The organism is Flavobacterium amniphilum (assembly GCF_023634845.1).
In the GTDB taxonomy this organism is placed as follows: domain Bacteria; phylum Bacteroidota; class Bacteroidia; order Flavobacteriales; family Flavobacteriaceae; genus Flavobacterium; species Flavobacterium amniphilum.
Genome location: NZ_JAMLJL010000006.1, coordinates 115,344 through 230,686 on the forward strand (window position 1 = coordinate 115,344; position 115,343 = coordinate 230,686).

The 115,343-nt window shown below is 36.2% G+C and carries 112 protein-coding genes and 1 pseudogene (1 of these 113 only partly in view); 42 read left to right on the forward strand and 71 right to left on the reverse strand.

Annotated elements, in window-relative coordinates:
- From NAT51_RS08665 to NAT51_RS08715, 11 genes are all read right to left on the reverse strand, one after another.
- A protein-coding gene (locus NAT51_RS08665) for a T9SS type A sorting domain-containing protein (protein WP_250597939.1) crosses the window boundary here: on the reverse strand, positions 1-471 show its start. 2,373 nt of this gene lie to the left of the window's left edge; the window shows 471 of its 2,844 coding nt (coding positions 1-471); its start codon is at positions 469-471; the stop codon falls past the left edge of the window.
- Between the two features lie 135 nt (positions 472-606).
- On the reverse strand, positions 607-1,713 hold the full coding sequence (locus NAT51_RS08670) for a T9SS type A sorting domain-containing protein (RefSeq protein WP_250597941.1): 1,107 nt from the start codon (positions 1,711-1,713) through the stop codon (positions 607-609).
- A 75-nt stretch (positions 1,714-1,788) separates the two neighbouring features.
- Positions 1,789-2,976 (reverse strand): enoyl-ACP reductase FabV, encoded by a 1,188-nt coding sequence (gene fabV, locus NAT51_RS08675; protein ID WP_250597943.1) that lies wholly within the window; start codon positions 2,974-2,976, stop codon positions 1,789-1,791.
- A 10-nt stretch (positions 2,977-2,986) separates the two neighbouring features.
- The gene (locus tag NAT51_RS08680; protein WP_250597945.1) at positions 2,987-3,508 is read right to left on the reverse strand and encodes a hypothetical protein; all 522 of its coding nucleotides are present in this window, start codon (positions 3,506-3,508) and stop codon (positions 2,987-2,989) included.
- A gap of 5 nt (positions 3,509-3,513) precedes the next feature.
- Entirely contained in the window at positions 3,514-5,169 is a 1,656-nt protein-coding gene (gene recN, locus NAT51_RS08685) for a DNA repair protein RecN (RefSeq protein WP_250597947.1), read from the reverse strand.
- Positions 5,170-5,178: 9 nt separating this feature from the next.
- A complete protein-coding gene (porD, locus tag NAT51_RS08690; protein WP_250597949.1) occupies positions 5,179-6,066 on the reverse strand; it encodes a type IX secretion system protein PorD in 888 nt (295 codons plus the stop codon).
- Entirely contained in the window at positions 6,059-7,267 is a 1,209-nt protein-coding gene (gene coaBC / locus NAT51_RS08695) for a bifunctional phosphopantothenoylcysteine decarboxylase/phosphopantothenate--cysteine ligase CoaBC (RefSeq protein WP_250597959.1), read from the reverse strand. The genes porD and coaBC overlap by 8 nt, the downstream gene beginning before the upstream one ends.
- A gap of 8 nt (positions 7,268-7,275) precedes the next feature.
- The gene (locus NAT51_RS08700) at positions 7,276-7,590 is read right to left on the reverse strand and encodes a DNA-directed RNA polymerase subunit omega (RefSeq protein ID WP_250597961.1); all 315 of its coding nucleotides are present in this window, start codon (positions 7,588-7,590) and stop codon (positions 7,276-7,278) included.
- An 8-nt stretch (positions 7,591-7,598) separates the two neighbouring features.
- Positions 7,599-8,393 carry an outer membrane protein assembly factor BamD gene (locus tag NAT51_RS08705; protein ID WP_250597968.1) on the reverse strand — a complete coding sequence of 265 codons (795 nt, stop codon included), beginning with the start codon at positions 8,391-8,393 and terminating at the stop codon, positions 7,599-7,601.
- Between the two features lie 99 nt (positions 8,394-8,492).
- Positions 8,493-9,374, reverse strand: coding sequence for a 4-hydroxy-tetrahydrodipicolinate synthase (gene dapA / locus NAT51_RS08710; RefSeq protein WP_250597970.1), 882 nt, complete (start codon positions 9,372-9,374; stop codon positions 8,493-8,495).
- A gap of 3 nt (positions 9,375-9,377) precedes the next feature.
- Positions 9,378-9,896, reverse strand: coding sequence for a DUF6913 domain-containing protein (locus tag NAT51_RS08715; RefSeq protein ID WP_250597972.1), 519 nt, complete (start codon positions 9,894-9,896; stop codon positions 9,378-9,380).
- A gap of 99 nt (positions 9,897-9,995) precedes the next feature.
- On the opposite strand from NAT51_RS08715, the gene NAT51_RS08720 reads away from it, so the two are divergent.
- Together NAT51_RS08720 and NAT51_RS08725 are read left to right on the forward strand one after the other, a co-directional pair.
- Complete coding sequence (locus tag NAT51_RS08720; protein ID WP_250597974.1) at positions 9,996-10,745, forward strand: 5'-nucleotidase C-terminal domain-containing protein; 750 nt, start codon at positions 9,996-9,998, stop codon at positions 10,743-10,745.
- A 7-nt stretch (positions 10,746-10,752) separates the two neighbouring features.
- A complete protein-coding gene (locus NAT51_RS08725) occupies positions 10,753-11,667 on the forward strand; it encodes a bifunctional metallophosphatase/5'-nucleotidase (protein WP_250597975.1) in 915 nt (304 codons plus the stop codon).
- Here NAT51_RS08725 and NAT51_RS08730 read toward each other — a convergent pair.
- The 9 genes from NAT51_RS08730 to rpsF all read right to left on the reverse strand — a co-directional run bounded on the left by NAT51_RS08730 (position 11,659) and on the right by rpsF (position 18,219).
- A complete protein-coding gene (locus NAT51_RS08730; protein WP_250597977.1) occupies positions 11,659-12,363 on the reverse strand; it encodes a lysoplasmalogenase family protein in 705 nt (234 codons plus the stop codon). The two genes, NAT51_RS08725 and NAT51_RS08730, sit on opposite strands and share 9 nt — an antisense overlap.
- Positions 12,353-13,042, reverse strand: a complete 690-nt coding sequence (locus NAT51_RS08735) for a hypothetical protein (protein ID WP_250597979.1) — start codon at positions 13,040-13,042, stop codon at positions 12,353-12,355. Before NAT51_RS08735 ends, NAT51_RS08730 begins: the two co-directional genes overlap by 11 nt.
- A 1-nt stretch (position 13,043) precedes the next feature.
- Positions 13,044-13,736, reverse strand: a complete 693-nt coding sequence (locus tag NAT51_RS08740; protein ID WP_250597981.1) for a hypothetical protein — start codon at positions 13,734-13,736, stop codon at positions 13,044-13,046.
- Complete coding sequence (locus NAT51_RS08745) at positions 13,733-14,428, reverse strand: hypothetical protein (RefSeq protein WP_250597983.1); 696 nt, start codon at positions 14,426-14,428, stop codon at positions 13,733-13,735. Before NAT51_RS08745 ends, NAT51_RS08740 begins: the two co-directional genes overlap by 4 nt.
- A complete protein-coding gene (gene ligA, locus NAT51_RS08750; protein ID WP_250597985.1) occupies positions 14,418-16,421 on the reverse strand; it encodes an NAD-dependent DNA ligase LigA in 2,004 nt (667 codons plus the stop codon). The genes NAT51_RS08745 and ligA overlap by 11 nt, the downstream gene beginning before the upstream one ends.
- Positions 16,422-16,505: 84 nt before the next feature.
- Complete coding sequence (locus NAT51_RS08755) at positions 16,506-16,976, reverse strand: DUF6495 family protein (protein ID WP_250597987.1); 471 nt, start codon at positions 16,974-16,976, stop codon at positions 16,506-16,508.
- Positions 16,977-17,065: 89 nt separating this feature from the next.
- Positions 17,066-17,509 carry a 50S ribosomal protein L9 gene (gene rplI, locus NAT51_RS08760; RefSeq protein ID WP_250597989.1) on the reverse strand — a complete coding sequence of 148 codons (444 nt, stop codon included), beginning with the start codon at positions 17,507-17,509 and terminating at the stop codon, positions 17,066-17,068.
- Between the two features lie 66 nt (positions 17,510-17,575).
- On the reverse strand, positions 17,576-17,872 hold the full coding sequence (gene rpsR / locus NAT51_RS08765) for a 30S ribosomal protein S18 (protein ID WP_014164395.1): 297 nt from the start codon (positions 17,870-17,872) through the stop codon (positions 17,576-17,578).
- 5 nt (positions 17,873-17,877) lie between these two features.
- Positions 17,878-18,219, reverse strand: a complete 342-nt coding sequence (gene rpsF, locus NAT51_RS08770) for a 30S ribosomal protein S6 (protein WP_250597991.1) — start codon at positions 18,217-18,219, stop codon at positions 17,878-17,880.
- A gap of 170 nt (positions 18,220-18,389) precedes the next feature.
- Between rpsF and NAT51_RS08775 the strand changes: the two genes are divergently transcribed.
- The gene (locus NAT51_RS08775) at positions 18,390-19,082 is read left to right on the forward strand and encodes a LytR/AlgR family response regulator transcription factor (protein ID WP_250597993.1); all 693 of its coding nucleotides are present in this window, start codon (positions 18,390-18,392) and stop codon (positions 19,080-19,082) included.
- Here NAT51_RS08775 and priA read toward each other — a convergent pair.
- From priA to nadC, 4 genes are read right to left on the reverse strand one after another with little or no spacing between them, the layout of a single operon-like run.
- Positions 19,079-21,586, reverse strand: coding sequence for a replication restart helicase PriA (priA, locus tag NAT51_RS08780; protein ID WP_250597995.1), 2,508 nt, complete (start codon positions 21,584-21,586; stop codon positions 19,079-19,081). The genes NAT51_RS08775 and priA overlap by 4 nt on opposite strands.
- Positions 21,587-22,009 carry a DUF2147 domain-containing protein gene (locus NAT51_RS08785; protein WP_250598002.1) on the reverse strand — a complete coding sequence of 141 codons (423 nt, stop codon included), beginning with the start codon at positions 22,007-22,009 and terminating at the stop codon, positions 21,587-21,589.
- 10 nt (positions 22,010-22,019) lie between these two features.
- On the reverse strand, positions 22,020-22,964 hold the full coding sequence (locus tag NAT51_RS08790; protein ID WP_250598004.1) for a YihY/virulence factor BrkB family protein: 945 nt from the start codon (positions 22,962-22,964) through the stop codon (positions 22,020-22,022).
- Positions 22,965-23,822 (reverse strand): carboxylating nicotinate-nucleotide diphosphorylase, encoded by an 858-nt coding sequence (gene nadC, locus NAT51_RS08795; RefSeq protein WP_250598010.1) that lies wholly within the window; start codon positions 23,820-23,822, stop codon positions 22,965-22,967.
- Between the two features lie 120 nt (positions 23,823-23,942).
- Here nadC and rlmH point away from each other — a divergent pair, with 120 nt between their 5' ends.
- Positions 23,943-24,416 (forward strand): 23S rRNA (pseudouridine(1915)-N(3))-methyltransferase RlmH, encoded by a 474-nt coding sequence (gene rlmH, locus NAT51_RS08800; RefSeq protein WP_250598012.1) that lies wholly within the window; start codon positions 23,943-23,945, stop codon positions 24,414-24,416.
- Here rlmH and NAT51_RS08805 read toward each other — a convergent pair.
- Positions 24,379-25,515 (reverse strand): glycosyltransferase, encoded by a 1,137-nt coding sequence (locus NAT51_RS08805; protein WP_250598014.1) that lies wholly within the window; start codon positions 25,513-25,515, stop codon positions 24,379-24,381. The genes rlmH and NAT51_RS08805 overlap by 38 nt on opposite strands.
- A gap of 114 nt (positions 25,516-25,629) precedes the next feature.
- Between NAT51_RS08805 and NAT51_RS08810 the strand changes: the two genes are divergently transcribed.
- Complete coding sequence (locus tag NAT51_RS08810; RefSeq protein ID WP_250598016.1) at positions 25,630-26,568, forward strand: glycosyltransferase family 2 protein; 939 nt, start codon at positions 25,630-25,632, stop codon at positions 26,566-26,568.
- Here the strand turns inward: NAT51_RS08810 and NAT51_RS08815 are convergent.
- Together NAT51_RS08815 and NAT51_RS08820 are read right to left on the reverse strand one after the other, a co-directional pair.
- A complete protein-coding gene (locus NAT51_RS08815; RefSeq protein WP_250598018.1) occupies positions 26,559-26,957 on the reverse strand; it encodes a sugar 3,4-ketoisomerase in 399 nt (132 codons plus the stop codon). The two genes, NAT51_RS08810 and NAT51_RS08815, sit on opposite strands and share 10 nt — an antisense overlap.
- 9 nt (positions 26,958-26,966) lie before the next feature.
- A complete protein-coding gene (locus NAT51_RS08820; protein ID WP_250598020.1) occupies positions 26,967-28,052 on the reverse strand; it encodes a glycosyltransferase in 1,086 nt (361 codons plus the stop codon).
- A 44-nt stretch (positions 28,053-28,096) separates the two neighbouring features.
- On the opposite strand from NAT51_RS08820, the gene NAT51_RS08825 reads away from it, so the two are divergent.
- Positions 28,097-28,969 (forward strand): glycosyltransferase family 2 protein, encoded by an 873-nt coding sequence (locus NAT51_RS08825; RefSeq protein WP_250598022.1) that lies wholly within the window; start codon positions 28,097-28,099, stop codon positions 28,967-28,969.
- Here the strand turns inward: NAT51_RS08825 and NAT51_RS08830 are convergent.
- The 5 genes from NAT51_RS08830 to NAT51_RS08850 are packed head-to-tail and all read right to left on the reverse strand — an operon-like array spanning position 28,966 to position 34,026.
- Positions 28,966-30,249: an O-antigen translocase gene (locus NAT51_RS08830; protein ID WP_250598024.1), complete on the reverse strand. Its 1,284-nt coding sequence runs from the start codon at positions 30,247-30,249 to the stop codon at positions 28,966-28,968. The two genes, NAT51_RS08825 and NAT51_RS08830, sit on opposite strands and share 4 nt — an antisense overlap.
- Position 30,250: 1 nt before the next feature.
- Entirely contained in the window at positions 30,251-31,252 is a 1,002-nt protein-coding gene (locus tag NAT51_RS08835; protein ID WP_250598026.1) for a glycosyltransferase family 2 protein, read from the reverse strand.
- Positions 31,252-32,331 carry a DegT/DnrJ/EryC1/StrS family aminotransferase gene (locus NAT51_RS08840; protein ID WP_250598028.1) on the reverse strand — a complete coding sequence of 360 codons (1,080 nt, stop codon included), beginning with the start codon at positions 32,329-32,331 and terminating at the stop codon, positions 31,252-31,254. Before NAT51_RS08840 ends, NAT51_RS08835 begins: the two co-directional genes overlap by 1 nt.
- Positions 32,328-33,278, reverse strand: a complete 951-nt coding sequence (locus NAT51_RS08845) for a FemAB family protein (protein WP_250598030.1) — start codon at positions 33,276-33,278, stop codon at positions 32,328-32,330. Before NAT51_RS08845 ends, NAT51_RS08840 begins: the two co-directional genes overlap by 4 nt.
- 4 nt (positions 33,279-33,282) lie before the next feature.
- Complete coding sequence (locus NAT51_RS08850; protein ID WP_250598032.1) at positions 33,283-34,026, reverse strand: RDD family protein; 744 nt, start codon at positions 34,024-34,026, stop codon at positions 33,283-33,285.
- 21 nt (positions 34,027-34,047) lie between these two features.
- Here NAT51_RS08850 and NAT51_RS08855 point away from each other — a divergent pair, with 21 nt between their 5' ends.
- The 9 genes from NAT51_RS08855 to NAT51_RS08895 all read left to right on the forward strand — a co-directional run bounded on the left by NAT51_RS08855 (position 34,048) and on the right by NAT51_RS08895 (position 44,692).
- On the forward strand, positions 34,048-35,028 hold the full coding sequence (locus NAT51_RS08855; RefSeq protein WP_250598034.1) for a stage II sporulation protein M: 981 nt from the start codon (positions 34,048-34,050) through the stop codon (positions 35,026-35,028).
- Positions 35,029-35,060: 32 nt separating this feature from the next.
- On the forward strand, positions 35,061-35,789 hold the full coding sequence (locus tag NAT51_RS08860) for a DUF4129 domain-containing protein (protein WP_250598036.1): 729 nt from the start codon (positions 35,061-35,063) through the stop codon (positions 35,787-35,789).
- A complete protein-coding gene (locus NAT51_RS08865) occupies positions 35,789-36,988 on the forward strand; it encodes a DUF4350 domain-containing protein (protein ID WP_250598038.1) in 1,200 nt (399 codons plus the stop codon). The genes NAT51_RS08860 and NAT51_RS08865 overlap by 1 nt, the downstream gene beginning before the upstream one ends.
- 4 nt (positions 36,989-36,992) lie before the next feature.
- On the forward strand, positions 36,993-37,985 hold the full coding sequence (locus NAT51_RS08870) for an AAA family ATPase (protein WP_250598040.1): 993 nt from the start codon (positions 36,993-36,995) through the stop codon (positions 37,983-37,985).
- Positions 37,986-38,007: 22 nt separating this feature from the next.
- Positions 38,008-39,339 (forward strand): DUF58 domain-containing protein, encoded by a 1,332-nt coding sequence (locus NAT51_RS08875; protein ID WP_250598042.1) that lies wholly within the window; start codon positions 38,008-38,010, stop codon positions 39,337-39,339.
- A 22-nt stretch (positions 39,340-39,361) separates the two neighbouring features.
- Complete coding sequence (locus NAT51_RS08880) at positions 39,362-40,153, forward strand: TrmH family RNA methyltransferase (RefSeq protein ID WP_250598044.1); 792 nt, start codon at positions 39,362-39,364, stop codon at positions 40,151-40,153.
- A gap of 32 nt (positions 40,154-40,185) precedes the next feature.
- Entirely contained in the window at positions 40,186-40,851 is a 666-nt protein-coding gene (locus tag NAT51_RS08885) for a L,D-transpeptidase family protein (RefSeq protein WP_250598046.1), read from the forward strand.
- Positions 40,852-40,855: 4 nt separating this feature from the next.
- The gene (locus NAT51_RS08890; RefSeq protein ID WP_250598053.1) at positions 40,856-42,391 is read left to right on the forward strand and encodes a serine hydrolase; all 1,536 of its coding nucleotides are present in this window, start codon (positions 40,856-40,858) and stop codon (positions 42,389-42,391) included.
- Positions 42,392-42,475: 84 nt separating this feature from the next.
- Complete coding sequence (locus NAT51_RS08895; RefSeq protein WP_250598055.1) at positions 42,476-44,692, forward strand: RelA/SpoT family protein; 2,217 nt, start codon at positions 42,476-42,478, stop codon at positions 44,690-44,692.
- Between the two features lie 2 nt (positions 44,693-44,694).
- On the opposite strand, the gene NAT51_RS08900 is transcribed toward NAT51_RS08895, so the two are convergent.
- The 6 genes from NAT51_RS08900 to NAT51_RS08925 all read right to left on the reverse strand — a co-directional run bounded on the left by NAT51_RS08900 (position 44,695) and on the right by NAT51_RS08925 (position 52,554).
- Positions 44,695-45,456 carry a phosphatase PAP2 family protein gene (locus NAT51_RS08900; RefSeq protein WP_250598063.1) on the reverse strand — a complete coding sequence of 254 codons (762 nt, stop codon included), beginning with the start codon at positions 45,454-45,456 and terminating at the stop codon, positions 44,695-44,697.
- Positions 45,457-45,461: 5 nt separating this feature from the next.
- Positions 45,462-47,426: an LTA synthase family protein gene (locus NAT51_RS08905; protein ID WP_250598065.1), complete on the reverse strand. Its 1,965-nt coding sequence runs from the start codon at positions 47,424-47,426 to the stop codon at positions 45,462-45,464.
- A gap of 79 nt (positions 47,427-47,505) precedes the next feature.
- On the reverse strand, positions 47,506-49,920 hold the full coding sequence (locus NAT51_RS08910) for an outer membrane beta-barrel protein (RefSeq protein ID WP_250598067.1): 2,415 nt from the start codon (positions 49,918-49,920) through the stop codon (positions 47,506-47,508).
- 61 nt (positions 49,921-49,981) lie between these two features.
- Complete coding sequence (gene porY, locus NAT51_RS08915) at positions 49,982-51,295, reverse strand: PorY family sensor histidine kinase (RefSeq protein WP_250598075.1); 1,314 nt, start codon at positions 51,293-51,295, stop codon at positions 49,982-49,984.
- Entirely contained in the window at positions 51,243-51,920 is a 678-nt protein-coding gene (locus NAT51_RS08920; RefSeq protein ID WP_250598077.1) for a response regulator transcription factor, read from the reverse strand. Before NAT51_RS08920 ends, porY begins: the two co-directional genes overlap by 53 nt.
- Before the next feature lie 97 nt (positions 51,921-52,017).
- Positions 52,018-52,554: a hypothetical protein gene (locus NAT51_RS08925; RefSeq protein WP_250598079.1), complete on the reverse strand. Its 537-nt coding sequence runs from the start codon at positions 52,552-52,554 to the stop codon at positions 52,018-52,020.
- Between the two features lie 292 nt (positions 52,555-52,846).
- Between NAT51_RS08925 and NAT51_RS08930 the strand changes: the two genes are divergently transcribed.
- Both NAT51_RS08930 and NAT51_RS08935 read left to right on the forward strand, forming a co-directional pair.
- Positions 52,847-53,299, forward strand: a complete 453-nt coding sequence (locus NAT51_RS08930; RefSeq protein ID WP_250598081.1) for a Fur family transcriptional regulator — start codon at positions 52,847-52,849, stop codon at positions 53,297-53,299.
- Positions 53,300-53,323: 24 nt separating this feature from the next.
- Positions 53,324-54,595, forward strand: a complete 1,272-nt coding sequence (locus NAT51_RS08935; protein ID WP_250598083.1) for an adenylosuccinate synthase — start codon at positions 53,324-53,326, stop codon at positions 54,593-54,595.
- Between the two features lie 57 nt (positions 54,596-54,652).
- On the opposite strand, the gene NAT51_RS08940 is transcribed toward NAT51_RS08935, so the two are convergent.
- Positions 54,653-55,120 carry a hypothetical protein gene (locus NAT51_RS08940; protein WP_250598085.1) on the reverse strand — a complete coding sequence of 156 codons (468 nt, stop codon included), beginning with the start codon at positions 55,118-55,120 and terminating at the stop codon, positions 54,653-54,655.
- 140 nt (positions 55,121-55,260) lie between these two features.
- Here NAT51_RS08940 and NAT51_RS08945 point away from each other — a divergent pair, with 140 nt between their 5' ends.
- The 6 genes from NAT51_RS08945 (at position 55,261) to NAT51_RS08970 (ending at position 62,791) form a co-directional block, all read left to right on the forward strand.
- On the forward strand, positions 55,261-57,078 hold the full coding sequence (locus tag NAT51_RS08945; RefSeq protein WP_250598087.1) for a chloride channel protein: 1,818 nt from the start codon (positions 55,261-55,263) through the stop codon (positions 57,076-57,078).
- A 71-nt stretch (positions 57,079-57,149) separates the two neighbouring features.
- Positions 57,150-58,838, forward strand: coding sequence for an OstA-like protein (locus tag NAT51_RS08950; protein WP_250598089.1), 1,689 nt, complete (start codon positions 57,150-57,152; stop codon positions 58,836-58,838).
- Positions 58,839-58,865: 27 nt separating this feature from the next.
- Positions 58,866-60,071: an aspartate aminotransferase family protein gene (locus NAT51_RS08955; RefSeq protein WP_250598091.1), complete on the forward strand. Its 1,206-nt coding sequence runs from the start codon at positions 58,866-58,868 to the stop codon at positions 60,069-60,071.
- Positions 60,072-60,160: 89 nt separating this feature from the next.
- Positions 60,161-61,555, forward strand: a complete 1,395-nt coding sequence (locus tag NAT51_RS08960; protein ID WP_250598093.1) for a tetratricopeptide repeat protein — start codon at positions 60,161-60,163, stop codon at positions 61,553-61,555.
- Entirely contained in the window at positions 61,555-62,058 is a 504-nt protein-coding gene (locus NAT51_RS08965; protein WP_250598095.1) for an energy transducer TonB, read from the forward strand. Before NAT51_RS08960 ends, NAT51_RS08965 begins: the two co-directional genes overlap by 1 nt.
- Positions 62,045-62,791 carry a shikimate dehydrogenase family protein gene (locus tag NAT51_RS08970; RefSeq protein WP_250598097.1) on the forward strand — a complete coding sequence of 249 codons (747 nt, stop codon included), beginning with the start codon at positions 62,045-62,047 and terminating at the stop codon, positions 62,789-62,791. Before NAT51_RS08965 ends, NAT51_RS08970 begins: the two co-directional genes overlap by 14 nt.
- On the opposite strand, the gene NAT51_RS08975 is transcribed toward NAT51_RS08970, so the two are convergent.
- On the reverse strand, positions 62,788-63,141 hold the full coding sequence (locus NAT51_RS08975; RefSeq protein ID WP_250598099.1) for a hypothetical protein: 354 nt from the start codon (positions 63,139-63,141) through the stop codon (positions 62,788-62,790). The genes NAT51_RS08970 and NAT51_RS08975 overlap by 4 nt on opposite strands.
- Before the next feature lie 234 nt (positions 63,142-63,375).
- Between NAT51_RS08975 and NAT51_RS08980 the strand changes: the two genes are divergently transcribed.
- Entirely contained in the window at positions 63,376-65,247 is a 1,872-nt protein-coding gene (locus NAT51_RS08980) for a DUF349 domain-containing protein (protein ID WP_250598101.1), read from the forward strand.
- A 14-nt stretch (positions 65,248-65,261) separates the two neighbouring features.
- On the opposite strand, the gene NAT51_RS08985 is transcribed toward NAT51_RS08980, so the two are convergent.
- The 11 genes from NAT51_RS08985 to NAT51_RS09035 all read right to left on the reverse strand — a co-directional run bounded on the left by NAT51_RS08985 (position 65,262) and on the right by NAT51_RS09035 (position 80,389).
- On the reverse strand, positions 65,262-65,984 hold the full coding sequence (locus tag NAT51_RS08985; RefSeq protein ID WP_250598102.1) for a hypothetical protein: 723 nt from the start codon (positions 65,982-65,984) through the stop codon (positions 65,262-65,264).
- 35 nt (positions 65,985-66,019) lie between these two features.
- Positions 66,020-66,331 carry an antibiotic biosynthesis monooxygenase family protein gene (locus tag NAT51_RS08990; protein WP_250598104.1) on the reverse strand — a complete coding sequence of 104 codons (312 nt, stop codon included), beginning with the start codon at positions 66,329-66,331 and terminating at the stop codon, positions 66,020-66,022.
- Positions 66,332-66,335: 4 nt separating this feature from the next.
- On the reverse strand, positions 66,336-67,133 hold the full coding sequence (locus NAT51_RS08995) for an alpha/beta hydrolase (RefSeq protein WP_250598111.1): 798 nt from the start codon (positions 67,131-67,133) through the stop codon (positions 66,336-66,338).
- 14 nt (positions 67,134-67,147) lie between these two features.
- Complete coding sequence (mazG, locus tag NAT51_RS09000; RefSeq protein ID WP_250598113.1) at positions 67,148-67,921, reverse strand: nucleoside triphosphate pyrophosphohydrolase; 774 nt, start codon at positions 67,919-67,921, stop codon at positions 67,148-67,150.
- Between the two features lie 111 nt (positions 67,922-68,032).
- Complete coding sequence (locus NAT51_RS09005) at positions 68,033-68,539, reverse strand: DUF5606 family protein (RefSeq protein ID WP_250598115.1); 507 nt, start codon at positions 68,537-68,539, stop codon at positions 68,033-68,035.
- A gap of 27 nt (positions 68,540-68,566) precedes the next feature.
- On the reverse strand, positions 68,567-69,157 hold the full coding sequence (def, locus tag NAT51_RS09010; protein ID WP_250598117.1) for a peptide deformylase: 591 nt from the start codon (positions 69,155-69,157) through the stop codon (positions 68,567-68,569).
- A 107-nt stretch (positions 69,158-69,264) separates the two neighbouring features.
- Positions 69,265-70,761 (reverse strand): malate:quinone oxidoreductase, encoded by a 1,497-nt coding sequence (locus NAT51_RS09015; RefSeq protein ID WP_250598119.1) that lies wholly within the window; start codon positions 70,759-70,761, stop codon positions 69,265-69,267.
- Between the two features lie 94 nt (positions 70,762-70,855).
- Positions 70,856-71,272, reverse strand: a complete 417-nt coding sequence (gene ruvX, locus NAT51_RS09020) for a Holliday junction resolvase RuvX (RefSeq protein ID WP_250598121.1) — start codon at positions 71,270-71,272, stop codon at positions 70,856-70,858.
- 150 nt (positions 71,273-71,422) lie between these two features.
- Complete coding sequence (locus NAT51_RS09025) at positions 71,423-73,360, reverse strand: OmpA family protein (RefSeq protein ID WP_250598123.1); 1,938 nt, start codon at positions 73,358-73,360, stop codon at positions 71,423-71,425.
- 11 nt (positions 73,361-73,371) lie between these two features.
- The gene (locus NAT51_RS09030) at positions 73,372-74,292 is read right to left on the reverse strand and encodes a PorP/SprF family type IX secretion system membrane protein (protein WP_250598125.1); all 921 of its coding nucleotides are present in this window, start codon (positions 74,290-74,292) and stop codon (positions 73,372-73,374) included.
- Between the two features lie 64 nt (positions 74,293-74,356).
- Complete coding sequence (locus NAT51_RS09035; protein ID WP_250598132.1) at positions 74,357-80,389, reverse strand: Ig-like domain-containing protein; 6,033 nt, start codon at positions 80,387-80,389, stop codon at positions 74,357-74,359.
- A gap of 811 nt (positions 80,390-81,200) precedes the next feature.
- Between NAT51_RS09035 and NAT51_RS09040 the strand changes: the two genes are divergently transcribed.
- Together NAT51_RS09040 and NAT51_RS09045 are read left to right on the forward strand one after the other, a co-directional pair.
- Positions 81,201-82,625, forward strand: coding sequence for a sensor histidine kinase (locus NAT51_RS09040; RefSeq protein ID WP_250598138.1), 1,425 nt, complete (start codon positions 81,201-81,203; stop codon positions 82,623-82,625).
- Positions 82,615-83,007, forward strand: a complete 393-nt coding sequence (locus NAT51_RS09045) for a response regulator (protein WP_250598140.1) — start codon at positions 82,615-82,617, stop codon at positions 83,005-83,007. Before NAT51_RS09040 ends, NAT51_RS09045 begins: the two co-directional genes overlap by 11 nt.
- A 55-nt stretch (positions 83,008-83,062) precedes the next feature.
- Here the strand turns inward: NAT51_RS09045 and NAT51_RS09050 are convergent, their stop codons facing one another.
- The 6 genes from NAT51_RS09050 to NAT51_RS09075 all read right to left on the reverse strand — a co-directional run bounded on the left by NAT51_RS09050 (position 83,063) and on the right by NAT51_RS09075 (position 88,674).
- Positions 83,063-83,920 carry a hypothetical protein gene (locus NAT51_RS09050; RefSeq protein ID WP_250598148.1) on the reverse strand — a complete coding sequence of 286 codons (858 nt, stop codon included), beginning with the start codon at positions 83,918-83,920 and terminating at the stop codon, positions 83,063-83,065.
- An 18-nt stretch (positions 83,921-83,938) separates the two neighbouring features.
- On the reverse strand, positions 83,939-84,781 hold the full coding sequence (locus NAT51_RS09055) for a hypothetical protein (protein ID WP_250598150.1): 843 nt from the start codon (positions 84,779-84,781) through the stop codon (positions 83,939-83,941).
- Between the two features lie 19 nt (positions 84,782-84,800).
- Positions 84,801-85,610: a hypothetical protein gene (locus NAT51_RS09060; RefSeq protein WP_250598152.1), complete on the reverse strand. Its 810-nt coding sequence runs from the start codon at positions 85,608-85,610 to the stop codon at positions 84,801-84,803.
- Between the two features lie 596 nt (positions 85,611-86,206).
- Complete coding sequence (locus NAT51_RS09065; RefSeq protein WP_250598154.1) at positions 86,207-86,965, reverse strand: hypothetical protein; 759 nt, start codon at positions 86,963-86,965, stop codon at positions 86,207-86,209.
- Positions 86,966-87,089: 124 nt separating this feature from the next.
- Entirely contained in the window at positions 87,090-87,656 is a 567-nt protein-coding gene (locus tag NAT51_RS09070; RefSeq protein ID WP_394799694.1) for a DUF6642 family protein, read from the reverse strand.
- A gap of 40 nt (positions 87,657-87,696) precedes the next feature.
- Entirely contained in the window at positions 87,697-88,674 is a 978-nt protein-coding gene (locus tag NAT51_RS09075; RefSeq protein ID WP_250598158.1) for a GlxA family transcriptional regulator, read from the reverse strand.
- A 141-nt stretch (positions 88,675-88,815) separates the two neighbouring features.
- On the opposite strand from NAT51_RS09075, the gene NAT51_RS09080 reads away from it, so the two are divergent.
- The 7 genes from NAT51_RS09080 (at position 88,816) to NAT51_RS09110 (ending at position 93,191) form a co-directional block, all read left to right on the forward strand.
- Complete coding sequence (locus NAT51_RS09080; RefSeq protein ID WP_250598160.1) at positions 88,816-89,223, forward strand: VOC family protein; 408 nt, start codon at positions 88,816-88,818, stop codon at positions 89,221-89,223.
- Positions 89,224-89,243: 20 nt separating this feature from the next.
- Entirely contained in the window at positions 89,244-89,633 is a 390-nt protein-coding gene (locus tag NAT51_RS09085; RefSeq protein ID WP_250598173.1) for a VOC family protein, read from the forward strand.
- Between the two features lie 38 nt (positions 89,634-89,671).
- Positions 89,672-90,061: a DoxX family protein gene (locus tag NAT51_RS09090; RefSeq protein ID WP_250598175.1), complete on the forward strand. Its 390-nt coding sequence runs from the start codon at positions 89,672-89,674 to the stop codon at positions 90,059-90,061.
- On the forward strand, positions 90,039-90,257 hold the full coding sequence (locus tag NAT51_RS09095; protein WP_250598177.1) for a DUF4287 domain-containing protein: 219 nt from the start codon (positions 90,039-90,041) through the stop codon (positions 90,255-90,257). The genes NAT51_RS09090 and NAT51_RS09095 overlap by 23 nt, the downstream gene beginning before the upstream one ends.
- A 520-nt stretch (positions 90,258-90,777) precedes the next feature.
- Positions 90,778-91,215: an META domain-containing protein gene (locus tag NAT51_RS09100; protein WP_250598179.1), complete on the forward strand. Its 438-nt coding sequence runs from the start codon at positions 90,778-90,780 to the stop codon at positions 91,213-91,215.
- 91 nt (positions 91,216-91,306) lie between these two features.
- Entirely contained in the window at positions 91,307-92,122 is an 816-nt protein-coding gene (locus NAT51_RS09105) for a 2,3,4,5-tetrahydropyridine-2,6-dicarboxylate N-succinyltransferase (protein WP_250598186.1), read from the forward strand.
- 13 nt (positions 92,123-92,135) lie between these two features.
- A complete protein-coding gene (locus NAT51_RS09110; protein ID WP_250598188.1) occupies positions 92,136-93,191 on the forward strand; it encodes a glycosyltransferase family 9 protein in 1,056 nt (351 codons plus the stop codon).
- Here NAT51_RS09110 and NAT51_RS09115 read toward each other — a convergent pair.
- The 3 genes from NAT51_RS09115 to NAT51_RS09125 form a co-directional block, all read right to left on the reverse strand.
- Positions 93,181-94,125 (reverse strand): NAD-dependent epimerase/dehydratase family protein, encoded by a 945-nt coding sequence (locus tag NAT51_RS09115; protein WP_250598190.1) that lies wholly within the window; start codon positions 94,123-94,125, stop codon positions 93,181-93,183. The genes NAT51_RS09110 and NAT51_RS09115 overlap by 11 nt on opposite strands.
- On the reverse strand, positions 94,125-94,949 hold the full coding sequence (locus NAT51_RS09120; RefSeq protein WP_250598192.1) for a glycosyltransferase family 2 protein: 825 nt from the start codon (positions 94,947-94,949) through the stop codon (positions 94,125-94,127). Before NAT51_RS09120 ends, NAT51_RS09115 begins: the two co-directional genes overlap by 1 nt.
- A 71-nt stretch (positions 94,950-95,020) precedes the next feature.
- On the reverse strand, positions 95,021-95,797 hold the full coding sequence (locus NAT51_RS09125) for a Kdo domain containing protein (protein WP_250598194.1): 777 nt from the start codon (positions 95,795-95,797) through the stop codon (positions 95,021-95,023).
- 78 nt (positions 95,798-95,875) lie between these two features.
- Between NAT51_RS09125 and NAT51_RS09130 the strand changes: the two genes are divergently transcribed.
- Positions 95,876-96,727 (forward strand): glycosyltransferase, encoded by an 852-nt coding sequence (locus NAT51_RS09130; RefSeq protein WP_250598196.1) that lies wholly within the window; start codon positions 95,876-95,878, stop codon positions 96,725-96,727.
- On the opposite strand, the gene NAT51_RS09135 is transcribed toward NAT51_RS09130, so the two are convergent.
- On the reverse strand, positions 96,681-97,631 hold the full coding sequence (locus NAT51_RS09135) for an ATP-grasp fold amidoligase family protein (RefSeq protein WP_250598198.1): 951 nt from the start codon (positions 97,629-97,631) through the stop codon (positions 96,681-96,683). The two genes, NAT51_RS09130 and NAT51_RS09135, sit on opposite strands and share 47 nt — an antisense overlap.
- A gap of 1 nt (position 97,632) precedes the next feature.
- The gene (locus NAT51_RS09140; RefSeq protein WP_250598200.1) at positions 97,633-98,745 is read right to left on the reverse strand and encodes a glycosyltransferase family 4 protein; all 1,113 of its coding nucleotides are present in this window, start codon (positions 98,743-98,745) and stop codon (positions 97,633-97,635) included.
- Between the two features lie 148 nt (positions 98,746-98,893).
- Here NAT51_RS09140 and NAT51_RS09145 point away from each other — a divergent pair, with 148 nt between their 5' ends.
- The 7 genes and pseudogenes from NAT51_RS09145 (at position 98,894) to NAT51_RS09175 (ending at position 104,387) form a co-directional block, all read left to right on the forward strand.
- Entirely contained in the window at positions 98,894-99,784 is an 891-nt protein-coding gene (locus NAT51_RS09145; RefSeq protein ID WP_250598202.1) for an ATP-grasp fold amidoligase family protein, read from the forward strand.
- 2 nt (positions 99,785-99,786) lie between these two features.
- Positions 99,787-100,353 carry an L-threonylcarbamoyladenylate synthase gene (locus NAT51_RS09150; RefSeq protein ID WP_250598210.1) on the forward strand — a complete coding sequence of 189 codons (567 nt, stop codon included), beginning with the start codon at positions 99,787-99,789 and terminating at the stop codon, positions 100,351-100,353.
- Positions 100,354-100,385: 32 nt separating this feature from the next.
- Positions 100,386-100,793, forward strand: coding sequence for a GxxExxY protein (locus tag NAT51_RS09155; protein ID WP_250598212.1), 408 nt, complete (start codon positions 100,386-100,388; stop codon positions 100,791-100,793).
- A gap of 3 nt (positions 100,794-100,796) precedes the next feature.
- Complete coding sequence (locus NAT51_RS09160) at positions 100,797-102,218, forward strand: CCA tRNA nucleotidyltransferase (protein ID WP_250598214.1); 1,422 nt, start codon at positions 100,797-100,799, stop codon at positions 102,216-102,218.
- A gap of 63 nt (positions 102,219-102,281) precedes the next feature.
- A pseudogene (locus NAT51_RS09165) lies at positions 102,282-102,601 on the forward strand (four helix bundle protein).
- A gap of 34 nt (positions 102,602-102,635) precedes the next feature.
- Positions 102,636-103,646 (forward strand): COX15/CtaA family protein, encoded by a 1,011-nt coding sequence (locus tag NAT51_RS09170; protein ID WP_250598216.1) that lies wholly within the window; start codon positions 102,636-102,638, stop codon positions 103,644-103,646.
- Positions 103,647-103,658: 12 nt separating this feature from the next.
- Positions 103,659-104,387, forward strand: coding sequence for an alpha/beta hydrolase (locus tag NAT51_RS09175; RefSeq protein ID WP_250598218.1), 729 nt, complete (start codon positions 103,659-103,661; stop codon positions 104,385-104,387).
- Here NAT51_RS09175 and NAT51_RS09180 read toward each other — a convergent pair whose 3' ends face one another.
- The 9 genes from NAT51_RS09180 to NAT51_RS09220 form a co-directional block, all read right to left on the reverse strand.
- A complete protein-coding gene (locus tag NAT51_RS09180; RefSeq protein WP_250598220.1) occupies positions 104,388-105,149 on the reverse strand; it encodes a LytR/AlgR family response regulator transcription factor in 762 nt (253 codons plus the stop codon).
- Between the two features lie 72 nt (positions 105,150-105,221).
- Complete coding sequence (locus NAT51_RS09185; RefSeq protein WP_250598222.1) at positions 105,222-105,590, reverse strand: 2TM domain-containing protein; 369 nt, start codon at positions 105,588-105,590, stop codon at positions 105,222-105,224.
- Position 105,591: 1 nt separating this feature from the next.
- A complete protein-coding gene (locus NAT51_RS09190) occupies positions 105,592-105,900 on the reverse strand; it encodes a 2TM domain-containing protein (RefSeq protein ID WP_250598224.1) in 309 nt (102 codons plus the stop codon).
- Positions 105,901-105,905: 5 nt separating this feature from the next.
- The gene (locus NAT51_RS09195; protein ID WP_250598226.1) at positions 105,906-106,226 is read right to left on the reverse strand and encodes a 2TM domain-containing protein; all 321 of its coding nucleotides are present in this window, start codon (positions 106,224-106,226) and stop codon (positions 105,906-105,908) included.
- Between the two features lie 2 nt (positions 106,227-106,228).
- Entirely contained in the window at positions 106,229-107,569 is a 1,341-nt protein-coding gene (locus NAT51_RS09200; RefSeq protein ID WP_250598228.1) for a 2TM domain-containing protein, read from the reverse strand.
- 27 nt (positions 107,570-107,596) lie between these two features.
- Positions 107,597-107,776 carry a hypothetical protein gene (locus tag NAT51_RS09205; RefSeq protein WP_250598230.1) on the reverse strand — a complete coding sequence of 60 codons (180 nt, stop codon included), beginning with the start codon at positions 107,774-107,776 and terminating at the stop codon, positions 107,597-107,599.
- Between the two features lie 28 nt (positions 107,777-107,804).
- Positions 107,805-108,428 carry a hypothetical protein gene (locus tag NAT51_RS09210; protein ID WP_250598232.1) on the reverse strand — a complete coding sequence of 208 codons (624 nt, stop codon included), beginning with the start codon at positions 108,426-108,428 and terminating at the stop codon, positions 107,805-107,807.
- A 267-nt stretch (positions 108,429-108,695) separates the two neighbouring features.
- Positions 108,696-110,384, reverse strand: coding sequence for a T9SS type A sorting domain-containing protein (locus tag NAT51_RS09215; protein ID WP_250598234.1), 1,689 nt, complete (start codon positions 110,382-110,384; stop codon positions 108,696-108,698).
- A 110-nt stretch (positions 110,385-110,494) separates the two neighbouring features.
- On the reverse strand, positions 110,495-112,651 hold the full coding sequence (locus tag NAT51_RS09220; RefSeq protein WP_250598236.1) for a TonB-dependent receptor: 2,157 nt from the start codon (positions 112,649-112,651) through the stop codon (positions 110,495-110,497).
- 791 nt (positions 112,652-113,442) lie between these two features.
- On the opposite strand from NAT51_RS09220, the gene NAT51_RS09225 reads away from it, so the two are divergent.
- Positions 113,443-114,717, forward strand: coding sequence for a site-specific integrase (locus NAT51_RS09225; protein ID WP_250598238.1), 1,275 nt, complete (start codon positions 113,443-113,445; stop codon positions 114,715-114,717).
- Positions 114,718-115,343: the final 626 nt, after the last annotated feature.

Below are 115,343 nucleotides of genomic sequence, written 5' to 3' on the forward strand. Positions count from 1 at the left end.
TGAAACAGCCGCACCTGAAGTTGATCCAGTACCACCTATTTTCGTATTATGCCAGTTTACTGTTAAAACCTGATTTGGAGCTGTACCTGTTAATGAATACCTAATTGTACCAGTACTTAAATGGTTATCATCCCAGAAAGTAGCAATAAACGGTTTATTTACTTGAGCTCCGTTAGTTAGAGTATTAGTCCAGTGATTATCAACAGCATCAACTATAGGTGCGCCAAGTTTAATAATACCGTTGGTACTAATACTAAAAGTTGAATAAGAAACTCCGCCAAAAACGAAGTTAAATCCAATGTTTATGGAGTTTTCTTCTCCATCATCCCCTGTTGCAGTAGATGTAGTTCCCGTAATTTGTGCATAAGTTTCAGTTGACTCTGAAAACCCATAGGCACTTGCAGGCCCCTGTGCAAATACATCACATATTGACGCAAAGACCAGCAATAACAATAAAGTAATTTTTCTCATATTTCTTGTTTGTATATAATTAGCAAAGCAATTTATGAAAAAAATTAAATATTCCTTATATTTTTAATAATTTCAAAAGAAAAAACCCTGTAAACACAGGCCTTTAAAAAATATTTTTAATAATTAAGTAAGAATTTACTTCTTAATAACTTTAACTGTTTTAGTTTGATTTCCGGATTGTAAATTCACTAGGTATATACCTGAAGTAAATTGTGAAAAATCAATCAAAAAATTAGCTTTATGAATTTCTTTTGAATATATTTTTTTACCGGAAACATCGTAAATTTTAACAATTTCAATTTCAGAAACATTATTAATATTCAAGATATTATCGGTAACTGTTGGATATACCTTCAATCCAACAAATTTCTCATTGGGAATACCCATTGTTGTTGGCGTCCATCTAAATACGGATCCGCTTACGGGCGGAGGAATCGTAGCCACCAAACTACAATTTGTGGACGGTGAAAATCCGGCCTCTGTATTAGCCCATGAATTTGTTGAACTCGCAGAAGAAGAAACCCATCGGTTGTTATAATCAGATTGATCATAACCACTTAAACCAACCTGAGCACTATAATTATTATTCCCAAAAACCATATCACCATAAACAATTTCAACTGTATTTAATGTCTCGTTTAACCTGATTTGAAAATTATAATTATGCGTTGTACTACCACTTCTTTTAAAGTTTTCCCATTGCGCAACAAATGTTCTATTTGGAGCTACTCCGATTGTTTCAATTCGTAATTCAGAATCAGCAGCAGCATTTAAATCTGTTCCCAAACCAGAAACGCGATTTCTTAATTCTTCATTCGGACTCATATCGTGTGTGCCGTTACCATCACCGTCAGCAGCTTGAGAAATAGGAGCTGTCGCAATTTGTGAATAAACTGCTCCATTACCAAGACCACTCTTTCCAAAAGAAAGCCATCCGTTAGTATTAACAGCCACTCTGTCAAAAGTATTTCCGTTAAATATAAAATCAAATCCAATTGGCAAACCTGGTCCAGGAATGAGATTTTCAGTTTCACCAATTAAATTGGCAGGATCAATAAAACAGTGATTGGCACTTGAAGTATTCCCCAAAACAATACCTCCGTTTATTTCATTGTAAGTTTCAACATTTTGTGCAAAAGTATAACTTGACGCCACTTTAGGATTAACCATCGACTGAAAGCCGGATTGGGCATTAACTTTTACAAGAAAAAAAATGGCAGATACCAGTAGTTTTAATTTCATTTTGCTTTTAGTTTTGTTTCATTTAATAACAAAAAAGCCCTGATTTTTCAGGGCCTTTTATATTCTTTAAGGTTATTAGATACTCTCAATCTTAACCATTTCATCCGTGTCGGCCAGGTAATCAACACCTTCGAAACCAAATCCAAACAGATTAAGAAAATCCTGTTTATAACCGGCCAAATCACCGATTTCTTTTAATGTTTCGGTATCAGCTTGTGTCCAAAGTGATTTAACAGTATCCTGAACATCATCACGCATTTCCCAGTCATCGATTCGGATACGTCCTTTATCATCCAAAGGTACTTCAATTCCATTATACAATCTATCTGAGAATAATCGTTGGATTTGTTCTATACATCCTTCATGGATTCCTTTTGCCTTCATTGTTTTATACAACAAAGAAATGTACAATGGAATTACCGGAATTGCCGAACTCGCCTGTGTTACCAATGCTTTATTGACAGAAACGTATGCTTTTCCTCCTAAATCCTTTAATGATTCAGTGATTTCAAAAGCTGTAGATTCCAAATGATCTTTAGCACGTCCGATTGTTCCTTTTCTATAAACAGCTTCTGTAACTTCAGGTCCGATGTATGAATAAGCAACTGTAGTAGCTCCTTCAGCCAAAACACCAGCATTTTTCATTGCATCAATCCACATAGTCCAATCTTCACCACCCATAACCACAACTGTATTATCGATATCTTCCTGAACAGCTGGTTCAATAGAAACCTGGGAAACTACTCCCGTATGAAAATCAACTGTTTTATCAGTAAAAGTCTGACCGATAGGTTTCAACGCAGAGCGATGCAATACACCAGTTACCGGGTGTAAACGTACCGGTGAAGCCAAACTGTAAATAATTAAATCAACCTGACCTAAATCAGATTTAATCATATCTATGGTCTGTTGCTTGATTTCGTTTGAAAATGCATCTCCGTTTATGCTTTTCGCATATAATCCGGCTTTCTGTGCTTCTTGCTCAAAAGCAGCAGAATTGTACCATCCCGGTGTTGCAGTTTTTCCCGGCGCCGGCTCTTTTTCAAAGAAAACTCCAATTGTAGAAGCTTCTGATCCAAATGCAGCCGTAATTCTTGAAGCTAAACCAAAACCGGTTGACGCTCCTACCACCAAAACTCTTTTAGGTCCGTTTATATTTCCTTTAGATTTTACGTATTCGATTTGATTTTTCACACTTTGTGCACAACCTTCCGGATGAGCTGTTAAGCATATAAACCCACGCATTCTTGGCTCTATAATCATAATAAATATTTTAAATAAAGTTTAGTTTAAGCTTTTCAAAAGTACTCATTTTATCCTTAACCCTTGTCATATTCACATTCATATTATCAATAAAAGTCTTACTAAAGGCAAAATGTAGTGATTTCTTATAATACCTGTAGGCTTGAATATAACTTCCTTCAAATTCGGCAATCCTGCCCAATTCACTCAAATAAGAAGATTTATCAATACCTTCAACATTTCCCATTACATTTGAAATAAAATCTTTTGCTTCGGCATATCTAGCCAAATCAACCAACAAATAAGTGTAATTAATGTAAGGTGCTGGGTATTTTGGATCAAATTTAATAGCTAATTTATAGTGATATTCTGCTTTTTCGTAATTACTGAGTCGCATACAGTAAATCCATCCCAAATGATTATGGGCTTTACCAAAATCAGGACATTCGGCGAGAATTTCTTCTAAAACAGCTTTAGCTTCGGACACATTCCCTTCCGATATCAATGTATCTGCTTTAATGAATTGATTTTCAAAAAAACTAATATTATCCATCAGCTTTACAAATTCAGTAATTGATTGGCATGTGTTAAAGCGGATTCCGAAATATTTTTACCGGAAAGCATTTCAGCAATTTCAACTATTCGTTCATCTCTTGAAAGCAATTTCAATTCAGAAATTGTATTGTCTCCCTGAACTGATTTGGATACTTTATAATGTTGATGACCTTTTGCAGCAATCTGAGGTAAATGCGTAATAGCAAACACCTGCATCTGACCACTCATTCCTTTCATGATATCCCCCATTTTATGGGCAATTTCACCTGAAACCCCTGTATCGATTTCATCAAATATTATTGTCGGTAATTTAGAATAATTAGCTAAAATAGATTTTACAGCCAGCATAATACGTGACATTTCCCCACCTGAAGCCACTTTCTTCAATAAACCGAAATCTGTTCCTTTATTCGCTGAAAACAGCAACTGGATTTCATCCTTACCTGAAGGCAAATAATTCTCTATTGAATTAATATCGAATTGAAAACGTGCATTCGGCATGCCCAATTGGCTCAAAATACCGGTTATTTGTTCCGTCAATACCGGAACTGCTTTTTTCCGGTTATCAGATATCTGCAATGCCTGATTATCCAGAATAGCAACCAATTCCTGAAGTTGTATTTCCAGTTTTTTGATATTTCCGTCTAAATCATCAGCCAATACCACTTTACTGTCCAAATCATTTTGAATCACAAGCAACTCTTCAACAGTGGCCACATTGTGTTTCTTCTGCAAATTGTAAATAGCTTGTAACTTTTGGTTGACAAACTCCAGTTTTTCAGGATCGTTGACCAACTTTTCAGTTTGCATATTCAATTCAGAGACCACATCATCAAATTCAATCAATACACTGGAAACTCTTTCAGATAATTCATTGAATTCACCCGAAATACCTGCAATTTTATGCAATGATCCCTTCACTTCTTTCATCGCGGCAATAATCCCAATCTGTTCTTCATTGGCAATAGCCAGTGACTTATCCAGATTTTCTTTAATAAACTCTACATTACTGAGTTTTTCCAATTCTGTTTCCAAATCGACCTGCTCCCCTTCTTTCAGGTTTGCAGCCAACAATTCTTCCAGTAAAAAGGCATTGTAATCAGCTTCTTTAGACAGATTTTCTTTGTCATCTTTAAGCTTTTTCAATTCATTTCTTACCGATTTATATTTCGAAAGATGTTGTCTGTATTCAATTAAAATGTTTTGATGATTCGAAATGGCATCAAGGATCTCAATTTGGTAGGCCTCATTTGACAATTCCTGGGTTTGATGTTGCGAATGAATATCAAGCAGGTACTCTCCTAAATCCTGAAGTTCATTCAGATTAACCGGACTGTCATTAACAAAAGCGCGTGATTTACCCGAAGGCAAAATTTCACGGCGGATGATAGTCATGGGTTCGTAATCCAAATCATTTTCAGTAAAAAAATCATTCAGATTGTATTTGTCGATTTGAAAATGTGCTTCGATTACACATTTTTGTTCTTTATCTTTTAATGAAGTTAAATCAGCTCTTTTTCCTAAAACCAATCCCAAGGCACCTAACAAAATTGATTTTCCGGCACCTGTTTCACCCGTAATAATAGAAAACTGGCTGGAAAAATTCATTTCCAACTGCTCAATCAGTGCAAAATTTTTAATGGATAACGACGTAAGCATTTGGCAAATTTAATAAGTAATCTGACTCCACTTGCTGGTATTGGTTGGAGAAAGTTTGTTCAGTGTTGTAAGTACGTCAGTTACATCCACTTTAGGTCCGTCAGTAAAAATATTCAGGATTTCATCCGTTTTGGCGTCAAAGAAAACACGTGTAAGATAAGCATTTGGTCTTACATTAGCCACTTCCGTTAATGTACGTAAAGCTTTTTTAATAGATTCTTTACCTTCTTTTTGGTTTTCACTCATTTTATCCAAAGCACCAAAATGGTATTCATACATTGTTTTTCTGAAAGCCGAATACGTTGGTGACAACATATCGTTCACCAGATAAAAACGGTTCTGGTTTCCGGTTGACATCCAACCTTTATCTTGTGATTGCTGTGCCTGAACAACTATATTAGCAGCTGTTTCCAATGATTTGGTTCCCCCTTCCAAGGAAAATGTATCGGCATCAACACCTACAATCATATTGGCATAAAATGCAACAATCGAAATCAGGTTATTATCAAAATTATTAGGGTCATAATTCATGTTTTGGAATTCATTATAAACGAACCCCACTTCTTTATCATTCACATTCAAAATTGATGTGGAATAAGTCGAATTGTAAACAGGTCTCGAAGCCTGTACCTGAAGTGATCCGGAAAATCTGTTCACATTATCGAAAGAAGTGATATTGAAAAAGAAAGAACAGTTAATCTTTTCCACACCTTTATAAGTCTTATCAGACCATTTTGTATTGTTCAGAAATTCCGTCAGGGATTTTTGAAGTGTTTTAAAAATCTGTTGATTAGTTGCTGCCACCTGATCAGTATTAAAAGTGACCGAACAATTTAGCTCCTGAGCTGAAGCCGAACCTAAAAAAGACAACAATAAGACAACAATATATTTACGCATAATGAGCTAAAATTTTATTTACAATATCCAGTGCCACTTCTTCTTTGGATTTTAATTCCTGGGGTTCAATAACAAAATCTTTATCTATAAAAGTAACTTTATTGGTTGGTTGACCAAAACCGGCTCCTTTATCATTCAAAGAATTAAGCACTATCAAATCTAAGTTTTTTTTCTGGATTTTTTGCTTTGCGTGTTCAATTTCATTTTCCGTTTCCAAAGCAAATCCGATCAAAAACTGGTTTTTCTTGATTTTTCCAAGTGAAGACAGGATATCCTGGGTTTTTTCCAATTCTATTGTAAACGAAGTTTCATTCTTCTTTATTTTCTGGCTTGCAACATTTCTTGGACGGTAATCTGCAACTGCGGCAGCGGCAATAGCAACATCAACCTCATTAAAATACTGATGACAAACACGGTACATATCTTCGGCAGATGTAACCCTAATAAGATTCACAAGAGAATGTTTAACCTGCAGGTGTGTTGGCCCCGAAACTAAAATTACTTCGGCCCCCAAATTAGCGGCAGCCAAAGCAATATCAAACCCCATTTTTCCGGAAGAATGATTTCCGATAAATCTTACCGGATCGATGGCCTCGTATGTTGGTCCCGCAGTGACCATAATTTTTTTACCTTTTAAAGGCAATTTACTTTCCAGGTCTTTTTCCAGGAAAGCAACAATATTTTCAGGTTCTGCCATTCGGCCTTCCCCTGACAATCCGCTTGCCAGTTCGCCTGATTCAGCCGGGATAATGGTATTCCCGAATTTTTTTAATTTTTCAAAACTATCTAAAGTAGAAGGATGCTTATACATATCCAAATCCATTGCAGGAGCAAAGTAAACAGGACATTTAGCAGAAAGGTAAGTTGCAATGAGAAGATTGTCGCAATTTCCGTTAACCATTTTTGACATCGTATTAGCAGTAGCAGGTGCTATCACCATAAAATCTGCCCAAAGTGCCAGATCAACATGGTTATTCCAGACACCATTTCCCTCCTCATCATTAAAAAAAGAATGGTAAACCGGGTTTTTAGATAAGGTTGCTAATGTTAACGGAGTGACAAAATCTAAAGAAGCAGGTGTCATAATCACTTGGACCTGAGCACCTGCTTTTATAAAAAGTCTTACCAATGACGCTGATTTGTAAGCGGCAATTCCACCAGATACACCCAGTATTATTTTTTTACCACTTAAAACAGACATTAGTTGTTTTATTTTGATGATTTATGATAGATTTTACCTTCCAACCACTCTTGTACTGCTAAAGCATGTGGTTTAGGCAATTTTTCATAAAATTTAGAAACTTCGATTTGTTCTTTATTTTCAAAAATCTCTTCCAAGCTATCATTATATGTAGCAAATTCTTCTAACTTCTCGATTAACTCTTTTTTAATTTCAGCGTTAATCTGGTTAGCTCTTCTTGCCATAATCGTGATTGCTTCATACACATTTCCGGTTGGCTCTTCTATTACAGTTTTATTGTAAGTCACCGTATTAACCGGAGCAGTTGTTTTCTTTAAATCCATACCCTTACTTATTTTGAAAATTGTTGTAATTCATTATTTATTCTAACTAACATTTCGTCAGCCATGCTCTTAAACTCAGTATTTGAATTAAATTTCACCAAAGCATCATATGCTCCTTTAGCTGCGTTTAAACGCTCTTCCATTTTCGCAGGAACACTGTTGATAGCTAACTGGTAACTCGAATCAAATTTATAATACAAAGCTTTTTCCTTAAACGGAGTTCCCGGATAATCTGAAATAAAATTATCCAATGCTTTAATTGCCGATTTATAATCTGATATTGTATTATACTGTTTAGCGATTTCGAATGCTTTTTTCTCTAACTTCTCTCTTAAAACCTTAACGATAACGTTCGCTTCATTAGTGTATTGAGAGTTTGGATACTTATCGATAAAGCTTTGCATTTTAGTAATAGCTTTGTCTGTATCTGTTTGATCCAAAGAATAAACAGGAGATAATTCAGAATAAGCTTTAGCGCCTAAAAATGCTGCTTCTTCAACTTTTGGACTATTTGGATATAAGGCTACAAAACTCTCAAATTGATAACCTGCTAAATAGTACTGCTTCGACTTGTAGTAAGATTGCGAAAACATGTAGAATAAATTCTCTGCTTCTTTTTTTCCTCTGTAAACAGGAGCAATTTCTTCAAATATTCTAATGGCTCTACCATATTTCCCAGCTTCATATTGTTTTGTTGCCATGTCTAATTTCACTGCAACATCATCCGATTTTAAAGCTTTTTGATATTCACCACAAGAAGACAATACTCCAACAAGCAGTAAAACATATATCAGTTTATTCATAATTCTTTTTAAAACAGTAGTTTTATTGAGTATTTCTAACTCAAAAACGAACTGCAAAGTTAGTTATTAATTTATTTTTACAAAACTTATTTTTTAAAGCTATTTTACCAACTGCTTTGTGAAGGCATCCAGCCTGCTTGCCAGATTTTCATTTACACTAACCAAAGGCAGACGAACCGTATTTTCAGATAGTCCCAAAGATTTAAAAATCTCCTTGATTCCGCCCGGATTTCCTTGTTCAAAAATCATGTCGATACTATCCATCAATTTATAATGCAGCGCGTAAGCTTCATCAACTTTTCGCTGTAATCCCAAACGTACCATTTCAGAAAACTCTTTGGGGTATCCTTCTCCGATTACAGAAATTACACCGGCTCCTCCTGCCAAAACCATCGGCAACGTAACCATATCATCTCCAGAAATTACCAGAAACCCTTCCGGCTTGAGCTGGATCAATTTCATAGCCTGAACAATATCACCTGCAGCTTCCTTAATAGCCACAACATTTTTGAAATCTTTTGCTAATCTTATTACAGTTTCAGGCAACATATTACTAGCTGTTCTTCCGGGAACATTATACAAAATTACCGGAATCGGAGATGCTTCAGCTACCATTTTAAAATGCTGGTAAATCCCTTCCTGTGTTGGCTTATTATAATAAGGAGAAACCGAAAGTATCGCAGTGAATTTTGAAAAATCCCTAGTTTTCAGTTCTTCAACCACTTCCATTGTATTATTTCCTCCAACACCCAGCACCAATGGCAGTCTTCCATTGTTAGCATCAATAATTGTAGCAATAACCAATTCTTTTTCAGTCTTCGACAAAGTTGCAGATTCGGCAGTTGTTCCTAAAACCACCAGATACTCAACACCACCTTCAATCACATAATTTACAATTTTTGTAAGCGCTTCGGTATCTACAGAAAAATCTTTTTTGAACGGTGTTACCAATGCAACTCCGGTTCCTATTAATGACTGCATAATCTATATTTTGTTTAAAATTTTTAAATATCGGAACAATTCATGCACAAAAACCTTATAATTTTCGGCATTTGTATTAATTATCAAATGATGTAACCTTTTATCTACGCTGGAAAACCCGGCCTTAAACAAAGCCTTGGAATGATGTGTTATCAATAACAACGGAGCTTTTTCCATATCATAATAACTAATTAACATATCAAAAGGAGTATTTATGAAATCATTTATGAAAATTTCAGAAAATTCACCATTCCAACCCATGTATTTACTACTGAATGTAGGTTGGGTAAAAACATCACTTTTCTTAATTTTATCTCTAAAAACAAGCAATTTTATATCATCCGAAGAAACTCCCTGATTCACCAACTCCCTTACCAATTGCTCTTTTTCAGCAAAATAACTTTCATCTATCAGTATTCCGATAGTTTTTACCGGAGTGGCCAGTGAATTGGGCTTTACATTGTGCAGACTTCGCTTGAGAATTTTTTTAACAGATAATTCTTTTATATACTTTATAAACATATTATATTTGCGTCTTGCAATATTCGGAGCAAAGTTAAGTATTAGTATTTGATTGGCACGATAAATGTAAGGGTAAAAATAAAAAAGAGTATATTACTAATGAAACATTTTGGTTTAATTTTAACGTTATTAGCTATTAACTTCGGTTCATCAGCACAGGACGTTGTTACGATTATTGAAGGAAAACAAATTAATGTCAATGATAAATCAGCGACAAAAGAAGAATTTGAAACACTAATTACTCCATTCAGGGCAAAAATCAACAAAGATCTTGATCAGACTTTAGCGGTTTGTCCGGAAACTTTAGACAAAACAAAAGGGCAATTCCAAAGTAATATTGGTGATTTCCTTGCTAAATTAGTGATTGACAGAGGAAATCCTGTTTTTAAAGAGAGAGAGAAAAAAGATATTGACATCTGTATCCTTAATCACGGTGGAATCAGAGCGATGATACCTCAGGGAAGTGTTTCGGCAAGAAATGCTTTTGAAGTGTTACCTTTTGAAAATTTTGCTGTTGTTGTAGAATTAAAAGGTGAACAAATTGTCGAATTTGCAAACTATTTTATCGCAGAAAAAAAACCACACCCTATTTACGGGCTAACTTTCACTATTACTGCAGATAAAAAAGCAAAAGACATTAAAGTTAAAGGAGAACCTGTTGATTTAGCAAAAACTTATTATGTAGTTACCAATGACTATTTAGCGAATGGTGGAGACAAAATGGAATTTTTCACTAAAGGGACAAAAGTTGTTTCTTTAGATTATAAATTGAGAAACATGCTGATTGACTACATGAAAGATGTAGACACATTACAATTAACCAATGAAGTAAAAATAACACAAGAATAATAGTGCCATGAAAAGAAGAGAATTTATAAAAAGTACAGCAGCTGGAACAACATTATTAGGTCTTGGAGGTTTATCATTAAGTAGCTTTACTTCTGTTGAAGTAAAAAAGATTACTATTTTACACACGAATGACACACACAGTCAAATAGACCCGTTCCCGGCGAATCACCCAAAAAATCCAAATATGGGTGGCGTTGCACGCAGGGCGGCAATTGTTGAGCAAATCAGAAAAAGCGAAGAAAACGTATTATTACTTGACGCAGGTGATATTTTCCAGGGAACTCCATATTTCAATTATTATGGAGGTGAATTGGAATTCAAACTGATGAGTATGATGAAATACGATTTAGCAACAATTGGAAACCATGATTTTGACAATGGTGTTGAAGGCTTATTTGCCCAATTACCACATGCAAAATTCGAATTTGTTTCTGCTAATTACGATTTTAAAAATACTGTTATGGATACGTTTGTAAAACCATATAAAGTATTCAAAAAAGCAGGATTAAAAATTGGAGTATTCGGATTAGGGATTGAACTAAAAGGTCTAGTTGATAAAAATTTATATAAAGAAACTGTTTACCACAACCCTATCGAAGTTGCTACAGATATTGTAAAGAAATTAAAAGAAATTGAAAAATGTGATTTGGTTATTTGCTTATCACACTTAGGTTTTGAATACAAAAACGATGCTGAAAAGCCTTCAGATATCATGTTAGCCCGTAAGACAAAAGATATCGATTTAATTATTGGTGGACATACCCATACTTTCCTTGACAAACCGGTTGTTGAGAAAAACCTTGACGGAAAAGAAGTCATTGTTAATCAAGTGGGCGCATATGGTGTTAATTTAGGTAGAATTGACTTCTATTTTGATAACAAAATGAATTTATCAGCTGCAGGCAAAAAGATTTTAATCTAACAATACAGGAACTTTTCCTTTTTCAGCCAATATCATGAATTTGTAAAGCGCATATTGCGCAAAAACATACAAAACCATTGATATTGGCTGAAATATTAATACCGAAACATAAAATAGTTTCAACACTATAATAAACTGGATTATTGCAAACAACACACTATTTATCAATAACCAATAATTCATTTTACTTTCTTCAATCATATAGTTTGACACAGCAAAGCCTCCCACGAAGCTCATAAACAATACCTGAATGATATAGATTAAAAATCCCTCACCTAATTCATTCATTGTAATTAATGTCAGATAAGTGAACAAACTTAAAAAAGGAATACTTCCCAGAAAAACAGGCAAAAACCTCTTGATTTTTACATTTTTAAGCACAAGATAAATAACCAGTCCGCGGTGAAGCAGGAAAAAGGTCGAACCAAGCATAATAGAGCTAAAATCTTTGGAAATAAAGAACAAATTAGCCAATAATGCGAAAAACATCGAAATCAGAAAATATGTGTTTCTTTCTGTTGAAGTTTTCCAATAAATCAAGGTCAGTAAAGGGATAATACAAGGCTTAAAAATCACTATTAAGTTGGCATCATCAAAAAATTCTGCCAGTACTTCGCCAAAAGCTGCAAAGAAAAAAAGAAACAGCAGTAATTTACCTTCTGTTTTCTTAAAAGCATTAATTTTATTACTTTCCATATTCAATTTCACTTTTCGGAAAAACAGTCATGTATTTCATCATATAAAAATAAGACAGAAATTGTGCTGCAAGATTAAGCAGTAAAAATACAATCATACCCATATAAAAATTATAAACGACATAAAAAACATCAGTCGTAACAAAGCAAATACACATCAACAAACCATAAAACGTTTTTAAATTATGATTTACTAAATGATTTATTATCGCCAAAGAAGTCAGCAATGAAATAACCACTCCATAAACTACATACAAAGCCAAGGAAATCGTTGTTATATCACTCATCAATGAAAGCATGATATAAACTATCCCCAAAAAAGACAATAAATTCCCAACAAAATAGATTATTTTCTGCATCCCCATTTTCTTAAACCTGAGATCATGTATTACATAGTACAACATAACAACATAGGTAAGTAAATTCAACAAAGTAATAATTACCTGATCATCACGGTGCTCAAGTAAAACAATCATATCAGACGCATAACTGCTTGAAATTCCCAAAAAAAACAACCAATCAATCTTAAAACCGTTTTTTTGGATATAATAGTAGAAAATGGCCGGCACAATTACCGGTTTAACAAAAAAAGTCAACGAATCACATTTTAAAACTGTACTGATAATCGTCAGAACCGAAGCAAAGGCATAGACCAAAATGGAAGGATAAATCGATTTCATATTAGTTTGGACTTGCATTTTTATTAGCCGTAAGAAAAAATTTGACCAGAAAATAGTATGAAATAATATTACCGCCAATGGTCAGATATCTAAAAAAAGTAAAATCAAAATAGTAATAGTAGATCACATAAAACAAATCAGACATCAGATAACAGAAGCTGGTCAACATCAAAAACAAATCGGTCTTGGAGTGTTTTATATTATAAAGTATTGAATTCAATATTACCAAAGAACAAAGAATAACACCATAAACAATCATATAAAAATACAACTCATAAGAAGTATCAAAAACCAAAAACAAGAGCACATACATCAAACAAGACAGGAATAAAACCATCAGAAAAATGTAAGCCAAATTAACCCGGTCCAAAAAGCGAATTTTGATTTCAATAAGATTTCGGATAACATGACTCAACAGGACCACATATCCAATACAATTTACAATCAATATATACACCAGAACCTGATTATCTTCAAACAAGTTTAAAATTCCGCTGGCAAAGAAAACCAGAATAACGAGAACAAACCAAGGATTGACTTTTCCTTTGGATTCACTCCAATAATGAAAAAGCATTGCAGACGGAATAATCGGTTTACTCAGAAAAACCAAATATTCATTACCGGCAACAGACGAGAAGAAGAATACAATTCCTGCAATCACATACAATACTATCGCCGGATAAACCTGTTTCATATCAATTCTGTACTTAAATGCATTTTATCCCTGTTGACAAAATAAGCCACAATATAAAAGTAGGAAATAATCTGAAAGGCGAATTCTATATATGTAAGGGCTTTCACATTAAAAACCATATTGGTAATCACAAAAATAACATCAGCAATCAATCCAAATACTGATGCCACAAAAATAAAAGAAGCCGCATCGGAAAATCCTGTTTTAAAGTAATTATACGAACTGACTGTCACATAGAGGCCTAAAATTATTCCATAAGAAATAATAGGAAAAACAAAATCGGAGTCCTGAGACATCAAAGATTGCAATAAAAAATACATTGCCAGCATAAGTATTCCGAATAAAATAATTCCCAAACTGAATTTATTTTTGCAAAACCCACTTCTTACAGCATCCTGAATGACAACTTTAAGCAATAAAATATAAGGAATATAATCCAACACCATCATATACAGAGTAGAATCTTCCATATGAATAAGCGTTATGGCATCAGAAATAAAATAAATGAGTAATATCGCCAGCAGCTCGAAGCTTGTTTCCTTTTTATCCGAAATCGAATAATAAGTAAACAAAGAAGGTATGATCATCGGTTTCGATAAAATCATGAGCCATTCGTTATCTATGATGGTCGCAATCAGAGCAAGAAAACTTGCAACAATAAACAAATAAACAGGGGCGTTCTTACTCTCCATGAATCATCTTTTCAAAATCTAATTCACTGATAATAGGAATTTTCAACTGGCTTGCTTTTTCCAATTTTGCAGGTCCCATATTATCTCCGGCCACAACAAAGCTCGTTTTGGCAGAAATAGAACTTCCTACTTTCCCTCCATTATCTTCAATTGCCTTTTTGAGGTCATCTCTTGAAAATTTTTCAAAAACACCGGAAACCACAAAAATTTTACCTTCCAGAATATTGGAAATTGCAGTATTATCAGTTTCTGACATTTCCAATTGGACTCCATAAGCTTTCAATCTTTCAACAATAACTCTATTTTGCTCATTTTCAAAATATTCAATCAGACTTTGTGCTATTTTCTCTCCAATTTCATCTACTGAAGTCAGCTCTTCCAATTTAGCTACAGCCAACGCATCGATTGTTTTATAATGCTTCGCCAGTTTTTTAGCAACTGTTTCACCAACATAACGGATACCCAAAGCATATAAAACCCTGTCAAAAGGTATTTCTTTTGATTTTTCTATACCGTTGATCAGGTTTTCAGCCGATTTATCAGCCATTCTTTCCAAGACAACTACCTGCTCCTTTTTCAGTTCATACAAATCAGCATAATTTGTCACCAAACCATTATTAAATAACAAAGCCACTGTTTCTCCTCCCAATCCTTCAATATCCATGGCTTTACGTGAAATATAATGCTGGATACGTCCAATGATCTGAGGCGGACACCCATAAAAATTAGGACAATAATGATTGGCTTCGCCTTCTTTTCTCTCTAAATCAGTGTCACATTCAGGGCATTTGGTGATATATTCTGTCGCAACAGAATCGTTTGGTCTTTTTGTCAGATCAACCCCTACAATTTTAGGAATGATTTCCCCACCTTTTTCGACATAAACTTCATCACCTATCCTGATGTCAAGTTTTCCGATTTGATCTGCATTATGCAAAGAGGCCCTTTTAACAGTTGTACCAGCCAATAAAACAGGTTCTAAATTTGCCACAGGTGTAATCGCTCCGGTACGGCCTACCTGATAGGAAATAGAGTTCAACTGTGTAGAAACTTGTTCCGCCTTAAATTTATAGGCAATGGCCCACCTCGGAGATTTAGCGGTATAACCCAATTCTTCCTGTTGATGAATATTATTGATTTTAACTACAACACCATCCGTTTCATACGGTAAATTATGACGATGTTCATCCCAATAGTTGATAAAATCGAGTACTTCATCAATATTTTTAGCTAATTTAGAATGCATTGGAACTTTAAATCCCCATTGACGTGCTTTCTCCAAACCGTCAAAATGGGAAGCAATAGGCAAATTATTTCCAATTAAAGAATACAACAAACAGTCCAGCGGACGCTTAGCTACTTCTGAACTATCCTGCAGTTTTAAACTTCCCGATGCTGTATTTCTTGGATTTGCATACGGTGTTTCACCAATTTCAATTAATTCCTGGTTCATTTTTTCAAAACCGGCAAAAGGAAGTATTATTTCACCACGGATTTCGAATTTATCAGGATAATCACCTTTAAGTTTAATTGGAACTGCTTTAATGGTTTTTATATTATTGGTTACATCATCTCCCTGAAATCCGTCACCACGTGTAACAGCACGTTTTAATTTACCATTTTCATATAAAATACTAATAGATGCTCCGTCATATTTGAGTTCACATGTAAATTCCAGATCAACAGCACCCAAAATTTTCTGAGCACGGGTTTGCCAGTCCAATAAATCTTCCTTAGAATACGAATTATCCAAAGAATACATACGGAATTCATGTTTGACAGTATCAAAACTTTTGGTAACAGCACCTCCAACTCTTTGTGTGGGTGAATTTTCATCAAAATGATCAGGATGCTTATCTTCAAGCTCTTGAAGCTCCTTTAGCTTAATATCAAATTCATAATCTGAAATTGTTGGATTATCAAGAACATAATAATTATAATTGTGTAGGTTTAACTCTTCTCTTAAGGCTTGAATTTTAGATAAAACATCCATAAATAAATAAAAAAATTGGCTGAATTAGTTTAATGCAACTAATTTAACCAATTTCCCGCAAAGCATAACTATTTTTATAGAATTCTATTGCTCTAAAATTGAAGACATTTGCTCATAAAGTTCCCCCCCGCTAAAAATAGCACCTTGTTTTACCAATTCAAAAATATCCGTATTGCGTTCTCCGGCAAAAACCTTATGTCCTTTTTGAACTTCAACAGTATTGGTAAACAAATTATCACTTAACCATTCCAGTCCTTTTTTAGAAAGAAAATCTACATCTTCCGAAGTTTTAATGATAATAGTTTTCATATAAACTTCATCACAATGAAAAAGAAATATGTAATTTTTGGAATAATGTTCTAAATATTTAGCATTGGTCAGAACTCCTTCCCAAATCAAATCAGAAAAAACATCAATTTCCTGTTCAGCAACATCCGGTTTGTGTTCTTTTATTAAATCCCATTCCTTCTTATCAATTTGTTGTGCAGAAAGAAAATTAATAAACTCTTCATGAAGTTCTTCCAATTGTTCCTTGGATAATCTGGCGTATTTCAAAATATAAAATTTAAATAATAAAGTCTAAACCTAATTTACAAAAAAAAGTCCCGAAAATCGGGACTTTTAAAATTTATTTCATAACGAAATTAAGCTTGTTCAGCAACGATTTCGTATGCTAATTCAACGATTACATCACGGTGTAAACGAACAGAAGCAGTATATTTACCAGTTCTTTTCACGATACCTGAAGTGATGAATTTTTTGTCGATTGACTGACCGTTTTTCTCTAAAACTTCAGCGATATCAGCATTAGTTACAGAACCGAAAAGTTTTTCACCACCTGCCTTAGCAGTAATTTTGATATCCAAAGCTTTTAAAGTTTCAGCCAATGCTTTAGCATCTGCAACAACTTTAGCTTCTTTGTGTGCTTTTTGTTTTAAGTTTTCAGCTAACACTTTTTTAGCCGAAGGAGTAGCCAATACAGCAAATCCTTGAGGAATTAGGAAGTTACGTCCGTAACCTGGTTTTACAGTTACTACGTCATCTTTAAATCCTAAGTTTTGAACGTCTTGTTTTAAAATAAGTTCCATGTTGTTGTCCTTATATTTTAGAAGTTAGGTTCCTTTTACGGAAACCAACAACTAGAGTTTATAAAATTATTTTAATAAATCAGCTACGTATGGCATTAATGCTAAGTGACGTGCTCTTTTTACCGCTACAGATACTTTTCTTTGGTATTTCAAAGAAGTTCCTGTTAAACGGCGAGGAAGGATTTTTCCTTGCTCATTAACGAATTTCAATAAGAAATCAGCATCTTTATAATCAACATACTTGATTCCAGATTTTTTGAAACGACAATATTTTTTTTGTTTGTTCGTATCAATGTTTAAAGGCGTTAAATATCTAATATCTCCGTCTTTTTTCCCTTTTGCAGATTGTTCGATTGTTGACATGATAATTAAGCTTTTTTAGATTTTAACTTTTCTCTTCTTCTCTCAGCCCAAGAAATTGCGTGTTTGTCTAAACTCACAGTTAAGAAACGCATAACGCGCTCGTCACGTCTGAATTCAGTTTCAAAACCTCTTAACACTTCTCCTTCAGCCTGGAATTCAAACAAATGGTAAAAACCAGATTTTTTGTTTTGAATTTCGTAAGCTAATTTTTTCAAGCCCCAATCCTCTTTCGATACCATCTTAGCACCTTTTGAAGTCAAATAGTCTTCAAATTTGCTAACTGTTTCCTTTACCTGAGTTTCAGATAAAACGGGATTCAAGATGAAAACAGTTTCATAATGATTCATAGTAATAAAATTTATTTGTTATAAAATTGGGTGCAAAAGTACTGCTTTTATTTTAATAAGCAAACCTTTCTTATAAATAATCGATGAAATTGCATTTTTTCTTTAAAAAAGTTTGGAAGATAATTTTTTTATCATATTTTTAACACACCAATCTATTAAAATTGACGCTTATGAAGTTGAACTGTATTGTTGTTGATGATAGCTCTATCCAAAGAATTTTGGTAACAAAACTAGTAGATGCACATCCGAACCTGAATTTAGTTGGCGAATTCTCAAACGCTGTTGAAACTAAAAACTGTTTAGCCACTAAACAGGTTGATTTGTTGTTTCTCGACATCGAAATGCCGGTGATTAACGGATTCAATTTACTTGACGGTTTAAAAGAAAAACCCCAGATCATTTTCATTACTGCCAAAGCGGAATATGCCGTAAAAGCTTTTGATTATGATGCTACGGATTATCTACAGAAACCCATCACAAAAGAACGCTTCAATGCTGCGATCAAAAGGGCTATGGATTTATATCAGCTTCGCAGGGAGAGTCTTGAGGAAGAAGGAGAACATATCTTCATCAAGAGTAATCTGAAGAAACTGAAAATCTATACTTCAAAAATCAAATGGATTGAAGCATATGGCGACTATGTAAAAATTGTAACTGAGGACGACAGCCATTTGGTACTTTCAACCATGAAGTCATTTGAAAAAGATTTATCAAAAGATAAATTTATCAGGGTTCACAAGTCATTTATCATAAATATTGACAAGATAGAAAAATTCAATAGTAAGTTTGCCGAAATTGGCGTAACAAAAATACCTTTAAGCAGAAACAAGAAAGAAGACTTGGTTAAAGCTCTTGAATCTTAATAAAAATCAACATTCACAGTAACTCTAATAGTTCTGTATTGTGAAATTGCATCAAAGCTGTTCAGTATTTTCTGAATGGCTTTTTTTGTATTTCCCAAATGCTTTTCCTGAGGAATTTTAATCAATATTGTTCTAATATATTCATTCCGTATTTTACTCACAGGCGGCTCTTCCGGCCCTAAAACAGGAATGTCAAATTGTTGTCTTAGTACTTGGTACAACCACATCGAACCTTCTTTCAATTTTTCAAAATCCTTATGTTTGAGTGTAAGTTTCACCAATTTATAATAAGGCGGATATTTATAAATATAACGTTCATATAACTGCTCCTTATACATCCCATCATAATTATTATTAGTAACCTGTTGGATGGTATTATGATCAGGATTATACGTCTGAATTACCACTCTCCCTTTTTTATCTGAACGTCCTGCCCTGCCCGAAACCTGAGTCATCATCTGATAACTGCGCTCAAAAGCCCTGAAATCCGGAAAATATAACATCGAATCAGCGTTTAAGATTCCAACGGTCGAAACATTATCAAAATCCAATCCTTTTGCCAGCATTTGGGTACCGACCAAGATATCTATTTCCCTATTTTTAAAACTGTCAATCAGCTTTTCAAATGCATATTTTCCTCTCGTGGTATCCTGATCCATACGCTTGATATTCTTGGTAGGAAAAAGTGAAGCCAATTCCAACTCAATCTGCTCGGTACCAAAACCTTTCGAAGTCAGATCAACACTTGAACACGCATGGCAATTAGTGGGCTTAGCTATGCTGTGACCACAATAATGACATCGTAATTGTCCTTTAAATTTATGATACGTCAGACTCACATCACACTGCGGACACTGCGGGATATGACCACAAGTCATACATTCTATGACAGGCGAATAACCTCTTCTGTTTTGAAACAAGATGATTTGCTCACCATTAGACAATGCTTCGGTCATTACTTCGATTAAAAACTGACTGAAATGTCCTGTCATTTTTTTTCGGAAATAACTGTCTTTTAAATCAACCAGATGAATTTCAGGCAACACAGCATTACCAAAACGTTCATGCAGTTCAACCAAACCATATTTTCCGCTTTGCGCGTTAAAATAACTCTCAATACTTGGCGTAGCAGATCCTAACAATACTTTGGCCCCGCCCGCTCCGGGTTTAACTACGCTCCGTTCGCCTTCGACTCGGGTGTCTCCTGTTGCCTGATGAAGATTTGCCAGAATAATTGCCGCATCACGTGCATGATAACGTGGCGCCGGATCAACCTGCTTAAAGGTTGGCTCATGTTCTTCATCAACCACAATCAGACCTAAATTCCGGAAAGGTAAAAACAAAGCAGATCTGGCTCCGATAACAATTTGCGCCTTGTCAGATTGGTTCAAAACCTGATTCCAGACTTCCACCCTTTCATTATTACTGTATTTAGAATGAAAAACCGCCACTTTATTTCCAAAGTGTTTTGTTAAGCGGGAGACTAACTGAGTCGTTAAAGCAATTTCCGGAAGTAAATACAGAATTTGTTTTCCCTGTTCCAAATACCCTTCAATCAACTTAATATAAACTTCTGTTTTTCCTGAGGCAGTAACCCCGTGCAGCAAACAAACATCTTTGGATAAAAAACTTTCTTGGATTTGCTCCAAAGCAGTATTTTGGGGTATGCTCAGATTTATTTCATTTTCATCAGCTTTTTCAAAAGAAATCCGGTCATGCTGAATGTAATATTCTTCTAAAATTCCTTTATCAATAAGTATCTTGACAACTGCTGCACTTGAACCGGAATATTCTGTTAATTCTTTTACTGAAATGGGTTTCCGCTGCGAAGCCTGCAATTGAAAATACCCTAAAACCAAATCCTTCTGCTTTTGGGCATTTTTAAGCAATGACAAAAGCTCTTCCAATCTTTCTGAAGAATTGAATTCAGGAAACAGCCTAATGTAACGAATTAGTTTCGGCTTATATTCTTCCACCATTTCTTCCTGAAGCGAAACAACTCCTTTCGACAGCAACTGCTGAATTACAGGAAACACTTTCTTTTTATTCAGAATAGAAACAACTTCATTAATTTTTAAGGAAGATTGCTGCTGGAGTGCTTCAACCAAAAGATATTCCTCATCAGACAATTCACTGATTTCCGGATTGTTTTGATTGGCCGAAATCACGGTTTCACTTTCCAGCATCAAAGCGGTTGGCAGAGCCGTTCGGTATACATCACCGATGCAACACATATAATAAGTTGCAATCCATTGCCAATGCATGAGTTGAATTTCGGTAACAACAGGAAATTCATCAATAATCTGATGAATCTCTTTTGCTTCATATAATGTAGGAGGATCGTTATGCTTTACAGCAACCAATCCGGTATAGAATTTATTTTTCCCAAAAGGAACCGCTACACGGCATCCCAACTGAAGATATTCAAATTCGGCCTCAGAAACTTTATAGGTAAAAGTCTGCGGAAGCGCAATAGGTAAAATAACTTCTATATAAAAATGCATTTATTTAACTCTGATCCAGGTTTGCGAACGACCGATCAATGAAATTCCCATATAACCACGAACAGTCAATTTATCTTTCCCCTCTAATTTCAGACTACATTTATACATACTTCCTGACTCCGGATCAAGAATTTTACCTCCGTTGAATTCGTCATCATCTTTTTTTAAGCCTCTGATGATAACCATACCCAAAACCGGTTTATTTTTATCGGCTCCTTCACATTTTTCACATTTGCGGTCTCTTTTGGTTTCATCAAAAATCTCGACAATTTTACCAAATATTTTCCCATTGGATTCATAAACTTCCACTACAGATTTTGATTTACCTGTTTTATCATCAACCGTTTTCCATTTTCCGATAACCGATTGGGCGTTAATTTGTGTAAATGCTAAAAGCAATAAAGACAGTAGTAATTTTTTCATGGTTTTAATTTTAAAGATGTGGGTTTTTTGTGGGGTGTGACTTTAATTTATTAATGGAAGCATCTAATTCGAAGCCCAACAGCAACACCATACAGTTTATCCAAAGATAAAACATGACTACCAAAAGTGTGCCAATTGAGCCGTAAAGTTCGTTATATTTTGAAAATCTGACTACCCAAATTCCGAAGAAATAAGAAGACAAGACAATTAATACCGTTGTAAAAACCGTTCCAATAGTGATTAACCGTTTCTTTTTGGACTGTTTGATACCAAATTTAAAAAGGATTCCTACAACCAGAAGAATCATGATAATCACAAACAGATAGCGGCCTAATTCAAGAAGAGAAATCTTATCCGAAACTGTGTCGGTTAAAACATCCTGTATAATGGTTTTTTGTATGAAAATCTCCAGTACGATTATAGCCGCGACCGTAACAATCAATATAGTTGTCAATAATAAAGATATCAGTAAAGCAACAAAATATTGCCTGAAATAAGGTCTTTTTACCGTAACATGCAAAGACGTTTCAAATCCGCTCATCACGGCATTCACTCCGTTTGTCATTAAAAAAACGGAAAGTATAACCCCGGAAGACAACAATCCTGAATGACTGTTGTGCAGAATATCATTTATAATTTGTTCAATGGCTGCAAAGGTTGTTGGCGGAACACTGTCCTGCACAAAAAGCAAGAAATCCTCCTGAAATCCTTCAATCGGAATATAAGGTATCAAATTCAGGATAAAAAGCGCAAAAGGAAACAGGGCCATAAAGAAACTAAACGCGATGGCTGCAGCCCGGTAACTGATACCTCCCTGTAAAACACCTCCGATGTAAAATTCAATCAGTCCAAATAATGAAACACCCTCCAACCATGGCAATTTAATATTGTCAACGATTACGACCAATTGTCTAACCAATGGTATTTTATTTAATATTTCCCGGGTATCACTCATTTAGATTGCTTTCAAACTCAAATCCATATTGTAAACAGAATGGGTCAATGCTCCCGAAGATATATAATTCACACCACATTCAGCATATTGACGGATGGTATTTTCATTAATATTACCCGAAGATTCTGTTAAGCATTGATTACCAATCATAGCAACTGCCTTTTTGGTATCTTCAAAATTGAAATTATCAATCAGAATGCGGTACACGCCTTCCGACTTAAGGATTTCAGCAATTTCATCCAAATTTCTGGCTTCAACAATAATCTTTAAATCCAGTTGGTTTTCAACTAAGTAATCTTTCACTTTGGCAATTGCCTTTGTAATTCCGCCTGCAAAATCAATATGATTGTCTTTCAGCATAATCATATCATACAAGGCAAAACGATGATTTTCCCCTCCACCTATTTTTACAGCCCACTTTTCAGCAGCACGGAATCCAGGTGTAGTTTTACGCGTATCGAGAACTTTGGTATTTGTACCTTCAAGTAAATCGACATATTTACGGGTTTTGGTTGCAATGGCACTCATACGTTGCATTGAATTCAGCACTAAGCGTTCAGCTTTCAATATGGATTGTGAACTTCCCTTAACATGAAAAACCACATCTCCATACTTTACATGACTTCCATCCTGTATGAAAGTTTCAACCTGCATGTTAGGGTCAACATGATTGAAAATCATTTTGGCAAATTCAACACCGGCAATAATCCCTTCATCTTTCACCAAAAGTTTCGCTTTTCCTTCAGCCGAACTCGGTATACAAGCCAAAGAACTATAATCACCGGGACCAATATCTTCCCGTATTCCGTTTTTTATAATTGACAATAATTCTTCCTGAAACTGAACTTCTGAAATCATACAATTTTATTTATATAGGTTGCTAAAATAAGGAAAAAAAGGGATTTTGTAATTTCTTGATTTGTTATTTGACAAAGCTTTTACAGTTTGTAACTTTGTATTTTCCGCAATTGACTTAAAATGAACATAAAACTATTAGCCATAGGCAAAACTGACAACAAAAATCTTCAGACTTTAATTGATGATTATACAAAACGCCTTTCATTTTATATCAAATTTGAACTGGAAGTCATTCCCGATATCAAAAATGTAAAGAATTTAAGTGAAGCCCAACAAAAAGAAAAAGAAGGCGAATTAATACTTTCCAAACTTTCCAATACCGATCAGTTAATTCTTTTGGATGAAAACGGAAAAACCTTTTCAAGTTTGGGATTCAGTGAGGAATTACAGAAGAAAATGAATTCAGGAGTTAAAACCCTGGTTTTCGTTATTGGCGGCCCGTACGGTTTCAGTGATGAAGTGTACAAAAAAGCCCAAGGCAAAATTTCCCTGTCAGCCATGACCTTTTCCCATCAGATGGTGCGTTTATTTTTTATAGAGCAATTATACCGTGGTTTTACGATCTTACGGAACGAACCTTATCATCATCAGTAAACATTTTCTTGGCATTTTCAAGATCATTATACCTTCTTTCGAGAACTTTTGCCCTTTTGGAATCCATTAAAAAAGGATAATCCTTCAATTGGTTAATCTTCTCAATAAAGTCTTTTTCTGTTTTAGCAATATGACAAAAACCCAAAACTTCTTTATCGTCAATCATCTTTTCATTGCAAACACAATGCCTTCCCTGAAAAAGAGAATTGATAATTTTGAGTTTGGTTCCTGATTCCTGAAACGAAATCATCAAATTGATATGGGCATCACGCAGCAAATCAGACAAATGTTGTTGGTGTTCAATTTTTACAAATTGAATATTGGATGCTGATTGGATTTTACTTTCAACCCAGTCCTGCTCAATTCCGGAAGCAATAACCAACTGGTAATCGGGTATTTTTTTAAAAACCTCAATAAAAAAATCGACAGCTTTCCGGTTGTCAGAAATTCTCAGATCTCCATTATAAAAAGCATACTCCCCTCTTCCGTCCTTACTGGTAATTTGCTTATTTCCATGAAATACGGGAATATACTCCACTCTCTTAATCATTTTACTGATTTCAGTATTCTCTCCGAAAGAAAGCGTATAAACCTTATCGAATTTCTTCAGGATATTCAGGTAATTATAATATTTCAGAGATTCTATTTTGAAAAGTATTTTCTTGAAAATATTTGTTTCGCTTTGCGCCAGACCATCATAATAAAAATGTTCAATGTTATGGAGTCTGAGATAGATCTTCCTTCGTTTAAAATGGTTTACATTCAATATATAAGTCGATTGCAGACCTTCAAAAAGTATCGGAGCTTGATTGGTATTCAGATTTTTGACCAACTTATTATCAAAACGGGAGCGGACAGAAAATGGGTATTGGGAAAAAAGATAAAGTGGGTTTTTCTTCTTTTTATATAAAAATACTTTTTCAGTAAATTCATCTAATCCCGAAACATCACTTGCCAAATCTTCCACAAAGCAATGCAGGTAAATCTTGAATCCGATTGCATGTAAAGCCTTGACTTTATAAAAAACATCAATTACACCTCCATAAACAGGAGGAAAAGGATTATCAAAACTTACAATATGAATTTCCGCGTTTTGCATACAATCACAAAAATAGTGTATTTTTGATAGCATCATAAAATAATTTATTTCCCTTGAAAAAGCTTTTAATGCAAGTTGATAAAAGATTATTTTTGCTATTCCAAACCAAAATAAATGACCACTTTTTCTATAGTTATACCTCTTTACAATAAAGAAAATCACATCGGAGAGACACTCAAAAGTGCGTTGAGTCAAACTTTCAATGATTTTGAAATTGTTATTGTAAATGATGGCAGTACAGATAACAGTATTGAAAAAGTAAAGGCATTTGACGACCCAAGAATAAAGCTTTTCACACAACAAAATTCAGGTGCTGCTGCTGCCAGAAATTTAGGTATACAGCAAGCAAATAGCAAACTGATTGCTTTTCTTGATGCTGATGATATTTGGTTTGAAAATCATCTCGAAGAATTAAGCCGTTTACAAAAAAACTTTCCGGGATGTGGTATGTATTGTAGCCGCTATTATATCAGGACATCAAAAAACAGCACCTTCAAAATGTCCTATATAAACAGCATCACAGAAAATTTCAGAGGTATCATCCCTGATTATTTTGACGCAAGCTTAATTAACCGTGTAGGTTTAACTTCTGCAATAGCAATTCCTAAAGAAATTTTGAAGGATGATTTGCTTTTTAATCCAGAAGTCAGCAGTGGACAGGATTTAGAGCTTTTTACCAAAATAGCACTTCAGTTCCCAACCGCCATAACTGATAAATACACTTTCGAATATAATTTTGCTGTCGAAAACCAATTATCAAAAACGCCTATTACAAAAAAGAAATTACTGGATTTGGATCAATTCTGCGAAGCCGAAAAAACAAATCCTTCACTGAAAAAATTTCTGGATAATTACAGAAAAGAATATGCGTTACATTATAAAATAGCCGGTGATTATAAACGTTCAAAAGAACTGTACCAAAAGGCCAATCCTGAAAATATTTCCCAAAAATTCAAGATTCTTTATGCTTTACCAAGAATGGTTCTGATTTCCTTATTATCAATAAAACGCTTTTTACTTAAAAAAGGTTTTGATTTCAGGGTTTATAACTGATTAACATAATTAAGGAATTCATCATAATCCCTTATATAGTCACTTTCATCAAATTCACCCGAAGAAATTACCAGACAAACTGCACCGGAAGAAAAATTATTAATCTCACGCCAGGTATTGTTTTCGATCAAAAGTCCTTTATCCGGTTTGTTCAAATTAACCGTCTGTCTTGTTGAACCATTATCCAGAATAACATCAAACGAGCCTGATAAAGCTACTAAAAAGGCTTTTTGTTCCTTGTGGGCATGACCACCTCTTACAGCAGAACTGGGAATGTCAAACAAATAATAAACCCTCTTCATTACAAAAGGGATCGTGTCTTTTTCTATAATACCTAAATTCCCTCTGTAATCTTCTATTTTGGGAATTGCAATCAATTCAATATTCATCTTGCTAAACTACGTTATTTTCATCAATTGTAACCATTGATTCCCTATTGTTTCTGTCTGAAATTTCACTATAGACTTTTGGGCATTCTTTCGGAAGAGTGATAACAACTCCTCATTAGCCGAAAGATCATTCATCGCTTTTCTGAGTTCATCAAAATTCTGGTTATCAACCAAAATTCCGTTATAACCTGGCTGTATAATTTCATTCGGTCCTGTATAGCAATCAAATGACACGACTGGCGTACCGGTAACCAAAGCTTCAACCAAAACCATTCCAAATCCTTCATATTTACTGCAAAGCACTAAAAATTGAGCACCTTGCATATATAAATATGGGTTCTTCCGAAATCCAGGGAAGTGTATATTCTCATAATTCTTAAATAAATCCTGAAGTTTTTCCTTTGTTTCTCCGTCACCAAGTAATACTAAATGAATATTCCTTTCCGGTAATTCCGAACGTAAATAAGTCTCTATTAATTTATCAAATTGTTTGATGTTCTGACTTTCAAACCGTCCAACGGATATGATGTATTTAAATCCCAAGTTAGAATCTTCATCTGATTCATTGAAGTCTTTGGGTAATGAAATTGGGTTATAAATCGTTTGTACATTCTTAAAATCATGCCTTTTTTCGAATTCATTTTGAATTCCTTTCGATCCGCACACAAACTTCTGATTCCCAAAAATAAATTTTGACAGCAACCGGTTATTGGGAACATAGGTATCAATTTTAGAACTCTGCACACTATAAATAACTTTGGTATTGTATATTACTTTCGAGATTAATACCTCAGAAACAGGATTTATACGATACCTGAAATCAATGATATAATCGAATTTTTCATCTCTTAAATAGTTATAAAAGCGGTAAAAATTAGCCAATTTCCCTAAAAAAGATCCTTTGGTATTCTTTTGGATAAATACCAATTTCCCACCATAAGGGTAACCCACATCATTTGTCAGGAGGATATTGTGAACATCAATGTCTTTGCTGCCAAAATAAACCGATAAAGTTGACATTACTTTTTCCAGACCACCTTGATTCAAAGAATAGCCCACTAAAGCAATTTTATATTTTGACCTTGTATTTATCATTAACTAATTATTAATTTGCAGCTAATATAATTATAAAAAACGCTATGCAAAATTCTCCTTTAGTCAGTGTGATATGTTTATGCTACAATCATGGAGAATTTGTTGTGGAATGTCTTGAATCTGTCCTTAACCAGACATACCCGAATGTTGAATTATTAATTGCCGATGATGCCAGTACTGATAATTCGGCAGCAGTTATTTACAATTGGCTTGAAAAACATCCGGACATTCCGTTTATTCACAATACGGCCAATTTAGGCAATACCAAAACGTTCAACAATATCTTAAAACAGGCCAAAGGTGAATTTATAATCGACTTAGCCACAGATGATGTGCTTCAAAAAGATTGTATAGAAAAACAAATCAAAGCTTTTAATTCATCTTCTGAAAAACTTAAAATTGTTTACGGAAACGCTGAATTGATTGATGAAAAAGGAAACCATTTAGGGTATTATTACGACCAGCCGGCGCCTACGGGAGATCTTTACAAGTCAATTGTTGGCCAATACAACAAAATCTGTTCGCCTTCTTCCATGGTAAAAAAAAGTCTGCTGGATGAATTTGGCGGTTACAATGAAAATCTGGCGTATGAAGATTTGGATTTATGGATCAAAACTTCCCGTAAATATGAAATACAATACATTGAGGAAGTTCTTATCAAAAGAAGGGAGCTGCAAAATTCATTAGGTAATTCTTTTTTTCTTGATAAAAAAAAATCTCATAAAATGAATTGTTCAACTTATCATATTTTAAACAATACCTTCACATTAAACCGTTCCAAAGATGAATACAAGGCATTATTGAGAAGGGTTCATGGCCAAATAATACTAACGATGGATTTAAAAGATTATCCGCTTCTTTTCAAATTTGCACTGCTTAAATTGAGAATCCATTTAAAATTATACGGAATTCTTTAGCCGCCACCGAAAACCTTTTTCCTGAAGTAAACGACCAGCATCAGAGCATACAGAAAATAATTTATGGCATGTGCCATAACCGCTCCTTCAACTCCATATTCAGGAATTAAAAACAAACTGCTGATTAATAAAATGGAAAAAGAAATGACTTCGGTTACAATGAATAAAACTGTTTTTTGCCTGGCCAGAAAAATGATACCCAAAATCCAGGAAACCGCTTTAAAAAAATCGCCGATAATCTGCCACATGAATAGCTTTTTCACCGGGTAAAAATCGGGAGTAAACAATATCTGGATAATTATATCCTTAAGAATGAATACCATCAGCAATATGAGGCAGAAAAGAGGAATTGCTGATTTGTAATACTCCCAAATGATTTTCTTTTCTTCTGAAACAGCATTTGCCTTTGCCAACCTCGGGAAATAGTAAATTGTCACAAAATTATTCAGGAACAAAAAATAGTATGTCGATATCCTGACCATGGCTTCTAAATACCCGGCTTCTTCCAAACCTGTATGTTTTATAAGCCAGTTTCTGATAATTAATGGCACTACAGAACCAAGCAATCCCGTCACACAGCCCATTAAAAAATAATGCATCAGGTTTTTAAACAGTTCTAAGTCAAAATCTTTGAAAGAAGAATTCTGCAGCAGTTCTATTTTTCGGGAAACGAAATAATAATTGAAGAAAAAAAGCATGGCCGGTATCAAAACCGATGACAGTAAAGCGCCCACCAACTGAAATTTATAAACCAACCCGATTGTTACAATCAGGGTAATCACGTTTCCTATTATACCTACCTTGAGCGTATTTTTAACATTCCCTAATCCTGTCAGGATTGAATTTAGAAATAAATTCCCTAAATACAACGGAAGTACAATGGCCAGCAAAACGAACAAATATGAAAATTCAATTTGTCCGTTCAGGACTTTTTGAAAAAAGAAACCTGAGAATCCTAACAAAACAATGGCTATCAATGCTGAATTCACACACAGACACACAAAAACTGTCGAAGTGATTTTCTTTAATCTCTGAACATCCGAATCAGCACTGGCGACAAATTTCACAATTCCGGTGTGCAATCCCAATGTCCCCAAAGTATCAATCGAGGATAAAAAATTCCTGAAATTCCCCAATAACCCCAACCCAGCCGTTCCAATGGTTATCGCAAGGAATTTTGACGTTACAAAACCGGTCAGGACTTTAACAAAAACACTGAATCCATTCAATGAGAACAGCTTGAACAAAAGAGAACCACTATGTTTTTTAAAAAACTCCAACTTATTTTTTTATGCTTGTATACAATCCGAAAATGAAACTTAAAAAATTATATTTCACCAATAAAACCAAAATTCTCAGTTTAAAAGCGACAGCTTCATTTTTCTCTTTATAGGAAATATTTTGATTTATTTTTACCAATTCATTTCTGAAATCTTCCAAAAAAACTCCAATTGTATTTTTTTCTGACTCCGATTTAAAAGCAAACTTACGGAATGTACTCTTTAAAGTTAAAAAGTTATAATTCAATCCAAAAAGATAATCCAAAGCTGTTTTCGATTCTAATCCGAAATCCCGTATCAAAAAGTAAATTCTCCGGTAAGTATTCAGACGGTAGAAATTCTTCTCTGAAAAATTTTTGGTAATGGCATCCGGATTATCCTGCCTGTAATAAAATATCCCATCACAGAAAGCTACTTTTTCACTCTTCAGGAAAACCTTCCGGCTCATGTATTCATCACTGTCAAAGGCATCTTCGGGATACACTTCTCCTTTATACAAACTTATTCTGTTTAAGCCAAAACCATGAATTTTCCATTCCAATGATTTTAAAAAGGCTTCTTTTCCGCTTAAAAGAACATTCCTGTCACCGCTAACACCTTCAAGTTTTCTTCCTTTTTCATTTTCGAAATAAAATTCCAAATCCGGCAATATACAATCTGCATTGGTTTCCAAATGCCTTTGGACTGCACTTTCAATCAAATTCCAGGAAAGTAAATCATCCTGTGAAAGATAAAATATAAAATGACCGTTAACTTTCGGAAGAATGAAATTCCAGGAAAAGGCTGTCATTCCGCCATTAGGTTTGGAAAATACTTTAAACCTTGGATCACTTGACGCAAAATCATTGCAAATTTTCAGACTGTCATCGGTTGAAGAATCATCAACTAACAGCACTTCAATATTCTTATAGGTTTGTTGGGAAACCGATTGAAGTGTTTGACTTAAGTATTTTTCACCGTTATAAACAGGGATAAAAATGGACACCAAATAATTTTCATTCATCAGTATCTGTTTAAAGTCTCAATAACAAAATCCACTTCTTCCCCCGTCAGAACAGGACTCATGGGTAAACTTAATACTTCAGCATGAATTTGTTCGGTAATAGGGAACGACAAGTTATTCCATTCCGGCAATGCTTTTTGCTTATGTGGCGGCACAGGGTAATGGATTAAAGTCTGTATTCCGTTTTGGGTCAGATACTCCTGAAGTTCTTCTCTATTTTTACTACGGATTACAAACAAATGGAAAACATGATTTTGCGAAAAATCCCATTCCGGTAAAACTATCTTTTCGTTTCTGATTTCGGTTATGTAGCGTTTGGCAATACTTCTCCGTTTTTCATTGTCTGTATTTAAATCCGCAAGTTTCACATTCAGAAATGCCGTCTGCAATTCATCCAAACGGGAATTAAATCCAATACTTTCATTGTAATATTTGATATCTGAACCATAATTCCGGAGTCTTTGCAATACTTTAGCCAACTTTTCATCATTAGTCACAACAGCTCCTCCATCTCCTAAAGCACCTAAATTTTTTCCGGGATAGAAACTGAAAGTCCGCGTATGACTTCCTTTAAAAGGGAGTCCGTGACCTTGAGCTGCATCTTCAACGATTAAAAGATCATACTTGTATCCCAATTCCATAATTGAATCCATATCGGCCAATTGACCATATAAATGTACAATGAGAATCCCTTTCGTCTTTTCAGAAATCTTCTCTTCAATTTTAGCCGGATCGATATTATAAGTACTGATCAACGGCTCAACCAAAACCGGCACTAATCCGGCATGGATAATTCCGAGAATACTGGCAATATAAGTATTGGCCGGAACAATAATCTCGTCCCCTTTCTGAAGAACTCCGGTTTCAATATACCCTAAAAAACTAAGCGTAATGGCGTCTAATCCGTTGGCAACACCCACACAATATTTCGAACCGCAATAATCAGCGAATGAGCGTTCAAAAGTTTCAACTTCCTCCCCTAAAACATACCAGCCTTTATCCATTACCGTTTTCAGCTTCTCCTGAAAAGTAACTTCATAGCGTTGATTTATTTTTTTTAGGTCCAGAAACGAAATCATAGTGTAATTTTATAATAATCCTGAGTGTAAATGGCACAACCCAATTCTTCTTTTTGCTTTAGTAAGCCTTTGTTATATTTTTTTCCTTCTTCTTCATTGACAATTCCCATGTCGAAGAATTTTTTACCTTCTTTTTCAAATTTATGGATTAAATGAATAAACAGAAAATCCATGGCTCTCAAATCGGTTCCTCTGTCTGTTGTTGCGCCATACTGTGATTTCAAACCGTTATCAAATTCAAAAACCGTGATTCCGGCCAGGATATCATTTCCTTCATAAATTGAAAACTGGCGGATATTTTCAGGAAAATCAGATTTGAGTTTTTCAATTTCATCAAGCGTATGAACCGGTTTCACATGATGCTTTTGTTCAAGCCTTGGAATCAATACTTTTTCCCAAAAAGGCTTCAGGGTCAACTCTTCCTTAATGATAAGTTCCAATTCATCACATTTTCTCAGATGCTTCAGTTTTGACTTGTGAATCAGGACAGGCTCTGAATAATCAATCATTAAATTCATATCCTTTCTGTAAATCTCAGCTCCCTTTTGAAACAAAAAATAATCCAGACCAACACTGCTAATACTACTGTAAAAATCAGGAAGCATTTTTATTTTAAAAGCTTCAATTTCATTCTCTTTAAGAAACTGCATAAGAATGCTCAATATTTCATTTACAGCATCTCCTCCGGCATTTTTATTAAAAACGAGTCCGCCATACGTCAACCCCTGATGGGAAATAACTTCATTCCCGGAAATATTTGCCGGTACAATTGCTGTTAATTTACCTTTTGAATTAAAAACCAGTAACGAAAAATCAGTGAAACGATCACTGTGATATTCCATAAAATCCCGGTGGAACAAAAAAGTTGCGTTTTTGGCTCCGGCAACAAATTGGTTCCAAACCGTATAATCTTCAGGTTGATATTTTTTAACGGAATAATTCTTCACTCCCTTACATATTTTGGGTATAGTAGTTGTAGTCTTTCAAAATTGTCCGGATGAATTCCCTGTTATTTTCAGATTGTTTTTTAATCCCGGTCACTCTTTCGATTTTTTCTTTCAGTTTATTGATTAATTCATAATCGTCCTGTGCAAGCGCGCTGTTAAATGTTTCCTTAATGATACGCATATCATTATCAGACAGCTTGATTACCAAAGGGTAAGTTGGTACATACTCATGCCCGATGTCTTCCAAAATCGTATTACTGATTGAAATACTGTTTTTGAGTGTAATTACAGCAGTTCCTGCAGCCATATCGCCAATACGTTGTACTTTTTTACTTGCGACAATCGCAATAAAACCAATCAGGCCTCCAAATAAATTATTCTCGATAATCCTGAAAATCCAACGGATAAGATAATCGCCAAAACTTGCTTGATAACCGTCTAATTTGACCACTTTTATTTTCATTATCTTTTTCCCTAAAGTTTGTCCTTCAAAAAGAGATTCCAAAGCCAGTGAATAAACAACGGCAGGAAAGAAAAAAACAATAACGATAGCCGTTACAGACCAATAATCCATCGTCGCAAAATTAGCCGCAATTCCCAATCCTTCCAAAAGCACATACCACACCACAAATGAATAGGCTATTTTAACCAGAATATCAATCAAACTTGCTGCTATCCTCTCACCTACCGAAGCTGCTTTAAAATTAATATTGACATTTTGTGTTGTAGTTATTGTTAATTCTGACATAATAATTATTTTAGCACTCCAATGAGAGAAGTAGCTTTTATAAAACAAAATAAAGAAAAATGGCTTGAACTTGAGCAAGCAATTTTGGGTAAATCTATAAAAAATCCTGATGAAATAGCGAATTTGTATATCCAAATCGTAAACGATTTGTCATATGCACAAACCTATTATCCTAAAAGTAAGACTGTTGTTTACTTAAACCATCTGGCTTCACAAATTTTCCAGAAGATTTACAAAACCAAGAGAACCGACACAAACCGTTTGGCCTATTTCTTTAAAACCGAGGTACCGATATTGGTTTATCAATACCAGAGATACCTTTTGTATGCCTTTGTTTTATTTTTTGTCATTGTAGGTATTGGTGTAGTTTCTGCAAAATATGATGCCGGATTCATACGAAACACTTTGAGTGACGCCTATGTGGATGAAACACTCGAAAACATCAAAAACGGAAATCCGGTTGCGATTTATAAATCAGGCAGTGACTGGGGAAGTTTTATAGGTATCACCTTCAACAACATCAAAGTTGGGATGTTATGTTACATTTCCGGTATTTTTGCCGGAATAGGAACCTTCATCGTTTTTCTGCAAAACTGCATTATGATTGGAGCTTTCCAATATATGTTCTATGAGCAGGGTGTATTTTGGCAAAGTGTACGTGGTATCTGGATTCACGGTTCCATGGAGATATTTGCCATTGTAATTGAAACGGCTGCCGGTTTTATTCTGGGAGCATCAATTTTGTTTCCAAGAACCTATTCCAGAATGAATTCTTTTAAAATAGGATTTAAGGACAGTTTTAAAATTTTCCTGAGCACCTTCCCTTTTACCTTTGCCGCAGGTTTTCTTGAAGGATTCATCACTCGCTATTCGATTGATATGCCCATTTGGTTAAGCAGTATGATTATTTTATCAACGTTATCCCTGATTGGTTATTATTACCTTATATATCCGTCCAAAGTAGTAAAACAAATTGAAAACAATCATATTCCAACTGTTTAACATCGGTTTGGTTATTAAAATTGGAAACTATAGTGAATAAATTATTGCTTATACTTTTATTTTTTATTTCAGCTGGCTATGCCAAAGGTGATTCCTTGGATATGGCTCAGGTTTATATTGATAAAACTTCAAAAATCGAAGCCCGTCATTTTGATTCAGGCTTTAAAAGCAACTACAAAGACAAAAGCTTTATTTACGAATACAAGGCTCCCGAAAAAAGTGCATGGGATAAATTCAAGGAAGCAATTGCACAATTTCTGAATGAATTATTCGGAAATGCCTTTAGCGGAATATCTGCAAAAACTATCAGCACCATTTTTTACTGCATTGTTGGCTTGATTATAGTATTCGTAATTTATCTGATTGTAAAAACGATCATGAATAAAGAAGGTAAATGGGCTTTTGGTAAGAGTTCAGATAAAAAAATCATCGATTATTCCGACATGGAGAAAAACATTCATAATGTAAATTTTGAAAAACTGATCCAGGAAGCCATGGCGCAAGGCAATAACCGATTGGTAATCCGCTTTTATTACCTGTGGCTTTTGAAAAAAATGACCGATAACAACATTATCGAATGGGATATTGAAAAAACAAATTCCGATTATTTCCACGAAATCAAAAGTGAAAAACTGAAAGATGATTTCAGCTATTTATCCTATTTATACAATTATATATGGTATGGCGAATTTGAACTGACCGAAGATACATTCTCCAAAACCAGAAAATCATTTGAAACAACTTTCCAATCTTTAGCTTAATGAACAAAAATATCATTATATATATCGTTTTACTGGTATTACTGATCATTGGAATTAGTTTCATCGAATCTGCCGACCCAAAACCTGTCGACTGGACACCGTCATATGACATCAAAGACAAGAGGCCATTGGGATTATATGTTTTTAATGCCGAAATAAAAGGGCTGCTTAAAAAATCAAAAATTGAAAAGATAAAGCAAACCCCATATAGCTTTTTTACCGAAAGTTATAACTATGACACGATTAATCCGGGTTATACCAAAAAAGGAACTTTCCTGTACATTGATGAATTTTCAAATTTAAATGAAGAAGAAGTAAATGAGATGCTTACTTATGTTTCGTACGGAAACAAAGCGTTTATAAGTGCTAAGGATTTCCCGAAAAACCTGATGGACAGTTTAAGCATGAACCAAACATCCGAATACAACCGTAAAGGTGCAATTCTCAACGGAATTTACAATAAAAGTTTAGGCAATACCGAATATAAAATTGAAGAAGATGTCACCCTCGGCTACTTCTCCAAAATAGATTATGATTACACCACAGCATTGGGCTATGTGCGTCAGGATACGGCTAAAATTAACTTTGTAAAAGTCAATTATTATGACGGTGAAATTTACCTGCACAAACAGCCTGCTGCCTTTACCAATTTCCATTTACTGAAAGAGAATCATTATCAATATGCCGAAAAGGTACTTTCCTATGTCCCTGAAGGGAATGTTTACTGGTATACCAAAGGACAAATCGAAGGAGAGTCATCTTTACTCAAATATTTCTTAAGCCAGCCGGCATTCAGGGCGGCAACCTACATTTTCCTTATCGGAATGTTGTTGTTCATGATTTTTAATGCTAAGCGCAAACAACGCATTGTGCCTATCTTTAAACCATTGACCAATACAACAATTGATTTTGTAAAAAGTATAGGTAATTTATACCATCAGGAAGGCAATCATGATAATATCATTGATAAAAAAATTATTTATTTTCTGGAAAAAATCAGAAACGAATATTTAATGGATACGACTAAACTCGATGATCAGTTCATCAGGAAATTGCACCAAAAATCAGGAAAAGACATTCAGGTAATCGAAAAAGCCGTCTTTTTAATCAATGCACACAGAAGAAGCCCGAACACATCAATCGAAGCTGATCTAATACAAATCTCAAACGCAATAGAAAACGTTTTACATAAAGACTAAAGTTATGGAAGAAAACAAAACACATGAAGTGAATTTTGAATCGCGCATCAATTTAAATCCGCTTTTAGAAAATATAAACAACATTAAAAGAGAAATCTCAAGTGTTATCGTTGGCCAGGAAAAAATGATTGACCAATTACTGGTTGCCATCCTGTCAAATGGACATGTATTACTGGAAGGAGTTCCGGGAGTAGCAAAAACAATCACGGCAAAATTAGTGGCTAAAACCCTGAATATTGATTTCAGCCGTATCCAGTTTACGCCTGATTTAATGCCTTCAGACATTTTGGGAACTTCTGTTTTCGATTTAAAAAAATCAGAATTCGAGTTCAAAAAAGGACCGGTTTTTTCAAATTTGGTACTTATTGACGAAATTAACCGTGCTCCGGCTAAAACACAGGCCGCTTTATTCGAAGTAATGGAAGAGCGTCAAATCACTATTGACGGACACCAATTTACGCTTAATGCTCCCTTCCTGGTAATTGCAACGCAAAATCCGGTTGAACAGGAAGGAACTTACCGCCTGCCTGAAGCACAATTAGACCGTTTCCTTTTCAAAATTTCAATTGATTACCCGAAATTGGAAGAAGAAATTGCCATCATCCAAAGAGAACATTCTTTACAGGACAATAATAAGTTACAAAATATCAAATCAATCCTGACGGCATCTGATATTATTGAATACCAGAAGTTGGTTAAACAAGTAATTGTGGAACCGCATCTGATCGAATATATCGCCAAAATTGTTACTAATACAAGAGAAAATGCTTTTATCTACCTTGGTGCATCACCACGTGCTTCCATCGCAATTTTAAACGCAGCGAAAGGATTTGCAGCTATTAAAGGACGTGATTTTGTAACTCCTGAAGACATTAAAGAAGCCACTATACCTGTATTACAACACCGTATCATTGTGACTCCGGAACGTGAAATGGAAGGTATCACAAGTGCTGAAGTTATCAAGCAGATTATTGAATCTGTAGAAATTCCGAGATAATAACAAATTAAAAGATAAGCCTTTGAAATTCTTCAAGCAATTATACATCAACAATTTCTTTTTCTATTGCCTGATCGGTGTAGCAGCTTTCTTTTGCCTTTCATTTGCATTTCCGGCTTTATACAATATTGCATGGAATGCATTATGGGCTCTGCTCGTTTTTCTGTTTCTGGATATTCTGATTGTATTCTTTACCAAAACCGGTATCGAAGCATCCAGAATCACACCAGAAAAATTATCAAACGGAGACGAAAACCCAGTCAGGATAGAAATCCGGAATTATTTCACATTCCCGGTCCTTATCAAAATCATTGACGAGATACCCTTTCAGTTTCAGGTAAGGAATTTTGAAATCAGAAGAAAAATAAAAGCTTCTTCAGAAGAAAATGTAAATTATAATTTACGTCCAACAGAAAGAGGCGAATATTTTTTCGGGAACCTGAACATTTATGTTTCTTCCCCACTTCGCCTGATTGCGAAGCGTTTTATTTTTGACGGTGGCCAAAAAGTACCTACTTACCCGTCATTCGTTCAGTTGCGGAAATATGATTTGATGGCTTTTTCGAATAATTTACACCCGTACGGACTGAAAAAAATACGCCGTATTGGTCACACCATGGAATTCGAGCAAATCAAGGAATATATTCAGGGTGACGATATCAGAACCCTGAACTGGAAAGCTACTGCCAAGAAAAATGCTTTGATGGTCAATCAGTTTCAGGATGAAAAATCACAATCGGTTTATATGATTATCGACAAAGGCCGTGTGATGAAAATGCCTTTTAACGGATTGAGTCTTCTGGATTATGCCATTAATTCATCTTTGGTTCTATCAAATATTGTTCTTAAAAAACAAGATAAAGCCGGTATGTTCAGCTTTTCCAAAAAAGTTGAAAACAGGGTAATTGCAGAAAAACGTTCGAATCAAATGCAAAAAATCCTGCATTCACTATACAATATCAAAACAGATTTCTTCGAAAGTGATTACAGCCGTTTGTATGTTGACATCAAAAAGAACATCACTCACCGGAGTTTGATTGTTCTGTATACCAATTTCGAAACACTTGACAATCTTCACCGCCAGATGCCTTACCTTAAAGGGATTGCAAAAAATCATTTACTAGTTGTCGTTTTCTTCAATAACACGGAACTGAATGAGTTTATCGATAAAAAAACGGAAACCATTCAGGAAGTATATGACAAAGTAATTGCCGAAAAATTTGCATTCGAAAAAAGACTGATTGTTAACGAACTGAGAAAATACGGAATTCATACCGTACTCACACAGCCGGAAAACCTGACTTTGGATACCATCAATAAATACCTCGAAATTAAAGCAAGGGGAATTTTGTAACTTCATATTTCAAAAGCAAAACATGAAACAAATTACTTCGGCACAAAATGCATACATAAAATCGCTGGCTTTATTACAGGAAAAATCCAAAGAGCGTAAAAAAACAGGAACCTTCCTGATTGAAGGAATCCGTGAAATTGAATTGGCTTTAAAAGGCGGATACGAATTGGAAACCGTTCTTTTTTTGCCCGAAATCAATCCTGAACAACAAATCCTGAAGTTGGTCGGAAACAAAACGCAGCTGATTGAAATCTCAAAAGAAGTATATCAGAAATTAGCTTATCGTGACACCACCGAAGGTGTTTTGGCTGTAGCCAAAGCAAAATCATTTTCATTAGCCGATTTAAAACTACCGCAAAACCCATTGATCTTGGTTGCCGAAGCTCCGGAAAAACCAGGAAACATTGGCGCCATGTTCCGTACTGCGGATGCAGCAAACCTTGACGCTGTTATTATTGCCAATCCGAAAAGCGACATGTACAACCCGAATATCGTGCGCTCCAGTGTGGGATGCATTTTCACGAATCAGATAGCGGTTGGTACCACTGCCGAAATCATTGATTATTTAAAAGAGAATCAAATTGATTTTTACGCGGCGACATTGCAAAATTCAACAAGTTACCATGTTCAGGATTACACGACTCCAACCGCTTTGGTTGTGGGAACCGAAGCTACGGGTTTAAGTCAGGAATGGAGAGATAATGCCACACAAAATATCATCATTCCGATGCAGGGTGAAATAGACAGCATGAATGTTTCGGTAGCAGCAGCCATCTTAATTTTTGAAGCGAAAAGACAACGCAATTTCAAATGATAAAAAAAGGTTTTATACTAATTCTGGTGCTTATGTCTTTATTATTGGTTTTCAGAAAAAAAATAAGTACTTGGTATCATAATGTAAAACCAAAATACACCACTGAACAGGTGGCAGCAAAATATCAAAAAAAAGTATTCGTTAAATTTGAGAATGCCTTTCTGAATGCTAAAATCGATACCGCAAATTTTGAAATAGCACTGCTGGCTTTCAAGGATTCCAAAAAACTGGAACTGTACATCAAAAACCCGGAAACACCTTATCATTTAATCAAAACATACGACTTTACGGCATTCAGCGGTAAAATTGGTCCGAAATTAAAAAACGGAGATAAACAAATTCCGGAAGGTATTTACACTATGGAATACCTGAATCCGAACAGCCGCTACCATCTTTCCTTAAAAGTAAGCTACCCTAATGCTTTTGATCTTGAAAAAGCAAAATCTGACCATAGAACCGATTTAGGAGGCGACATTATGATCCATGGGAAAAAAGTAACCATTGGATGTATACCCATCGGCGACAGTAACATTGAAGAAGTTTTTACTTTGGCCGCTAAATCAAGTAATCAGAAATTCCCTATTATCATTTCTCCAACCGACTTCCGTAAAAACACAAATTTTCCTGATATTGAAGGAATTGATTGGGAAAAAGAATTATATTCAGGCATTCAAACCGAACTAAAAAAATACAACTAAAAAAATGAAAAAAATTGTTATCGGTGTTTTTACTTTTTTAAGTATTAACGCCTTTTCCCAGATTTCTTCCACAGAAATAGATAACCTTGTCGAAAAAACCAGAACCGCTTTTGACGTACCCGGGATTGCAGTTGCAGTTGTAAAAGACGGAAAAGTAATTCATTCCAAAGGATACGGTGTAAAATCCATCATTACTAAAGAAAAGGTAGATGAAAACACTTTATTTGGCATCGCCTCAAACAGTAAAGCTTTTACCGCAACCGCTTTAGCTATTCTGATTGATCAGGGAAAACTGGACTGGGATGACAAAGTGGTAAAATACATTCCCGATTTTAAAATGTATAACGATTATGTTACACAGGAATTTACCATCCGTGATTTACTGACACACCGCAGCGGATTGGGCATGGGTGCCGGGGATTTAATGCTTTGGCCGGAAGGCAGTGATTTTAAAACAGAAGACATTATTCATAACCTTCGTTATTTAAAACCGGTTTCGGGATTCAGGACTAAATTTGATTATGACAATTTATTATACATCGTAGCCGGCGAAGTTATTCAAAAAGTGAGCGGTAAAACCTGGCCGGAATTTATCGAAACTACCATTATGCAACCTTTGCAGATGGAAAACAGCCGTGGTAACTGGTACCGGATCAAAGACACTTCAAACGTGGTAACTCCACACGTAAGAATCAACGGCCAACTCAAAACAACCAAGCAAAGTAAAAATACGGTTATGGATGCTGCCGGAGGAATTTTTTCCAACGTTAGTGATATGGGCAAATGGGTAATCACACAATTAAGCCTGGGCAAATACGGATTAGACAATAAAGCACTGTTCAGCGAAAAGCAGCACAATGAAATGTGGGCGCCGCAGACCATAATCCCTACTAACACCACACCTCCTTACAATGTTCATTTCAGTTCGTATGGTTTGGGTTGGTTCCTGAGTGATGTTAAAGGACATAAGCAGGTAACGCATACCGGCGGACTTGAAGGTATGGTAACTCAGGTGACTTTGATTCCTGAAAAAAACCTGGGAATTATTGTTTTGACCAATCAGCAATCGGGAGCCGCTTTTTCAGCGATAACGAACACTATCAAAAATACATATTTGGATATTCCGTATCAGGATTATGTGGCAATATACAGCAAACGAAATCAGGAATCTTCAGGCAAAGCCGACAAAAGCACGGAAGAAGTCTGGACAGCTGTTGGAAAGAATACCAAAGTCCAAAACGAGTATTTAAAAAATACCCTGGGAAGCTATAAAGACAATTGGCTGGGTGAAATTACCATCACCGAGAAAAAAGGAAAATTCTATTTTGAATCGAAACGTTCTCCGCAATTAAAAGGTGAAGTTTTTTATTATAAAGACAACATTTTTGCCGTAAAATGGTTCAACCGTAAAATGGAAGCCGATGCTTTTATGTTTTTTGAAGACGGTTACAAAAAAATGACCATGAAAGCCATTTCCGAGCTGACCGATTTCAGTTATGATTTCCATGATTTGGATTTTTCCAAAACCGATGTGAAATAAGTTAAAAAACAGGCTAAATTTTTACACATCCTTTGAAATGTTTCCAAAAGTGAGTAATTTTAAAGGACAGAAGAAGAATATGACATGGTTGAGATAGATATCGAAAAGGAGAACAAGGCAATTGCCCAGGAATACAAAGAATTACTTCGTATAAGTTACCAAACCCTTTCAGCAGAAGACAAAAAACTTATCCGCAAGGCTTTTGATGTAGCCGTGGAAGCGCACCAGGATCAACGACGTAAATCCGGTGAGGCCTATATATTCCATCCAATTGCCGTGGCAAAAATTGTTGCCGGGGAAATTGGGCTTGGAGCCACTGCCATTGCCGCTGCCTTAATGCATGATGTGGTTGAAGATACTGATGTAACGGTTGAGGACATTGAGAAACTGTTTAATCCGAAAGTAGCCCAACTGGTTGCCGGACTGACTAAAATTGCACAGGTTCAAAAAGACATGAACATCTCGATGCAGGCCGAGAATTTCCGTAAAATGCTGCTCACACTTAATGACGACGTTCGCGTAATCATTATCAAACTGGCTGACCGCTTGCACAATATGCAAACCATGGAATCCATGGCCGATTACAAACAGGTAAAAATCGCTTCGGAGACTTTATACATTTATGCACCGCTTGCACACCGCCTTGGACTTTACAACATTAAGACACAATTGGAAGACTTAGGTCTGAAATATACTGAACCAAATGTTTACAATGACATTGTAAGCAAAATCAAAGAAACAAAAGAAGAACAGGATGCGTACATCAAAAGTATTTCCGATGTACTGAAAAAATCATTGGATGAAGAAGGTGTTGAATACATCATTAAAGGCCGTCCGAAATCGATTTATTCCATCCGCCGGAAAATGGCTGCGCAAAATGTTTCATTTGATGAAGTGTATGATAAATTTGCACTCCGTATCGTTTACAAATCAAATCCACACGATGAAAAATTCCTGGCATGGAAAATCTATTCCATCGTAACCGATCATTACCGTCCTTCACCCAGCCGTTTAAGAGATTGGATTTCTTCTCCAAAATCAACAGGTTATGAAGCTTTACACATTACAGTAATGGGACCAATGGGACGCTGGGTTGAAATTCAGGTACGAAGTGAGCGTATGGATGAGATTGCTGAAAAAGGTTATGCGGCCCACTACAAATACAAGCAAGGGGCAAACGAAGAAAGTGGTTTGGATACCTGGCTGAATTTACTGAAAGAAGCGCTTGAAAATTCGGAGACCAATGCGGTGGATTTTGTGGAAGACTTCAAAATGAACCTGTATGCCAAGGAAATTTATGTCTTCACTCCGAAAGGCGATATTAAATCATTGCCTAAAGGAGCCACATCATTGGATTTTGCTTTTTCCATCCACTCAGAAATTGGTGTTAAAACCAGAGGTACACGTGTCAACGGAAAATTAGTTCCGCTGAACCACGAGTTAAAAAGTGGTGACCAGGTCGAAATCATTACTTCCCAGAATCAGAAACCAACGGCTAACTGGTTGGATTATGTGACCACTTCAAGAGCCAAAAATAAAATCAGAAACGTTCTCAACGAGAATACGAAAAAAATTGCCGAAGAAGGAAAAGAAATACTGGAGCGCAAACTCCGTCATTTAAAAATTGTCCTGAACGAAACATCGGTAAACGAGTTGGTAGCCTTTTTAAAACTGAAAACCAGCCTGGATTTATTTTACCGTGTAGGTATCGGTTCGATAGACAACCAGCAGTTAAAAGATTATGCGGCCCAAAAGAGCAATACGTTCATTAATTTCTTCAAGAATAAAATCAAACGTACGCCAACCAATCCGGAGCTTGTACAAAAAGAAGAACTGACCAGCAATTATGACCTACTGGTTTTCGGGGTTGAACAGGACCGCCTGGATTATAAACTTTCTACTTGCTGTAACCCGATTCCAGGTGATCCGGTATTTGGTTTCGTGACCATCAATGAAGGCATAAAAGTCCATAAACGAGATTGCCCGAATGCCATCAGCATGCAGTCAAATTATGCCTACCGTATCATTCAGGCGAGATGGATAGACTCTTCCCAACAGGAATTCAAAGCCACACTCGATATTACCGGTATGGACAGCCTTGGATTGACAAACGAATTAACCCGGATCATTTCCAACAATATGCATGTGAACATCCAGAGTATTTCACTTTCAGGGGAAGCCGGCATATTCAACGGTAAACTGACCGTTGTCGTACCCAACAACACCGTTCTCAAAAAATTGATTGACAATATTAAAAAAATTGACGGTGTGGATAAAGTCACCCGCGTTTACAATAATTAAAATCAGAAGGTTTTACCAATAGATAAACCGATTTGATTACCATTATAAAAGGGAATGACAGATACTGTTGTTCCCTTTTTCCTTTTGGAACCAAATACCTTTTCATTTATTGACGGATAAAGCCAATAGGCAATTTTAGTACTTAAAATTCCTATTCCTGCTCCGGCAGCCACATCTGTCAACCAATGTCTGTTGTTATATATTCTGAACAATCCGGTTCCTGTAGCCACAACATAACCGGCAATCCCATACCAAACCGATTTGTCTTTGTATTCCTGCCACAAAAATTCGGCTCCGGCAAAAGCAGTTGCGGTATGCCCGGAAGGAAACGAATTCCGGGCACTGAAATCAGGCCGCTCCACCTTACTGATTGATTTCAGCCCCAAAACAGAGACTGACAAAATAAGATAGGATGTACCCATGATGATGGTACGGTCCCTGAAATTATTTTTTCCTTTTATTCCAAATGCATTCAAGGCATATACCGAAGCTGCCGGCGTATATTGTGAAAAGTCATCAATCGTGAGTTTTTCATCAATACTTTCTTTGACTTCATCCCTTAATTCAGTATTATAATGTAAAATCTGATGACTTTCCAATCCCATCACTCCATATCCGATCAAAACAGAAGGAATGATTAATGGTTTACAGTCGAACTTAACTTTTTCGGTTTTATCTTTTAATACTAAAGTATCTTTTTTAAAAACATCCTGGGCTTTCAATGAAACCGTAACAAGCAAAAAAATACAAACTGATTTAAACATGATTCCTATTTAAGCAATTTGTTTGTAAACAAATAATCAGCAGTTTGATACCATGAAATGGCTTCATTGAAAAATGTTTTATCCATCGGAATTGGTTTAAGGGTGTTATCGTGTTTGTTCCAAGTGTAAAAATTCTGTTTTTTCTGATCAGACAAAATCATTACCTTGTTTCTTTTCATCAGAACCAATTTCCGGTAAGTTCCAACCAATGCTCTTTCCTCAAATTTTTTATCCAATACGTTCTTTCCGAAAAAATCAGATTCATAATTCCAGTTGAGTAAGGAAAAGAATGTTGGAAACAAATCGATTTGGGAACATTGTTTTTCAATTTTTTGGTTCATCTCTTTTGGCATATTGATTATAAATGCCGGTATATGGTAATTTGCCACATCAATCTCCTCCTTTCCTGCACTGCTGGCACAATGATCGGCTATAATTACAAAAACTGTATTCTTAAACCAAGGTTTGCGCTTTACCTTTTCAAACATTTTCTGTAAAGCATAATCAGTATACTTAACCGCTCCGTCACGGCTGGTTCCGGAAGGAATATCGATTTTACCGTCAGGATATGTATACGGCCGGTGATTTGAAGTTGTCATCACAAAATTGAAGAAAGGCTGTTGTTTCGTATAATGTTCATCAGCCACTTTAATCATTTTGGAATAAATATCTTCATCACAGATTCCCCAGGCGTTTTCAAAAGTGACTTCATCATCATTTATGTTATTGCGGGTGGTTTTAATCTGGTCACTTAAAACACTTCCTCTTCCCCTGTCGTAAATTATGAATCCATTCCCACCAAAATAAGCATTCATATTATCAAAATAACCATCACCTCCATAAAAGAAATTTGAGGTATATCCTTTCGACTTAAAAACATTTGAAACTGTATATAAATTCTGGTTTTCAGGTCGCTTAACAATACTCTGTCCGGGAGTTGGCGGTATACTAAGCGTCATGGCTTCCATTCCTCTCACCGTTCTGGTTCCCGTTGCATATAAATTTTCGAAGAATACACTTTTCTGGGCAATACTGTCCAGGAAAGGTGTGATATTTTTTTCATTCCCGAATTCTTTCATAAAACTGCCACTCAGACTTTCAACCAAAATAAAAACAACATTTTTTTTGATTTCCGGTTGGTTTGGATTATTCTTTATGCTTCTGTGGATTGAAAAATCATTGAACATAAAAGTTGTATTATCATCTTTCAAATTGTTTTTGACAAATGCAAAAGCCTTGTTCCTGTCAATTGAAGAATAAAATTCATCATACTTCATCTGATTATTTCTGAAAGCTGAAAAAAAGGAATAAATACCCGATTTTGAAATCTCAGAATTATACCGGTTTGAAGACCATTCGGCCTGGTTATTTGTGATGAATGCCGAAAAGAACAAACATATGACCAATACAAAAGAAAAAACAGCAATCCTTTCTTTGAATAACACGTTACTTGTAAATGTCTTTGAAAAAGAATTCCTTCTGTAAAAAAGATAAAGCACGGCAAATGCAAATACAGCCACTCCGGCAACCAGCAAAGGCAAAGGATATGATTCCTGAATATTTGCGATCACTTCATGGGTATAAATTAAGTAGTCTACCGCTATAAAGTTAAACCGGGTTTTAAATTCATCCCAAAACGTAATTTCGGCAAAAAATGTAAATATCAATATAAATACAGTAAGAGACGTAAAAAACCAGATCAGGATTTTATCCAGCCACGACCCAATCCATTTATTGGGAAAAACGACATAATAGAGCACAGCCGGAAATACAATAAATCCAATTGTCCCCGTATCAAAAAAAAGTCCTGTTAGAAATGTACCGGCAACAGTAAACAAATTAAAGGAAACTTCATCATACTGCCAGATAAAGAAAATACCCCTTACTACTTGTGAAACAATAAGAAACCATAGCACTAATGATAACAACAGTGAAAATCTTCCTGAATAATTCAACTTTTTAAATTCCATATTTTACCTTATTTAAAAGACAAAATTGAAATCCAATTTTGAAGAAATATTGAATTCAGGAATAATTGGTTCTTATTCCTTAAAATTTATAATTGTAACCCAATCGTACCACCTGTGTTTCATAGTAATCATTGCTCGTATAACTGAACTCTTTGCCTTGAATCTTTTTCCTTATTACAAAAGTATTGAACAAATCAGATGCATTAATGAAAAACTCTCCTTTACCTTCCTGAACTGATTTCTTTATTCCCAGATCAACAGAAAAACGTGATTTAATCTTTCCTTGTGGAATTACATCCGGCGCCAGATAAACAAACGAAAGTTGGGCATCTGTTTTTTTAGACAAATGCAATTTATTATTCCATTTTACATTACCGGAGAAAATACGTTGTGTTCCGGCTGAAAACGTATTGGGTTCCGGATATAAATTCTGAACCGTAAAAGCATTTATCTGATTATAATAAGCATTAAGGTTTAAATTTGATGAATACCATTTTGCAATATCCTGTGATACAATAATTTCTGTACCGGTATTATAACTTCTTCCCGCATTTTGAAAAATAGCATAAATCAGGTTACTGTCCGGAACGGTTGAAGCTATTCTTGTTATTGTAGCATTGGCAAACCGATGATAAAGTGCCGAATATACATATCCTTTTTTCAAATTTCTTTTAAAACCCAATTCAATCGAGTTTGTGAACTGAGGACGTAATCCAGGGTTACCCACTTTAATAATTTCTGCATCATCATACTTTGGGAAAATCCGGATATCAACCTCATTGGGCCTGTCAATACGGCGATTGTAAAATAAAGATATTTTATTGTTTTCATTTAGTTTGTAAGCCAATCTAAAATTAGGAAACGGTTCAAAATAAGAATAACCGTCAGTTTTATAGGTTGGATGATCCGGATTCACTTCGTACTCTAAATCAAGGTATTCCAGACGCAATCCAATTTCAGCTTCTATCTTATTCGTTTCATAAATGTAGTTACTATATACCGCGGGAATAATTTCTTCATATGTAGCCTTCCCTCCGGCATCAGCATCTATAGGTGAATTATTTCCGGGGAAAAACTTCATGTTTGTTGGGATATTCCTGTTACGGAATTTGAAGCCTGTTTCTATCCGTCCTTTTTTCAATGGTCTGATGTAATCAATATTCAGATCGACCACACTTTCGTCCGATAACAGTTTAAAAGAATCCTTACTGCTTGAAGACGGTAAAATATTATCAAAAAAGTATTTTTCATTCTCCCTGTGAAAGGTATAATTGAACCCTACATTCAGTAAACGGCCTGCTTCCTTAAATTTATGCTGATAGGAAACAGTTCCCATCACTGTCGTTTTTAATTCATCTTCCAAAAATTGCCATAAACGCAAACGTTCGGAATAGTCGGCATTAAAAAAAGGCTGATCACCATGATCGATGATTTTTTCAGAACCGAACAAACCCGAAACCGTCAGCGTGTTCTGATCATTGAAAATCCAGTCAACACCTGATTTAATTGTTGTGAAATGGGTATCCCTGTTTCTTTTCAATTGCTGGTTGATAATAGTCCCGTCATCGTAATTCCGGTTTACATATTCATTTTTATTCAATGTTTCGGTATATAAGTAATCGCCCTGAAAAAACAGATTGACTTTATTTTTCCGGTAATTAAGGGATACTGTCGGATTAACTTTTGGCGTTAATGTGTATTGAGGCCTGATTGTGGGCAGGTTTTCTTTCCGCTGCCATAATGAACCCAATCCCGATGTTAAACCAACCTTACCGTTAAACCCTTCTTTTTTGTTTTTCTTATACACAATATTTATTATCCCTGCATTTCCGTTAGCATCAAATTTTGCTGAAGGATTATTAATGATTTCGATTTTTTCAATAGCAGAAGCCGGTATGTTATCCAATCCCGACTGATTTCCGAAACCTGTCATCGCTGTTTGTTTTCCATCAATCAAAACAGTCACTTTATCATTTCCCCTAAGCTGTACTTTTCCGTCCTGAACCGTAACGCCCGGTAAATTTTGCATTGCCTGTAAGGCCGAACCACCATTTTGACTTATATTATCTGCTAATGAAAATGTTTTTTTATCCATCTTTCCACTAACGGAATTTTGTTTTGATACCACTGTAACTTCCTCCAGTATCTGACTTTCGGTCTCCATTTCAATCGTGCCCTGGTCCAGAAATTCTGACAATGAACCAACATATACGGGATGCAATATCGTTTTGTAACCGACAAATGAAAATTCCAGATTGTAATTCCCCGAATGGATGTCTGAGAATGAATATCTTCCTTCCTCATTTGTTATTGTAGCCGTTATCTGTTTGTTTCCTTCCGCCGATTTCAAAATTACATTTACAAACGATAATGGTGATCTTGATGATTTGTCCTTAACGGCTCCTGATAATGTAGCCATTTTGTTTTGTGCCGTTAAATTGGCTACAGAAAGCAATAAAATAATTGAAGTGAAAAGAATAATTTTAATCCGCATTACTGGTATTTTTTTTTTTGATGCGGCAAAATTCCGGACCGAATTAGAAGAAAAACTGAATTTAAAAGACGATTTCGAAAACATGAAGATTATTTCTGAATTTGTAATGTACTTCCCAACTATTGTTCTCTGCAATTTTTTTAATGATGGATAACCCCAACCCGTTCCCTTTTGAAGATGGATTAACCTTTGAAAAACGTTCAAACAATTTATCTGTTTCCAAAGATTTCAATTCACCTGTATTACTAAATATCAGACTGGTTTTATCAAGACTTATAGTTATGTTTCCGTTTCTAACGTTATGATTAATTGCATTCAGAAATAAATTCTTTACCATTATTTCCGACAGGAAAAGATTTGCTTTTACAATACAGTTCTCTTCCATTTTTGTATCAATCTGAATATTCTTTGCCATAGCCTGCTCTTTGAAAAAGTCCATCTGATTTGCAATGACATCGTTCAAAATCACATCTTCAGGAATATTGTACAGTTTGCTTTCTATTTTAGACAGCAACAATAAGTTCTTATTCAAACGGCTCAATCTGTTTGTAGTATCATTCAGATTGTCTAATATTTCAAACTGTTCTTTAGTTACGTCAGGGTGTTGCAGCAAGGTTTCGAGTTTACCTTTAAAAATAGCAATAGGTGTCTGCAGTTCGTGCGCAGCATTCTCGATAAATTCCCTTTGGCTTTTATAAATAAGGCTATTTCTTTCGATCAGTTTATTCAGCGCTGTATTCAGCCGGTTAAACTCTTCAATGTCATTTGGCACTAATTCAGGATTGGAATTTTTATCAATTTCAAATTGTTCAATCTGTTCCAAAGTCCGGTAAAATGGTTTCCAAAGTGTAACCGATAATCGTCCGGTGATAATAAAAAGACCAATGAGCAATATCAAAATTATGATTGTAAAAACCCCTAATATTATAAATGCCAACTCTTTATCATCAACCAGATTAGCCCTGACAGAAAAAATATAAGGCTTCTGATTGATAACCACCGGGGATTTGAGTATACGGAAAGGTTCATTCTCTTTATCCATGTGATTATAGAAGTTCCGGTCATATATGGTGTCTCTTGTCATACCTACCTTGTTTTCCTCTATATGCAAATCACTGTTCAACTTGTTAAACACCGCTATCTCATTCTCTTTAATTTGCGGAACATAAAACTTTACAAATTCTTCCTTCTGAACAGCCAGAGCCTCATCTGCTTCATGAAAATAAAGCCATTGACTGATGAAGAAAAATAACGGTACGGCCAGCAACATTACTATTAAGGAGAATATCAAATAATAGCGAAGCGTTTTATGCAACAGTTTTTTAGTCATCTTCCCATTTATAGCCGGTTCCGTAAACTGATTTGATGTAGTCATGGCATCCTGATTCGTTGAGTTTTTTCTTTAAATTTTTTATATGTGCGTAGACAAAATCATGATTATCCAGCATATCGGCCATATCACCGGAAAGATGTTCTGCAATGGCGCTTTTGGACAATACTTTGTTTTTGTTGCCAATGAGAAACAACAATAAATCGGTTTCTTTCTTGGTAAAGTCAATTTTACTGTTATTCACTTTTACCGATTTAGCCAGCGTGTCAATTTCGATTTCGTGGAAAGTCAAAAGTGTGCTTCCATTAAAGTTTTTCCGTCTGATCAATGACTGGATTCTCACCAGCAATTCGGAAAGATGAAATGGTTTTGTCAGATAGTCATCTGCCCCCAGGTTAAACCCTTCAATTTTTGTTTCCAATGCTTCCTTGGCAGAGATAATGATAACACCATCCGATTTTTTTAATTTTTTCAATTCTTTCAGAACAGTAAATCCATCACCGTCAGGCAACATCAGGTCCAATAAAATGCAATCGTAATCATACATGGCTATTTTATCCAATGCAGTTCGGGCATCTTTTGCCATTTCACAAAGAATATCATTGGTTTTCAAATAGCTTTTAATGCTATCTGCAATTTCTTTCTCGTCTTCGATAATTAAAATTTTCATGCAGCAAATAAGTCATCCAAATTTGAATAAAAACTGAATTTAAACAATTAGCGACTTAAATGTACTACATATTTCAAACAATTGCAGTGATAATTCATTACGTTTCGTTTAATTCCTTTAATCTTTCTTTCAAGATTTTACCGTACTGCTCCAAAACCTGAAGTTTTATTTGATGTTGCTGCAGTATATCCAAACCGTAATCATTTAATCTTGTTTTTGTGCGGCCCTCAACCACTCTTAAGGCTTCCATTTGCCTGGAGGACTTATCTTCCACTCCTTGCTTCCAGAATTCAAATGCATGTAAGGCTAACAAATTCGATTCGTATTTTTCGGAAATCTTTTCAATTTTGCGGCGCATTTCATGTTGTTCAAATTGGTTGGTACTGATTTCATCTGCTAAGAAAATCTTCAACCTTTCCTCTTGTTCTTTTAAAAAAGGAGCGTTTTCTTTTGGTGATTTTACCGCTGCATCGGCATATTGCCAGCCTTGAACCAACATTTTCAGTGCTGGTGTGGGAATATCGCGCAAATGCAATTCGTATAATGATATTTGGCTGCGGTTAACCTTCAATATCAAAGCTGCTTCCCTTTGTGAAATTCCCAAAAGAGATCTGATGTTTCTATTTTTATTCATATCGGTTCTTTTTATGTTCCTCGAGAAATTTATTTTCTTCTTCAAGCATCATGTAGCAATTATGGAGCCATAAAATAATTTGGCTACACTTATTCTGTAGCCAAATTTTAATTTCAAGAAAAAATGGCTACGTTATATCTGTAGCCGTTTTTCCGTTTGATGTTTTTTGGCTACAAGACAAAATCTATCTTGTTAAGAAAATGAATTCATTTACAATCTGACTCTTAACCTTTTAAAACTTTAAACCCTCCAATATTTTTTCTTTTAAACAAAAGAATTATCTTTGCAGGATATGACACAAATAGCTGCGGATAATACTTCAAATCAGGAAATTGTAAAAAACGTTTTTACATTGTACCTGGAACAAAAAGGCCATCGTAAAACTCCTGAGCGTTATGCAATCCTTCAGGAAATTTATGACAGCGAAGAACATTTTGATATTGAGAATCTGTATATCAAGATGAAAAACAAAAACTACCGCGTTTCACGTGCTACCTTATACAATACAATCGAATTGCTTTTGGATTGCGGATTGGTCCGTAAACACCAGTTTGGCCAAAACCAGGCGCATTACGAAAAATCGTATTTCGACAAACAGCACGATCATATCATTTTAACCGATACAGGAGAAGTAATTGAATTTTGCGATCCGAGAATCCAGACCATCAAACAAACCATGGAGGACATTTTCGGGATTGACATCCAAACACATTCACTCTATTTTTACGCTACAAAAAAAAAATAATTACAAATACAACAACACAACACAATGACCGTAGATTTACTACTAGGATTACAATGGGGCGATGAAGGCAAGGGAAAAATTGTCGATGTATTAACCTCAAAGTATGACATTATTGCCCGTTTTCAGGGCGGACCAAACGCAGGACATACTTTAGAATTTGACGGAATCAAACACGTTTTGAGAACAATCCCTTCGGGAATTTTCCACAAAAACTCAATTAACATCATCGGTAACGGAGTGGTAATCGATCCGGTGGTTTTCATCAAAGAAATCGAAGGTCTTGAGAAATTCAACATCGATATTTATTCGAAGCTTTTAATTTCAAGAAAAGCACACTTAATTCTTCCTACGCACCGTTTATTGGATGCTGCTTCGGAAGCTTCCAAAGGAAAAGCCAAAATTGGTTCAACCTTAAAAGGTATTGGCCCAACATACATGGACAAAACCGGCCGTAACGGAATTCGTGTGGGTGATATCGAATTAGCTGATTTCGAAGAAAGATACCGCAACTTAGCGAACAAACACGAAGAAATGATCAAATTCCATGATGTTTCGATTCAGTATAACTTAACCGAACTGGAAAAAGAATTCTTCGACGCAGTTTCCCAATTGAAAAAACTAACCTTCATCGATTCTGAAGAATATTTACACCAGGCACAAAAAGAAGGAAAATCTATTCTTTGTGAAGGTGCGCAAGGTTCATTACTGGATGTTGATTTCGGAACCTATCCGTTTGTAACTTCCTCAAATACTACTGCTGCAGGTGCCTGTACCGGTTTAGGAATAGCTCCGAACAAAATCAAAGAAGTGTACGGTATTTTCAAAGCGTACACAACACGTGTAGGTAGCGGTCCGTTCCCAACAGAAGATTTTGGTGATGCCGGTGATACCATGGCTAAAGTGGGTAACGAATTCGGATCTGTAACAGGACGTCAGCGCCGTTGCGGATGGTTGGATTTAGTTGCTTTAAAATACGCCATCAGAGTAAACGGGGTTACCCAATTGATGATGATGAAAGGTGATGTACTTTCAGGATTCGACACGTTGAAAGTTTGTACTTCATACCAATACAAAGGTCAAAACATAGATCACTTGCCTTACAACATCGAACCGGAAAATGTTGAACCGGTTTACACTGAATTCAAAGGATGGCAGGCTGATTTGACAGGAATGTCTTCTTACGACCAATTACCGAAAGAATTGAAGGAATATATCGATTTCATTGAAAAAGAAGTGGAAGTTCCAATTACGATCGTTTCTGTTGGTCCTGACCGAAAACAGACCATCACAAAATAACATAAAATAAAAAACACGCTTAAAAGCGTGTTTTTTTATCCTGGAACAGTTAGCGTTTTATTCAATTACCAACTCTTTTTTAGTGGTAGCTTTATAATCTGCACTTATCATGTCTAATGCAATTTTCCACTCGTTTGAATTTTGCTCAAGCATCTGATTGAATACATCTTCCGCCTGCTTGATTACTTTACAGTTATTTTCCGTTTCCTTCTTATCATCTGCCTGCATCATTAAAGTCATAATATCATTGGCCAACTTTTTCTTGTTGTCTTCACAAACCGCAATTTCCTTGCTGCCCATCAATTTCAATCCGTAAGTAGCTTTTTGGCTTTCAGTCCATTTTTTTACTTTCCCCAATTCATCCAAGGCTTTTTGATACTTTGCTTCATTCTTCGCATCCTGTTCCTTACTGTTTGCAACTGATTTTTGAACCATAGTTTCGACTTCTTTCACACCACATACTGTTTGTGAAAAAGAAAATTGGGAACAAAAAGCAAAAAGGGAAATAATAAATACGTTTCTCATTTGTTTATATAAATTAATTTGAAGTGCGAAAATATAAAATTAAAACATCTTATCCTTGTTTTATTGCAGACAGACCTTGAAACAACTTCGGTTTTAAAAAAAATAGAACTATCTTTGAATTACCCGTTTAGAATTATACAATGCCAACACGAATTTCAGCATCATTCCAATTACTACTGAGAAAAATTTTACGCCGTTTTGAAATTTTCTTTTTCCTTGCCAAAGAAATTTTATCCGAACGCAATTTCATCTATTTTTCCTGTGTTGCAGTAGCCATATCCTGTGCATTTGCTGTTATTATCCTGAAAAGTTTCGCACACAATGTTTTTTTGTGGGCCAACTACGCAAACAAATACCTGAAGTTACCCTACTCTAACAGTATACTGCCCATAGTGGGGATTTTACTGACTGTTTTAGTCATCAAACGTTTTTTAGGCGGAACCATTGAAAAAGGAAGCTCCCGCATTTTACATTCGGTTGCCAAAAAAGGCGGTATTGTACCCCGAAAACAGATGTATGCCCAGATCCTCACGAGTTCATTAACCGTTGGCCTCGGAGGTTCGGCTGGACTGGAGAGCCCGATTGTAATTACCGGTGCTGCTTTTGGTTCCAATTATGCCCAGAAATACAAACTCTCACAAAAAGACAGGATTTTACTTTTGGCCTGCGGTGTTTCAGCGGGTATCGGTGCAGCTTTCAACGCGCCCATTGCAGGTGTTTTGTTCGCCATTGAAGTTATTTTGGCCGATATTACCATCTCTGCTTTTATTCCCATCATGATTTCGGCAGCAACAGGAGCTTTAGTATCCAAAATCGTTTTGAGCAGTGACATCCTCCTTAGCTTCCAGCAAGAACAGAATTTCAATTTCAGAAATACACCTTATTATATTCTATTAGGTATTTTAGCCGGAATCGTTTCGGTATACCATGCCCGTACTTTCAGAAAAGTAGAACACTATTTTGCCCATTTTTCGGAAAGGAAATATGCAAAAGCCATATTCGGATCATTAGTTTTGGCGGTATTGATCTTTTTGTTCCCGACACTTTTCGGGGAAGGATACGAAAGTATCAAAACCTTATCAACTGCACATCCCGAAGAATTGCTCGAAAACACATTACTGGAAAGCCAGAAAAGCAATGAATGGGTTTTGCTACTATTTGTTGGAGCCATTGCTTTAATTAAATCGGTTGCAACCGGAATTACCTTAGGAAGCGGCGGTAACGGCGGTAACTTCGCCCCTTCCCTTTTTGTGGGTTCCTATTTAGGTTTTTTCACAGCCAAAACCGTTGAAATGCTTGGAATTTCAAAATTACCGATTACCAATTTCACCATTGTGGGAATGGCCGGAATTTTGAGCGGCTTATTCCATGCACCGCTGACTGCCATTTTCCTTATTGGTGAAATTACCGGAGGTTATGATTTGATGATTCCGCTGATGATCGTTTCTTCCATCAGTTTTGCTATTTCAAAACGTTTTGAAGTGCATTCGATGGATGTAAAAGCCTTAGCTGACAAAGGCGAAGTATTTACCAGCGATAAGGATAAAAACATTCTTCAAAGTATTGACGTCCTGAATCTTGTAAAAAACGGACTTAAAAGCTTAACGGAAGAAATGTCACTTAAAAAGCTAACCGAAATACTTGCCTCCCACAAGCAGGATTTGTATCCGGTTTTAAACGACAGACATGAATTGGTTGGTATTTTGGAATTTGAAAAAGTAAGAACCATAATTTTCAACTCATTTCAGGTCAAGTATTCAACCGTAAAAGAACATATGTCGGTACCAACTGTCCTTTTACAATATGATGAAGAGATTGATTCGATAATGGATAAATTTGATCAATCAGGTATTGAAACGTTACCCGTTATCAAAAATGGTAAATTTTATGGCTGTCTGTCCAAATTGGATATATTGGAAGCCTATCGCATCAAATTCAAGGAAATGGTGATTGAATAAGTGATAAATAATTCTTAACACAAACCTGATTTCCCTTATTTTAGTTAATTTTGGCAAAAAATAAGCATACATTGAACACGATATATTTCCGATTTTTTCTTTTACTGCTGATTGCCGGACAACAGTACTGCTGGTCACAGGTTACACCACAATCAAATACTCCTGCGCCGGACAGCAAACAGATTTTCATCGAGCATTCCGATTATCTTGATATTTCAGAAAAAGAAGTACCGGGAGCAGTTGTATTGACCGGAAATGTAGTGGTTATCCATCAAGGTGTACGGATGACCTGTAATAAAGCGTACCATTTCACCAAATCGAATTACGTAAAAGCTTTCGGAAATGTAAATATGGTTCAAGGCGACACCTTAACCATGAGCAGTAAATATGCTGAATACGATGGGAACAAAAAGTTTGCCTTTGCATCGGGAGATGTGATCATGACCGATCCGAAAATGACGGTTACAACAGACACCATCAATTTCGACCGTAACAGTCAGGTCGCTTATTACAATACTGGAGGAACCATCAAGGATGCTGAAAACACCCTGACCAGTAAATCCGGAACCTATTATCTGAATCAGAAAAAATTTCAGTTCAATACCGCTGTAACCGTTAAAAATCCAACGCATACCATCAGGACTAATCACCTGGATTATTATACTAATTCTGGACATGCTTATGTACACGGACCATCTACCATTGCATCGGCAACGAATACTATTTATACCACCAAAGGTTTTTATGACACCAAAAAGGACGAAGGAAAACTCCTCAAAGGTTCCAAAATAAAATACCGGGACCGACTCATAGAAGGTGATGATTTGTTTTATGACCGGAAGAAAGATTATGCACGAGCCATAAACAATGTCAAAATAACCGATACGGTTAATAAAATGGTTGTGAGTGGTCATTATGCCGAAGTTTACAAGCAGAAAGATTCGATGTACATTACCAAAAAAGCTTTGGTAACAGGACTTTTTGAAAAGGATTCAGTGTGGTTTCATGCCAAAAAAATGGTGGTTACCGGAAAACCTCAGGAGCGTGTACTGAGAGGATATAACAATGCCCGTTTTTTCAAAAGAGACATGAGCGGTAAATGTGATTCGATTCACTATGACCAAAAAAGAGGATTGACACAGATGATTGGCCGACCGATTTTCTGGAACGGAAAAAACCAGATGACCGGTGATTTAATGCATTTGATTTCAGATGAAAAGACAGAAAAAATAGATTCATTAAAAGTATTGAACAATGCTTTTATCGTTTCCAAAGACACTATCGGAACCGGCTACAACCAGGTTAAAGGACAAAATCTCTTCGGGAAATTCAAGGATAACAAACTTCATGAAGTCGACATTATCAAAAACACCGAAGTTTTGTATTACATGCGGAACGACAAACAGGAACTCATCGGAATCAATAAAAATGTGAGCAGTAAAATCAATATGATCCTCAACGGAAATAACATTGACACCATTACCTTTTTCACGAATGTCGACGGTGATATTTTCCCTGAAAACGAATTACCCGAAAACGCACGTATCTTAAGGGATTTCAAATGGCGTGGAGACGAACAACTGCTTTCAGTAGCTGATATTTTCCCTAAAGAAGAACTAGAATTGGACGCCAAAGCACAGGCTGAAGTCAAGAAGAAAGCACAGGAACCTGATGCACCGATGGAACCGAGCAAAGAAACCTTAGAGTACGACAAACCTAAGACAACAGCTAAAAAAACAGCACCGAAGAAAAAGAAATAATTAAAATTAAGAATCAGCATAACTACCATGTTAAACGATTTCTATAAATACCAGGCACAAACTTCTCCTTACCCATTAGGCATGGAAGTTTCACATGCTGATGGTTCTTACATATACGACACAAAAGGAAAAAAATATTTGGATTTTGTAGCCGGTGTTTCAGCCTGTACTTTAGGACATCAGCATCCAAGAGTGAAACAGGCAATCGTTAGCCAGTTGGACAAATATGCACACGTGATGGTCTATGGCGAATATGCACAGGATCCATCGGTGGCTTTGTGCAAATTATTAGCCGAACACATGCCTCCCCAATTGAACAAAACCTATTTGGTTAATTCCGGTACTGAAGCCACGGAAGGTTCTTTAAAACTAGCCCGCAGGGTTACAGGAAGAAGCCAATTGATTTCCTGTTTCAATGCTTACCATGGCAACACCATGGGTTCGATGAGTGTGATGGGATTTGAAGAACGCAAACAAATATTCCGTCCTTTGATTCCTGATGTTGATTTCATCACATTCAATAACGAAGAAGATTTACTTAAAATTACGGATAAAACGGCCGGAATCATTTTGGAGACCATCCAGGGAGGTGCCGGATTCATCCAACCGCATAATGAATTCCTAAAGAAAGTCCGCAAACGCTGCGACGAAGTGGGTGCCATGATGATTCTGGATGAAATCCAACCCGGATTCGGGCGTACCGGAAAATTATTCGGTTTCCAGAATTACGATGTTGTACCTGATGTCGTTGTGATGGGTAAAGGAATGGGCGGCGGAATGCCTGTTGGTGCTTTTACCGCCAATGAAAAGCATATGGATTTGTTAAGCCATGATCCAAAATTAGGCCACATCACCACATTTGGAGGACATCCGGTAATTGCAGCTGCTTGCTTAGCCACATTACAAGAATTGGTAGAAACCGATTTAATGCGGCAATGCTTGGAGAAAGAACAATTATTTCGTAAATTGTTAGTACATCCACTCATTAAAGAATTAAGAGGTGAAGGATTGATGCTGGCTGCTATGACAGAAAGTCCGGAAATCACCAATAAAGTCATTTTCAAATGTCAGGACAAAGGTTTGATTTTATTCTGGTTATTGTTTGAAGGATGTGCCATCCGCATTACTCCACCACTTACATTGTCAAACGAAGAAATCGAGGAAGGTTGTGGCATCATTATTGAAGCTATGAATGAAGTAATGAATGAAGTAAATTTAAATACCGATTGTTAATTAAATTGTTCACAACAATTGATTTTCAGTCCCAATAACAAATTAAAGGTTTCCTAATTTTATTAAGGATAATTCTAAAAGCAATGAGTATGCATTTGAGTCACGAAGAAGAAGAGCGCAATTTATCCTTATCACGTTTTGAATCAATGTTAAAAACGAACAAGATTTTATTTTTTGATTCAGAAGAATTTGAGGATATCATACTACATTACATGGATATTGGAAAGCCGTCACTGGCCAGAAAAGCGTTGAAACTTGCGCTTGAACAACATCCGAAATCCACAGGCTTACGACTGGTTCAGGTCGAGATGCTGGTTTTTGAAGATAAATTGGAAACCGCCGAGAAACTTCTCAATGAATTATATGCCATAGAGCCCACAAACGAGGAAATCTACATTCAGAAAGCCAATATTTATTCGAAAAGGGACAATCACCAAAAAGCGGTTGAATTATTAAAAATCGCCTTAAAATATACAGACGATTATGCCGATGTGCACAATCTGATCGGTATGGAATACCTTTTCATGGATGAATTGGAACTGGCCAAAGAAAACTTTATCAAATGCCTTAACGAAGAACCTGAAGAGCAATCAAGCTTATACAATGTTATCTATTGTTTTGAATTTTTAGAACAATACGAGGAAGCTATCGCTTTTCTGACCAAATACATCGACGAAAATCCATACAGTGAAATAGCCTGGCACCAGCTTGGCCGTTTGAATTATTCAATCAAGCGTTATGAGGATGCTTATTTAGCTTTTGATTATGCTACCGTGATTGATGATCAGTTCATGGGGGCATACATGGAAAAAGCCAAATCGCTTGAGCGTTTAAAACGTTACGAAGAAGCCATTGAAAACTACATGGAAACCATCAATTTAGATGACCCTACGTCATATGCTTTATTGCGCATTGGTAAGTGTTTCGAAAAATTAGGGAATGAAATTGAAGCTTTAAAATATTACAATCAAACCGTACATGAAGATCCGCTTTTAGATAAAGGCTGGATTGCCATAACCGATTTATATTTCAAAAAGAAAAATTTCCAAAAAGCATTGTTCTTCGTGAATAAGGCATTAGCCATTGACAGCGAAAACAAAATGTACTGGAAACGTTACGCTACGATTAACCGTACTTTAAACTTTTATGAAGAAGCCGAACTTGGTTATCGTAAAGCTGTTGAATACGGTGATTATGAGTTGGATACCTGGCTGTATTGGGTTGATATCCTTCAGTTTTTAGGTGAGTTTGAAGTGGCTGTACAAACATTATTACAGGCTTCTGAATACTTCCCGGACGAGTATGAAGTAGAATACCGTTTAGCCGGTTTGTATTATTTGATTCAAAATACTGAAAAAGGATCATTTCACCTGAATAACGGACTTCGTTTAAGTTTTAAAAACAGAAACATTCTCGAAGAATTATTTCCGGTTGTATGGGAACGCAAAATGGTTCAGGATACAGTCGAAAAATATAACAAGTAATGAAAAATCTCTTACTTTTAGTTTTCTTCCTTACTGTTTCAATAAGTTTCGGTCAGAAAAAAAACAATGACCAAAAAACTCCTGAATTAGTTATTATTCAAGAAAAAGAAGTCAATCATGGCGAAATTATCACTACAGAAGAACCTAGAGAAATTACCGAAGCAAAAGATCCAAATTACATATACCCGCCATCTTCCGTCGAAATAACTCCCCAATACAGCGAAGGGTTAGAAATATTTCATGGGGAATTTAAAAACAAATTCAAGACCGAAACCAAAGAACCGTTAAAGGGAAGGATAATTTTGAAATTTGTAGTTGAAAAAGATGGTTCTTTATCAGATTTCAAAGTCATTCGGGATCTTGGCCATGATACAGGGAAAGATGCTATAAAGACAATCAAAACAATGAAAAAATGGAAACCGGCTAAACAAAGCGGCAAAAACGTACGATGCATGTTTATTCTTCCGGTACATGTTGATTTAAATACTGATGAGACCAAATAAAAAACTCGGTTTACTGGGAAGAAATATCAGCTATTCGTTTTCCCGTAACTATTTTGCCCAAAAATTTGAAAAAGAAGGATTGACAAACGATTATACTTATGTCAATTTCGATATACCGTCCATTGCTGAATTTAAATCAGTTATAAAAAACAATCCGGATACCATCGGGATGAATGTTACCATTCCCTACAAGGAAGAAGTTATTCCGTTTTTAGATCAATTGTCTGAAAACGCGAAAGCTATCGGAGCCGTAAATACCATAAAGGTTTTAACAGACGGAAAACTTGAAGGCCACAATACTGATTATTTCGGTTTTACGGAATCTTTAAAACCATTACTCAAAAGCCATCACAAAAAAGCCTTGATTTTAGGTACAGGCGGTGCAGCCAAAGCAATTGCTTTCGGATTACAACTATTGGGTATTGAGTATCAGTATGTATCCAGAAAAGCTTCTGAAAAAACAATTCCATACGAAAATATAGACCAGCAAATCTTTAGTAAACACACACTTATAATCAATTGTACGCCATTAGGCACTTCACCAAATATTGAAGCCTGTCCCGATATTCCTTATGAATTCTTTACCGAAGGACATATTGCTTATGATTTGATTTACAATCCTGAAGAAACAGAATTTCTGAAAAGGGCAAAGCAAAAAAAAGCCGTTACAAAGAACGGCTATGAAATGTTGGTCTTACAGGCCGAAAAAGCCTGGAAAATCTGGACAGATTAATATCTTTTTTTTGCTCTGTCAGCAGTTATGCGTTCAGTGCTCAGCTTTTTATAAGAAGCTAATTGCTCCAGTGAAAGAATATTTTTTAATTCGTCACATTTCTTTTCTTCTAAAACATCTTCTCTTTTTTTAACTTCAGTTGATGGGATGTTTAATTCCTGTAAATCGTAATTCAAAACAATATACTTCTTTACAATTTGAAAATATTGAGGTTCCTGATCCAAAGTCAGTTTCAATACAGACAATTCTTTTTTATAATCACTGCCGGTTCTTATTTTTTGGTCTAATTCCTGTTGGGCACTAACTGTTACGGATAACAACAATACCAAAGTAACGAATAACTTTTTCATGATAGTTGGGTTTAACTGATTGTAAATTTATGAAATAAATTGAATTACACAATTATCGGCGTTTACAATAGTGAATACAACGTTATTTTGGCTCTGAAATTGCCGAAAACAAAAAAAGTCATCGATTCGAAACTGTCTTTATACCGTCAAAATTTGTTTTATACCACTTTTTGTTTTTGAATTTAGTTCGATTTTAGTAACTTCGGCAGGAAATAACTGTAAATATCCTGCACCATGCAAGAAGAACAACACGATAACCTGCACGTCGAGAGTACAACGGCAGACGGACATGAAACTCAAAATGAGCTTGACATTGTAAACGAAGCAGTGGAAGCCATAGAAAGCTTAAACGCTGAAGTCAGTGAAGATGCCACCATAGAGGAAAGCCATGACATTCCGATGAAGGACTATGAAGCTTTGGATATGGACAAACTGGTTTTGGAACTGGAGCATTTGGTAAGTGATGACAAAGTAATGGCCATCAGAAACCATGTGGAAGAAATCAAACAAGCTTTTCTGTCAAAATACAATCATTTCATTGACGAAAAAAGAGAAGAGTTTTTACACGAAAACCCAAATTCAATAGAAGAGTTTGAGTATCATTTTCCGTTGAAAACCAAATTTGATTCGTTATACAACAATTATAAGAATAAGAAAAATACCCACTTCAAGAGTCTTGAGTCTGCTTTAAAAGACAATTTACAAAAGCGACTGGCAATTATTGAAGAGTTAAAAACCCTAGTAAACCCAAGTGAGAACATTAAAGACGCCTTAAAACACTTTAATGATTTAAGGGAGCGTTGGAAAAATGCCGGTCCAATTCCTAAGGATAAATACAACCACGTATGGAATAATTATCATTTCCATGTGGAGAATTTTTACGATATCCTACATTTAGACCGCGAAGCAAGAGACTTAGATTTCAAGCATAATTTAGACCAGAAATTAAAAATCATCGCACGTGCAAAAGATTTATTAAACGAGCATGATGTATTTAAGGCTTTCAGGGAGTTACAATCGTTACACAAGATCTGGAAAGAAGAAATCGGACCTGTTTCAAGGGATCACCGCGAGGAAATCTGGAATCAGTTTAGTGAAATTACAAAACAGATGCACGACAAACGTGAATCCATGTTCGGACAGATGCGTGAAATTGAACAACAGAATCTTGACAAAAAAAACGAAATCATTGCTAAAATTGAAGCTATTGCCACAGAGAAAGTAGAAGTACATACCGGCTGGCAGGCACAAATCAATAAAATTGAAGCGTTAAGGGAAGAATTTTTCTCTACAGGAAAAGTTCCGGCTGAAGTCAATGAACAAACGTGGAATGACTTTAAAACTGCGGTGAGAAATTTCAACGCGCATAAAAACTCTTTTTACAAAGACATTAAAAAAGAACAACAGGCAAATCTTGACAAAAAAAATGCTTTGGTTGCCCGCGCAAGGGAACTGCAGGAAAGCGAAGATTTTGCAGCCACTACTCCAATCATGAAGCAAATTCAGGAGGAATGGAAAAAAATCGGACACGTTCCTAAAAAATTCTCTGATTCTGTCTGGGCAGAATTCAAAGAAGCCTGTAATCATTACTTTGACCGCTTACACGCTGTAAGAAATCAAAATGAAGAAGTTGAAATTGTTGCTTTCGACAACAAAAAAGAATACTTGGAAAAAATCAAGGAATTTGAATTTACCGGAAATCACAAAGCTGATTTAGATGCGATTAAGGCTCATATCGAAACTTGGAAAGGTTTTGGTAAAGTTCCTTTTGCAAGACGTCATATTGAAGGTAAATTCAACAAAGTTTTAGATGCATTATTTGAAAAACTAAGCTCAAGTAAAAAGGAAGCAGAAATGATGCGTTTTAACAACCGTATTGAACAATTAGGCACCGATACACGCAAAATTGACAGTGAAAAGATTTTCATCCAGCGCAAAATAGAAGAAGTTCAAAACGAAATATTCCAGTTGGAAAACAACATCCAGTTCTTTGCCAATGCCAAAAATGATAATCCGATGGTTATCGAAGTGAAGAAAAACATCGAACGTCATAAAGAGGAATTAGCAACCTGGAAAGAAAAATTAAAACAGTTACGAAACATGTAATACTAAAAAAGCCATCAATTTGATGGCTTTTCTTTTGCTTCTTCCCTCTTTTTAAAAGTCCCTTTCGGAACTCTGTTTATATTGAATTTTGCTTTAAATCCTGTTGACAAACCCCATTGGTCTTTTGTTATGATTCTGTTCTGTTCATCAAAAAAGCCAAACTCTCCGGTATTTGGCGATAATGCTCCTTCATTCACTGCTTCAATTTCAATATGATTAATTCCTTCAACCAAACCAATTAACAGCTTCTTATTAAATCCCTGTAATTCGACTAATTCGGCAATAATCTTACCATCAACCCAAACTCTGACCCTATCCGCATCAATCTCGCCAAAATCTCTGTATTCAAGTGATATTGTTTCTGATTCTGTTTCAAAATCACCAAAATACTGATGTCTTCTGAATTCTTTCGAATCTCCCGTGCCTTCTTTTGCTTTGGCATTGGCCTTATTCATTTTTTCAGCATACATTTTCCCAACATTCAAATCGCTCTTGGCCTGTTCAGCCATTCCTTTTTCTTCTGTTTTCGGTTCTTCATAGACTTTTGAAGGGAACTTGAACTTTTCCGGTTCGAATGGTTTATCCAGCGAATACCGGGGAGCTGTTGTTGCAGTTTCGGGTTCTTTTTCCGGTTTTGGCAACTCAGTTCGTGGTATGGCAATAGATTTTATGGTCTTGCCTTCCTGTGCAAAACCCATAAAAGGTAAAAGTGTTATGACTAAAATTATTTTTCTCACAATGTAAATCTAACAAAAATTATTCCAAAACTAACTTATTGTTTTTCAAAACCATACTCCCTTTCCACAAGACAAATCCGTGTTGTGTAGGATTGATACCAACTTTCACGGCCTTTCTTCTGGGCTACCAAATGATCCATATTTTGTTTCCATTTTCGGATTGATTCCAAATCTTTCCAATAAGATACAGTAATTCCAATTTCGTTGCGTGCCGATTCAACACTTATAAAACCTTCCTGTTGTTGCGCTAATTCAACCATTAATTGGGCCATTTCATCATATCCTTCTTTTATTTCGGTACGGACTGATGTAAAAATTACTGCGTAATACGGCGGCTTCATACTCATCTGTTTAAATTTTTAATGTCTGAAAAGCTTTGTAAACTGCTTCGTGCAATATATCGGCGTGATTACTTTCCTTAAAGAAATGAAAATGACTTTCAATAGTTCTGTTTTGCTTACCCAATAACCGGAATAATTTTTTAGCATCATTTTCCATAACCCTTCCTTCGGCACCAACACCTACAAATACTTTTGTTTTTTGCGAAAAATCAGCCTGAAGGAATTTGGGATTGACTTTAAAAAGTGATTCATTATCCCACCAGATACTCGGACTTATGATAATATAATTCGTGAAAAGTGATGGCTTTTTGAACAGAATTTCGGTAGCCAGTAAACCTCCAAGTGATTGTCCGATAATAGTTTTCGATTCGGAAGTTTTATATTTATTTTCAATAAAAGGTTGCAATTCCTTCTCTATAAAAGCAATAAATTTAGCCGAAGAACCTGTGGTTGGAAAATCTTTTTTATCCTGTTCAATCGTTGTTGGAAAAGTAAAATCACGCTTTCTGTCAACATTTGAAATTCCAACCAGAATTGATTTAGAAACCATTTTGATCCAGTCGTAATTACCATATTGGACTAACCCGGCAATATGGATAAAATCCTCGTCAGCCGAACCATCCAGTAAATAAATGACCGGATAAGCCTGAGTGGAATCATAACCGGCCGGAAGATATATATTCAGTGCTCTTTCTTCATTAAGTTCGTTGGAATGGAAGGTTTCTGTTTTTCCTAATACAAAATCTTTGCTTTGGGCATTTGAGAAAATAGAAATAATTAAAAATAAGGCTGGTAGTATTCTTTTCATTATATAGTATTTATTTATAACCGCTTAGCTTCTTCCCAAAACACATCCATTTCGGCCAGTGTCATATCCGAAAGGTTTTTCCCCAATTCACCAGCCTTGCTTTCCAGGTAGGTAAATCGCTTTATGAATTTTTTATTAGTACGTTCCAAGGCGTCTTCAGGGTTGATTTTAAGGAATCTAGCATAGTTAATCATCGAAAACAATACATCTCCGAATTCTGCTTCTATCTTATCCTGATTGCCATCCCGGACTTCGTGTTGTAATTCGCTTAATTCTTCCTGGACTTTTCCCCATACCTGATGGGGTTCTTCCCAATCAAACCCTACTCCTTTTACCTTGTCCTGAATACGGCTCGCTTTCACCAAAGCAGGCAACCCGTTTGGAACTCCTTCCAAAACAGATTTTTTTCCTTCCTTTAATTTTAGTTTTTCCCAATTTTGTTTTACTTCTTCTTCATCGGCCACAACTACATCGCCATAAATATGCGGGTGTCTGTGAATCAGTTTATCACATATATCATTGGCAACATCGGCCATATCAAAACTTTTGGATTCACTTCCTATTTTGGCATAGAAAATAATATGCAGCAATAAATCCCCAAGTTCCTTTTTTACTTCATTCAGATCATTATTTAAAATCGCGTCGCCTAATTCATAAGTTTCCTCAATGGTTAAATGACGTAATGATTGCAGTGTTTGTTTCTTATCCCATGGACATTTTTCACGCAAATCATCCATAATATCGAGTAAGCGGTTAAAAGCATCCAATTGTTGCTGACGTGTGTTCATAAAAACGATTTTACTTCGTATGGTTTGACCTAAAGATCTGATGTGTGTAAAAATAACAAATCCTGCCATTGGATACCAGTGGCAGGACTTATAATTATGTTAAATCTTTGATTATTCTTTTGCTTTACTAGCTTTTGTTGCTTTGGGTTTTTTAGGCTTTTCTTCAGTAGCTTCTTCCGTTTTAGCAGCTTTCTTAGTTACTTTTTTTGGTGCTTCAGCTTCAACTGCTGGAGTTTCTGCAACTGCATAACCTTTAGCCTGCAATACATTATACCAGTTTAACACCTTTTTGATATCAGAAGCATAAACTCTTTCCTGATCATAGTCAGGTAATATTTCAAGGAAATAAGCCATTAAAGCAGCCTTATCATCTTTCAAAACGGGCGCCGGACCTCCATTTTCTTTTGCTACAATTGCCTGCATCACTTCCACAAGAGGTTTTTCTTCTGTGTAAGTATACATAGAAATTTCAGACAATAAACTAACGTTACTGCGCATACCAACAGTAATTTTTTTACCGTCTAATAATGATTCTGCAACAAAACCGGTTCTCGTTTGCATTTTCAACTCATACAATCCCGGTTTTCCAGAAATAGCTAAAATTCTTTCTATTTTCATTTTTGTAATTCTATATTGTTCAATTAGTTATCTTCCTTTTTTTGGTGCTGCAAAACGCATACGGTAATCAGGACGTGATTTACCTTCCATTATATTTTGCAATTTCTTTTTAATCAACGTTTTTTTCAACATCGATATTTTATCCGTAAACAAAACACCTTCGATATGATCATATTCGTGCTGAATCACACGAGCAATCAAACCGTCGTAAATTTCGGTTTTTTTCTCGAAATTCTCATCAAAATATTCGATGGTAATTTTTTCTTTTCTATAAACATCTTCACGAACATCGGGAATACTCAAACAACCTTCATTAAAACCCCATTCTTCACCTTCTTCTTTCACAATTTTTGCATTAATGAATGTTTTTTTGAAGCCTTTTAATTGTTTAGCTTCTTCTTTCGACAAATCATCACTGTCACTGAAAGGTTCAGTATCCACAATAAACAAACGTATTGCCAGACCTACCTGTGGTGCAGCCAGACCAACTCCATGTGCATTGTACATGGTTTCATACATGTTTGCGATTACTTCGTTTAAATTAGGATAATCTTGGGTTATGTCTTCACCTACTTTTCGAAGTACAGGATCCCCATAACCTACAATTGGATAAATCATTTTTACATTTATTAGAGCGTATTTCCAACCGGCTTATCTTAAACTGATAATGCCACTTCAATTCTACGCATTTTAAATTCAGAATGCAAAAATAAATAAATTTCGAATTAAACGTTCAATTTTAATACTTCATTGGTCTTTTTTCTTACATCCTGACACAAGTCCGCATTATCATTGAGTTTTTGACCAAAAGAAGGAATCATTTCTTTCAATTTAGCCTGCCATTCAGGTGAATTGTATTGTTCAGGGAAACATTTTGCGATCAACTCAATCATAATGGAAGTCGCTGTTGAAGCTCCGGGAGAAGCTCCCAATAAAACAGCAAGTGAACCGTCAGCAGACGAAACGACTTCAGTACCAAATTCAAGCACACCGTTTCCGTCTTTATCTTTTTTAATAACCTGAACACGCTGTCCGGCTGTTTCCAGTACCCAATCCTCTTTTTTTGCTGAAGGAACATACTCTTTCAATGCCTTCATACGGTCTTTAGATGACTGGAAAACCTGTTCGATCAGATATTTAGTCAAAGGAATGTTTTTCATTCCCGCTCCCAGCATTGGTTTAATATTATCCAATTCAATGGACTTAATTAAGTCAAAATATGAACCGCTCTTCAGGAATTTTGTTGAAAAACCTGCATACGGCCCGAACAGTAATTCCTTTTTACCATTAATGACACGGGTATCGATGTGCGGAACCGACATAGGCGGCGCACCAACAGATGCTTTACCGTAAACTTTCACGGCATGTTTTTCGATTACTTCCGGATTTGTACATTTAAGCCATTGTCCGCTTACCGGGAAACCTCCATAACCGTGTCCTTCCGGAATATTAGCTTTTTCAAGTAACAATAACGAACCACCACCGGCACCAATAAATACGAACGGTGTATAAATGCGTTTTTTATCTCCGGTTGTTAAATTTTTAGTTTTAATTCTCCATCTACCATCACTTTTCTTTTTGATTTTGTAAACGTCATGATTAAAGTGGATGGAAACTCCGTCAAGACTTTCCAGGTATTTAAATATACTTCTTGTCAAAGCACCAAAATTTACATCGGTACCATATTTCATCGAAGTTGCCGCAATTTGTTCTTTTTCTTTTCGGTTTTCCATCACCAAAGGTGCCCATTCTTTTATAACATCGGCATCTTCAGTATATATCATCTCCTTGAACAATTCGAAGTTCTGCAATGCATCGAAACGTCTTTTAAGGTAACTCACGTTATCCTCACCCCAAACAAAACTTAGGTGCGGTACACTTTTGATAAAACTTTCAGGGTTTTTCAACAATCCTTTTTCAACCAAATAAGACCAAAACTGCCTTGAAACCTCAAATGCTTCCGAAATTTTCACCGCTTTACCAGTATCAATTGAACCGTCTTCCTGTTCCGGAGTATAATTCAATTCACAAAAAGCAGCGTGTCCTGTACCAGCGTTATTCCATGCGTCAGAGCTTTCGGCAGCAGCCACATCCAGGCGTTCGTAAATTTCTATTTTTAAATCGGGTTGTAATTCTTTGAGTAATAGTCCTAAAGTGGCGCTCATGATACCGGCACCAATCAATACTACATCTGTTTCAGTTGCGGGAGTTGTTGTTGTCATTTTCTTGAATTATACTGCAAAGATAGTTCCTAAAAAGCAAAACTTATCTTAATTTCCAAGTGATTACAAATTTTTCAAAAATTGTTAAAAAACCCTATATCATTTTTCGGGTTAAATAATCCCTTAGCATAATTGTTGCGGAAATTTCATCAATCAGCGCTTTATTTTGACGTTGTTTCTTTTTGAGTCCACTGTCAATCATCGTTTGAAAAGCCATTTTTGAAGTAAAGCGTTCATCAACCCTGACAACCGGCATTTCGGGAAACAATTCTTTGAATTTTGCCACAAAAGCTTCTATTATGGGAGTACTTTCAGAAGGTTGTCCGTTCATTTGTTTCGGTTCACCGATAAGGACTTTAAAAACATCTTCTTTGGTAAAATAATCCGAAAGGAAAGTCAGAACCGTTTCCGAAGGAATGGTCGTCAGTCCCGATGCAATTATCTGCAGTTCGTCGGTTACGGCTAATCCCGTACGCTTCATTCCATAATCGATAGCAAGAATTCTTGGCATAATTTAAATCTTTGTGCAAAGGTAGTGCTTTTCCGGCCTTTGTGTTTTAAATATCTGCTCCAATAATCTACTATTTTGACCTTGAAAACAATAAAGCCTCCATTTTTACAAATGAAGGCTTTAACACATAAAAATCTGCCTTATTATTGCTTATTTTTCAACGATAATAAAGTCTGACCTCCTGTTTCCAAAATGTTCTTCTTCTGAACATTTAACCCCGTTTTTACATTTGTTTTTCAAACGGGTTTCTCCAAAACCTACAGCACTTTCAATCCGGTCAGCAGAAATTCCTTTAGACAGAATATAAGTCTGCGTCGATTTAGCCCGGTTATCGGAAAGCTTAAGGTTATAAAGATCTTTTCCTCTTGAATCTGTATGCGATTCGATTCTGATTTTAACTTTAGGGAAATTCGTCATCACATAAACCACTTTATCCAGTTCGGTTGCGGCCTGTGATGTAATATCCCATTTGTCATAATCGAAGAAAATAGGATTGATATCAATTTTTTCATTTCCGTTATCTTTTACAACAAAATCTTCCAATTTGCCCAACTCAAAATCGATTTTGTGCACATCTCCGTCCTTACTACCTAACACAACTTCTTTTTCCAAAGTACTGTAACCCGGTTTGGAAGCTATGAATTTATAAGTACCATTACAAGGATTTTTGATTTCATATTTCCCGGAAACATCTGTAAAACCTTCCTGTTTAAGATCTCCGAAAGAATCCAGCACTTTAACCGAAACCTCATGAAGCGCTTCTTTACTTTTGGCATTCACAACACTTCCGGCCACAAACTCGTAGCAATCAGGAGCTTTTTTGGTAAAATAATAAATATCATCATCTCCTTTTCCGGTATCCCTGTTGGATGAAAAATAGCCATATTTTGATTTTGGTTCAATGATAAACGAAAAGTCATCTTTATTACTGTTAACAGGTTCACCCAAATTTTTAGGATCAGAAAAATCCCTTCCGTTGAATTTGGATTCAAAAATATCCAAACCGCCAAATCCGTAGTGGCCTTCCGATGAAAAATAAAATTTTCCCTCATTGTAAAAAGGAAACATTTCCCTTCCTATCGTGTTGATTTTTGGGCCGAGATTTTTAGGCGAGCTTGTTTTTCCATCCGGAAAAACCTCAACCATGTAAATATCTGTTTCACCGAATCCACCGGGCATATCCGATACAAAAAACAACCATTTACCATCCGGACTTAAAGCAGGATGTCCCACACTGTATTCTAAGCTGTTAAAAAACAGTTTTTCAGATTTTGCTACTTTTTCATTTTCCAAATCCGATTTAATAATCTGAAAATTGTTGACACCCTGCTTGTCATTTTTCAATTTATTGGTATTCCCTTTTAGCGTGTTAGTCGTGTAGTAAAACGTTTTCAAATCCTCCGAAAAAGAAACAGTGGCATCATGGTATTTAGATGCAATTTCGGTCAGAAAAGGCTGCTCATTTGTTAAAGTCCCATCCGAAAGATTCCTGTCGGCCACATACATCGTTAAATAAGGCTGCTCATTCCATGAATATATTTTTTTATCAACTCCGGCTACTTCTTTTGCTGAAGAATAGACCAGTTTATTTCCATAAAAAGCTGTTCCGAAATCGGAATTCGGGCTATTAACATCCAAATTCCTGATTTGATAAAGCGAACCTTTTTGTGCGAGACTGTCCAAATGCTTTTGGTTAAATGTAAAATACCTGGATGCCGAATTGTCATTTTTCCTTTTCAGCATTTCTTTGGTAATCGCATTTGCTTTATCATAATCCCTTACACTGCGCAAAGCCTGCGTATAACGTAACAGATATAATTCCGATAAATTTTGTTGTCCCTGAATGTCATACAGTTTCTGATACCAGGTTAAAGCTTTACGCATATCATTCAGATTATAATATGTATCGGCAATATTTGATATCGTTTGTGTAGACAAATCAGGATTTTTCTCTAAATATTCTTCATACAGCTTTGACGCTTCAACATATGACATATCATTAAACATTTCATCTGCTGCTTTGAGCTTTTGCTGTCCGTAAAATATACTGGTAAATAAAACCAAGCTAAGTGTTAATGCTTTTCTCATAATGTTTGGTGTTAGAAAAATCTTGGAGATTTTATTGTAGATGTTTTTCGAGGCAACTGATAGCGTAAAATAATTTCATGCGTACCATCATTATACTTGTTTAATTCGGTAACCGTATAATCGAATGAATATCCAAGGAAAAAACCTTCAGAAATCTGAAATCCTGCCAAAGCACTCACCGAGTCATCCCATCTGTAAGAAGCACCAAGGGTTAATTTTTCTTTTATCAGAAAATTTGCCGAAACATCAGTAGACAATGGTGATCCTTTAACCGCTTTAACCAACAAAGAAGGCTTAAATTTCAAACTGCTTGATAAATCAAACACATAACCTCCAATGAAATAATAATGTAATTGATCTGAAATAACAGATTCCTGAATATCATCATAATAATCATTACGTAAGAAGTTCGGCACTGATAAACCTGCATACCATTTCTCAGAATAAAGGTAGGCACCGGCACCAAGCACTCCCATCATTTTATTATTTACATTGGTATTCAACAAGACATCATCACTATCGTAAAAACGTCCTTTAGACCAGTCTATATTGAGCATTCTTACACCCGCTTTCATTCCGAAAGCTAATTTTGCCGATTCATTCAATTCAATTGCATAGGATAAGTTACTCGCTAATGTTTGCTCGCTTGACGGCCCCAGATCATCACTGATAATATTGAATCCGAGTCCGATATTTCTGTTAGCCAAAGGAAAATGCACCCCGAGTGTTCCGGTTTTGGGAGAACCTTCAATATTCACCCATTGTTTCCTCAATAAAAGATTAGCTTCAAATACTCCCACAGATCCTGTATAACCTGGGTTTACCATCATAGTATTATACATGTATTGCGTATATTCCGGATTTTGCTGCGCTATGCTATTTTGCATGCAGAAGAACATGCATAAGAATAAAACATAACTTGCTTTTTTCATATTATTTATCATGTTGTTAGGATTTTATGTTAATAAAATAGAACAATAATGAGATAGCCAATGGCTATCTCATTATAAATAACCAGCCTGATTTAGCTATATTTAAAGCGCTATCCCCAGTTTCAAAAATGTAGTAGTATGTTCCTGTAGGCAACATGTTTCCGCTAAATGTCCCATTCACATTCGCAATACCTTTCCAGTCATTTTTGTAACTATGCGTTTTAAATACAAGGTTTCCGTATCGGTTATAGATTTCTAGATTATTATTCGGATAATCTTCTGCGCATTTAATATTGAAAAAATCATTAGAGCCATCTCCGTTTGGAGTAAATTCGTTAAAGACAGTCAAACAGGCGGCACCCGGCGCCACGCAACTCTCCACTACCAGATCAAATGTTGCTGAACTCAAAGTATTACAAACAGCTGTATTGGTGTAACTTACACTAACCGAATTAGGTCCAAGCTGCGACCAATTTACTGTTACCGTAGAATCATTTGGTCCACCTCCACTTACGATTTGTCCACCAATTTCTATAGTCCAGAAATATTGACTCATATTAGGTTCTGTTCTATAGGTAACCGGTTCAAAAGCACAGGTTTTATCGGTATCATCATCAAGGGTTGCCTGACCGGCCGTATTGAAATCGACCGTTATTGCCAAACGCGTCATACTTGAACAACCGGCACCATCAATAAGTCCGGCATAATATGTCATTCCGTCGACTAAAGGTGTAGAAGGCGCCACGACATTTCCTCCGTTTGGAGCGTCATACCAGATTACACCCGATTCGTTAACCTGAAGCGAGGCAACTGTAGGACTGTTATTTTCACAGAAAGTTTGAGTCGTATTATTGGTTGTTGGTGTTTGTCCTGTATTCAGGTTAGCTGCGATTGCCAAACGTGTAACAGATGAACATCCGCTTACTGGATCAGTGATTCCGGCATAGTAGATTCCTCCATCAACTAATAATGTTGAAGAAGCAAGAATTGTTCCGCCTGTTGGTGCATTGTACCAAATTACACCTGATTCATTCACCTGAAGTGAAGCAATTGTCGGGCTGTTTGACGCACAGAAATCCTGTGTTGCATCATTAGTTGTAGGAGTTAATACCGTATTCAGATTAACCTCAACAGCTAAAAGCAACGTACTTGAACAACCACTTACAGGATCAGTAATTCCGGCATAATAAATGGCTCCGTCGATTAACAATGTTGAAGAAGCTAAAATATTTCCTCCAGTTGGCGCATCATACCAAATTACACCCGATTCATTAACCTGAAGTGAAGCAACAGTTGGATTATTTGAAGCACAAAAATCTTGTGTCGCATCATTGGTTGTAGGCGGCAAAACTGTATTCAGATTAGCCTCAACAGCTAAACGTGTTGCGCTTGAACAACCACTCACAGGATCAGTAATTCCGGCATAATAAATGGCACCATCAACTAAAAGAGTCGAAGATGCGAGTACATTTCCGTTAATTGGAGCGTCGTACCAGATTACACCTGATTCATTCACCTGAAGTGAAGCCACAGTCGGATTAGCCGATTGACAGAAATCCTGTGTTGCATCATTGGTTGTTGGAGTCAGAACTGTATTCAGATCAACAGCTACAACTAATCTTATTGTACTGGTACAACCTGTAATTGGATCTGTCATTTCGCCATAATACATCATTCCGTCAATCAAAAGTGCCGAAGAAGGTATAACGTTTCCTCCTGTAGGCGCGTCATACCAGATTACACCTGATTCATTTACCTGAATCGAAGCAACTGTCGGATTAGCCGCTGAACAGAAATCCTGAGTAGAATCATTTGTAGTTGGAGTCAATCCTGTATTCAAGTTGACTTCAACTGCTAAACGCGATAAACTTGAACAACCACTTACCGGATCAGTAATTCCGGCGTAATAAATCATCCCGTCGATTAAAAGAGCAGCCATAGGCACAACGTTACCACCACTTGGTGCATCATACCAAATTACTCCCGATTCATTCACCTGAAGTGAAGCTACAGTTGGATTAGACGACACACAAAAATCCTGCGTCGCGTCATTGGTTGTTGGCGTTAATATTTCAATAATTTGAACAGTTACTGCTTTCAATGTTCCGGGAGTATTCTGACAACTTACATCACTACTCATCGAAACATAGTAAGTATATGGACTGTTAACTGCGTTCAATCCTGAAATGGTTAATTGGCCCGAAGCGCTAATTACATAGGTTATTCCACTGAAAGTACCATTAGCGATAGGCAGTGAATAATCATTTGTAAAATACCATGCAAATACAGGGTTAGCCAAAACAGATGATGGCGTCAAAGTAGCGTTATTACCTAAACATATCTGGGCATTGTTTGCATTGATATCATTGGCCACAGAAAAAGGTAAAATAGTAAATGTTATTGATGCTCTGTCCGGTTGTGCTGATTGACAGAATTCTGTTGAACCAACTCCAACATAATAAGTATATGTTCCCGGAAGCAATCCGTTTAACTGAAGCGAACTTGAATTTTGTCCGGGTATCAGAATTTGATTTGTTCCGTCAAAACTGTACCAATAGAAAACCGGATTTGTAACCGGAGGTACACTGTTTAATTGTGCGGTCAACAATACATCACCTGTTGCGCTACAAAAAACGGTATCTGTATCTGAATTAACCAAAACATTCGAAATTGAACCGTTTGGAGAAGAAGGCCGAACCGTTACCGTTACTTTTGTTCTCGATAAAACCTCACATCCTCCTCTAACCGGCTGTACATAAAAAGTGTAAACTCCTGCTGCCAAATTAGAAGGAAGCGTGTATGAATTTCCGTTTGACAGAAGGTTTCCGCCAAATTCGGCATCATACCATTTATATGAAGTACAGTTATCGGCCTGAATTGCAACAGTCCCGCCCTGACAAACTTCAATGGTTGTACCAATTCCGTCAACAACTGTTACGGTTGCTTCCCTTCTTACATAATTAACCTGAAGGAAATCCAGAACATTGGCAGCACCTCCCAGTCTTATTTTCACCCTGTCATAAGGTGGTGATTGTGTATTTGAAGCAAAAACGATTTCATCACCGTTTATTACTTCAACATTAACGGCTGAACTACCGGCAACCATTAAATCTCCTACTGGTGTATTTCCCATGTAGCGCTGAACTGTAAATCCACTTAATGCATTTACAGTTAATGTTGCTCCGGGTTTTGTTAATTTAATTTTTAAAATATCAGAAGATATCGATGGTGTTCTGAATTTCACTGTTAATTCTGAAGCAGATAAAACCCCTATTCCGTTATACATCGTGGCATAACTTACATCGCTGTCGTCAACCGAATTCCAAGCATTTGTAACATTAGAAGTCCCTGTTAAGGCTCCAACGCCCAAATCATAAACTCCGTAAAGAATATCTTCTACATCCCCTGGTTTACAAACCAAAGGATTAGGCTCTCTGGTATAATAAGCTTCATAGACTTTAGCACTATGGGATAAACCAACTGCTGAACCTACGATTATTCTGATTCCGTCAAAAACTTTCGGTCCGGTTAGATCTGAAGGTACAAATGTGTATTCAAAACTATTATCACCTGACAACAAATCTACCAAACTACCTGAAAGAGGCTGAATATTACCTATAACCTGAGGAACTCCTCCACCATCTCTTTTTGTTGCCACAACAGATATGGCACCAATAAGTGTTAAACCACTATATTGAGTTCCTAATTTAATCGTAACCGGTGTTCCAGCCGCAATTGCAGTATTCCATTGTAAGGTTTGCCAAGTCGTACCAACACCTAATGCTCCAATTCCACTTGTAATGGTTGAATAAGTTTGTGGATCCTGATCGACAGCATTTGCATCATTTAATACAGTTCCTGTAATAATTGATCCTGAAGTTTGTGTATTTCCATAAACCCTTTCGGTGAATGTCACACAATTTGCCGGATTATTAACGATTACGGTTACTACCTGACTCGCATTACAGAAACCATTACTTGCAACTGCAGTAAAAGTGTATACTCCAGCTTGAGTAAAAGGTCCAACTGTATTAGAAGCAAGTAAAGTTCCGTTTGAATCATACCAGGTTACCGTTGCATTTGAAGTTGCCTGCAATGTAACACTATCGCCTACGCTAACAATATAGCTGCTTGGATTCACCGTCAATTGTGGAACGGGATGAACCGTTACTACTACCGAAGCTTCAGTGGAGGCACAAGGAATTCCTGTAACTGATGCCTGAATATAATAAGTACCGCTAACCTGAATCTGGTCAACCTGATCAATTGGTATCACATTATGACTGCTGTCATAAAATACATACACTGTATTTCCTGAAACATCAAAATTAAGAATCGCATCTCTTAAATTAACGGATCCGCACCCTTGAAGTGTTGCAGATACATCCAGAACAGCCTGTGAAGGAAAAACAACATCAACAGCCAATAATGTTCCTGCTGCATTTTCACAATTACCATTGGCTTCAACGGATATATAATATGTTCTTGGTGTGTTTGAGGCATTTAATCCACTGATGGTCAATTCACCGGTTACGGCACTTTTCACATAGGTAATTCCCGCATGTCCCGAAAAACCGGTTGTGATTTCAATAGTTTTAGTTTGGTCTGTATAATAATGGAACTCACTGTTGACTATTGTTGTTGTTGGTGCCAATACTGCGACGCCTAAACAAGAAGCTGTAACCGAAGATGAAATAGTAATATCACTGGCCAAAGGAACTGGCGAAAAAGTAACCGTAACCGCTGTCCGTGAAGATATGGCCGGACAACCTATTTTTCTCGCTGCTACATAAAATGTTGTGGTTGCGTTTAAAACAGGAGTCGTAAAGCCGGCATTATAAGCCAAAGTAGCCAAAGGCGTTGTTGCGGTAGGCGAATCATACCAAAGTAATTCGTTACCACTTTCCGTCTCGGCAAATAATGTTACTGATTGCGGACCGCAAATAGATAAATTTTGGGAACCAACAGCTATTGTAGGTGCTCCTGGTGATTTATAAACATCGTACAACCGTAAACCTTTGGTTAAGTTCAATTGAACCAATGATGACATCGTAATTTTAACCCTGTCAAATGACTGTCCCGGTGTTATGGGTATCGTTGCCGTTTGTCCTGCGCTAAGCAGCCCTAGTAAATCCAGATAAGTAATGGTATTTAAATCTTGTGTAAACACAACATTTGCCCCATTCATGGCCTCAATTTTGACGCCGTCAGACAACCCTAAATTCAAAATAGAAGGATTATCAAGCTGGAGTGCAACATGAACCTGATCAGTTGGTTTTGACAATGCGTTAAAATACACCGTCTGACTGATGGTTCCGGCTACAGCCAAAACTCCTAAACTCAAATGTGAATAACTGTTCACATCAGCGTCGATTGCGCGTTCCGGATGATCAACTTCGGCAGTGCCAAGTCCCAACAAATCTATAGTACCGCCTGTTCCGTCAAAAGAAGTTGCAAATGGCGCCAGACAACTGTCTTCTCCTTCTGTATAAAAGGCAAAATAAACCCGCATACTATTTGAAGTCCCCAGCAAAACTGCATTTGTATTATCCGTTATTTCAATACGGTTATAAGGCTGATTAGGCGTTATCGCAAAATAGAAATTCCCACTGGCATCCCTTATCAGTCGGCCATTTTCATTGGAAAAATTATTTTGGCTTGAAAAGCTGTTTATAACGGTCGTATTGTTCTTCGCACTCACCGTAAAATAGTGGTTTCCGAGAACAACAGTCCCTAATAAATCAGCTAATCCGCTTCCTAAATTACCTCCTACCAGAGAATTTAAAACATCTTGATCGAAATCTATCCTAACAAAGGTTGTCTTCCCGGCCGGGACCGTTGTAGGAAATTCCAATTCAATTTTACCACTGTAAGCCCCAATACCTACAGCAATTCCTCCGTACGAATTCAATGTCGCATAGGAATTATCATAGATTGTGGCATTAGCTGCGCCAGTGGCATGATCAGAAGATACTAACGTATTCGCGTTAATGAAATTGACTTGTGCTTTCAAATCGGATTGCTGAAAAAGTAATAGCAAAACGGAAAAACAGAAAGCGCGGGTAAAGCTATCCCGAACGGTAAATTTCCAATTCATAAGCAATAATTTAAATGTTCAACTTTGATTTATAATGCAAATTTTTATGCTCTTTCCTTAAAGTTTTCTGACATTTCAAAGCATGAATTAGGCACAGAATTTCCCGACACTTAAAAAAGGCAGTTTTAAAAACTGTCTTTTTTAAGCATACATGCTTTTTAAATTATTCTTAGTGGGGATCTAGAATATCAATCTAAAATTTTAACTCCGCATTTTAGATTTCCTTCTTTAATTTACTACATCGAGTAGTTTTTTTTTTGCGATTAAGTTTTAATTAATCCTGTATAAGTTTTAATTATTATCATCACTTATAAACATCTCCTTTTTTAATTTATCCTTTCGGAATTAAAATTGTGGGGGTACAAATCAGAAATATTTATACCTTAAAATTATAGAAAAAAGTAAGAAAAAAATTATAGCAACTGACAATTACGATAAAACGATAAAAAAAATCGTTGAAATTAATATTATCCTTACAAAAACACTAATAATCAAGCAAATAAAGATACAAGAAGACAAAAAAGCTAAAAAAAGTATATTCAAAATTCAGTAAATACTAAAGCTATCCGTAAACAAACATTATGCTAATCACATATTTTTATTTTGTATTTATTTAAAAAGGAAGAAAACTAACGGAATTTAGGCTTATTCAATCTATCTATTTAATAACTAAGCAATTAATAATGTTAAAATACAATTTTTAACTTTTTAAAATTGCTTTGCAAAGATATTTTTTAGTAAATTAGTAATACTATTCTTATAACATTTCTTTCTAAGAAAATACCACCTGATAATTTAAATTTTATCTGTTATGGAGAAGTGTACTACTAAATATAAATTCAGAGTATCGAACGTTTTTATACTGCTTTTCGTTATTGTACTTTCATGCGCTTCCCTGATTGTTTTGAACGGCTATACCATCAAAATTCTTTCAGCCAGCAGGGCTTATGTAAACGGTGAATCCCATTATTCAAAAGCTCAAAAAGATGCCGTACGTCATTTGATCACTTACTTATATACCCATAACAAAAAACACTGGGAACTTTACAATCAGGAAATGAGAGTTCCGCAAGGAGACGGGATGGCCAGAATAGGTCTGGAAACCGAATTACCCACTACAACCATAAAAAGAGGATTCATTGAAGGACGCAACAGTCATAAAGATTTGGATGACATCATCTGGTTATTTAAAACATTCTACTACGTCCCTTTTATGAATAAAGCCATTAAAGAATGGGAACAGGGCGACCGTCTAATCAATGAACTTTCCAGTATTGGCAATAAAGTCAATCAGAAAATAACAGAGTATGACTTAAATGCAGCCGACCGTCAGGGCATTCTTTTGGAAATAAGTGATATCAGTGACAAACTTACAGTAAATGAGCGTAATTTTTCGAATACTTTAGGAGAAGGCACTCATATTATAAAGGATTATCTGATCTACACAAACATATTTTTCATTTTAATCATCATCAGCACAGTCAGTATTTACTACCACATCATGGTCAGAAGGATAATGGAATCCAACAGGGAAATTGAAATCAATAATCAAAACCTCATCATTGTAAATAAAGAACTGGATAAATTCGTTTACAGTGCTTCACACGATTTGCGATCCCCAATTACTTCACTTAAAGGCCTGGTTGAAATTGCTAAAGATGAAAATAACCTGGATGAGATCAGAAAATATCTGGATTTAATGAATCAAAGTCTCACCAGACAGGATCAATTCATCAGCGACATTATCGATTATTCCAGAAATAAACGGATGGAATTTAAAAACGAAAAGGTCAATCTCAATGACACCATCGACGAGGTTATTTCACAACACAGACACATCAAAGACGCCAATGAAATCCAGATACATAAAGATTTAGCTGTTAAACAGGTTCAAAGTGATCCTCTGCGCTTAAAAATCATCCTTAACAATCTGGTCTCAAATGCCATAAAATATTCGGATAAAAATAAAAGCTCAAAGTTTATTCAAATCAAAGCATCCAGACTGAACAAATTACTCAAAATAGAAATACAGGACAACGGTATAGGTATTAAGGACGAATTTATCGATAAGATATTCGATATGTTTTTTGTAACAAATACCAATTTAGGATCGGGATTAGGACTCTACATCACCAAAGAAGCCGTAGAGAACCTAAATGGCACAATAGACGTCAATTCAAAAATTGACATAGGAACAACATTCACAGTAACAATACCTCTACATTATGAAATGTGATTACACCTTTCTGCTAATTGATGACAATACAATTGATCAGCTCGTTACCTGTCAGCTCCTGAAAAAATCTGCAGGGACACACAAACACAATATAAACATAGCCGGAAACGGAAGAGAAGGACTAAAATGGCTGAACAGCAACATAAACCTTCTCGATAAATCGCTCGTGATTCTTCTGGATATCAATATGCCGGAAATGAATGGCTTCCAATTTCTGAACGAGTACGAGTCGTTTCCCGATAACCTGAAAAAGGAAACACAGATTTTCATGCTTTCCTCAACATTAAACAACGAGGATATTGATAAGATAAACAGGAACAATCATGTAAAATCATTACTTAGTAAACCTTTATCCATTCAAAAACTGGAGCAGTATATCTAATGGAAATACACTCTGCATCATGCAAATTATTATTCAGAAGTATCTATATACAAACTTATTCTCCTAAATAAATAAATACGTTGGTTACTAAATGCTTTGGTGTAGCATTTATTGACTGTCCTCCTCCCCCTGAAGGAACGGTAACCGAATGAGAGTGATTTCCATTGCTTGTAGTCGTATAAAGAGTTGCCGGCCATGTGTCATTAGTCCCCACAACCTCACTGATAAGTGGCACTAACGGAAGTACATTTGTTGCCAATCCAAGAGCTTTAGCCCCATTATGGGAATCTATATAACCATGTGAATGATTGCCATCTGTCGTAGTAGTGGAATTGTAAGTTACATTAGGAAGGTTTGCCTGACTCAATGTTATCGTATTCGAACCCGCCATAAGCTGCATTCCTTCTGATCCATTTGTAGTTTTAATAAACCGGTCTGCAAAGTTAGGCAGTAACGCTCCTATCCCAATTGCTGTTGCATTATTTTGTGCCATAACCGGAAGTGTCGATTTACTTCTTCCGTCCAATAAAAACCATCCTTTGTGATCTGCAGTTTCCAAAGAATTTTTAATATCACCAAGAGCTAAAGTATTTGGCCCCATTTGATTCCATTGTAATCCGTCATTATAATACATGCCTTCATAAACCGATACTGAAGTATGAGTTACCGAAGTGAAAGTATTGTAAGCAATCATTCCTTCCACATGATACGTCATAGGAGATGCGTTACTGGTTATTACCAATGGGAATCGGGCCGGTAAAAAACCTTTTGAAGGATCATAAACCTCCAAAATGGCATCTGCATTAGGAGTTTCTGTATTAATCCCTACCTGCGCGCTTACTGTAATAGGAAATGCAAAAATGAATAGTATTTTTAAAACTTGGCTGTGGTATTCTGAAATCAATGTTCTCATGTTGCTTGTGTTTAGTCATTATTTTCCCAGATAAACAAATGTATTGGTAACCATATGTGAGGCTGTCGGTAAAACAGCCGAACTACCACCGGTGCTAACACTGGATGTATGATTATGGCTTCCATTGACTGTAGAAGTTGCCGATGTAGAGGTAACTGTAGGTGATCCCACATCATTATTCAGAATATTAAGCACAACTCCACTCAAAATTCCCAATAATCCTGTAACGATATTCAGATTTTCTGTTACTCCATGATACTTATCATCATAATCATGTGTATGTCCTCCTGCCGAAGCTGCAGTTCCATTAAAGGTAACATTAGGCAAATTGGCCTGAGTTAAGGCTCTTGAATTATTACCTCCGGTTGCTGATAAAGACTCTAAGCCGGATTTACCCTTTAAAAAACAATCAGTAGCATCCGGAAGATTAGTGGCAAAACCAACTAACAAAGCATTTGCAGCTGCATTTACAGGTAATGAGGCAACAGTTCTTCCGTTAAGTAAATACCAGCCATTATGATCCTGTGTCAATATACTTTGTTTAACATCACCTATTCCGGTGGTCAGTGGTTCCAAACGAATCCATTGACTGCCATTACTATAGTAAAAACCGGGTTCAACTTTTGTATTTCCTGCACCGGAAGACGCTGTATTATAAACAATCATTCCCGCAACGTGTCCTGATAAAGGCGAAGAAGCTGAAGTACTGACTAATGGTATTCTTGAAATCAACACACCACTGTTAGTGCTAAAAATCTCTAAAGCAGCATCACTGTTTGGTGTTATCGTACCAATCCCAACCTGGGAGAAACCTACAAATGATAACAGTGAAGCAAATAAGAAAGTAATTTTTCTAACCATAATCTCAATTATTAAGTTATTATTTCCCTAAATAGATAAAAATATTGGTCGCAACATATTTCGGTACGTTTTCAACCGGAGTATTCGAACCACCGGAATTAAAACTCACGGTATGCGAATGGGCTCCATCCGAATTAGTGGTTTTTGTTGTGGTTGTAGTTCCGTCTTTGGCAACTGTTTCCGTGATAAAAGCAGTCAAACCGTTTGTCGTTAAAAGTCCGATATTCTCGTCACCTAAAAAACTATCGGCGCTATGGCTGTGTGAGCCTGTAGTGTTTGTTGAGCCTGTGAAGTTGATGTTTGGCAAATTGCTTTGCGAAATTGTAAAAGTTTGATTTCCACCCTGTGCTCCTAAAGTTTCACTTCCTGTTTTTCCTTTTAGAAATAAATCGGCTCCATTAGGGAGATTAGCAGAATAACCAAGCGATACAGCATTAGCTTGTGGAGTTGCTGCCAAAGTACTTGTAGCTCTTCCGTTAAGCAAAAACCATCCGTTATGATCGGCTGTTGCAAAACTATGTTTCAAATCCCCAACTTTGACTGAATTCGGATTGAAACGGATCCAACCGTTGCCGTCATTATAATACAATCCGGGAAAAACCGATGATGTTCCGGAACCGTTTTGTCCGGTATTGTACACAACCATCCCTTTGGTATGGGATGATAAAGGTGATGAAGAAGTGGCACTCAGAAGACTGACTCTTGGCAATAAAATACCTTTATCAGCAGTTAACACTTCTAACATTGCATTACTGTCCGGAATAATTGTCCCAATTCCAACCTGAGCGCTCAAATTACAGTAAAAGAGGATAAGTAATAGTTTTCTCATACATCAAAATTTAAGTTTTTGAATAAATGGGGACTAATTTTTAATCTATGCAATCAACAATTATTTGTTGTTGCTTTTAACTCCATGTCTTTTACCAAATTTCAGCTTTCTTTTGAATATTCAGAACAAATACCACTCTGTTTTTAAGGAATATACTTTCGAAATTACCGAAATTAAAAAAATGAAAATCACTGCATTATGTAAATCAGAACTTGTTGCACAAACCATTTTTACTAAGCCGGCCGTTAATTTTCAGTTAACTGTTAAAAAAGGTTGTTACGTAAATTTAACACAAAAAGTTTTAAATCGTTTTGTAGGAATTTTAACATCATAAATCCTTATTATCACAGGGTTGAAGACGTCTTTAGGAATTCAAAAGAAGTTTTGTCCAACACCTTAACTATATTCAACAATGCCGGAATTAAAATATCTGAAACAAAAACTATAATGGACAAATACAAAAAATAAAGGTTGACTATTGGAATTAAATCAGACAACAAGGAAATTGAAATACTGAATGCTTAAAACAGGCTTACAGTCCAAAAAAAAATACTTTTTGACGAAAAAAATAAAAAAAAAATTAAGGAAGAAAGATATTATTCGCCGGTACGGACTTTAAATTGGAGTCCGCCCACTTGATGATATTGGAAACTATTGGCACCAAAAACACTTTTCACATATTGCTTTACTTCCTTTACCGTTTGCAGTAAGCCTGTTTCAGAATTATACAACACGTGGTTTCTTTGGTGAAGCGCATCATTATATGCCTTATAACTTTCGGAAAGAATACTGTTGTGTCTTTGCAGGCAATCCAGTTTTCCCTTTAAGGAAATTACTTTCAATTCTTCTTCATTAGGGCAATACATCGGATTTTCTTCCAATATGTGGATTAGCGCCTCAAAATGAGTTATTTTCTTGTCATATGACTGTTGGGAAGTACAAATACCGTTTGCATCAACCGAAGAAACAACTTTCAGGATAACGCCCTGAATCATTTTATTAACGGCTTTGGCATTTTCCAACGCAATTTTATCGACTCCCGACGCCGCAAATGCATTGGTTATTTTAGTAGCCAAAGGCTTTAAATCTTCAAATGCTTTTCTGCGGTTTGCCGTCTGCTTATTGAACTCTTCTCTTTTTACACACAACAGATTCAGTTTTTCAAAAGCCGACTGATACAATAACTCCAATTGGTTAATTTTCAAACGCGGATTTGATGGGTTGTAAACAGCACCCAGATTATGGCAAAATGAAATCAGAAGTTGAAAATTAGAGACATTTTTCGCATGGCCTTTTCCCGGCATTAGTAAAGATGGCTTTTCATTATTAATTTCAAAATCGGATGTTGAATTCATTTTACAGGCTTTTTGGTATATACTCAAAAATATTAAAAAAAAACTTTTATAAGTAAAAACCTGCTATTTTTTTAAAGGTAAATCTATCAATTTCAGTACAATTCAGAGCCTATTTTCAAAAAAACTAATAATAAAGTGTAAACCCCATTGTTTTACAAAGTGCATATTGTTTTTCATACAGCTCTTCAACAACATCAACCACATCATCATATTCCTGGCATAACCTGAAAAACTGATGATCGATCACCGTACTCAAAATCGGGACTTGTTTACTGTAACCCGAAACGGCTTTGGCACCGGTCACATCCAAAAAATACTGTGCTTCATCTTCTTCCAGTATCAATTGTTTGGTATTGGCAAAATGCAACATCTTTCCTTTCAGTTTTCCTTCAAAAACTTCGGCTATTTCTTCCAGACTGTAATAATAGTTATCCAATACAATGGAATTGTCTGTGCCGCCAAACACCAGATAAATAATTTTATAATCCTTAAAGTTACGGTCTTCATAAAGTAACGCACTTAAACTTTCCTCCAGCCCTTCAATACTGTCACAGGTTTTGTAGATACTGGTTATCCCGTATTGCAATGCCAGTGTTTCCGCAAAAGGTACAATAGGACTGTCCCGCATCACGTCTACATCCTTGACGCCTTCCAGGCAAAAAAGTTTGAAATGGTCGTGAGTGTCGCTCATCATATTCCTTTTAACATTGAATCTTCAATAAATAAAAACGTTAGTTTACCGCCATTTTATTGTACTTGTTCCGGTATTCAATTGGGTTAAGACCGGTTATTTTTTTAAAGATTGTCCGAAATGCTTTGGTATCAGTATACCCCACATCATACATTACTTCGTTGATATTCTTCCGGCTGGTTTCGAAACTCTTTTTGGCAAACTCAATTTTCACCCTGTTGATGTATTCCAATACCGAATTATTGGTAGCCGCCTTAAAACGTCTTTCAAAACTTCTTCTTCCCAACACTGCCTTTTCGGCTAATTCATCAATGGTAATTTTTTCCTGAATGTTTTCTTCGATAAATTCCTGTGCTTGTCTGATTACTTCATCATTATGGTTTTTCTGTCCCTGAAACATCGCAAACGAAGCCTGACTTTCTCTGTCAATATCAATGGCAAAATATTTAGAAGCGAGAATTGCCGTTGGCCGGTCTGTGTATTTTTCAACCAGATGCAGTAATAAATTCCAATACGAATTGGCCCCGCCACTGGTGTAAATCCGTTGTTCTTCCGTAATAATGCTTCCGTCTGTAACTTCTACCGAAGGGAACATTTCACGGAATTCATTCTGGAATCCCCAATGCGTTGAGCATTTCTTACCGTCCAGTAATCCTGTCGATGCCAAAAGAAAAGCCCCCACACATAAGGAAGCGACTTCGGCACCTTTATTATATTGCTTATTAATCCACGGAAGAAGCTTTTCATTTTGCGCTATTGCACTTTTCATGTCACCGAATAAAGCCGGAATGACAATTAAATCGGTTTCTTCTGTATCTTTTAGAAGTTGGGTTGTCGTTACCGAAAACATTCCGTCATTCAATTTTACTTCCTTCTTCACTCCCACCAATTGCACATCAAACAGTGGCTTCTTACCGGAAACTGCCATAAACTGATTAACGGCCGAGAACAAATACTGTGGATCTGCGATGGCCTGCATCACCGAACTTTCAGGAACCAGAATGCTTACTTTTTTCATATTCGGGCTTTATTTTCAAATGAATTCCAAAGATACTTATTGTTTGACGTAAATCACCCCTTTGTTGTCATTTTCGTACAATCTCACTTTCCTTAATCTGCCCCAAATTTGTACTATCAATAACAATTAAAAAATTATATCATGTCAACAAAAGTTTTCATCAATCTGCCGGTAGCAGATTTACAAAAGTCAATTAGTTTTTACACTACAATCGGTTTTACAAACAATCCGCAGTTTTCAGATGCAACGGCAGCCTGCATGGTTTTAACCGAAGAAATCTATGTGATGTTATTAACGCACGACAAATTCAATGAGTTTATTACCAAAGAAATTGGAAATTCACACAAAACAGCTTCGGTAATCAATTGTTTATCTGTGAACAATACAGATGAAGTAAATACCATGACCGAAAACGCTTTAAAAGCCGGAGGAAAAGAACCGATGCCGGCAAGAGATTACGGCTTCATGCAACAAAGAAGTTTTGAAGATTTAGATGGTCATTTGTGGGAAGTATTATACATGGACATGGCTAAATTTCCGCAACAGTAAAAACTAAAAAAATGGCACACATGAATGCATACTTCACATTTAACGGCAACTGCCGGGAAGCCATGACGTTTTACAAAGAATGTCTGGGTGGTGAACTCGAGTTGCAAACGATAGCCGATTCACCAATGGGAGACGACTTCCCCGTTGAACTGAAAGAATGCATTCTGAATGCCAGATTGAGAAGTGAAGGAATTATCATCATGGGTACCGATATGGCTCCCGAAAATTTAATCAAAGGAAATGCTGTATCCATGGTGCTTACCTTCAGTTCTGAAAAAAAATTACGGGAAGTATACCACAAATTGTCTGAAGACGGAGAAGCATCCTATCCTCCTGAAGTCAATTTCTACGGCACTTTATTCGGGAATCTGACGGATAAGTTCGGGCACCAGTGGCTCTTCCACTTTTAATAAAAAAACAAACGAACAACCTTTTAAAAATTTATATCATGAAAAAAGACAAAATCATTTTCTGGACCACAACCATCATCATTTTCCTTATGGAAGGCGTTATGCCGGCGCTTACTTCGCAAACAGAACTGGCCAAAGAAGGCATCAATCATTTACAATATCCTGTTTACTTTGCCAATGCATTAGTCGTTTGCAAGATTTTAGGTTCTTTGGTACTGATTATTCCTGCTGCACCAAAAGTTTTAAAAGAATGGGCTTACACCGGTTTTGGATTCGTATTTATATTTGCTGCCATCAGTCATTTTGCCATTGACGGAATTGGAATTGAAGGTTTCATCCCTTTTATCTTCTTAGCGATATTAGCGGTTTCTTATAACTATTACCACAAACTAAACCCTAACAATCATGTCGTTCCAAGCTTATCTTAACAACATCGAAGCCAAAACGGGCAAAACACCTGCCGACTTTAAAGTCCTTGCGGAAGAAAAAGGATTGCTGGTAAACGGACAGATACCCGAAACAGTCAAAGCGACACAGATAACCAACTGGCTGAAGGAGGAATTTGACTTGGGGCACGGACATGCTATGGCGATTTATGCTTCATTTAAAGGAAAAACGGAGTAAAATAACTTCTTACAATTTAAAAAACCATGACGGCTTGTTGTGGTTTTTTTGTTGTTTAGCATTTATTTATTTCTGCAGTAAGCAGTTTTCTCCTCGCAGTAAGTAGTTTTCTTTAAGCAGTAAGCCACTTTCTCCTCGCAGTAAGTATTTTTCTTCAAGCAGTACGATACTTTCTCCTCGCAGTAAGTAGTTTTCTTCAAGCAGTAAGCCACTTTCTCCTCGCAATAATTAGTTTTCTTCAAGCAGTACACTACTTTCTCCTCGCAGTACGCAGTTTTCTTCAAGCAGTAAGCTACTTTCTCCTCGCAGTACGCAGTTTTCTTCAAGCAGTAAGCTACTTTCTCTCCGCACTTTGCTACTTCCTCTCCAAAGTTGCGATATTTCCATTATCTGACGTATAATTCCATCTTCATTTACAGATTTTCAAACGTAACTTTGCTAATTATTCCCATTCGGTTACAATAAAACTGAATTCCGTTACCGTAAAACTTCATAACTTTATGCTTTAAATGAACGCTCTATGAAAACAACTAAACACACCCTACTCCTTCTTGGTATTTTTACTTTTATGATTTTAAGCGGATGCTCCTCCAAAAAAACAACCGTGCACTACAAAAGACAGTGGATGCTCGTTTCTTTTAAAGAGTATACCAAAGAATTCTTAATTGAGAAAAAAGCGGCTTTGAATCTCTCGTCCATTGAAGGTGAAAGCAATACCGAAGCGGGAACTGCCTACATGGGTTGTAACAATATGAGACTGACGGCTACATTTTCGGGTAACGATAAAGTAACCTTCTCAAATTTAATAAGCACCAAGATGTTTTGTCCGGGGAATCTGGAAAACGACTTTACAACTGCAATAGCGAAAACAAACCGCTACAAAATCGAAGGACATTTTCTGTATCTGTATGATGAGAAAGAACAACAAATGAAATTCGTTGCCGCCGATTGGGACTAACAACAGTCTTTTTTTAACAAAATCAAGTTTTTTAGTGTATCAGTAGCTTTGGCACTTTCAAAACTTTATCTTTGCCTTAAATAGATTTTTTATGCAAAACTTACAGTCAACTATAGAACAAGCTTGGGAAAACAGAGCTTTATTACAGGAAGAGTCTACTCAGAATGCCATTAGAGAAGTCGTTAATTTATTAGATGCCGGAACACTCCGTGTTGCTGAACCAACCGAAAACGGATGGCAGGTAAACGAATGGGTTAAGAAAGCAGTCGTAATGTACTTCCCTATCCAGAAAATGGAAACATTTGAAGTGGGCATTTTTGAATACCACGATAAAATTCCACTAAAAAGAGGTTATGCAGAAAAAGGAATCCGTGTGGTTCCCCATGCTGTAGCCCGTCACGGAGCATACATTTCGAAAGGTGTGATCCTGATGCCAAGTTATGTGAACATTGGTGCTTATGTAGATGAAGGAACTATGGTGGATACTTGGGCAACTGTGGGAAGCTGCGCACAAATCGGTAAAGACGTTCACTTAAGCGGTGGAGTTGGAATTGGTGGTGTTTTAGAACCTTTACAGGCTGCACCGGTAATTATCGAAGACGGAGCCTTCATCGGGTCACGTTGTATCGTGGTGGAAGGTGTACGTGTTGAAAAAGAAGCTGTTTTAGGTGCCAATGTATGTTTAACGGCATCTACTAAAATTATTGATGTAACCGGACCAGAACCGGTAGAATATAAAGGCATTGTACCGGCGCGTTCGGTAGTAATCCCGGGCAGCTATGCCAAAAAATTCGAAGCCGGTGAATACCAGGTTCCATGTGCGCTTATCATCGGTAAACGCAAGCCTTCAACCGATTTAAAAACTTCACTTAATGATGCATTAAGAGAATACAATGTAGCGGTATAATCAGCATCGGTCAATGAAAGTATTAGTTATCCAGCAAAAAATGATTGGTGATGTACTGGCCAGTACGGTCATCTGTGAAACCATTAAAACAATACATCCGGATTGGGAACTTCATTATATGATTGAACCCAGTACACTGGCTGTAGTGGAAAACAATCCTTTCATTGACCACATTGTTTTCTTTGAAAAAGCAAAACACAACGGTTTAAACAGTTTAATCGGTTTTGGGAAAGAACTCCGCAAAGAAAACTACGATGCCGTAATTGATGCTTACGGAAAATGGGAAAGTATTATTCCTGCTTATTTTTCGGGAGCCAAAACCAGGATAGGTAACCAAAAATGGTACACCAAACTGCTTTTCACCGAAACCATTATTCCGAAAAAGAATATCGAAGGCTCTGCGATTGCACACCGCTTACAATTGGCCGAAACCTTAGTGGGCAACAATTCTTCGGTTGCATTTCCGAAAATTTACCTGACAGATGCTGAAATCACTTCGGCACAAAAAAGTATTCAGGAAAAACTCGATACAGCAAGACCTATTTTCATGATCAGTGTTTTGGGAAGCGGTTCCAACAAAAGTTTACCGGCAGAACAAATGGCACAAACTCTTGATGATATTGCAGCGGCAAATAATAGTATCCAACTGTTATTCAATTTCATGCCGAATCAGGAAGCAGAAGCCAAAGCGATTTATGATGCCTGCCAACCTGAAACCCAACAACAGATTGTTTTCGATTTTTACACTAAAGGATTGCGGACATTCCTGGCTGTTTTATCGCAGTGTGATGCCATGATCGGTAACGAAGGAGGTGCCGTAAACATGGCAAAAGCCTTAAACATACCTACTTTTACCATTTTTTCTCCATGGATCAACAAATCGTCCTGGAACATGCTGACGGATGATGAAAATCACGTTGCTGTTCACTTAAACGATTACCATCCTGAAATTTACAACGGACAACATTCCAAACACTTTAAGAAACAGGCGATGGATTTGTATAAAAAATTAACGCCCGATTTATACCGGGCGCCATTAATTGATTTTATAAAGAGGATTACTTCGTAAATTTCTCCAGATACCAATTTACCTGTTCCTGTAATCCTTGTTTCAAGCTTACTTTAGGTTCGTAACCTAACAATTCCTTAGCTTTGTCGATAACAGCAGCTGTTTTTTGCTGATCGCCTTTGCGTGGAGGCTGATGATCAATAATCAATTGCTTGTTCATGATTTCCTCAACCGCTTTGATGCCTTCGGCTGTTGTATTAATTTCATCGGTTCCCAAGTTGATGATTTCGCCGTCCACTTTGTCTTCTTTACCGATAATTGCAGCCAATCCTTCTACAATATCTCCTACGTATGTAAAACTTCTTTCGTGTTTGATACTGCCTTCAAAAAGCGGGAAAGGCTTATCGTAATATAAATTTTCGATTAGTTTAGTGTATAGTTTTTCAGGACGCTCACGTGGTCCGAAAACAGAATACAAACGGATGGAACAGGCTTTCAATTTGCCCGTACGCTGTAAACCCAATACCAACTGCTCTGCAGCCAGTTTTGTTGAACCGTAAAAAGAAACCGGTTTTGCTGGTACTTCTTCATTCACCGTAGCTTCGATTCCGTATACTGAAGACGTTGCGATGTTGACAAACGATTTCAATCCCGGATTGTATTCCAGAACCGCTTCCAGTAAATTTTGGGTGGCATAAATGTTATTGTCTACATATTCTTTCAACGAAGTTGTTGATGAAATACCCGGTTGTGCTGCTAAATGGTACACATAATCAAAAGGCTGCTGAAAAACATCCTTTAAATTTCCGTTCAGGTCAATACGGTGGATATGGATTCCTTTATTGGCCAGATCAGCCGCATTCAATTCTTTTAAATTCACATCATAGTAGTCGTTGATATTATCAATCCCCACTACTTCATGTCCCAAAGAATGTAATTTTTCACATAAATGGGACGCTATAAAACCTGCAGCTCCAGTTACTAATATTCTCATTATACCGGTGATTCTTGTTTTTTAATTCCAAATGGAGTCCATTTGATTTTTTTATCTTTTACTTCTTTTCTGATTGCTAAATTCGCAGCTAAAGATTCAGGAGTTTTATATCCGCGGGCATGATCCAAGTGTAGTACAATGGCTTTATGGCGGATTTGTTTTCCTTTAATTCCTGCATTTTCAAGACGCTCACCAAACTCACGGTCGGGACCACCATATTTCATACGTTCATCATATCCGTTTACTGCAATCATATCTTCCTTAAAGCCGGAAGAATTACAGTTATTGAATGACGGTGTGGTTGGGGAGAAGAAATCCAGTGTTTTAGCGGTAATCTTGCTCGCGCCCAATTTCAGTACATTTGAAAACCCTAATTTATCGATGCTTTTCAGCCATTTCACATTGAAACACTTTCCTGAAAGAATATCAGCTTCAGTGATATACTTACTGGTTGTCATCGGCAATTTGCAATATCCACCTGACAGGAACTTCCCTTTTTGCGCCTGTTTCGCATGGATTTCAACGAAATCCTTACGCGGAATACAGTCTCCGTCGGTCATGATAATATATTCATAAGCCGCATCGACTATCGCAACGTTTAAAATTTCCTGACGGCGGTAACCCAAATCTTCATGCCAAAGATGGCGCAAAGGCACAGGATAGTTTGCCGCATATTTGTCAATTAATTCTTTTGTGGATTGTCTGGAACCGTCATCTGCAATGATTACTTCAAAATCTTTGTAGGTTTGGACACTGTATCCAATCAAGACTTTTTCTAACCATTCTTCAGCATTATAGGTACTGACTACAACCGATATTTTCATATAATTCTGGATCAATTCAAGTACAAAGGTAATTGATTTTAACGTTTATACCTACTGTACGGTTTTTACTGTTACTTCTTCTTCTTTTTCCAAAAAAGGATTTTGTTCTTTATTTCCCTTCTTTTGTGAAAACTATACTGAAAATCATCCGCTTTCTTTTTCAGCGTTTGATAAACTTCCTGTTCAGTTTTTCCAATCAGCTTTGCATATTCGGCACAGATTACACGCAACACCTTCTCGTTTCCGGTTAACTTTGCCATGTTGTTCATGCGCATTTCAAAAGACATTTGCTCGTGAAAATTCATTCGGTTCAAGTCGACCAGATAAAACCCATAGGTTCCGTCACTTTCTTTTTTAATGAGCGTATTCCCGGAAGTATTATCGATAAATTCGATCCCTTTTTCATGTAAGCGAAAAGAAAACCGCGCAAATTCCTTAAGGATTTCTTCAAAATCAGGATGCTCCGTATTAATGGTAAGCTCCCTGAACATAAAATCCATCTGCAACTGCTCACTAATATAGTAACTTTTCTGTAAACCAAACCAGTTTGACTCTTCGATAAAACCAATCGGATCCGGCGTGTAAAAACCATGACTGATCAGGTAATTGGCATTTTCAAAAGACCTTCTTGCTTTTGATTTCCGGATGTAATGATAGACAAACTGATTAAAGAATTTCGGTATTTTAAATGCTTTCACATTGATTGTCAATCCGTCAGAAAGCACAAACGTTTTAATCAAATTTCTGGTTCCGCCGTATAAAACCGCTCCTTCATTTCCAAAATCACCAATACATTTCAGTATTTCTTCCCTGTTTTTCTGATGATGACCGTTAAATTCGATTTTCATGTACGCTTTAATTAGTTCTGCAAAATTAACCTTTTTAATATATTTACTTTATTTTTACACCAAATTATAGTTTTTCAGATGTTCGACCACTATCTTATCACCCGCTTCAATCTTAGAAACCCTAAATGGGACGTGACTAAAAACAACGAATCATTACTTACAGATGAATGGATGGAAGACAGGATGTGGCTGTTTGAAAACTTTTGTTTCCCTTCGGTAACGGCACAGGTTAACCAAAATTTTGAATGGTTACTGTTTTTTGATATCACGACAAGCGATAAATTCAAGATAAGAATAGCCGAATTAACACAGAACTTCAAAAATATCAAGGTTTTTTTCATTGACGGAATGCCGGTATTTTATGATGAAATCCAAAAGTACATTACTGCCAACAGTCATGGAAAATCACATTTGATTACCTCACGCATTGACAATGACGACAGTATCAGTAAATATTTCATTGATGAAGTACAAAAACAGTTTGCATCGCAGGAATACAGAGCCATTGATATTATCAACGGTTATTCGCTTCAGGTTAAGCCAGATTTTATCTTAGGAAAGAAAGAACACATTTTCAATCCGTTTATCAGTTTGATTGAGAAGAATGAAAATCCGAAAACCGTTTGGTTCAGTGATCATAACATGTGGAAAAAAGAAACCCGCATTACCCAGATCACAAACAAAAGACTATGGTTATCCATCATCCACGAGAAAAACAAAGTGAATGAATTTGACGGTTACGGGAATATCAAATGGGAAAACATCAATGACGAATTCATTTTATCTACAGCAATAAACGATAAACTCCTGAATGAACTGACTCCGTTCAAAGCATGGTGGTTTTTAAGCCTTAAAAATTTCCTTTACGTTAAGATGGTATTATTCAGTAAGGTTCTAAAACGTAAATTAGGCGTTTACAAACTAAAATAAAACCAAAAAGCAAACAGGCCGCATTATGAACCGGAATACGGATTAAATCGCCATAAATAGCATTTAACTTACTGATCAGCGGGTCTTTTGCACCACCGTTCGGGATAAAAGTCATTTCCCCAAAATACACTTTGCCGTTAATCGAATACAGATCGACTCTCAGAAAAGGAAATCCTTTTGAAAGTTTGGCTGCCACATCCTTCATTTGTTCGAAGTTGTCCGGTTTTGGCAATTCTCCCTGAAAATATTTTTTACAGGAAGTATCCCCTTCCAGTTTATTCCAGTTCAAATCATAGATAGCCATTTTGCAAACGCCGTCTTCTTTAGCTTTGATGAGCACATTAGCAGGAACACCATCAAAACACTGGAATTTATAATCAATCAGTTCACAACTGTCCGGCTGTTCCAAAAGTTCTTCAACGACAATGGTTGGCATCAGGTCTTTGTAAATTTTCTCCCTGAATTTATAATAATAATTCTGGGTCATATATTTTTCAAGCCTGATTTTTTCTTTCTCGATATCAAGTCTGGATTTATCATGTACAATCAGGTTAAACCCTGATCCGTGTGAACATTTCAAAGCAAATTTTTCGGGTAATTTTTCAAAATCCACGGCATCAACCGAATCATACACAGCCAGTAATTTAATCAGGACATCTTCTCCTACTCTTTCTTTGACCTCCTGACGGCATTGGTATTTATCGGCAAATTTCCCGAAACTTTCATCATAATAATACAATTTTAACCATTGCATTTTTTCTGCAAAAGTTTTCGGATCATCCAAATTCAGTTCCTTCCCTGTTTTAAGGAAATACTGAATTTTAGACACTTCCGCATCATCAGATGAGAAAGCCTTTAACCATTCCAGATACACCTGATAAAATTTCCGTGTGAAAAAATTCATTTTACTTTTTGTTACTCATTACCACTTCGTTCAATTCTTCAAACATTTTACGTGCAATAACTTCTTTTGTAAAGTTCTCTGTCAAAAACCGGTACCCATTTTCAATAAACTTCTTTTGCAAATCAGTATCTCCAATCAGCGTTTCCACATGATCCGCAAAGCTTACAGGGTTACCTACTTCGGCCAGCATACCAGTTTCACCGTTAACCACAACTTCCGGAATCCCGCCGGCATTTGCAGCAACAATTGGTACGTGACACGCATATGCTTCTAATAGAACGCCACCAGTAGGCTCATTATTAGAGGTAAATAAAAATAAATCGAATTCCGGTAAAATTTCCGGGATGTCTTTTCTGAATCCGGCAAAAATAATCTCGTTCTCAAGTCCGAGTTCCTTCACCTGATTGCGTATTTCAGCTTCCATAGGTCCGTCACCCACAAGAATATATTTTGCTTTCAAACCTCTTTTATGCAGTTCGGCAACGGTATTCACCCAGGTTTTATGGTCTTTAAAGCCGGTAAAAGCAGCAATATTTCCGATTATTTTATACTCTTCAGGAATATTGTATTCTTTATGAAGCAAGCCGGTTTTATGTTTTTTCGGGAATTTGTTGATATCGGTAACGCTACCTACCACACATAATCGGCTATGGTCTTTTACGGCATATTTCAATACCTCGACAACCGGATACGAAACACAGATTATCTTTTTGATTCCGTTGTAATTGTATTTCCATTTTCTGAAAAAATTGGTATCCACTCTTTTGATCAATGTACGGCACAATACCAATGGAACTTTCAGTCCGAAAAGTAATGAAGACAGTACCGCCTGCGTATGCGACTCACTGTTATGGATAAAAACCACATCCGCTTTATGCTCTTCGGCAAATTTTTTCAGGTCTTTGGCAAATTTCAAATCATATTCTGATTTAATATCATAACCGAAAACCTGCATGTTTTTTTCTTTGGCAATCCGGTAAACTTCTGAATTGTTTGGACAGATAATCCACTGATCTTCAACATAACCAAAATCCCTGAACGCTTCATACAGATAAATAATTTTCTGTTCATGTCCTCTCCATCCCTTTGAAGCTGTTATCTGAAGTAATCTCATAAGTAGGTACTAAGTATTTTTTAACAAATATATCATTTTAATCAAGACCATTTTTATCACAAATTGTTATTCTTTACCATTTAATAAAAAGTTTCTTTTAATTATTTTAACAACTATTCACTATTATTGCAAAATATATAGCCTGCTAATGAAAATAAAAAACTACAATACCCCAAGAAAAGTATTTATTTCATTCCTGAAAAAGATGAAGTTTCTTCCCCCGGAAATGTACATACCCATTCAGTATGAATCCATTACTAAACAGAAGCCCAATCTAAAAAACCCGGAAACATTTAACGAAAAGATCCAATGGTATAAAATTTACTACAAAGATCCTGTTTTCAGACAGCTTGCCGATAAATACAATGTAAGAGAGTACATCAGGCAAAAAGTAGGTGAAAAATATTTAAACGAATTACTGGGGGTTTACAAAACGCCCTGTCAGATTAATTACGAACAGCTACCCGAAAAATTCGTATTGAAATGTGTTCATGGCAGCGGGTTTAATTTACTGGTAAAAAACAAAAAAGACATCTGCTTCAAACAAACAGGAAGTCTTTTGAAAAAGTGGCAGAAAAAGAATTTTTACAACAAAGGAAAGGAATGGTCTTATAAAAATCTCGAGCCATTAATTGTTGCCGAAAAATACCTGGAAGATTCTAAAAACGAAATCATCAATGATTACAAGTTTTTTTGTTTTAACGGTGAAATAAAATTCATTCAGGTGGACATGGAGCGCAAAGTGAATGATTACAGATGTTATTATGACACGAATTGGGAAAAGCTTCCTTTTTACACCGAGAAAAATCCATTTTACACCGGAGATGTAGAAAAACCTTCAAACCTGGAGGATATGATCTATGTAGCCGAAACACTATCTAAAGACATTCCTTTTGTAAGGGTTGATTTATATTCGATCGAAAATAAAACTATTTTCGGGGAAATGACTTTCTACCCAACAAACGGAACAAAAGCTTACTTACCTTTGGAGTACAATAAAATAATAGGTAATTATTTCGTTTTACCCGATAAAATATAATTATGGATATCAATACAGAAGTACACAACGCTTACGAAGTCATCAAAAACGGAGGTATAATTCTTTACCCGACAGATACGGTTTGGGGAATCGGATGTGATGCCACAAACCCGGAAGCTATAAAGAAAATTTATGCTTTAAAACAACGGGAAGAAAGCAAAAGCATGATCGTACTGATGAATGGGGAGCGTATGATGTACAATGTTTTCAAGGATATTCCGGAAGTCGCCTGGCAAATTCTGGACTTATCCGAAAAGCCTACCACACTTATACTGGACAACCCTAAAAATGTAGCCGAAAATGTTATCGCCGAAGACAAAACATTAGGCGTACGTTTAGTGAAAGAACCATTTTGTTTCAAACTGATGGAACGCATGAAAAAGCCTTTGGTTTCCACATCTGCCAATATCTCAGGTCAACCCACACCAAAGTCGTTCAAAGAAATTTCACCTGAAATTATAAAAGGTGTCGACTATGTAGTAAATTTGCACCACGACAAGATTTGCGACAAACCTTCAACCATTATCAAATTAACCGCCGACAGTCAGGTTAAAATCGTAAGAAAATAAAGAAGACCACTAATTCGCAAATTATTCATTATATGACCAACGAAGATTATCTATATAAAGAAGAAAGCTATTCTATAATTGGTATTTTATTTGAAGTCCATAAGCAATTAGGCAAAGGCTTTTCCGAAATTGTTTACAAAGATGCAATCGAGTATGAATTAAATAACAGAAATATTTTATTTGAAAGAGAAAAAGAATTTGCTGTAAAATACAAAGACATTGTATTAAAACATAAATTTTATGCAGATTTTGTAATTGATGACAAAATTATCCTTGAAGTTAAAACAGTTGAATGTTTTAATGCTTCTCACTACAATCAATGTCTTAATTATTTGAAAATATCAGGTCACCAATTAGCAATACTTGCAAATTTTAATCTCATTTCATTAGAATATAAACGCATAATTGACACAAAAAAACAATTTGCGAATTTGCGGTAAAACATGAATTACAAACAACATTTAGAAAATAATATCTTCAGCATCGTAACACAGGCCGCTAAAGAACTTAACATAGAATGCTATGTTATAGGCGGATTTGTGCGCGACATACTTTTAAACCGGAATCATAAAAAAGACATCGATATTGTTGCTGTAGGCAGCGGTATCGATCTTGCCCTGAAAGTATCGGAGCTGATTCCACACAACCCAAAAGTACAGGTTTTTAAAAACTACGGTACCGCCATGCTCCGCTATGAAGATATGGATATCGAGTTTGTGGGTGCCCGTAAAGAAAGTTACCAATTTGAAAGCCGCAAACCGGTTGTTGAAAACGGGACTCTTGAGGACGACCAGAACCGTAGGGATTTCACCATCAATGCTTTGGCTTTATCATTAAATGCAGGAAATTTTGGTGAATTGGTCGATCCTTTTGACGGTGTAACCGATTTGGAAAATAAAATCATCCGCACCCCTTTAAATCCAGACATCACCTATTCTGATGATCCGCTACGCATGATGCGTGCCATCCGTTTTGCCTCACAGCTACATTTCGAAATCGAAACCGAATCGCTGGAATCAATCAGAAGAAACAAAGATCGCCTGCAAATTATTTCAGGAGAAAGAATCGTAGACGAACTGAATAAAATACTGATGTCGTCAAAACCTTCCATTGGTTTTTTACTACTTTACAAAACCGGATTACTGGATATCATCCTTCCGGAACTTACGGCTTTAAACAATGTGGAAGAAGTAGAAGGACATACCCATAAAAACAATTTCTACCACTCCCTTGAAGTTGTAGACAATATCTGCCCGAATACTGACGATGTATGGCTACGCTGGAGTGCTTTGTTACATGACATCGGAAAAGCACCAACCAAACGTTATAATAAAAAACAGGGATGGACTTTCCACGGACATGAATTTCTGGGTGGTAAAATGGTCAAGAAAATATTTGAAAGATTGCACATGCCCTTAAACCACAAGATGAAATTTGTCCAGAAAATGGTCATAATGAGTTCGCGCCCTATTGTATTAGCACAAGATATTGTTACTGATTCGGCCGTAAGAAGGTTGGTTTTTGATGCCGGTGAAGATGTGGAAAACCTAATGACACTTTGTGAAGCCGACATTACAACCAAAAATCCAAAGAAATTCCAGAAATACCATAATAACTTCAAAATTGTACGCGAAAAGATCGTTGAAGTAGAAGAACGTGACCGCGTAAGAGTTTTTCAGCCACCTATTACCGGGGAAGAAATCATGGAAATCTTCAATCTGAAACCTTCAAGGGAAATCGGTGTATTGAAAGAAGCTGTAAAAGAAGCTATCCTTGAAGGTGAGATACCAAATGAATACCAGGCTGCTTATGATTTTGTCATGAAGAAAGCCGAGAAAATGGGGTTAAAAAAAGTTGCAAAGTAGCAGAGTTACAGAGTTAAAAAGAAAATGAAAACATTCAGAGATTTACTCATTTGGCAAAAAGGAATGATTTTAGTAACAGAGACTTACTCTCTAACTTCAAATTTCCCAAAAGATGAACTGTTTGGATTAACATCTCAAATTAGAAGATCATGTATTTCTATCCCAAGTAATATTGCTGAAGGATTCGGAAGACAAACCAATAAGGATTATCATCGGTTTTAACAATATCTATCAGTTCTTTATTTGAATATCAAACACAAATTGAAATTGCATTCAATCTAAAATATATTAATGAAACTCAATTTAATTCTATATTTGAAATTACCAGAGAACTGGAACGAATGATTAGCTCTTTTATCAACAAAATCAAAGAGACTTTATAACTCTGAAACTTTGTAACTCAGTAACTCTAAAAAAATGAACTTCAACAAAATAGCAAAAACCGCCCTTATATTCGTTTATCTTGTAATTATAGCAGGAGCTTTAGTACGCATGACCGGTTCAGGAATGGGTTGTCCTGACTGGCCGAAATGTTTTGGGTATTATATTCCGCCAACAGACATCAAAGAATTGACATGGGCAGAAAACCGTGTATTCAAAAAAGGAATGGTTATCATTAAAGACGAAGCGTTGTTTGTGGCAAAAGAAGATTGCCTGACCGGAAAAACATTTGATGCTTCGCAATGGGAACCGTACACCAAACACGATTACGCCATTTTCAATCCGCTACACACCTGGGTCGAATACGGTAACCGTTTAGTGGGCGCCTTAGCCGGATTAGCCTGCTTTATTATGGCTGTAGCTTCTTTCAGACAATGGAAAAAGAATAAAAAAATCACTTTGTTGTCATGGCTTGTTGTATTCCTGATGGGATTCCAGGGATGGCTGGGCGCTACCGTTGTATATTCAGTACTGAACCCACTCAAAATAACCATTCATATGGTGATGGCTCTAGTCATTGTTGCCTTTATCCTGTATATAATCCACTTAGCTAATCCTAGAGCCAACAACGTAGTTTTTAACCCAATGTTCCGTAACATTCTTTGGATTACATTAATCCTGACATTGGTTCAAGTGGTTTTAGGCACACAGGTACGTCAATTTGTGGATGAGCAGGTAAAATCAGGTGTAAGCGAATCATCACAATGGTTGAGTAACCCTGAAATAAGTTTCTATTTCCACAGAACTTTTTCAATTGTGGTGTTTTTGGCCAATTTATTTTTATACCTGAGAAACAAACGCTTCAATTTAGGCTTCGGAAAAATCAACTGGGTAATGCTGTTGCTTTTAGCTGAAATTGTTTCGGGAATGGCAATGTACTATATTGATTTCCCTTTCGGAAGTCAGGCCATACACCTTGTTCTGGCTTCTATATTGTTCGGAATACAATTTTACATGATTCTGGAAGCTAAAAAGCAAACTGCATAACAAACTATGAAAATGACAATAAAAACTGTTTTAGTTCTTCTTGTGCTTTTGTTCCAAAATACTATTTGGTCACAAAATACCCTAAAAGAATTAGCCGGATTCCAATACAAAGAAATAGTGGTCAATGCTTCACCGGCAGATGACAAATTACCGATAATCATTGGTTTGCATTGGATGCGTTCCAATCCGGATGAGTTTTCAGTTTATTTAAAAGATATCAAAAGTCCGGCCCGTATTTTACTGTTGCAGGGAACTTATCCTTTCAAAGAAGGTTTTTCATTTTATCCGGTTGATCCTGAGAACTATTATAAAATGACAACAGATGCAAAGAAGAAAGTGATAGTAAACGAAGGAGGCAAACTGGTTAGGTTTATAGCATCGGCTTCTAAAAAATATCCCTCTATAAAAAAACCGGTAATCATAGGAGCATCACAAGGAGGAGACTTGAGTTATTTTATTGGCATTCAATTCAGTAGCCTAGTTGGACTTTCCTGTCCGCTTTTAGCAACAATTGACAATCGATTAATTTCACAAAGCAAATCGGAAGATACGGCTACCATCCATGCTTTTCATGGAGAAGAAGATCCGATTGTTCCCATAAAAACAGCTTTGGAACATATCAAACTTCTTAAGAAGAAATATTTTAATGCTGAAATAACCACGTACAATGGCGTTCAGCATGATATTTCAAAAGAGATGCAGAATGATTTCACCCAATTGATTGATACTTATCTGAAGTAATTAACCAATCCATTCTTTGAAGTCATTAACACGCTCACGTGCCACGATAACTTCATCTTCTGTATAAGTTGACAGAATGATTTTCAGGCGCGAATTAGTGTGTACCTGTATTTCCTTGATTCCTTTCATCGGAATGATGAATTTACGGCTCACACGGAAGAAATCTTTCGGGTCCAGATCATTTTCCAACTGCTCCAAAGTTCCGTCGAGCAAATAATCCCTGTTATCAACCGTATGCAGGTAAGTTCCCTTATTTTCACTGTAAAAGCATTCAACCTCATCAACCGGAATAAGTTTCAGCTGTTGCCCAACCTTCACCGTAAAACGTTTCTTATAGCTTTTATCGACAGGATTCACCAACATCTGTTTGATCATTTCAAAATCGAGCGATAAATTCGATCCTGAATTGGTTTGCGTCCTCATTTTAAATTTCTTCACAGCCACTTCCAGATCATCCTCATCAATAGGCTTCAGTAAATAATCAATACTATTCAGTTTGAAGGCACGCAAAGCATACTCATCATAAGCTGTAGTAAAAATAATGGCGCTCTTGATATCAATAGCTTCAAATATTTCAAAAGACAAGCCATCCGACAATTGGATATCCAGAAAAATAAGATCCGGATGGGGATTATTCTGAAACCAGTCCAACGATTCTTCAACCGAATGTAACATGGTGCTGACATTTAATCCCAGTTTCTCCACTTTTCGTTGCAATAAACGGGCAGCCGGCTTCTCGTCTTCTATAATAATGATATTCATTTCTAATTTCTAAATTTTACTTTTCCTTATGTTAAGGACTCAACTTTGTAACTTTGTGACTTTCAAACTCAATTACTCCCATTTGTTGGATTTATCCTTTTCCATTAACTCCTTAATCTTCTTTTCTTCCCAGTTATCCCCAAAGAGCATTCCCGGTAAAAATAAGGAAAGACCATGGGCTAACAATCCTAATCCCCAGAAAAAAGCCGTAAAAAAATTATGGTACTGAAAATATGATTCTCCCGGATCCAATTCCTGGATATTGATGATTATAATCATCACATTAACCATGATATAAACAGCTGCATGGGTATAAAAACCTTTTATTTTTTTGACTCTTTTAGCCGCTTCATAATATTTAGCTTCTTCAGGAGTAGCCGGAACATAATCCTTGAATGCCCTGCGTTCCGTACGTCTCTCACGTCTGCTTTCGATACTCATATTAGTACTGTTTATTTTGGTTTCGTTTTTCTTCTTCCATAAATTCTTTGATCTTACGCTCTTCCCATTCCTTGTTCATAAACGGAAACCAGTTGAATACTTTGGCTCCGTGGAATAAAACGCCTACACCCCATCCGAGCATCGGCCAAAAGAACCAGATATGATCAGGTGAAAACTTCAAATTGATAAACAATAAAAACAAATTGACCAAAACATACGAAATCAGATTTCCGTAAAACCCTTTAATGGCATCAACCTGTTTCCGGGCTCTTTGGTATTTATCGTATTCTTCTTTGTTATATGATTCCATGATTATTATTCTTTTTTAATGTCATTTTTTCCCTCATTCATTATTTTGCTGATTTGCTTTTGCTCCCAACTGTCTCCTAACACTCTTTCGCTAAAGAAGAGCTTAATCCCGTCCATTGCCATTATAAAAGTCCAAATCCACATGAATACTTCGTTAATGTAATTTAGCGGTATAAAATTCAAAGGAACGCCATAATACGTTTTGCTGATGTAAACAGCAACTCCGATCAGATAAATAAACAGATGGCCATAGAAGTTTTTGATTTTACGAACTCTTTTTCTGGCCAATTCTTCAAGGGTATTTTCCGGTGATGAATATTTCTCCATGATTACTTCCATTTATTGTTTACTCCGTTCTGTTTATCAAGGATTTCCTTAATTTTTCTTTCTTCCCAGTTTTTACCGTAACCAAAAGTCTCAAAAGCATGCATTAACACCCCGAATCCCCATCCCAGCATCGGAAACCAAAACCACTGGAATCCGTGGGAAGTTTGCAGATTAATAAAAATCAGGATCGGAATAACACAGCAGTAAGAAATCAGGTTTCCGTAAAATCCTTTCAGCTTCTCTACTCTTTCTCTTGCTTTGGCATAAGCAACATTTTCATTGTATATATTTTCAGTTTCCATATAAGCAATTTGTTTTGTCAGTATTGGAATTTTCACTTTAAAATAATCGTTGTTTTCTTCTATGAGTACCTTCCGTTCCGAAATCAGCGCATACCGGTTCACGATATTTTGCAAACCAACTCCCTTACGGTCCTGCAAGACTTCTTTCTTTTGCAGGTTGTTCTCAATAATCAGATAATTGTTTTCGACATAAATCCTGATGTGCAGCGGTTTTTTCTCGCTTACCACATTGTGCTTGATTGTATTTTCAAGCAAAAGCTGAAGTGAAAGCGGTACCACACGGGCTTCCGGATTATCAAAATCGGCCGGAAGTTCATACGTAATACTGTTTTCAAAACGCATCTTCAGTAAATTCATGTACGTCTTGGCAAAAGCCAGTTCTTCTTCAACCGAAACCAGTTCCTTATCACGCTGTTCCAACACATAGCGGTAAATTTTTGATAGTGAAGTGGTAAAACGCTGTGCGCTGTCCGGATTTTCTTCAATCAATGAACTCAATACATTCAGACTGTTGAACAGGAAATGTGGATCAATCTGGTTTTTTAAACTTTCAAATTGGGCCGAAGCTGTTCCGGCTATGACTTTCTGTTCCTTTATTTTGTTCTCCTGGTAGGTTTTATAAAAATAAAAGGCATAAAACGATACCGAAACAAAGAGTGTAATGATAACCGCCACTACATAATTTCCAGGCTGTTCATTTCGAATAAAATCAATAAAACTCTTCTTTTCAATGATTACATCTTCAAAAACACGCAACAGAAAAATAACGCCCATAGAAACCAGAAAAGAAGACAGAAAACCGATTATAACTCTTTTGGCCGAAAACCGGTTTTCAACAAAGACTCTGTCCAGATATAAAAAAAGTGCTTTATTGGAATACCCTAAAGTGAATGAATACAGTTGGGTGTAAACAAATCCGATAAGCAATTTATTTGCCGGTGGCATTGCATTCCCGAAGGCAAGGTTGATCAACTGAATGATTACAAATACACCGCATCCGAAAAGGAACACTTTTAATAATTCTTTGAAAGAGACTTTCATTCTTTTATGCTGGTTATGGTTTATCTTTTATTGTTTTGCTTTCAGAAGTGCTGAAGCTATGAATCCAACACCCATTCCAACTAAAGTTCCTACAGAAATTTTATCCATGTACATCCCGATTCCCATTCCCACGAACATACAGCCGATAAAAACTTTACTTCCTATGTTACCCCAAATATTGTTGTTGTTTTGATCTTGATTTTCCATGATTTTAATTTTGTTTGTTAGTATTTAATTATTTAGTACAGTTTTCCAATGTTTTTTTAGCTCTGTCCAATCCCCAGTTTGGATGCAATGCTGTTTCAGGTTTAAATGTAGCAAAAAGTTCAATCGATTTCTCAACTTGGGCACACAAAGGTTTAGTATCGGCACCTGTCCATTTTGCTCCTCCAATTTCAAACTCTGCTTTACAGAAAACCACTCTTGGGTTGTTTGGCGCAATTGCCTGTGCTTTAAAATACTGTTCCATTGCTTTGTTTGAATATTTCATTCCGTTTGTCATCGGATCCTGAACAATCCATGCCGTGTAAACCAACGCCTGCAACACCATGATTTCTGCGTTATTCGGACTGATGATTGCTGCTTCGTCAACTGCTTTTTGCGCTTTTTCCAGTAAAGCCGTTGCTTTCTCTCTGTTTTCCGGTTTAAAAGCTTCAGTGGTGTTGATCATTCCGATGTAATAATTCGGTAACCAGTTTGCTTTTTCCACTGAGGCAATTCTTTCAATTTTTGCTGATGCTTCAGTTGGTTTTCCTTGTCCCCAAAGTGCCAGGGATTCTCCCATACTTTGCTCAAATTTTGCTTGTCCGAATACTGCTGAACAAAATAATAAAACCGCTGTTGTAATAAATCGTACCATAATTTTTTAGTTTAATTTGTTTAATTGTTAAAGTTTACTTCTATTTTATTTTTTGATGACTGAAACCCTTCGTTTGAATTTCTGTACCAAAAGTACTACGCTTATCCCTACCTTAAAACTTATACTGACCGAACTGTCGTTTTTTAGGGATGAATTGTTCTGATGTTTAAATTTTCTTAGCAAACAGAATAATTATCAATGCTGAAATGAACAAAAAAAAACCTGAAACACATGGTCTCAGGTTCTTTATAATATTAGAAAAAAGAATTATCTGTCAACAGCAAACTTAAGACTACCTGTCTTGTTATCACTATTTACTTTTAAGAAATAAACTCCTTTTGTTAACTGACTGATATTAAGCTCAAATGCAGTAGTATTTATTTTTTGGGAAGGAATTACAATCTGACCAATTGTATTATAAACTTCAAGGCTTGCATTTTCACCAACAGATTGTAATCTTACATTTAAAGTAGTAGTTGCCGGATTTGGGAATACAGTTAAATTATCAACTAATTCATCTACCGAATCTACTCCTAAAGTACAAGTACCAGTAAGATTCAGTTCAATACCCATCTGGCCTAAATTTGAGGCTACAAGAGCTGGAGCCCCTCCCGCAAGAGCGGTTGTATAGTAAGTGGTCGTTAAATTAGGATTGGCATAAGCATTTATGGGATAATAAGCCGTTGCATTAGCGGTTTGAGCCATCCCGAAATATACTAATTGGTTAGCCGCAACAGAAACCGAAGGACTGAAATTAAACGTTCTGAAAGTATTTAAATCTCCGTTTGCAATGGTTAATGTATTTGTACTGGTAGCTAAAATAGCACCCGCATTATTCAAAATTACGCCATAAACATTTCTGCCCACAGATGCCGGATTATTTGCAATCGCAATATTTACGCCGGTTACTGTAGATGCGACAGTTGTTTGAAACGGTGTACAAATGATTCCTGAACCCGTACCAAAACCAACCGGTGAAGTATACGTTACAGGATTTTGGGCTGCCCCATAAACATTACAACTTACAGTAGTATTAAAATTGGATGAGTTGTTCGTATTCACCTGATCAGTTGGAACGCTCACATTTAAAGTATTTGCACCTAAAGCCGTAGGTGTCCAGGCATTAAAATTTACTGTTTGGGATGCTCCAGGTGCCAATGAAGCCACAATTTTTGTATCAGTATAAGTGTTTGCTCCAGTCATATTAGCACTTACCGGAACATTGGTTATTGTAACATTACTCTTGTTTCTTACCAAAGCAGAGATAGAAACAGGTAAATTCAACACGTTCGCTACATTTCCTAATGTATTGATACTCTCAACAGCTGCATCATTTGAATAAGGATTAGGATAACCAAAACGCATAACAGGTCTGAAACTTGTTGCGGTTAAAGTTGTTGGAGCTGCTGATGCACTTGCTGCCGAAACACATCCTCCCACTAACCCAGTAGAATTAGAATCATAAGTAGCAGGGGTAGTAGCAGCTGTACCGGTTCTCACAAAATCATAAGCAACATAAACAGAACCACCTGTGTATACCAATGGCGTAGTCAAAGTTAAATCAATATTGGTAGCATTTGCAGGTACGGTATAAGTACCTGAATAAACTTGTGTCATACCAGTGATAATAGTACCCCAGTTTGTTCCTAAAGTATAGGAAGTATCGGTACTGTTTTTCATATAAACAGTTAAAGTTCCGGTAACGGCGACGTTTGCACCTGCTGTAGTAACAAAACCAAATAAACTCAATGAAGAACTTGCCGGAATTCCGGTCAACTCTGATGCTAATGCAAGTGCAGAACCTCTCATAAAAGAGTGGGCACTGGTTCCGTTAGGAGCACGGTTTTGTGTTGTCGAAGCATCACTTACAGGAGCATTAACAACAGCTGTTACCTGGCCAAAGGAAACGGCTGTTGTTAGCATTAAAAATGTAAAAATCAGCGTAATTTTTTTCATAAGATTGTTTTTTTTTAGATCTAACTAAGTTAACAAAACTTTAATCTATTAAATAAACAATCTTTAAATCTCACAATTTTCACACAAAAAGTTAATTAAAAATATAATTCTTATAAATTATCCAGATTATTGGCTTTTTTATCACTGCTGATGGTCCAGAAGAATCCTACGAAAAAGAAACGGTCTGCCGGTTGTCCTATCGCCTGGCGCTGGAATGTTCCGGCTAAATCAGGTGAATTAGCATACTGATAACCAAATACATTATCCCTTCCCAAAACATTCGAAACCGAAAAGAACAAAATTTTCTGTTGTGATAGCAAATACGCCCAACTCAAACTCAAACTGTTATACGCTTTAGTTTTTCCGTTCATGAATTGTGTCTGGTTAGGGTCATTGTATGGTCTTCCCGTTGCAAAACTGTTCGTCACGCTGATTTGTGATTTCCAGTCGTTTACCCAGTACTTCCCTACTACCGAAACCGTATGGTCGGCGACAAAACTTGGTTGTACTTCTGCACTGTAATTTCTGAAATCCCTCTTACTGTCGATAAACGAATACGATACCCAGTAATCTAAATATTTAATGGTTTTACTGTCTCTCCAAAACACATCCAATCCTTTTGCATAACCAGAACCATTATTACTGTAGTTGCTGTTGTACATCGCAGTCTGTGTATCATATTTCACTAAATCGTTATAATCCTTGTAGAAAACTTCAGCACGTAACGTTCTTTTATTGGCCGAATACATATAATTCAGGATGTAATGCGCCGTTTTCTCATAATTGAAATCGGTGTTGTATTTTAAGTAATCCTGCTTAGGGGTTTGGTGGAAATCACCGTATGCCAGTGAAAACTGTCCGTTTTGGGATGATTTGAATGCAAATGAAACTCTTGGTTCTACAATTCCTTTTTCCAATAAATCATTATACATTCCGCGTGCACCCAACTTCATGGCTACATTCTTCGACAGGAAAATATCGGCTTCGGTAAATAAAGCACTTACACCACTGTTATATCCGCTGTTAAAACTGTTATCGGCAGAAGGTTTAAAAGTTTCGTCAAAATTGGTAATAAAATAATCTCCTCCGAAAGCTAAACGTACTCTGTCAGAGAACTTTTTATCCAATTTCATTTTCAAATGTGTGGCTACTTCCCTGTTTTTCAAATTATCCTTATCCAAGTCGAAGTTCACATTGTTTAAACCAAAGCTCACACCGGTCTGGATTCCCCAACCCGTTCCGAAACTGCCTTTGTATGACGAATTGAAATACAGGTTATTGTTTTTATTGTTCACGCGCACCGGATCTACTGAGTTGATATCTTTTTGGTTCAAATCGAATTCGGAGTATTCGAAAGCCGAATACATTTTCAGTAAACCGTTTTTAAATTTTAAACGGTAAACCGCTTCCCCTGAAATCCCTCGGTAAGGTTTGTTCCAATCGGCGTTTTGCGGTATGGCCCACTGATACGGTGCCAGATCAATATAAGACGTATTGATACTGAACGAACTTTTGTCCCATTTTTTGGTTCTTCCGAATCCTAAACCAACGGTCATGAAGGAATATTCGGTTTTGTCCTGATCAGGTTCGGAAATGGAATTCATTAATAAAACACTCGAAAGTGCATCCCCGAATTCGGCCGAATAACCACCGGTTGAGAAGGTCATTCCGTTAAAAAGGAAAGGAGAAAAACGTCCGCGGGTAGGCATATTATTAGCGGTTACACCATAGGGTTGCGCCACACGGATTCCATCTATATAGGTTTGCGTTTCATCACTTTCTCCTCCTCTTACAAATAGCCTTCCGCTTTCCCCGTTGATCTGGGCACCCGGCAAGGTTTGCAACGCACCCACGATATCACCAGCTGATCCTGCCGTTGTCACAATATCCAACGGTTTTAATGCCGAAGCTTTACTGTTGTCACCCGCTTTGAACGAACCCGCAGTAATTACCACTGCGTCGAGTACATTCACGCTGGCGCGCAATTTCAGTACGAGGTTTTGTGCTTTTTCAATGACAACCGGTGCTTTGTAATCGACATAATTTAAGGCTGTCGCCACTATGGTCTTTGGTCCTTTTTCGGAGGTTTCGAAAGTGAATTCTCCTTTTTCATCAGTCGTTGCACCGTCATAGGTTCCGTCAATGTAAACATTGGCACCTACTAAAGGTCTTTCTTTGTTGTCGATGATTTTTCCCGTAACGGTTTGGTTTTGTGCCAATGCGCCTACAGAAAGGAATAATAATAAAAGTTTAAAAACAGTATTCATGGTTTGTTTATTTTGATAGGCCAAAGTTGCAGGAAAAACCACACATACTAAAATCCTATTGACCGAATTGTAGAATTTTAAGGATGAAGTGTTTTTTGGACATAGTGATTAATTCATTGTTGCCGTCAATTCGAATGTTTTGTGGAACGCAGTGGAACAAAATGTATCGAGAAGTCATTCCCTGAAAAGGGTCTCGATACATTTTTATTCCGTTACACTACATAAAAACACTCGAACTGACGAAAACCGCAATAAAATTTAGTAGTACCATCTTTGAAGTAATTAGTAAAGAGTGATTAGTAACTAGTACCGTTTGAAGAATGTTTAGTACCATTTAAAGAGTACTTAGTCCCCAGTAATTAGTCCTTAGTAACGTATAAAAAGTGGTTAGTCCCTTCTTTAGAGTTCTTAGTACTTAGATCAAAGTCCTTAATGCTGCTTTAAGAATAATCTGTACCCTATAAAAAGTCTTCGGTACCACTTGACTTCGACAGGCTCAGCCACCGAATATCTATCAGTACCACTTGACTTCGACAGGCTCAGCCACCGAATATCTATCAGTACCACTTAAATAATCATCTGTACCAGCTAAAAATTCTTTACTACCACTTTATACCATTTTACATTAAAATCCTTATAAAGCACTGTATTTGCTGGGATATTTAAAAATCAAGAAAGCAAAACGACGCAAACAAATGTAAGAAAAAGTTTGTTTTGTTGTACCTAATGTTGTACGTTTGTTTCAGGATGCATCCAAATGAAACACCTTGTATTTGTGGGATTTCACCGTTTTGCTTCCTTTTGTAAATATAGTACAACATTTTAATTTTCCAAATATGGCTTCAATTAAGCTGATTTTAAGAAAACATCAAGTAAACAAAGCTGGAGATTGCCCTTTATATATAAGAATCATTAAGGATAGAAAACCAAAATTTATTTCATTGGGCATAAAACTTAAAGAAAACGAATGGGACGATGAAAAAAAACGGGTAAAAAAGAATCACGCCAATAGCGCAAGATTGAATGCTTTTATTGCTCAAAAGGTTGCAGATGCAGAAGGACAGGTTGCGGATTTAGAACGAAAGGTAAAAACTGTTTCTGCAAAAAAACTCAAAGAAGCCATTAAAGGAAAAGGAACTCCTAATTTTTTCGAATATGCTTATAAACGATGTGAAAAGATACGTGGAAGCGTTTCGGTAAGCACATACAAAAGTTATACTCAATGTCTTAAAAAATTTGAAACCTACTTAGGGACAAAAGATGTCTATTTTGATGATATTACTGTTTCCGTTCTTAAAGACTATATGAGCTATATGGTAAACGAGCTTAATAATAGTCTTACTACACAACATCACTCAATAATGATTTTGTCGGTTATGTTCAAAGAAGCTATAAAAGACGATAGTATTCCCGATTCAATGAACCCAATCAGCAAACTAACTTTAAAAAAGAATAAAAGTAAACGAACTTTTCTCACAAAAGAACAAATATCGGCTCTTGCAGATTATCCGTTTAAAGAAGGCTCCCCTGCCGAACTGGCTAAAGATATTTTCCTGTTTTCAGTTTATGCGGGTGGTTTACGTTTTGGTGATGTTATTGGATTACAATACAAACATTTTTTCCGAGAGGAAGCCAAAATCAAAAAAACAATTAATAAAACTTTGAACAGAACCACGGCAGAGCTTCAATTTAAAATCGGTGAAGTGTCTTTGGCTATTATCGAGAAATACAAAAAAGAAAATACTGACCCTGACGATTTTATTTTTCCAATTATCAAAAACAAAGAGTTGTATTTAAAAGATAAGGAACATCGCCAAAAAGAAAAAGAAAATGCATCAAGTTCAATCAACCATCAGTTAAACAGAATAGGAAAGAAACTGGAACTTCCTTTTAACCTTTCTTTCCACATTAGCAGACATACTTTTGCAACCAATGTACTAAATAATGGAATGCGCATTGAATACGTTTCCCGTCTTATGGGACATACAAATATAAAAACTACTCAAATTTATGCAAAGATCCTAAACGAGGAATTGGACAAAGCTGTTGATGATTTTGTTTATTAAAAAAACAATTGCAATTATTATAAAAAATCATTGCATTGAATGTTTAAACCCAACAAAATCAGACAAAATCAAGATGCTAAACCATTGCAATGATATGAAAAATCATTGTGATGTATCGGTTTTGTCAGTTTCTCAAAAATAATAATTTACAGTTAATTGGTATTTAACCAATTATTTGTTCCTCCACAAAGCCAAAGGGCATTATAACCTAATTCATTTAATAGTTTTGCACCATCTGATGAACGACCGCCTCCTTTTCCACAAGCTATAATATATTGGATAACTATATACCCAGTATACCAAGGTGAATTTTTAAACGATTAAAATATTGCACCATTTATTATGTATGGTTTAAAGGTATTAAATATCTGTAATTGTTTTGCTTTATCTATAGAACGGAAATATTGGTAGTATTCACTTATCTTAATGAATTCTTCATCGCAATTATTAAAATCACAACTCATTGTTATTTTCATATCATTCTCAAAATATTCAGTAAAAATATAAAAGTCAATTGCTTGATATTTTATTGTGTAGACAATTTTGATATAAGGTTCAGTTGTTCCAGAACACGTATTACTACACGATTGCATATTGAATAATTGACTATCAGCATATTTATGTGA

Coding starts and splice junctions, on each gene's coding strand:
- NAT51_RS08735 (WP_250597979.1), bottom strand. CDS start 13,042: ATGAAATCGATTTATCCTTCCATTTTGGTCTATGCCTTTGCTTCGGTT.
- NAT51_RS09125 (WP_250598194.1), bottom strand. CDS start 95,797: ATGAAAATCGAATTTAACGGTCATCATCAGAAAAACAGGGAAGAAATA.
- NAT51_RS09190 (WP_250598224.1), bottom strand. CDS start 105,900: ATGGAATCATATAACAAAGAAGAATACGATAAATACCAAAGAGCCCGG.
- NAT51_RS08980 (WP_250598101.1), top strand. CDS start 63,376: ATGCAAGAAGAACAACACGATAACCTGCACGTCGAGAGTACAACGGCA.
- NAT51_RS08810 (WP_250598016.1), top strand. CDS start 25,630: ATGACCACTTTTTCTATAGTTATACCTCTTTACAATAAAGAAAATCAC.
- porD (WP_250597949.1), bottom strand. CDS start 6,066: ATGCGTAAATATATTGTTGTCTTATTGTTGTCTTTTTTAGGTTCGGCT.
- NAT51_RS09200 (WP_250598228.1), bottom strand. CDS start 107,569: ATGAAAGTCTCTTTCAAAGAATTATTAAAAGTGTTCCTTTTCGGATGC.
- NAT51_RS09030 (WP_250598125.1), bottom strand. CDS start 74,292: ATGAAAAAAGCAAGTTATGTTTTATTCTTATGCATGTTCTTCTGCATG.
- NAT51_RS08910 (WP_250598067.1), bottom strand. CDS start 49,920: ATGCGGATTAAAATTATTCTTTTCACTTCAATTATTTTATTGCTTTCT.
- NAT51_RS08700 (WP_250597961.1), bottom strand. CDS start 7,590: ATGGATTTAAAGAAAACAACTGCTCCGGTTAATACGGTGACTTACAAT.
- rplI (WP_250597989.1), bottom strand. CDS start 17,509: ATGGAACTTATTTTAAAACAAGACGTTCAAAACTTAGGATTTAAAGAT.
- NAT51_RS08895 (WP_250598055.1), top strand. CDS start 42,476: ATGGTTGAGATAGATATCGAAAAGGAGAACAAGGCAATTGCCCAGGAA.
- NAT51_RS09045 (WP_250598140.1), top strand. CDS start 82,615: ATGAAATGTGATTACACCTTTCTGCTAATTGATGACAATACAATTGAT.
- NAT51_RS08960 (WP_250598093.1), top strand. CDS start 60,161: ATGCATTTGAGTCACGAAGAAGAAGAGCGCAATTTATCCTTATCACGT.
- NAT51_RS08970 (WP_250598097.1), top strand. CDS start 62,045: ATGAGACCAAATAAAAAACTCGGTTTACTGGGAAGAAATATCAGCTAT.
- NAT51_RS08925 (WP_250598079.1), bottom strand. CDS start 52,554: ATGAATAAAAATAGAAACATCAGATCTCTTTTGGGAATTTCACAAAGG.
- NAT51_RS09075 (WP_250598158.1), bottom strand. CDS start 88,674: ATGAAAAAAGTAAGCATTCTGGTTCCTGAAAGTTCGGTGATGCAGGCC.
- NAT51_RS08905 (WP_250598065.1), bottom strand. CDS start 47,426: ATGGAATTTAAAAAGTTGAATTATTCAGGAAGATTTTCACTGTTGTTA.
- NAT51_RS08870 (WP_250598040.1), top strand. CDS start 36,993: ATGGAAGAAAACAAAACACATGAAGTGAATTTTGAATCGCGCATCAAT.
- NAT51_RS09115 (WP_250598190.1), bottom strand. CDS start 94,125: ATGAGAATATTAGTAACTGGAGCTGCAGGTTTTATAGCGTCCCATTTA.
- NAT51_RS08680 (WP_250597945.1), bottom strand. CDS start 3,508: ATGGATAATATTAGTTTTTTTGAAAATCAATTCATTAAAGCAGATACA.
- coaBC (WP_250597959.1), bottom strand. CDS start 7,267: ATGTCTGTTTTAAGTGGTAAAAAAATAATACTGGGTGTATCTGGTGGA.
- NAT51_RS09060 (WP_250598152.1), bottom strand. CDS start 85,610: ATGAGAAAACTATTACTTATCCTCTTTTACTGTAATTTGAGCGCTCAG.
- rpsF (WP_250597991.1), bottom strand. CDS start 18,219: ATGAATCATTATGAAACTGTTTTCATCTTGAATCCCGTTTTATCTGAA.
- rpsR (WP_014164395.1), bottom strand. CDS start 17,872: ATGTCAACAATCGAACAATCTGCAAAAGGGAAAAAAGACGGAGATATT.
- NAT51_RS08825 (WP_250598022.1), top strand. CDS start 28,097: ATGCAAAATTCTCCTTTAGTCAGTGTGATATGTTTATGCTACAATCAT.
- NAT51_RS09085 (WP_250598173.1), top strand. CDS start 89,244: ATGAATGCATACTTCACATTTAACGGCAACTGCCGGGAAGCCATGACG.
- NAT51_RS08930 (WP_250598081.1), top strand. CDS start 52,847: ATGACACAAATAGCTGCGGATAATACTTCAAATCAGGAAATTGTAAAA.
- NAT51_RS08805 (WP_250598014.1), bottom strand. CDS start 25,515: ATGCAAAACGCGGAAATTCATATTGTAAGTTTTGATAATCCTTTTCCT.
- NAT51_RS09105 (WP_250598186.1), top strand. CDS start 91,307: ATGCAAAACTTACAGTCAACTATAGAACAAGCTTGGGAAAACAGAGCT.
- NAT51_RS08720 (WP_250597974.1), top strand. CDS start 9,996: ATGAAACATTTTGGTTTAATTTTAACGTTATTAGCTATTAACTTCGGT.
- NAT51_RS09215 (WP_250598234.1), bottom strand. CDS start 110,384: ATGAAAAAAATTACGCTGATTTTTACATTTTTAATGCTAACAACAGCC.
- NAT51_RS08945 (WP_250598087.1), top strand. CDS start 55,261: ATGCCAACACGAATTTCAGCATCATTCCAATTACTACTGAGAAAAATT.
- NAT51_RS08850 (WP_250598032.1), bottom strand. CDS start 34,026: ATGTCAGAATTAACAATAACTACAACACAAAATGTCAATATTAATTTT.
- NAT51_RS09070 (WP_394799694.1), bottom strand. CDS start 87,656: ATGAGCGACACTCACGACCATTTCAAACTTTTTTGCCTGGAAGGCGTC.
- NAT51_RS09015 (WP_250598119.1), bottom strand. CDS start 70,761: ATGACAACAACAACTCCCGCAACTGAAACAGATGTAGTATTGATTGGT.
- NAT51_RS08865 (WP_250598038.1), top strand. CDS start 35,789: ATGAACAAAAATATCATTATATATATCGTTTTACTGGTATTACTGATC.
- NAT51_RS09055 (WP_250598150.1), bottom strand. CDS start 84,781: ATGGTTAGAAAAATTACTTTCTTATTTGCTTCACTGTTATCATTTGTA.
- porY (WP_250598075.1), bottom strand. CDS start 51,295: ATGACTACATCAAATCAGTTTACGGAACCGGCTATAAATGGGAAGATG.
- NAT51_RS08785 (WP_250598002.1), bottom strand. CDS start 22,009: ATGAAAAAATTACTACTGTCTTTATTGCTTTTAGCATTTACACAAATT.
- def (WP_250598117.1), bottom strand. CDS start 69,157: ATGATTTATCCAATTGTAGGTTATGGGGATCCTGTACTTCGAAAAGTA.
- NAT51_RS09110 (WP_250598188.1), top strand. CDS start 92,136: ATGAAAGTATTAGTTATCCAGCAAAAAATGATTGGTGATGTACTGGCC.
- ligA (WP_250597985.1), bottom strand. CDS start 16,421: ATGGATGTTTTATCTAAAATTCAAGCCTTAAGAGAAGAGTTAAACCTA.
- mazG (WP_250598113.1), bottom strand. CDS start 67,921: ATGAACACACGTCAGCAACAATTGGATGCTTTTAACCGCTTACTCGAT.
- NAT51_RS08880 (WP_250598044.1), top strand. CDS start 39,362: ATGAAACAAATTACTTCGGCACAAAATGCATACATAAAATCGCTGGCT.
- NAT51_RS09080 (WP_250598160.1), top strand. CDS start 88,816: ATGTCAACAAAAGTTTTCATCAATCTGCCGGTAGCAGATTTACAAAAG.
- NAT51_RS09140 (WP_250598200.1), bottom strand. CDS start 98,745: ATGAGATTACTTCAGATAACAGCTTCAAAGGGATGGAGAGGACATGAA.
- NAT51_RS08995 (WP_250598111.1), bottom strand. CDS start 67,133: ATGAAAAGAATACTACCAGCCTTATTTTTAATTATTTCTATTTTCTCA.
- NAT51_RS08920 (WP_250598077.1), bottom strand. CDS start 51,920: ATGAAAATTTTAATTATCGAAGACGAGAAAGAAATTGCAGATAGCATT.
- dapA (WP_250597970.1), bottom strand. CDS start 9,374: ATGCAGTCATTAATAGGAACCGGAGTTGCATTGGTAACACCGTTCAAA.
- NAT51_RS08725 (WP_250597975.1), top strand. CDS start 10,753: ATGAAAAGAAGAGAATTTATAAAAAGTACAGCAGCTGGAACAACATTA.
- priA (WP_250597995.1), bottom strand. CDS start 21,586: ATGCATTTTTATATAGAAGTTATTTTACCTATTGCGCTTCCGCAGACT.
- NAT51_RS09130 (WP_250598196.1), top strand. CDS start 95,876: ATGTTCGACCACTATCTTATCACCCGCTTCAATCTTAGAAACCCTAAA.
- nadC (WP_250598010.1), bottom strand. CDS start 23,822: ATGATTTCAGAAGTTCAGTTTCAGGAAGAATTATTGTCAATTATAAAA.
- fabV (WP_250597943.1), bottom strand. CDS start 2,976: ATGATTATAGAGCCAAGAATGCGTGGGTTTATATGCTTAACAGCTCAT.
- NAT51_RS09095 (WP_250598177.1), top strand. CDS start 90,039: ATGTCGTTCCAAGCTTATCTTAACAACATCGAAGCCAAAACGGGCAAA.
- NAT51_RS09195 (WP_250598226.1), bottom strand. CDS start 106,226: ATGGAGAAATATTCATCACCGGAAAATACCCTTGAAGAATTGGCCAGA.
- NAT51_RS09220 (WP_250598236.1), bottom strand. CDS start 112,651: ATGAATACTGTTTTTAAACTTTTATTATTATTCCTTTCTGTAGGCGCA.
- NAT51_RS09005 (WP_250598115.1), bottom strand. CDS start 68,539: ATGAAAATAGAAAGAATTTTAGCTATTTCTGGAAAACCGGGATTGTAT.
- NAT51_RS09135 (WP_250598198.1), bottom strand. CDS start 97,631: ATGAATTTTTTCACACGGAAATTTTATCAGGTGTATCTGGAATGGTTA.
- NAT51_RS08740 (WP_250597981.1), bottom strand. CDS start 13,736: ATGAAACAGGTTTATCCGGCGATAGTATTGTATGTGATTGCAGGAATT.
- NAT51_RS08670 (WP_250597941.1), bottom strand. CDS start 1,713: ATGAAATTAAAACTACTGGTATCTGCCATTTTTTTTCTTGTAAAAGTT.
- NAT51_RS08935 (WP_250598083.1), top strand. CDS start 53,324: ATGACCGTAGATTTACTACTAGGATTACAATGGGGCGATGAAGGCAAG.
- NAT51_RS09035 (WP_250598132.1), bottom strand. CDS start 80,389: ATGAATTGGAAATTTACCGTTCGGGATAGCTTTACCCGCGCTTTCTGT.
- NAT51_RS08840 (WP_250598028.1), bottom strand. CDS start 32,331: ATGATTTCGTTTCTGGACCTAAAAAAAATAAATCAACGCTATGAAGTT.
- NAT51_RS09040 (WP_250598138.1), top strand. CDS start 81,201: ATGGAGAAGTGTACTACTAAATATAAATTCAGAGTATCGAACGTTTTT.
- NAT51_RS08975 (WP_250598099.1), bottom strand. CDS start 63,141: ATGAAAAAGTTATTCGTTACTTTGGTATTGTTGTTATCCGTAACAGTT.
- NAT51_RS08900 (WP_250598063.1), bottom strand. CDS start 45,456: ATGTTTAAATCAGTTTGTATTTTTTTGCTTGTTACGGTTTCATTGAAA.
- NAT51_RS08745 (WP_250597983.1), bottom strand. CDS start 14,428: ATGGAGAGTAAGAACGCCCCTGTTTATTTGTTTATTGTTGCAAGTTTT.
- NAT51_RS08775 (WP_250597993.1), top strand. CDS start 18,390: ATGAAGTTGAACTGTATTGTTGTTGATGATAGCTCTATCCAAAGAATT.
- NAT51_RS09145 (WP_250598202.1), top strand. CDS start 98,894: ATGAAAATAAAAAACTACAATACCCCAAGAAAAGTATTTATTTCATTC.
- NAT51_RS09170 (WP_250598216.1), top strand. CDS start 102,636: ATGAACTTCAACAAAATAGCAAAAACCGCCCTTATATTCGTTTATCTT.
- NAT51_RS08705 (WP_250597968.1), bottom strand. CDS start 8,393: ATGAATAAACTGATATATGTTTTACTGCTTGTTGGAGTATTGTCTTCT.
- NAT51_RS09025 (WP_250598123.1), bottom strand. CDS start 73,360: ATGAGAAAAGCATTAACACTTAGCTTGGTTTTATTTACCAGTATATTT.
- NAT51_RS08965 (WP_250598095.1), top strand. CDS start 61,555: ATGAAAAATCTCTTACTTTTAGTTTTCTTCCTTACTGTTTCAATAAGT.
- NAT51_RS08790 (WP_250598004.1), bottom strand. CDS start 22,964: ATGAGTGATACCCGGGAAATATTAAATAAAATACCATTGGTTAGACAA.
- NAT51_RS09090 (WP_250598175.1), top strand. CDS start 89,672: ATGAAAAAAGACAAAATCATTTTCTGGACCACAACCATCATCATTTTC.
- NAT51_RS08820 (WP_250598020.1), bottom strand. CDS start 28,052: ATGATAAATACAAGGTCAAAATATAAAATTGCTTTAGTGGGCTATTCT.
- NAT51_RS09120 (WP_250598192.1), bottom strand. CDS start 94,949: ATGAAAATATCGGTTGTAGTCAGTACCTATAATGCTGAAGAATGGTTA.
- NAT51_RS09180 (WP_250598220.1), bottom strand. CDS start 105,149: ATGAATATCATTATTATAGAAGACGAGAAGCCGGCTGCCCGTTTATTG.
- NAT51_RS08855 (WP_250598034.1), top strand. CDS start 34,048: ATGAGAGAAGTAGCTTTTATAAAACAAAATAAAGAAAAATGGCTTGAA.
- NAT51_RS09175 (WP_250598218.1), top strand. CDS start 103,659: ATGACAATAAAAACTGTTTTAGTTCTTCTTGTGCTTTTGTTCCAAAAT.
- NAT51_RS09210 (WP_250598232.1), bottom strand. CDS start 108,428: ATGGTACGATTTATTACAACAGCGGTTTTATTATTTTGTTCAGCAGTA.
- NAT51_RS09150 (WP_250598210.1), top strand. CDS start 99,787: ATGGATATCAATACAGAAGTACACAACGCTTACGAAGTCATCAAAAAC.
- NAT51_RS08835 (WP_250598026.1), bottom strand. CDS start 31,252: ATGAATGAAAATTATTTGGTGTCCATTTTTATCCCTGTTTATAACGGT.
- NAT51_RS08890 (WP_250598053.1), top strand. CDS start 40,856: ATGAAAAAAATTGTTATCGGTGTTTTTACTTTTTTAAGTATTAACGCC.
- NAT51_RS09065 (WP_250598154.1), bottom strand. CDS start 86,965: ATGAATTCAACATCCGATTTTGAAATTAATAATGAAAAGCCATCTTTA.
- NAT51_RS09100 (WP_250598179.1), top strand. CDS start 90,778: ATGAAAACAACTAAACACACCCTACTCCTTCTTGGTATTTTTACTTTT.
- recN (WP_250597947.1), bottom strand. CDS start 5,169: ATGCTTACGTCGTTATCCATTAAAAATTTTGCACTGATTGAGCAGTTG.
- ruvX (WP_250598121.1), bottom strand. CDS start 71,272: ATGCCAAGAATTCTTGCTATCGATTATGGAATGAAGCGTACGGGATTA.
- NAT51_RS08885 (WP_250598046.1), top strand. CDS start 40,186: ATGTCTTTATTATTGGTTTTCAGAAAAAAAATAAGTACTTGGTATCAT.
- NAT51_RS08815 (WP_250598018.1), bottom strand. CDS start 26,957: ATGAATATTGAATTGATTGCAATTCCCAAAATAGAAGATTACAGAGGG.
- rlmH (WP_250598012.1), top strand. CDS start 23,943: ATGAACATAAAACTATTAGCCATAGGCAAAACTGACAACAAAAATCTT.
- NAT51_RS08955 (WP_250598091.1), top strand. CDS start 58,866: ATGTTAAACGATTTCTATAAATACCAGGCACAAACTTCTCCTTACCCA.
- NAT51_RS09155 (WP_250598212.1), top strand. CDS start 100,386: ATGACCAACGAAGATTATCTATATAAAGAAGAAAGCTATTCTATAATT.
- NAT51_RS09205 (WP_250598230.1), bottom strand. CDS start 107,776: ATGGAAAATCAAGATCAAAACAACAACAATATTTGGGGTAACATAGGA.
- NAT51_RS09050 (WP_250598148.1), bottom strand. CDS start 83,920: ATGAGAACATTGATTTCAGAATACCACAGCCAAGTTTTAAAAATACTA.
- NAT51_RS08730 (WP_250597977.1), bottom strand. CDS start 12,363: ATGGAAAGTAATAAAATTAATGCTTTTAAGAAAACAGAAGGTAAATTA.
- NAT51_RS08940 (WP_250598085.1), bottom strand. CDS start 55,120: ATGAGAAACGTATTTATTATTTCCCTTTTTGCTTTTTGTTCCCAATTT.
- NAT51_RS08715 (WP_250597972.1), bottom strand. CDS start 9,896: ATGTTTATAAAGTATATAAAAGAATTATCTGTTAAAAAAATTCTCAAG.
- NAT51_RS09160 (WP_250598214.1), top strand. CDS start 100,797: ATGAATTACAAACAACATTTAGAAAATAATATCTTCAGCATCGTAACA.
- NAT51_RS08990 (WP_250598104.1), bottom strand. CDS start 66,331: ATGAGTATGAAGCCGCCGTATTACGCAGTAATTTTTACATCAGTCCGT.
- NAT51_RS09185 (WP_250598222.1), bottom strand. CDS start 105,590: ATGAGTATCGAAAGCAGACGTGAGAGACGTACGGAACGCAGGGCATTC.